At 72.6% G+C, this 111,073-nt stretch carries 98 protein-coding genes (1 of these 98 only partly in view); 28 read left to right on the top strand and 70 right to left on the bottom strand.

What is annotated here, in order from left to right:
- Window positions 1-106: 106 nt before the first annotated feature.
- Window positions 107-3,457 (top strand): SNF2-related protein, encoded by a 3,351-nt coding sequence (locus ACFQS7_RS03475; protein WP_380065619.1) that lies wholly within the window; start codon window positions 107-109, stop codon window positions 3,455-3,457.
- Window positions 3,458-3,498: 41 nt separating this feature from the next.
- On the opposite strand, the gene ACFQS7_RS03470 is transcribed toward ACFQS7_RS03475, so the two are convergent.
- From ACFQS7_RS03470 to ACFQS7_RS03445, 6 genes are all read right to left on the bottom strand, one after another.
- Window positions 3,499-4,485, bottom strand: coding sequence for a branched-chain amino acid ABC transporter permease (locus ACFQS7_RS03470; RefSeq protein ID WP_380065618.1), 987 nt, complete (start codon window positions 4,483-4,485; stop codon window positions 3,499-3,501).
- The gene (locus ACFQS7_RS03465) at window positions 4,482-5,336 is read right to left on the bottom strand and encodes a branched-chain amino acid ABC transporter permease (protein ID WP_380065617.1); all 855 of its coding nucleotides are present in this window, start codon (window positions 5,334-5,336) and stop codon (window positions 4,482-4,484) included. Before ACFQS7_RS03465 ends, ACFQS7_RS03470 begins: the two co-directional genes overlap by 4 nt.
- 3 nt (window positions 5,337-5,339) lie before the next feature.
- Complete coding sequence (locus tag ACFQS7_RS03460) at window positions 5,340-6,080, bottom strand: ABC transporter ATP-binding protein (protein WP_380065616.1); 741 nt, start codon at window positions 6,078-6,080, stop codon at window positions 5,340-5,342.
- On the bottom strand, window positions 6,077-6,832 hold the full coding sequence (locus ACFQS7_RS03455) for an ABC transporter ATP-binding protein (protein ID WP_380065615.1): 756 nt from the start codon (window positions 6,830-6,832) through the stop codon (window positions 6,077-6,079). The genes ACFQS7_RS03460 and ACFQS7_RS03455 overlap by 4 nt, the downstream gene beginning before the upstream one ends.
- A 1-nt stretch (window position 6,833) precedes the next feature.
- Window positions 6,834-8,165 carry an ABC transporter substrate-binding protein gene (locus tag ACFQS7_RS03450; protein ID WP_380065614.1) on the bottom strand — a complete coding sequence of 444 codons (1,332 nt, stop codon included), beginning with the start codon at window positions 8,163-8,165 and terminating at the stop codon, window positions 6,834-6,836.
- A gap of 182 nt (window positions 8,166-8,347) precedes the next feature.
- Window positions 8,348-9,664 (bottom strand): RsmB/NOP family class I SAM-dependent RNA methyltransferase, encoded by a 1,317-nt coding sequence (locus ACFQS7_RS03445; RefSeq protein WP_380065613.1) that lies wholly within the window; start codon window positions 9,662-9,664, stop codon window positions 8,348-8,350.
- Window positions 9,665-9,715: 51 nt separating this feature from the next.
- Between ACFQS7_RS03445 and ACFQS7_RS03440 the strand changes: the two genes are divergently transcribed.
- Genes ACFQS7_RS03440 through ACFQS7_RS03430 form a run of 3 tightly spaced genes read left to right on the top strand, consistent with a single transcriptional unit; the run spans window position 9,716 to window position 12,612 of the window.
- On the top strand, window positions 9,716-11,404 hold the full coding sequence (locus tag ACFQS7_RS03440) for an ArnT family glycosyltransferase (RefSeq protein ID WP_380065612.1): 1,689 nt from the start codon (window positions 9,716-9,718) through the stop codon (window positions 11,402-11,404).
- A 10-nt stretch (window positions 11,405-11,414) separates the two neighbouring features.
- Window positions 11,415-12,011 carry a DedA family protein gene (locus ACFQS7_RS03435; RefSeq protein ID WP_380065611.1) on the top strand — a complete coding sequence of 199 codons (597 nt, stop codon included), beginning with the start codon at window positions 11,415-11,417 and terminating at the stop codon, window positions 12,009-12,011.
- A gap of 55 nt (window positions 12,012-12,066) precedes the next feature.
- On the top strand, window positions 12,067-12,612 hold the full coding sequence (locus ACFQS7_RS03430; RefSeq protein WP_380065610.1) for a cytochrome b: 546 nt from the start codon (window positions 12,067-12,069) through the stop codon (window positions 12,610-12,612).
- Window positions 12,613-12,635: 23 nt separating this feature from the next.
- On the opposite strand, the gene ACFQS7_RS03425 is transcribed toward ACFQS7_RS03430, so the two are convergent.
- Window positions 12,636-13,655 (bottom strand): cyclase family protein, encoded by a 1,020-nt coding sequence (locus ACFQS7_RS03425; protein WP_380065609.1) that lies wholly within the window; start codon window positions 13,653-13,655, stop codon window positions 12,636-12,638.
- Between the two features lie 85 nt (window positions 13,656-13,740).
- Complete coding sequence (locus ACFQS7_RS03420; RefSeq protein WP_380065608.1) at window positions 13,741-15,126, bottom strand: aminotransferase; 1,386 nt, start codon at window positions 15,124-15,126, stop codon at window positions 13,741-13,743.
- A gap of 108 nt (window positions 15,127-15,234) precedes the next feature.
- Here ACFQS7_RS03420 and ACFQS7_RS03415 point away from each other — a divergent pair, with 108 nt between their 5' ends.
- Window positions 15,235-16,323, top strand: coding sequence for a TRAP transporter substrate-binding protein (locus ACFQS7_RS03415; RefSeq protein ID WP_380065607.1), 1,089 nt, complete (start codon window positions 15,235-15,237; stop codon window positions 16,321-16,323).
- A 127-nt stretch (window positions 16,324-16,450) separates the two neighbouring features.
- A complete protein-coding gene (locus tag ACFQS7_RS03410) occupies window positions 16,451-17,653 on the top strand; it encodes an MFS transporter (RefSeq protein ID WP_380065606.1) in 1,203 nt (400 codons plus the stop codon).
- Between the two features lie 156 nt (window positions 17,654-17,809).
- Here ACFQS7_RS03410 and ACFQS7_RS03405 read toward each other — a convergent pair whose 3' ends face one another.
- The gene (locus ACFQS7_RS03405) at window positions 17,810-18,532 is read right to left on the bottom strand and encodes a Crp/Fnr family transcriptional regulator (RefSeq protein WP_380065605.1); all 723 of its coding nucleotides are present in this window, start codon (window positions 18,530-18,532) and stop codon (window positions 17,810-17,812) included.
- A 634-nt stretch (window positions 18,533-19,166) separates the two neighbouring features.
- On the opposite strand from ACFQS7_RS03405, the gene ACFQS7_RS03400 reads away from it, so the two are divergent.
- A complete protein-coding gene (locus tag ACFQS7_RS03400; protein WP_380065604.1) occupies window positions 19,167-19,781 on the top strand; it encodes a hypothetical protein in 615 nt (204 codons plus the stop codon).
- Window positions 19,782-19,963: 182 nt separating this feature from the next.
- Here the strand turns inward: ACFQS7_RS03400 and ACFQS7_RS03395 are convergent, their stop codons facing one another.
- From ACFQS7_RS03395 to ACFQS7_RS03375, 5 genes are all read right to left on the bottom strand, one after another.
- The gene (locus ACFQS7_RS03395; protein WP_380065603.1) at window positions 19,964-20,269 is read right to left on the bottom strand and encodes a hypothetical protein; all 306 of its coding nucleotides are present in this window, start codon (window positions 20,267-20,269) and stop codon (window positions 19,964-19,966) included.
- A 37-nt stretch (window positions 20,270-20,306) separates the two neighbouring features.
- Window positions 20,307-20,954, bottom strand: a complete 648-nt coding sequence (gene maiA, locus ACFQS7_RS03390; RefSeq protein WP_380065602.1) for a maleylacetoacetate isomerase — start codon at window positions 20,952-20,954, stop codon at window positions 20,307-20,309.
- A 148-nt stretch (window positions 20,955-21,102) separates the two neighbouring features.
- A complete protein-coding gene (locus ACFQS7_RS03385; RefSeq protein ID WP_380065601.1) occupies window positions 21,103-22,278 on the bottom strand; it encodes an acyl-CoA dehydrogenase family protein in 1,176 nt (391 codons plus the stop codon).
- Window positions 22,279-22,351: 73 nt separating this feature from the next.
- On the bottom strand, window positions 22,352-25,789 hold the full coding sequence (locus tag ACFQS7_RS03380; protein WP_380065600.1) for an indolepyruvate ferredoxin oxidoreductase family protein: 3,438 nt from the start codon (window positions 25,787-25,789) through the stop codon (window positions 22,352-22,354).
- Between the two features lie 184 nt (window positions 25,790-25,973).
- Window positions 25,974-27,305, bottom strand: coding sequence for an LLM class flavin-dependent oxidoreductase (locus ACFQS7_RS03375; RefSeq protein ID WP_380065599.1), 1,332 nt, complete (start codon window positions 27,303-27,305; stop codon window positions 25,974-25,976).
- Between the two features lie 59 nt (window positions 27,306-27,364).
- Between ACFQS7_RS03375 and ACFQS7_RS03370 the strand changes: the two genes are divergently transcribed.
- Window positions 27,365-27,817, top strand: coding sequence for an Lrp/AsnC family transcriptional regulator (locus ACFQS7_RS03370; RefSeq protein WP_380065598.1), 453 nt, complete (start codon window positions 27,365-27,367; stop codon window positions 27,815-27,817).
- 73 nt (window positions 27,818-27,890) lie between these two features.
- Here the strand turns inward: ACFQS7_RS03370 and ACFQS7_RS03365 are convergent, their stop codons facing one another.
- From ACFQS7_RS03365 to ccoN, 9 genes are read right to left on the bottom strand one after another with little or no spacing between them, the layout of a single operon-like run.
- Entirely contained in the window at window positions 27,891-28,076 is a 186-nt protein-coding gene (locus ACFQS7_RS03365) for a hypothetical protein (protein WP_380065597.1), read from the bottom strand.
- Window positions 28,073-28,234 carry a cbb3-type cytochrome oxidase assembly protein CcoS gene (gene ccoS / locus ACFQS7_RS03360; protein WP_380065596.1) on the bottom strand — a complete coding sequence of 54 codons (162 nt, stop codon included), beginning with the start codon at window positions 28,232-28,234 and terminating at the stop codon, window positions 28,073-28,075. The genes ACFQS7_RS03365 and ccoS overlap by 4 nt, the downstream gene beginning before the upstream one ends.
- Window positions 28,231-30,564 carry a heavy metal translocating P-type ATPase gene (locus ACFQS7_RS03355; protein WP_380065595.1) on the bottom strand — a complete coding sequence of 778 codons (2,334 nt, stop codon included), beginning with the start codon at window positions 30,562-30,564 and terminating at the stop codon, window positions 28,231-28,233. Before ACFQS7_RS03355 ends, ccoS begins: the two co-directional genes overlap by 4 nt.
- Entirely contained in the window at window positions 30,561-31,028 is a 468-nt protein-coding gene (locus tag ACFQS7_RS03350) for a FixH family protein (RefSeq protein ID WP_380065594.1), read from the bottom strand. Before ACFQS7_RS03350 ends, ACFQS7_RS03355 begins: the two co-directional genes overlap by 4 nt.
- Window positions 31,025-32,524 (bottom strand): cytochrome c oxidase accessory protein CcoG, encoded by a 1,500-nt coding sequence (gene ccoG / locus ACFQS7_RS03345; RefSeq protein ID WP_380065593.1) that lies wholly within the window; start codon window positions 32,522-32,524, stop codon window positions 31,025-31,027. The genes ACFQS7_RS03350 and ccoG overlap by 4 nt, the downstream gene beginning before the upstream one ends.
- A gap of 11 nt (window positions 32,525-32,535) precedes the next feature.
- Complete coding sequence (ccoP, locus tag ACFQS7_RS03340; RefSeq protein WP_380065592.1) at window positions 32,536-33,405, bottom strand: cytochrome-c oxidase, cbb3-type subunit III; 870 nt, start codon at window positions 33,403-33,405, stop codon at window positions 32,536-32,538.
- Between the two features lie 2 nt (window positions 33,406-33,407).
- A complete protein-coding gene (locus ACFQS7_RS03335) occupies window positions 33,408-33,635 on the bottom strand; it encodes a cbb3-type cytochrome oxidase subunit 3 (protein ID WP_380065591.1) in 228 nt (75 codons plus the stop codon).
- Window positions 33,636-33,647: 12 nt separating this feature from the next.
- A complete protein-coding gene (gene ccoO / locus ACFQS7_RS03330) occupies window positions 33,648-34,382 on the bottom strand; it encodes a cytochrome-c oxidase, cbb3-type subunit II (protein ID WP_380065590.1) in 735 nt (244 codons plus the stop codon).
- A gap of 14 nt (window positions 34,383-34,396) precedes the next feature.
- The gene (gene ccoN, locus ACFQS7_RS03325; protein WP_380066193.1) at window positions 34,397-35,827 is read right to left on the bottom strand and encodes a cytochrome-c oxidase, cbb3-type subunit I; all 1,431 of its coding nucleotides are present in this window, start codon (window positions 35,825-35,827) and stop codon (window positions 34,397-34,399) included.
- Window positions 35,828-36,077: 250 nt separating this feature from the next.
- Here ccoN and ACFQS7_RS03320 point away from each other — a divergent pair, with 250 nt between their 5' ends.
- Window positions 36,078-36,860: a DUF2189 domain-containing protein gene (locus ACFQS7_RS03320; RefSeq protein ID WP_380065589.1), complete on the top strand. Its 783-nt coding sequence runs from the start codon at window positions 36,078-36,080 to the stop codon at window positions 36,858-36,860.
- A 40-nt stretch (window positions 36,861-36,900) separates the two neighbouring features.
- On the opposite strand, the gene ACFQS7_RS03315 is transcribed toward ACFQS7_RS03320, so the two are convergent.
- Window positions 36,901-38,163: a hypothetical protein gene (locus ACFQS7_RS03315; RefSeq protein ID WP_380065588.1), complete on the bottom strand. Its 1,263-nt coding sequence runs from the start codon at window positions 38,161-38,163 to the stop codon at window positions 36,901-36,903.
- A gap of 104 nt (window positions 38,164-38,267) precedes the next feature.
- The gene (locus ACFQS7_RS03310; RefSeq protein WP_380065587.1) at window positions 38,268-38,936 is read right to left on the bottom strand and encodes a sulfite exporter TauE/SafE family protein; all 669 of its coding nucleotides are present in this window, start codon (window positions 38,934-38,936) and stop codon (window positions 38,268-38,270) included.
- A 181-nt stretch (window positions 38,937-39,117) separates the two neighbouring features.
- Between ACFQS7_RS03310 and ACFQS7_RS03305 the strand changes: the two genes are divergently transcribed.
- The 3 genes from ACFQS7_RS03305 (at window position 39,118) to ACFQS7_RS03295 (ending at window position 41,588) form a co-directional block, all read left to right on the top strand.
- Window positions 39,118-39,771: a hypothetical protein gene (locus tag ACFQS7_RS03305; protein ID WP_380065586.1), complete on the top strand. Its 654-nt coding sequence runs from the start codon at window positions 39,118-39,120 to the stop codon at window positions 39,769-39,771.
- 96 nt (window positions 39,772-39,867) lie between these two features.
- The gene (gene pdxA, locus ACFQS7_RS03300) at window positions 39,868-40,851 is read left to right on the top strand and encodes a 4-hydroxythreonine-4-phosphate dehydrogenase PdxA (RefSeq protein ID WP_380065585.1); all 984 of its coding nucleotides are present in this window, start codon (window positions 39,868-39,870) and stop codon (window positions 40,849-40,851) included.
- Between the two features lie 5 nt (window positions 40,852-40,856).
- Window positions 40,857-41,588 (top strand): pyridoxine 5'-phosphate synthase, encoded by a 732-nt coding sequence (locus ACFQS7_RS03295; protein WP_380065584.1) that lies wholly within the window; start codon window positions 40,857-40,859, stop codon window positions 41,586-41,588.
- Between the two features lie 403 nt (window positions 41,589-41,991).
- Here ACFQS7_RS03295 and ACFQS7_RS03290 read toward each other — a convergent pair whose 3' ends face one another.
- Window positions 41,992-42,330 carry a hypothetical protein gene (locus ACFQS7_RS03290; RefSeq protein ID WP_380065583.1) on the bottom strand — a complete coding sequence of 113 codons (339 nt, stop codon included), beginning with the start codon at window positions 42,328-42,330 and terminating at the stop codon, window positions 41,992-41,994.
- A 164-nt stretch (window positions 42,331-42,494) separates the two neighbouring features.
- Here ACFQS7_RS03290 and ACFQS7_RS03285 point away from each other — a divergent pair, with 164 nt between their 5' ends.
- Complete coding sequence (locus ACFQS7_RS03285) at window positions 42,495-43,571, top strand: LLM class flavin-dependent oxidoreductase (RefSeq protein ID WP_380065582.1); 1,077 nt, start codon at window positions 42,495-42,497, stop codon at window positions 43,569-43,571.
- 164 nt (window positions 43,572-43,735) lie between these two features.
- Here ACFQS7_RS03285 and ACFQS7_RS03280 read toward each other — a convergent pair whose 3' ends face one another.
- From ACFQS7_RS03280 to miaA, 7 genes are all read right to left on the bottom strand, one after another.
- The gene (locus tag ACFQS7_RS03280) at window positions 43,736-44,044 is read right to left on the bottom strand and encodes a cupin domain-containing protein (RefSeq protein ID WP_380065581.1); all 309 of its coding nucleotides are present in this window, start codon (window positions 44,042-44,044) and stop codon (window positions 43,736-43,738) included.
- A 5-nt stretch (window positions 44,045-44,049) separates the two neighbouring features.
- Complete coding sequence (gene puuE, locus ACFQS7_RS03275) at window positions 44,050-44,985, bottom strand: allantoinase PuuE (RefSeq protein WP_380065580.1); 936 nt, start codon at window positions 44,983-44,985, stop codon at window positions 44,050-44,052.
- 32 nt (window positions 44,986-45,017) lie between these two features.
- Window positions 45,018-45,500, bottom strand: a complete 483-nt coding sequence (locus ACFQS7_RS03270) for a GNAT family N-acetyltransferase (protein WP_380065579.1) — start codon at window positions 45,498-45,500, stop codon at window positions 45,018-45,020.
- A 25-nt stretch (window positions 45,501-45,525) separates the two neighbouring features.
- Window positions 45,526-46,542: a ketol-acid reductoisomerase gene (gene ilvC, locus ACFQS7_RS03265; protein WP_380065578.1), complete on the bottom strand. Its 1,017-nt coding sequence runs from the start codon at window positions 46,540-46,542 to the stop codon at window positions 45,526-45,528.
- A 38-nt stretch (window positions 46,543-46,580) separates the two neighbouring features.
- Entirely contained in the window at window positions 46,581-47,105 is a 525-nt protein-coding gene (ilvN, locus tag ACFQS7_RS03260; RefSeq protein ID WP_380065577.1) for an acetolactate synthase small subunit, read from the bottom strand.
- Between the two features lie 82 nt (window positions 47,106-47,187).
- Window positions 47,188-48,981 carry an acetolactate synthase 3 large subunit gene (locus ACFQS7_RS03255; protein WP_380065576.1) on the bottom strand — a complete coding sequence of 598 codons (1,794 nt, stop codon included), beginning with the start codon at window positions 48,979-48,981 and terminating at the stop codon, window positions 47,188-47,190.
- A gap of 83 nt (window positions 48,982-49,064) precedes the next feature.
- On the bottom strand, window positions 49,065-50,036 hold the full coding sequence (gene miaA / locus ACFQS7_RS03250; RefSeq protein WP_380065575.1) for a tRNA (adenosine(37)-N6)-dimethylallyltransferase MiaA: 972 nt from the start codon (window positions 50,034-50,036) through the stop codon (window positions 49,065-49,067).
- Window positions 50,037-50,065: 29 nt separating this feature from the next.
- Between miaA and serB the strand changes: the two genes are divergently transcribed.
- Window positions 50,066-50,959: a phosphoserine phosphatase SerB gene (gene serB, locus ACFQS7_RS03245; protein WP_380065574.1), complete on the top strand. Its 894-nt coding sequence runs from the start codon at window positions 50,066-50,068 to the stop codon at window positions 50,957-50,959.
- A 145-nt stretch (window positions 50,960-51,104) separates the two neighbouring features.
- On the opposite strand, the gene ACFQS7_RS03240 is transcribed toward serB, so the two are convergent.
- From ACFQS7_RS03240 to hflK, 4 genes are all read right to left on the bottom strand, one after another.
- The gene (locus ACFQS7_RS03240) at window positions 51,105-55,988 is read right to left on the bottom strand and encodes a PAS domain S-box protein (RefSeq protein WP_380065573.1); all 4,884 of its coding nucleotides are present in this window, start codon (window positions 55,986-55,988) and stop codon (window positions 51,105-51,107) included.
- A gap of 408 nt (window positions 55,989-56,396) precedes the next feature.
- Entirely contained in the window at window positions 56,397-57,953 is a 1,557-nt protein-coding gene (locus ACFQS7_RS03235; protein ID WP_380065572.1) for a DegQ family serine endoprotease, read from the bottom strand.
- Between the two features lie 152 nt (window positions 57,954-58,105).
- Entirely contained in the window at window positions 58,106-58,990 is an 885-nt protein-coding gene (gene hflC / locus ACFQS7_RS03230) for a protease modulator HflC (RefSeq protein WP_380065571.1), read from the bottom strand.
- Entirely contained in the window at window positions 58,987-60,174 is a 1,188-nt protein-coding gene (hflK, locus tag ACFQS7_RS03225; protein WP_380066192.1) for an FtsH protease activity modulator HflK, read from the bottom strand. Before hflK ends, hflC begins: the two co-directional genes overlap by 4 nt.
- Before the next feature lie 193 nt (window positions 60,175-60,367).
- Between hflK and ACFQS7_RS03220 the strand changes: the two genes are divergently transcribed.
- A complete protein-coding gene (locus ACFQS7_RS03220; protein WP_380065570.1) occupies window positions 60,368-61,516 on the top strand; it encodes an Mrp/NBP35 family ATP-binding protein in 1,149 nt (382 codons plus the stop codon).
- A 132-nt stretch (window positions 61,517-61,648) separates the two neighbouring features.
- Here the strand turns inward: ACFQS7_RS03220 and ACFQS7_RS03215 are convergent, their stop codons facing one another.
- Window positions 61,649-61,870 (bottom strand): hypothetical protein, encoded by a 222-nt coding sequence (locus ACFQS7_RS03215; protein WP_380065569.1) that lies wholly within the window; start codon window positions 61,868-61,870, stop codon window positions 61,649-61,651.
- A 94-nt stretch (window positions 61,871-61,964) separates the two neighbouring features.
- Window positions 61,965-62,849 (bottom strand): PfkB family carbohydrate kinase, encoded by an 885-nt coding sequence (locus ACFQS7_RS03210; protein ID WP_380065568.1) that lies wholly within the window; start codon window positions 62,847-62,849, stop codon window positions 61,965-61,967.
- A gap of 193 nt (window positions 62,850-63,042) precedes the next feature.
- Between ACFQS7_RS03210 and ACFQS7_RS03205 the strand changes: the two genes are divergently transcribed.
- From ACFQS7_RS03205 to ACFQS7_RS03190, 4 genes are all read left to right on the top strand, one after another.
- Complete coding sequence (locus tag ACFQS7_RS03205) at window positions 63,043-63,795, top strand: sulfite exporter TauE/SafE family protein (RefSeq protein WP_380065567.1); 753 nt, start codon at window positions 63,043-63,045, stop codon at window positions 63,793-63,795.
- A gap of 200 nt (window positions 63,796-63,995) precedes the next feature.
- The gene (locus ACFQS7_RS03200) at window positions 63,996-64,985 is read left to right on the top strand and encodes an alpha/beta fold hydrolase (protein ID WP_380065566.1); all 990 of its coding nucleotides are present in this window, start codon (window positions 63,996-63,998) and stop codon (window positions 64,983-64,985) included.
- A 22-nt stretch (window positions 64,986-65,007) separates the two neighbouring features.
- Window positions 65,008-65,961 carry a redoxin family protein gene (locus tag ACFQS7_RS03195; RefSeq protein WP_380065565.1) on the top strand — a complete coding sequence of 318 codons (954 nt, stop codon included), beginning with the start codon at window positions 65,008-65,010 and terminating at the stop codon, window positions 65,959-65,961.
- Between the two features lie 121 nt (window positions 65,962-66,082).
- On the top strand, window positions 66,083-66,286 hold the full coding sequence (locus tag ACFQS7_RS03190; protein ID WP_380065564.1) for a hypothetical protein: 204 nt from the start codon (window positions 66,083-66,085) through the stop codon (window positions 66,284-66,286).
- A gap of 3 nt (window positions 66,287-66,289) precedes the next feature.
- Here the strand turns inward: ACFQS7_RS03190 and ACFQS7_RS03185 are convergent, their stop codons facing one another.
- The 3 genes from ACFQS7_RS03185 to ACFQS7_RS03175 all read right to left on the bottom strand — a co-directional run bounded on the left by ACFQS7_RS03185 (window position 66,290) and on the right by ACFQS7_RS03175 (window position 68,624).
- A complete protein-coding gene (locus ACFQS7_RS03185) occupies window positions 66,290-67,456 on the bottom strand; it encodes an acyl-CoA dehydrogenase family protein (RefSeq protein ID WP_380065563.1) in 1,167 nt (388 codons plus the stop codon).
- Between the two features lie 68 nt (window positions 67,457-67,524).
- Window positions 67,525-68,376 carry a CmcJ/NvfI family oxidoreductase gene (locus tag ACFQS7_RS03180; RefSeq protein ID WP_380065562.1) on the bottom strand — a complete coding sequence of 284 codons (852 nt, stop codon included), beginning with the start codon at window positions 68,374-68,376 and terminating at the stop codon, window positions 67,525-67,527.
- Between the two features lie 20 nt (window positions 68,377-68,396).
- Window positions 68,397-68,624, bottom strand: coding sequence for a DUF1127 domain-containing protein (locus ACFQS7_RS03175; protein ID WP_380065561.1), 228 nt, complete (start codon window positions 68,622-68,624; stop codon window positions 68,397-68,399).
- A 103-nt stretch (window positions 68,625-68,727) separates the two neighbouring features.
- On the opposite strand from ACFQS7_RS03175, the gene ACFQS7_RS03170 reads away from it, so the two are divergent.
- Complete coding sequence (locus ACFQS7_RS03170; RefSeq protein ID WP_380065560.1) at window positions 68,728-69,618, top strand: LysR family transcriptional regulator; 891 nt, start codon at window positions 68,728-68,730, stop codon at window positions 69,616-69,618.
- Between the two features lie 137 nt (window positions 69,619-69,755).
- Here the strand turns inward: ACFQS7_RS03170 and ACFQS7_RS03165 are convergent, their stop codons facing one another.
- Window positions 69,756-70,949, bottom strand: a complete 1,194-nt coding sequence (locus tag ACFQS7_RS03165) for a 3-hydroxybenzoate 6-monooxygenase (protein ID WP_380065559.1) — start codon at window positions 70,947-70,949, stop codon at window positions 69,756-69,758.
- Between the two features lie 2 nt (window positions 70,950-70,951).
- Window positions 70,952-71,869, bottom strand: a complete 918-nt coding sequence (locus ACFQS7_RS03160; protein WP_380065558.1) for an NAD(P)-dependent oxidoreductase — start codon at window positions 71,867-71,869, stop codon at window positions 70,952-70,954.
- Window positions 71,870-72,020: 151 nt separating this feature from the next.
- Here ACFQS7_RS03160 and ACFQS7_RS03155 point away from each other — a divergent pair, with 151 nt between their 5' ends.
- Together ACFQS7_RS03155 and ACFQS7_RS03150 are read left to right on the top strand one after the other, a co-directional pair.
- Complete coding sequence (locus tag ACFQS7_RS03155) at window positions 72,021-73,217, top strand: NAD(P)/FAD-dependent oxidoreductase (RefSeq protein WP_380065557.1); 1,197 nt, start codon at window positions 72,021-72,023, stop codon at window positions 73,215-73,217.
- A 163-nt stretch (window positions 73,218-73,380) separates the two neighbouring features.
- Window positions 73,381-73,965 (top strand): HutD family protein, encoded by a 585-nt coding sequence (locus ACFQS7_RS03150; protein ID WP_380065556.1) that lies wholly within the window; start codon window positions 73,381-73,383, stop codon window positions 73,963-73,965.
- Here the strand turns inward: ACFQS7_RS03150 and ACFQS7_RS03145 are convergent.
- The 4 genes from ACFQS7_RS03145 to ACFQS7_RS03130 are packed head-to-tail and all read right to left on the bottom strand — an operon-like array spanning window position 73,932 to window position 75,856.
- On the bottom strand, window positions 73,932-74,279 hold the full coding sequence (locus tag ACFQS7_RS03145) for a DUF1428 domain-containing protein (RefSeq protein ID WP_380065555.1): 348 nt from the start codon (window positions 74,277-74,279) through the stop codon (window positions 73,932-73,934). The two genes, ACFQS7_RS03150 and ACFQS7_RS03145, sit on opposite strands and share 34 nt — an antisense overlap.
- A gap of 31 nt (window positions 74,280-74,310) precedes the next feature.
- Window positions 74,311-75,018 (bottom strand): DUF899 family protein, encoded by a 708-nt coding sequence (locus ACFQS7_RS03140; protein ID WP_380065554.1) that lies wholly within the window; start codon window positions 75,016-75,018, stop codon window positions 74,311-74,313.
- 50 nt (window positions 75,019-75,068) lie between these two features.
- Window positions 75,069-75,503, bottom strand: coding sequence for an SRPBCC domain-containing protein (locus ACFQS7_RS03135; protein WP_380065553.1), 435 nt, complete (start codon window positions 75,501-75,503; stop codon window positions 75,069-75,071).
- Window positions 75,500-75,856 carry an ArsR/SmtB family transcription factor gene (locus ACFQS7_RS03130; protein ID WP_380065552.1) on the bottom strand — a complete coding sequence of 119 codons (357 nt, stop codon included), beginning with the start codon at window positions 75,854-75,856 and terminating at the stop codon, window positions 75,500-75,502. Before ACFQS7_RS03130 ends, ACFQS7_RS03135 begins: the two co-directional genes overlap by 4 nt.
- Window positions 75,857-76,202: 346 nt before the next feature.
- On the opposite strand from ACFQS7_RS03130, the gene ACFQS7_RS03125 reads away from it, so the two are divergent.
- Window positions 76,203-76,382, top strand: coding sequence for a hypothetical protein (locus ACFQS7_RS03125; RefSeq protein ID WP_380065551.1), 180 nt, complete (start codon window positions 76,203-76,205; stop codon window positions 76,380-76,382).
- Window positions 76,383-76,400: 18 nt separating this feature from the next.
- On the opposite strand, the gene phnE (ACFQS7_RS03120) is transcribed toward ACFQS7_RS03125, so the two are convergent.
- The 9 genes from phnE (ACFQS7_RS03120) to thyX all read right to left on the bottom strand — a co-directional run bounded on the left by phnE (ACFQS7_RS03120) (window position 76,401) and on the right by thyX (window position 82,247).
- Window positions 76,401-77,255 carry a phosphonate ABC transporter, permease protein PhnE gene (gene phnE / locus ACFQS7_RS03120; RefSeq protein WP_380065550.1) on the bottom strand — a complete coding sequence of 285 codons (855 nt, stop codon included), beginning with the start codon at window positions 77,253-77,255 and terminating at the stop codon, window positions 76,401-76,403.
- Window positions 77,252-78,151, bottom strand: a complete 900-nt coding sequence (gene phnE / locus ACFQS7_RS03115; RefSeq protein WP_380065549.1) for a phosphonate ABC transporter, permease protein PhnE — start codon at window positions 78,149-78,151, stop codon at window positions 77,252-77,254. Before phnE (ACFQS7_RS03115) ends, phnE (ACFQS7_RS03120) begins: the two co-directional genes overlap by 4 nt.
- The gene (phnD, locus tag ACFQS7_RS03110; protein WP_380065548.1) at window positions 78,151-79,059 is read right to left on the bottom strand and encodes a phosphonate ABC transporter substrate-binding protein; all 909 of its coding nucleotides are present in this window, start codon (window positions 79,057-79,059) and stop codon (window positions 78,151-78,153) included. The genes phnE (ACFQS7_RS03115) and phnD overlap by 1 nt, the downstream gene beginning before the upstream one ends.
- Window positions 79,060-79,082: 23 nt before the next feature.
- Entirely contained in the window at window positions 79,083-79,859 is a 777-nt protein-coding gene (phnC, locus tag ACFQS7_RS03105; protein WP_380065547.1) for a phosphonate ABC transporter ATP-binding protein, read from the bottom strand.
- A 99-nt stretch (window positions 79,860-79,958) separates the two neighbouring features.
- Window positions 79,959-80,198 (bottom strand): hypothetical protein, encoded by a 240-nt coding sequence (locus ACFQS7_RS03100; protein WP_380065546.1) that lies wholly within the window; start codon window positions 80,196-80,198, stop codon window positions 79,959-79,961.
- A 49-nt stretch (window positions 80,199-80,247) separates the two neighbouring features.
- On the bottom strand, window positions 80,248-80,496 hold the full coding sequence (locus tag ACFQS7_RS03095) for a hypothetical protein (RefSeq protein WP_380065545.1): 249 nt from the start codon (window positions 80,494-80,496) through the stop codon (window positions 80,248-80,250).
- Window positions 80,493-81,092: an HD domain-containing protein gene (locus tag ACFQS7_RS03090; RefSeq protein WP_380065544.1), complete on the bottom strand. Its 600-nt coding sequence runs from the start codon at window positions 81,090-81,092 to the stop codon at window positions 80,493-80,495. Before ACFQS7_RS03090 ends, ACFQS7_RS03095 begins: the two co-directional genes overlap by 4 nt.
- A gap of 2 nt (window positions 81,093-81,094) precedes the next feature.
- The gene (locus tag ACFQS7_RS03085) at window positions 81,095-81,304 is read right to left on the bottom strand and encodes a hypothetical protein (RefSeq protein WP_380065543.1); all 210 of its coding nucleotides are present in this window, start codon (window positions 81,302-81,304) and stop codon (window positions 81,095-81,097) included.
- A gap of 4 nt (window positions 81,305-81,308) precedes the next feature.
- Window positions 81,309-82,247 carry an FAD-dependent thymidylate synthase gene (thyX, locus tag ACFQS7_RS03080; RefSeq protein WP_380065542.1) on the bottom strand — a complete coding sequence of 313 codons (939 nt, stop codon included), beginning with the start codon at window positions 82,245-82,247 and terminating at the stop codon, window positions 81,309-81,311.
- Between the two features lie 176 nt (window positions 82,248-82,423).
- Between thyX and ACFQS7_RS03075 the strand changes: the two genes are divergently transcribed.
- A complete protein-coding gene (locus ACFQS7_RS03075; RefSeq protein WP_380065541.1) occupies window positions 82,424-83,590 on the top strand; it encodes a M20 aminoacylase family protein in 1,167 nt (388 codons plus the stop codon).
- On the opposite strand, the gene ACFQS7_RS03070 is transcribed toward ACFQS7_RS03075, so the two are convergent.
- From ACFQS7_RS03070 to ACFQS7_RS03050, 5 genes are all read right to left on the bottom strand, one after another.
- Window positions 83,591-85,189: an MFS transporter gene (locus tag ACFQS7_RS03070; protein WP_380065540.1), complete on the bottom strand. Its 1,599-nt coding sequence runs from the start codon at window positions 85,187-85,189 to the stop codon at window positions 83,591-83,593.
- Window positions 85,186-86,295: an HlyD family secretion protein gene (locus ACFQS7_RS03065; RefSeq protein ID WP_380065539.1), complete on the bottom strand. Its 1,110-nt coding sequence runs from the start codon at window positions 86,293-86,295 to the stop codon at window positions 85,186-85,188. Before ACFQS7_RS03065 ends, ACFQS7_RS03070 begins: the two co-directional genes overlap by 4 nt.
- A gap of 99 nt (window positions 86,296-86,394) precedes the next feature.
- Window positions 86,395-87,165, bottom strand: a complete 771-nt coding sequence (locus ACFQS7_RS03060) for a fumarylacetoacetate hydrolase family protein (protein WP_380065538.1) — start codon at window positions 87,163-87,165, stop codon at window positions 86,395-86,397.
- Between the two features lie 61 nt (window positions 87,166-87,226).
- Window positions 87,227-88,171 (bottom strand): SMP-30/gluconolactonase/LRE family protein, encoded by a 945-nt coding sequence (locus ACFQS7_RS03055; protein ID WP_380065537.1) that lies wholly within the window; start codon window positions 88,169-88,171, stop codon window positions 87,227-87,229.
- A gap of 76 nt (window positions 88,172-88,247) precedes the next feature.
- Window positions 88,248-89,828, bottom strand: a complete 1,581-nt coding sequence (locus ACFQS7_RS03050) for an ArnT family glycosyltransferase (RefSeq protein WP_380065536.1) — start codon at window positions 89,826-89,828, stop codon at window positions 88,248-88,250.
- A gap of 134 nt (window positions 89,829-89,962) precedes the next feature.
- Here ACFQS7_RS03050 and ACFQS7_RS03045 point away from each other — a divergent pair, with 134 nt between their 5' ends.
- Together ACFQS7_RS03045 and ACFQS7_RS03040 are read left to right on the top strand one after the other, a co-directional pair.
- Window positions 89,963-91,639, top strand: a complete 1,677-nt coding sequence (locus tag ACFQS7_RS03045; protein WP_380065535.1) for a hydantoinase B/oxoprolinase family protein — start codon at window positions 89,963-89,965, stop codon at window positions 91,637-91,639.
- Window positions 91,636-93,684 carry a hydantoinase/oxoprolinase family protein gene (locus ACFQS7_RS03040; RefSeq protein ID WP_380065534.1) on the top strand — a complete coding sequence of 683 codons (2,049 nt, stop codon included), beginning with the start codon at window positions 91,636-91,638 and terminating at the stop codon, window positions 93,682-93,684. Before ACFQS7_RS03045 ends, ACFQS7_RS03040 begins: the two co-directional genes overlap by 4 nt.
- A gap of 12 nt (window positions 93,685-93,696) precedes the next feature.
- Here ACFQS7_RS03040 and bcsD read toward each other — a convergent pair whose 3' ends face one another.
- From bcsD to ACFQS7_RS03010, 6 genes are all read right to left on the bottom strand, one after another.
- Entirely contained in the window at window positions 93,697-94,170 is a 474-nt protein-coding gene (gene bcsD / locus ACFQS7_RS03035; RefSeq protein ID WP_380065533.1) for a cellulose biosynthesis protein BcsD, read from the bottom strand.
- 116 nt (window positions 94,171-94,286) lie between these two features.
- Entirely contained in the window at window positions 94,287-98,063 is a 3,777-nt protein-coding gene (locus ACFQS7_RS03030) for a cellulose synthase subunit BcsC-related outer membrane protein (protein WP_380065532.1), read from the bottom strand.
- Window positions 98,060-102,649, bottom strand: a complete 4,590-nt coding sequence (gene bcsA / locus ACFQS7_RS03025; protein ID WP_380065531.1) for a UDP-forming cellulose synthase catalytic subunit — start codon at window positions 102,647-102,649, stop codon at window positions 98,060-98,062. The genes ACFQS7_RS03030 and bcsA overlap by 4 nt, the downstream gene beginning before the upstream one ends.
- Window positions 102,646-103,443 (bottom strand): cellulose biosynthesis protein BcsQ, encoded by a 798-nt coding sequence (bcsQ, locus tag ACFQS7_RS03020; RefSeq protein WP_380065530.1) that lies wholly within the window; start codon window positions 103,441-103,443, stop codon window positions 102,646-102,648. The genes bcsA and bcsQ overlap by 4 nt, the downstream gene beginning before the upstream one ends.
- Before the next feature lie 15 nt (window positions 103,444-103,458).
- Entirely contained in the window at window positions 103,459-104,157 is a 699-nt protein-coding gene (locus tag ACFQS7_RS03015) for a hypothetical protein (RefSeq protein WP_380065529.1), read from the bottom strand.
- A 57-nt stretch (window positions 104,158-104,214) separates the two neighbouring features.
- Window positions 104,215-105,282 (bottom strand): glycosyl hydrolase family 8, encoded by a 1,068-nt coding sequence (locus ACFQS7_RS03010; protein ID WP_380065528.1) that lies wholly within the window; start codon window positions 105,280-105,282, stop codon window positions 104,215-104,217.
- Window positions 105,283-105,486: 204 nt separating this feature from the next.
- On the opposite strand from ACFQS7_RS03010, the gene ACFQS7_RS03005 reads away from it, so the two are divergent.
- Together ACFQS7_RS03005 and ACFQS7_RS03000 are read left to right on the top strand one after the other, a co-directional pair.
- Window positions 105,487-106,392, top strand: coding sequence for a fumarylacetoacetate hydrolase family protein (locus ACFQS7_RS03005; RefSeq protein WP_380065527.1), 906 nt, complete (start codon window positions 105,487-105,489; stop codon window positions 106,390-106,392).
- A gap of 121 nt (window positions 106,393-106,513) precedes the next feature.
- Entirely contained in the window at window positions 106,514-109,159 is a 2,646-nt protein-coding gene (locus tag ACFQS7_RS03000; RefSeq protein ID WP_380065526.1) for an ATP-binding protein, read from the top strand.
- A 133-nt stretch (window positions 109,160-109,292) separates the two neighbouring features.
- Here the strand turns inward: ACFQS7_RS03000 and ACFQS7_RS02995 are convergent, their stop codons facing one another.
- Window positions 109,293-110,165: an ABC transporter permease gene (locus tag ACFQS7_RS02995; RefSeq protein ID WP_380065525.1), complete on the bottom strand. Its 873-nt coding sequence runs from the start codon at window positions 110,163-110,165 to the stop codon at window positions 109,293-109,295.
- Between the two features lie 3 nt (window positions 110,166-110,168).
- On the bottom strand, window positions 110,169-111,073 hold the 3' portion of the coding sequence (locus tag ACFQS7_RS02990; RefSeq protein WP_380065524.1) for an ABC transporter permease. 52 nt of this gene lie beyond the right edge of the window; 905 of the gene's 957 nt are visible here — the last part of the coding sequence; its start codon lies beyond the right edge, outside the window; it ends in the stop codon at window positions 110,169-110,171.

Here is a 111,073-nt window from a genome sequence, read left to right as displayed (position 1 = left end):
GAAGCCCATCGGCCTGGCCCCGCCGGGCCGGGCCCGTGTCAATGAGCCGCGCAGCGGGGCCGGTCAGGCATGGCCTTCACCCAACCGCGGCGGCAGGATGGCGGCGATGCCGAACCCCGCCCCGCCTCCCCTGCCCGATGACGCGGCGTTGCTCCGTATCCTCTCGCGACCAGCAGTGGAGGCCGGCCGTGCCTATGCAGCGCGTGGCGCGGTGCGTCGCGCCGCCATCTCCGCCGATGGGCACATGATCCAGGCAGCGGTGCAAGGCACGGCCGCGCGCCCTTATGTCCAGCACATCTCGCTGCACCGGCGGCGCGACGGCAGCACCGCCTTCGAAGGCGTTTGCACCTGCCCGGCCGGGATCGACTGCAAGCATGTCGCCGCGGCGCTCTTCGCTGTCCGGGGCGAGCGCGGCGCGCCGCCGTCCCCAACCCCGCCGAGACCCACCGAAGCCCCGGCGATGCCGCCCGAGGTCGCCGACTGGCTGCGCCAACTGGGAGCCATCAGCGAGGACGACCCGGAGGCCTATCCCGCCGACATCCGGCAGCGGGTCGTCTACGTCGTGGCGCCGCTGGACCGGCCGGTGGGGCCGCCCTCGCTCAGGATCGCGGCCTTCATGGTCACGCTGCGGAAGGATGGCAGCTACGGGACCGGCAAGGGCGTCCAGGCCCAGGCGGGGACGGCGCGGTACCTGCGCCCCTCGGACCGGAAGATCCTGCGCCGCACCGACCTGCTGCGCCATGCGCCCGAGGGCATTCTCCGGGACGAGGATCCGGCCGACCTGCTGCGCCGGATCATCGCCACCGGCCGGGGCCGCTGGGGTGCCTTGGAGGGGCCAGCCCTGCGGGAGGGCCCGGCATGGCCCGGCAGTCTCGCCTGGCGGCTGGAGCAGGACGGGCGCCAGCGCCCCGCGCTGGAACTGGCGGAAGGACTGCTCGGCCTCGCCTTGCCGGCGCCCTGGTATGCCGACCCGGGCAGCGGCGAGCTGGGCACGGTCGATCTCGGCGTGCCGGCGCATGTCGCGGCCCGGCTGCTGCTGGCGCCGCCCATCCCGGCCGAGGCGGCACCGCTGGTCGCGGCCGAGCTGGGCCGGCGGCTCGCGGCCCCGGCACTGGCCCTGCCGGCGGTGCTCGACGCGCCGGAGGCATTGTCCGGCCCGCCGGTGCCGCGGCTGCTGCTCACCGCCGGCCGGCTGGCGGCCTACATGATGCGCGGCTATGGCCATGGCCTGCCGGGCCAGGGCTTCGCCCAGCCGGAGGTCAGCCTGCCCCTGGCGCGGCTCGGCTTCCGCTACGGACCGCTGCTGGTGGCGCACGACATGCGCGCCGCCCATGGCCCGCCGCGCCCGGGCGCCGAGCTGGTCGCGCGCGACGGGCGGCTTTACCGGCTGCGGCGCGACGCGGCGGCGGAACGCGCCGCGGTGACGCGGCTGCTAGGCATCGGCTTCGTCGCCACGGGGATGCTCCTTGGTTCATCCGGCTGCGCCGACGCCTTCCTGCTGGACGACCAGACGGAGGACGACCCCGACTGGCTCTTCGTGTTGCGGGAGGAAATCCCGGCGCTGCGGATGGCGGGCTGGGAGGTGGAGGTCGCCGCCGAGTTCCCCATCCGCCTCGTCGAGCCCGAGGGCCCGGTGCAGGCGCGGCTCGAGGAAGGCTCCGGCATCGACTGGCTGGACCTGCATCTCGGCGTGACGGTCGACGGGCAGCAGGTGGACCTCGTCCCCGTGCTGCTCGCCCTGATGGCCGCCGGGGTGGATCAGGAGGACTTCGCCGAAGGGCCGGTCCTGCTGCCGCTGCCCGACGGGCGGCTGCTGGCGGTGCCGCGGGAGCAGATCCTGCCGATCCTGCAGTCCCTGATGGAGCTGTTCGAGGGCGGCGGGCTCGATCCGGAGACGGGGCGCATCGGCTTCACCAGGATGGACGCGGCGGAGCTGGCGGGGATCGAGGCCGGGTCCGGCATCACCTGGCAGGGCGGGGAGGCGCTGCGGGCGCTCGGCGCCCAGCTCCGCGCGGCGGAAGGGTCGATCCCGCCGGTCGCGTTGCCCGCGGATTTCACCGGCACGCTGCGGCCCTACCAGGCGCAGGGCGTCGCCTGGCTGCAATTCCTGCGCGGCGCCGGGCTGGGCGGGGTGCTGGCGGACGACATGGGCCTCGGCAAGACGGTGCAGACCCTGGCGCATCTGGCGATTGAGCAGGCGGCGGGACGGCTGGACCGGCCGGCACTGATCGTCTGCCCGACCAGCCTGGTGCCGAACTGGCTGCGCGAGGCGGCGCGCTTCGCCCCCGGGCTGCGCGTGCTGCCGCTGCACGGGCCGGCTCGGAAGGCCCGCTTCGGCGGAATCGCCGCGCATGACCTGGTGCTGACCACCTACCCGCTGCTGACCCGGGACCAGGAGGCGCTGACCGCGCAGGACTGGCACGTGGTGGTGCTGGACGAGGCGCAGACCATCAAGAACCCGAATGCCGAGACCACCCGGCAGGCGCTGCAGCTGCGGGCGCGGCAACGCCTCTGCCTCTCCGGCACCCCGCTGCAGAACCACCTGGGCGAGCTCTGGTCTCTGTTCGACTTCCTCGCGCCGGGCTTCCTCGGCAGTGCCCGCAGCTTCCGCGCCCGCTACCGCACGCCGATCGAGAAGCATGGCGACACGGAACGCCAGGCGGCACTGCATCGCCGGGTGCGGCCCTTCCTGCTGCGCCGGACCAAGGAGGCAGTGGCCACCGAATTGCCGCCGAAGACCGAGATCGCCGAGCCGATCGAGATGGCGCCGCCGCAGCGCGCGGTCTACGAGGCGATCCGGCTGGCGATGCATGCCAGGGTCAAGCAGGCGGTCGCCGAGAAGGGCCTGGCACGGTCCGGCATCATCATCCTGGATGCGCTGCTGAAGCTGCGCCAGGCCTGCTGCGACCCGCGACTGCTGGCGCTGGCCTCGGCGCAGAAGGCCGGCTCGGCCAAGCTGGAACGGCTGCTGGACCTGCTCGGCATCCTGCTCGACGAAGGCCGGCGCGTGCTGATCTTCTCCCAATTCACCTCCATGCTGGCGCTGATCGAGGCGGCGCTGCGCAAGGCCGGCACCCCCTACGTGCTGCTGACCGGGGAGACCCGCGACCGCGAGGCGCCGGTGCGGCGCTTCCAGGCCGGCGAGGTACCGGTCTTCCTGATCAGCCTGAAGGCCGGCGGGGTGGGGCTGAACCTGACCGCGGCGGACACGGTGGTGCACTACGACCCGTGGTGGAACCCGGCGGTGGAGGACCAGGCGACCGACCGCGCCCACCGCATCGGCCAGTCCCGGCAGGTCTTCGTGCACCGGCTGATCACGCTCGGCACCATCGAGGAGAAGATGGAGATGCTGAAGGACCGCAAGCGCGCGCTGGTCGCGTCCGTGCTGGACGCCGAGCACGGCGGCGCACTGAAGCTGACCGAGGCGGATGTGGAGGAGCTGTTCGCCGCCGCGTGACGCGCCGGACGACCCGTGCCGGGCCGTCCGGCACGCGGCCTTCAGGCCGTCGCCTCGCCCGCCGCCTTCTTCGCCGCGGCCGGCTTGGCGCGGCGTTCGAACAGCCCGGCGATGCCGCGCGGCAGGAACAGCATGAACAGCACCAGCAGCAGCCCATAGACCAGCGGCGCCCCGCCGGTGAATTCGGTGCCGAAGCCGATCCGCAGCCCTTCCTCCAGCCCGATGGTGATGGCGGCGCCGATGGTCGGGCCGAGCGGCGCATACATCCCGCCGGCAATCGCCCCGAAGACGATCTGCAGCGAGATGCCAAGGCCGGCCAGCGATTCCGGATTGAGGTATTGCCGGTACTGCGCCGTCAGCGCCCCGGCGGTCGCGGCGAGTGCCACCGAGATCACCGTGACCTTCATCTTCTCCCGCGTCACCCGGATGCCGATGGAGGCGGCGGCATCCTCGTCCTCCGAGATCGCCGCCAGCGCCTTCGAGGACATCGAACGGTCGAGCAGCCGCCAGGCCAGCAGCCCGGCCGCCCAGGCGGCCAGCGACAGCCACCAGAAGCCGGTCTTGTCGAACTGCATCGCCAGGAAGCCGCCGCCGGGCGGCGCCTGGTCCGGCGTCATGCCGAGCGAGCCGCCGGTGATGTCGCGGAGTGCGACGATCAGGATGCGGACGATCTCGCCGGCGGCCAGCGTCACCAGCGCGAAGTAGTGGCCGACGACGCGCAGCCGGAAGGCCGGGTAGCCCAGAAGCATGCCCATCAGCACGGCGACCGCGACGCCGACCGGGATGCCCAGCCAGGGGGTCAGGCCGATGCTATTCCAGAGGATCGCCATGGTGTAGGCCGCGGCGCCGAGGAAGGCGCCATGGCCGAAGGAGACCAGGCCGTAGCGCCCCATCATCGCCCAGCCTGTGCCGGCCAGCGCGGTCAGCACCATGGTGATGAGGACATGCATCGCATAGTCGGGCGGCGAGGCCAGCGGCAGCGCCGCGAGCGCGGCCAGCACCACCGCCGGCAGGAGATAGTCCTTCATCGTGCGAAAAGCCCCTGCGGCCGGACGAACATGGTGACGATGAAGAAGGCGAAGGCGATGACGTAGGAGAACTCCGTCGTCCCCCAGAAGCCGCCGACCGAGATGATCAGCCCCATCAGGAAGGCCGCGAGGAACCCGCCCAGCATGTTCCCGAGGCCCCCCATGACGCAGATCATGAAGGTGATCGGCCCGAAGGACAGGCCGACGAAGGGATGGACGTCGAGCTGCACCACCAGCAGGCAGGCGGCGAGACCCGCCAGCGCGCCGCCGACGGCCGAGGCGATCAGGTAGATGCGCCGCGGGTCGACGCCCATCAGCGGCATCACCTCCCGGTCGCGCGCGATGGCGCGGATGGCGGTGCCGACATAGGTGAATTTCAGGAAGGCCCAAAGGACGCCGGCACCGAGCAGGGCGGCGCAGAAGGCCGCCAGCTTGGTGCCGCTGACGAAGACCTCGCCCACCTCCATCGGCGGCATGTCGACGCCGAGCGAACGGAACTCGGTCGAGAAGACCAGGGTCGCCGCGCCCTGCAACACGAAGAGCACGCCGCCGGTGGCCAGCACCTGGTTGATCGGCGGCGAGGTCAGCAGCGGCCGCACCACCAGCAGGTGCAGCAGCACGCCGAACAGCGCGATGATCGGCAGGCAGGCGGCGAAGGCCAGCCACAAGGGCCAGCCGAGCTGCGTATAGAGGAACCAGACGGCATACATGCCGACCATGACCAGCTCGGCGTAGCAGAGCCAGACCACGTCGACGACGCCGAAGACCAGGTTCAGCCCCAGCGCCGGCAGGGCGAAGACGCCGCCGAGCAGGATGCCGTTGACCAGGGCTTCGAGAAAGAACGGATCCATGGGTCAGTGGCCCCCGAGATAGCTGCGGCGGATGGCAGGGTCGGCGGCAAGCTCGGCGGAACGGCCCTCGGCGGCGACGCGCCCGGTCTCCAGCACATAGGCGCGGTCCACCACCCGCAGCACCTGCGCCACGTTCTGCTCGACGATCAGCACCGTCAGCCCTTCCTGGCGGATGCGGCGGACGAGTTCGAAGACCTGCTGCACGACGATGGGCGCGAGGCCGGCCGAGGGCTCGTCCAGCAGCAGGATCTTCGGCCCCGACATCAGCGCCCGGCCGATGGCGCACATCTGCTGCTCGCCGCCCGACATGGTGCCGGCAAGCTGGTGCCGCCGCTGCTTCATCTTCGGGAACAGGTCGTAGACATGGTCGCGCCGGGCGTCGAAATGCGCCCGCGCCGCCTTGGTGAAGGCGCCGACCTTGAGGTTCTCCTCCACCGTCAGGTGCGGAAACAGCCGGCGGTTCTCCGGCACATGGGCGATGCCGAGGCCCGGCAGCTCGTGCGGCGGCACCTGGGTCAGGTCCTGCCCGCCGTAGCGCAGCGTGCCGGCGCGCGGCCGGATCAGGCCGGAGATGACGCGCAGCAGGGTGGTCTTGCCGGCGCCGTTGGGGCCGACGACGCCGACCGCCTCGCCCGGCTCGACCCGCAGGCCGACGCCGAACAGCGCCTGGAAGTCGCCGTAGCCGGCCTGGATGCCCGAGAGCTCCAGCGTCCCACCGGCAGGCATGGTCAATGCGGCACTCATGCGGCGCGTGTCTCCGGCGGGCCGAGATAGACCTCGGCGACCTTGGGGTCGTCCTGCGCCTCGGCCGGCGTGCCCTTGAAGATGACCGCGCCATGGTCGAGCACCACCACCCGGTCCACGACCGACAGCAGCACGCCCATGATGTGCTCCACCCAGACGACGGTGATGCCGCGCTCGTCGCGGATGCGCTTCAGCATCTCGGCCGCCTGGCGCATCTCCCCGGTGTCGAGCCCGCCGAGCGATTCATCCGCCAGCAGCAGCTTCGGCTGGGTCGCCAGCGCGCGGGCCAATTCCAGCTTCTTCAGCCCGGCCGCGCCCAGCCCGTGCGCGGTCGCCTGCGGGTCGTCCGGCAATTGCGCCAGCCGCAGCGCGTCGCGCGCGCGGCGCTCGGCCTCCGCCTTGTCGATGCTGCCGCCGGCGCCGAAATGCGCCGCCAGCGTCGCATTCTCCAGCAGCGACAGCCCGCGGAAGGGGCGCGGGATCTGGAAGGTGCGGCCGATGCCGCGCCGGCAGCTTTCATCCGCCGTCAGGCCGCCGATCTCCTCCCCGGCCAGCCGCACAGACCCGGCGGTCGGCTTCAGCATGCCGGCGATGCAGTTGAAGGTGGTGGACTTGCCCGAGCCGTTCGGCCCGAGCAGCCCGAGGATCTCGCCCTGCGGCACGGCGAAGGAGACGTTGTCGACGGCGGTGAAGCCGCCGAACTTCTTCGTCAGTCCCTCGACCTGCAGCAGCGGCGCGCTGTTGCCGGGCACCTTACCGCAGCGCGTAGGTGTGGCCGGCGGGCAGCGGCAGCACCGGCGGGACGCCGATCGCGCTCGGCCAGATCACCCGCGACTTGGCATTCTCGAACTGCATGACCACGGCGATGCTGCGGGCATTCTGCCCCGCCATGGCGGAGCCGGGCGGCTCGAACTTCACGCCATAGCCCTGGATGGTGCCGCCGACCGGGACATCCACCTCCAGCGCCGCCTCGCGCAGCGCGTCGGCCGTCATCCCGCCGGTCTTGCGCACCGCCGGCTTGAGGACGTGCTCCAGGAAGATCCAGGTGTTGTTGAAGCCCATCGAGGCATGCGGCGGCAGGTCGCGCACCTGGTGCTTGGCGCCGTAGCGCTCGACGAAGGTCTTCGCCAGGTCGCCGACGCCAGGCTGCAGCTTGGACCAGTCGAGCATCTGGGTCGCCGCCGGGTCGACGTTGCACATGTAGTTCACGTCGGCGCCGAAGGTGTCCCACAGCTTGTCGATCTGCGACCAGCCGGCGCCATGGCCGATCAGCATCTTGAAGCGCAGCCCGCCCGACTTGGCCTGCTTGAGGAACAGCGTGATGTCGGGATTGTAGCCGACCTGGTAGACCACGTCCGGGCGTTCCCGCCGCAGCTTGGTGACCAGCGTCGACAGGTCCGGCGTGGTGGACGAATAGGCCTCCTTCAGCACGGTCGGCATGTTGAAGCGCTTGGCGTTCGCCTCGATCGCCGAGGCGACGCCGGTGCCGTAGGGCCCGTCCTCGTAGATGACGCCGAGCTTGACCTTGTCCGGCGCCATGCCGAGCTTGGCCTGGGCATGCTCATGGATGACGGAGACCGAGCCTTCGCCATACTGGTCGGAATGCACGGTGGGGCGGAAGACGTAGCGGAAATTCTTGTCCTTCAGCACCGCGGTCGCGATCGCCGAGGTGATCCACATCATCTTCTTCTGCGCCTCGAACCGGCCGGACAGCGGCACGGCATGGGCCGAGGAGTAGATGCCGGTCACGACCTCTAGCTTCTCCTGCCCCAGCAGGCGCTCGGCCTCGTTGATCGCCACGTCGGCCTTGGACTGGCTGTCGGCCGAGACGCCCTGCACCGGGCGGCCATCGACGCCGCCGCGCTCGTTGAACAGGGCGATCGCCACCTCGGCGCCCTGGAACAGCGGGACCGAGCCGGCGCCGGCGAAGGGGCCGGACAGGTCGGTGAGGACGCCGACGCGGAGCGGGTCGCCACCGCGCGCGGGGGCGGTCTGGGCGCGCGCCGTGGCCGGCACGGTGGCGGCGAGACCTAGTCCGGCCCCGGCCTGGAGGAGCGTACGGCGCGATGACCCGCTGTTCGACATTCTATTGTTCCTTCCCGGTGCGTCGACGCCGCATCATGCGGGGCGGCGGGGGGAAGGTCGCACGGCCCGGGACATGCCCCGGCCGTCCTGCGTCTCCCCCTCGCCGTGCTGCTTGCTGCGCGCGGCTTCTGAATTGGGGAGAGGAGAAACTGCCGGCGCCGTTGCGTCAAGCGGCAGCGGCGTCAGTCCTTGCGGAAGCGCGCCATGAAGAAGCCGTCCATGCCGCCATGCTCGGGCCACAGGTCCGGTCGGGTGCGCAGCGTGCCGGCCGGGGTGATCGCCGCGGCGAGCCCCGGCACCTCCTCCGGCCGCACCGGGTCGACGGCCAGGCCGAGCGCGGCGGCCGCGGCCAGATGCGCCTCGCCCTCCTCCGGCTGCAGCGAGCAGGTGGCGAAGACCAGCCGGCCGCCCGGCGCCAGCCGCTTCGCCGCCGCGGCCAGCAGGCCGCGCTGCAGCTCGGCCATGCCGGCAATGTCCTTGGCGCGCTTCAGGAAGGGCACGTCCGGATGCCGGCGGATGGTGCCGGTGGCGCTGCACGGCGCGTCCAGCAGCACCGCGTCGAACAGGGCGCCGCCCGCATTCCAGCCCAGCGCATCGGTCACCACGACCTCGGCCGGCAGCTGCAGCCGGGTCAGGTTCTCCTGCAGCCGGACGGCACGCTTGGGGTCGCGCTCCACCGCCGTCACGGCCGCCCCGGCGGCGGCGAGTTGCGCGGTCTTGCCGCCCGGCGCGGCGCAGAGGTCGACGACCCGCTCCCCCGGCCGCACCGCCAGCAGCCGGGCCGGCAGGGCGGCGGCGGCGTCCTGCACCCAGAAGGCGCCCTCGGCGAAGCCCGCCAGTTCCGTCACCCGCGTGCCGGCCGGGTAGCGCACGCTGCCGGTCGGCAAGGCCGTGCCGCCCTCCGGCGCCGCGGCGCCCGGCTTCAGGCTGAGGTCGAGCGGTGCCTCGATCCGGTGCGCCGCGGCGATGCCGCGCACCGCCGGGCCATAGGCATTGTGCCAGGCGGTCCAGAGCCAGCCCGGGGTGTCGCGCCGCTCGGCGTCCAGCCCCTCCAGCGCCTCCGGCCCGGCCTCGGCCACCTTGCGCAGCACCGCGTTGACCAGCCCGGCGAAGGGCGCCGGCACCAGGTCCACCGCGCTGCCGACGGCGGCATGGGCGGGAGTGCCGAGCAGCAGCAGCTCCGCCGCGCCGATCCTGAGCGCGTTGCGCACCGTCTCCGGCGGCTCCTTGCGCAGGAAGGGCTCCAGCACGGCGTCGAGCGAGCCCGCCCGGCGCAGCACGGCCGCGGCGATCCGGTGGGCTGCCGCCTTGTCGCGCGGCGAGACGGCGGCGCCCGGCCGCGCCTCCCCCTTGCCGCGCACCCGGTGCGGCTTGCCGTCGGTGGGCAGCGCGTCGAGCGCCTCCTCCAGCGAGCGGTGGCGGAGGATGACGGCGTCGAGCAGGGCGGCGGCGGCGCGCCTTGCGGGACTCTGCGAAGGATGGGGCGGAGGATTGGCCATGAAGCCGGGGTTTATGGCCCCCGCGCGCCGCCCATGCTAGTCCGCGCGCCCATGGATCTCCTGGTGCCGTCCCGTACCGACCCTTCCCTCGGCGCCCTGCCGGAGGCCTTGCTGCGCCGGCCGCGCCTGGCGCTGGTCTTGCTCTGCCTGCTGTTGTGGCTGCCGGGCTTCTTCACCCTGCCGGCGACCGACCGCGACGAGGCCCGCTTTGCCCAGGCGACGAAGCAGATGCTGGACAGCGGCGACTATGTCCGGCTCCGGGTCGGGGCGGAGGAGCGCAACAAGAAGCCGGCCGGCATCCACTGGCTGCAGGCGGCCTCCGTCCACCTGGTGGAGGCCGCGCATCTCGGCACCCGCCAAGACATCTGGGCCTACCGGCTGCCGAGCCTGCTGGGCGGCATCCTGGCCGTGCTGGCGACCTTCCACTGGGGGCGGTCGCTGGTCGGCCGGCGGGCGGCCTTCCTCGGCGCCGCCATGCTGGCCTCCTGCCTGGTGCTGGTGGCGGAGGCGCATATCGCCAAGACCGACGCCGCGCTGCTGGCGAGCGTCGCCGCCGCCATGGGGATCTTCGCCCAGGCCTATCTGCGGCCGGAGCATTTCACCGCCCGCCAGGCGGCCGGCTTCTGGCTGGTGCTGGGGGCCAGCATCCTGCTGAAGGGCCCGGTCGGGCCGATGGTGCCGCTGCTGGCCGGCATCACCCTGGCGGTCATCGACAAGCGGGCGCCCTGGCTGCGCGCCCTGCGCCCGGGCTGGGGCCTGCCGCTGATGGTCGCCGCCGCGGCGCCCTGGTTCGTCGCCATCGGCATCGCCACCGAGGGCCGCTTCTTCGAGCAGGCGGTGGGCGGCGACATGCTGTCGAAGATCGGCAGCGGGGAGGAGAAGCATGGCGGCCCGCCCGGCTTCTACCTGCTGACCTTCGGCATCGCCGCCTTCCCCGGCGCCTGGATCGTGCTCTGTGCCCTGCCGACCGCCTGGCGCGACCGGCTGAACCCGCCGACCCGCTTCCTGCTGGCCTGGATCGTGCCTTCCTGGCTGGTCTTCGAGGCGGTCTCGACCAAGCTGCCGCACTACACCATGCCGATGTACCCGGCGCTGATGCTGCTGGGCGCCGCCTGGGCGATGGACCCGCTCCGCCGCCGACCAGCCCGCTGGTGGCGCTGGTTCGCCCTCGCGGCGCTGGCCCTGGCCGCGCTCGGCCTGGCGCTGGCGGCGCAAGCGGCCGGCTGGTTCCTGCTGCGCGAAATCTTCGGGCCGGCGCTGCTGCTGCTGCCGCTGGGCGCGGCGCTGGTCTGGGTGGTGGCCCGCGCCGCCTGGAGCGGCGCCTGGGGCCGGGCCGGGCTGCTCGGCGCGCTGCTCGCGGTGCCGCTCTATGCGGTGGTGCTGGAAGCCGTGGCGCCGCGGCTCGAGCCGTTGTGGATCGCGCCGCGCCTGGCCGCGGTGCTGGAGGCGAAGGCGCCGGGCCTGGCCTCCCGCGATTTCGGCATCACCAGCCATTCCGAGCCCTCGGTGCTGTTCGCGGTGGGCGGGGAGACCAGCCTGCTGCGCACCGGGGGGGATGCCGCCCGCTTCCTCGCCGGTGGGCCGGGCCGGGTGGTGGCGGTCGGCGATCGGGCGGAGCGCGACTTCCAGCACGAGGCCGCGACCCTGGCGCTGCCCTTGCAGGAGATCGGCCAGGTCACCGGCTTCAACTACACCCGCGGCCGCTGGGTGACGCTGATGCTGTTCCGCCGCGCCGCATGATCGAGGCCGCATGATCGACTGGCTCACCGACCTCGTCGCCGCGGGCGGGTTGCTCGGCGTCTTCGCCCTGATGCTGGCGGAGAACCTGTTCCCGCCCTTGCCATCCGAGATGGTGATCCCGCTGGCGGGCGTCGCCGCGGCACGCGGGCAGATGTCCCTGCCCGGGGTGATCCTGGCCGGCCTCGCCGGCTCGCTGGCCGGCAATGCGGTGTGGTTCGAGCTCGCCCGCGCCTTCGGCACCGAACGGATGTACCGCATCATCGACCGGCTGCACCGCTTCACCCGGCTGGGGCGGGAGGAGATCGGCCAGGCCGAGGCGGCGCTGCGGCGAAACGGGCCCGCCGCGGTCTGCATCGGCCGGATGATGCCGGGGCTGCGCACCGGCATCTCCATCCCGGCCGGGCTGGTCGCCCTGCCGCGCAGCGTCTTCTACATCTGGACCGCGGTCGGGACGGCGATCTGGACCGGCGGGCTCGCGCTCGCCGGCTACCTGCTGCAGGACAGCTTCCACCTCGTGGAATACTGGGCCGGGCCGATCGGGGCGGGCCTCGCGCTATGCGTCGTCGCCCTGGTCGGTTGGCAGGTCTGGAAGGCGCGGCGGAGATAGCCGTCCTTGCGCCAGCGCAAGGACGCCGCCGCCCAACGGGCGCGGCCTGCGCCGCATGGCAATCCGCGACACGCCGACGGGCCACGGCATCCCGGCCCGCCTGCTGCACTGGGGCATCGCCGGGCTGGTCGCGGCCGCCTGGTTGCTCGGCAACTTCATGGAGGACCTGCTGCCGCGCGGGCCGGCGCGGCAGGCGGGGCTCGACCGGCATGCCGGGCTCGACGCGCCGGTGATCGGGCTGTCGCTGCTGCGGCTGTACCGGCGGGCCGTGAACCCGGCGCCGCCGGACCCGCCGGGGACCCCGGCCTGGCAGGCGCGGGCCGTCCACCCGGCAGATGTCACGCTCTATGCCCCGACGCTCGCGGTGCCGCTCAGCGGCGTCCTCGACCGCTGGGTGCGCGGCCGGCCCCTCGCGCCGTTCGGGCTCATCCCCATGCCGCCGCCCTTCACCCCGCCCTTCGGCCGCGTCTGGGGCGAGGCGCACGAGGTCCTGGCTAACCGCCTGCTGCTGGCGGTGGCGGCCGATGTCGCCGCCGCGCTCTGGCACCACTTGGTGCTGCGCGACGCAGTGCTGCGGCGGATGCTGCTGGGGCGCGGCTGAGGACCGGCCCCCGGCAGCAGGGCTCAGCGGATAGCGATCGGGTTGATCATCGACTGCACCGCGCCCTTGAACAGCGGCTGGCCCAGCACGAATAGGAACTCGGTCGCCTGGTCGCGGGCCAAGCCCCGCGTGTCCATCACCTCGAGGATGTGGACGCCGTTCTTCGCCAACAGGTGCTGGTGGCCTTCCCAGACCCGGTTGGGATTCTTGAAGGGCACCGCCTCCACGCCCCAGGTATCGGCGCCCACCGCGACCACGCCGAGCCCGGCGAGGAATTCCGCGGCGCCGAGGTCGATGCCCGGCTCGCCCTTGCCGAAGCGGGCCGGGTCGGATTCCAGCAGGCCCACCCAGCCGGTGTGGATCAGGATGACGTCGCCCTGCCGGACCGTGACGCCCTGCGCCTGCATCGCCGCGCGCAGATCGTCGGCGCCGATGATCTCGCCCTCCGCCAGCATCGGCTTGCCGCGGGCGCGCGCCATGTCGACCAGCACGCCGCGGGTCACCATCGGCGGGATGCCCTCGACGCCGAGCTTGGTGACGCCGGTGGTGCGGATGAAGTCGGCCGCCTTGTTGCCGTTGTAGAAGACGTTGTCGATGCCGAGATGGGCGAAGCTGTCGAGCTGGCTGCCGACGCCGAGCCAGCCGCTGAACATGTCGTCCACGTAGGACATCTTGTTCTCGGACGGCACGATGGCACCGCCAAACTGGTCCGGCATCATGACGGTGACCGCGGCGCTGCGCGGCGGGAAGGCCGGCGTCTCCCGCCCGACCGGCACGCCCAGCCGGTAGACCTGGCCGCGGGTCACGAGCTTCGCGGCTTCCAGCACCTTCTGCGGGGTCAGCAGGTTCATCGCGCCGATCTGGTCGTCGGCGCCGTATTTCGAGGGGTACCAGTTGCCGGCGGGCGGCGCCGCCGGCGCGGGCTGCGCCTGGGCCAGCTGCGTCGGGGCATGGTCGCCCGGCTGGTGCGCCTTGACCGTCCCCTGGCCGAGCCAGGGCAGCAGGGCGAGGCCAGCCACGGCCGCCGTGATCGTCATCCGCATTCGCGTTTCCTCCGTCGTCTTGTTCCGACCTGCGAAGGCTAGGCCGGGAGCCGATGAGAAGAAAAGCGAAGCTTTCTGATCCCGCCTATTCGGCGGCCAGCCGGCGCTCCCGCAGCTCGGCCCAGGCGGCGTCGAGCCCGGCGCGGAAGCGGGCGCACATCTCGCCGATCTCGGCCGCGGTGATGATCAGCGGCGGGGTGAAGGCGATGCGGTCGCCGATGGCGCGGACGATGAGCCCAGCCTCGTGGCACTTCTCCTGCACCAGCAGGCCGACCTTGGCGCCGGCGGGGAAAGGCTCGCGCGCGTCCTTGTCGGCCATCAGCTCGACCCCGGCGATGAGGCCGACGCCGCGGACATCGCCGACCAGCGGGTGGTCGCGCAGTGCGCCGAGCCCGCCGAGGAAGGCGGGCGAGACGGCCTGGACATGGCCGACCATGTCGCGCTCCTCGTAGATCGCCAGCGTCTCCAGCGCCACGGCGCAGGCGACCGGGTGGCCGCCATAGGTATAGCCATGGCCGAAGCTGCCGTTGCGCTTGCTGCCCTCCAGCAGCGCGGCATGGATGGGGTCCGAGATCAGCAGCGCCGAGAGCGGCTGGTAGGCCGCCGTGAGCTGCTTGGCGCAGCTCAGCATGTCGGGCTCGATGCCGTAGGTCTCGCAGCCCCAGTAATGCCCGGTGCGGCCGAAGCCGCAGATCACCTCGTCGGCGACGAAGAGGATCCCGGCGCGCTTCAGGATCGGCTGGATCGCCTCGAAATAGCCGCGCGGGGGCGTGATGGCGCCGCCCCCGCCCTGCACGGGTTCGGCGAAGAAGGCGGCGATGGTGTCGGCCCCCTCGCGGTCGATCAGCGCCTGGAGTTCGGCCGCCATGCGGGCGCTGAATTCCTCCTCCGTTTCCCCGGGCAGGCCGGCGCGATAGAAATTCGGGTTCGAGACGTGCAGGAAGCGGTCGCCCAGCGGCAGGTCGAAATCCGCCTGCATGTGCGGCTGGCCCGACAGCGACGCGGTCGCCACGGTATTGCCGTGGTAGCCGCGGATCCGGCCGATGATCTTCTTCTTCGCCGGGCGGCCGGTGACGTTGAAATAGTACCAGGCCAGCTTGATCGCGGCATCGTTCGCCTCCGACCCGCTGCACTGGAACATCGCGTGGTTGAGGCCCGGGGGCGCGATCGCGGTCAGCTCTTCCGCCAGCCGGACGCTCGGCTCGTGCCCCTTCTGGAAGAAGGTGTGGTAGTAGGGCAGGGTCAGCAACTGCCTGTAGGCGGCATCCGCCAGGCGCTTCTCCGAAAAGCCGAGGCTGGCGCACCAGAGGCCGGCCATCGCCTCGATGTATTCCTTCCCTTCGGTGTCCCAGACATGCACGCCCTCGCCGCGGGCGATCAGCACCGCGCCGTCATTGGCATGCGCGCCGAGATCCGTCTGCTGGTGGACCATATGGGCGAGGTCGGCGGCGTGCAGGCTGTTCGGGCGCATGGGGGAACTCCGGTCCGGTCGGCCGAGGGTATCGCCGCTGCCGGTCGCCGCGCTAGCCTCCCCGCGTGATGGGCGCGCGAAGACGCCCATCCGGGAAGGGACCGAGCCATGGACAGACGCTCCGTACTGAAGGCCGCCGCGCTGCCGGCGGCCGCCACCGGCCTCGCCACGCCGGCGCTGGCCCAGGGCCGCGCCAAGCTCACCTGGCGGCTCACCTCCAGCTTTCCCCGCAACCTGGACACGCTGTACGGCGCGGCGACCAACTTCGCCCGCATGGTCAGCGAGGCGACCGACGGCGACTTCACCATCCGCATCTTCGCCCCGGGCGAGATCGTCCCGGCGCTGGAAGCCCGTGACGCCACCTCGAAGGGCTTCGTCGAGGCCAGCTTCACCGCGTCGTCCTATTCCATCGGCACCGACCCGGCCTTCATGTTCGGCACGGTGCTGCTGTTCGGGCTGAACAGCCGGCAGCAGATGGCCTGGCTGTACGAGATGGGCGGCAACGACAAGCTCAACACCCTGCTCTACGCCAAGCACAACGTGCTCTGCTGGCCGCTGACCAGCACCGGGGCGCAGATGGGCGGCTGGTTCCGCAAGGAGATCAAGTCGCCCGAGGACCTCAAGGGCCTGAAATTCCGCATCGGCGGGCTGGCCGGCCATGTCTTCTCCCGGCTCGGCTCGGTGCCGCAGCAGATCGCCGCCGGCGACATCTACCCTTCGCTCGAGCGCGGGACCATCGACGCCGCCGAGTGGATCGGCCCCTATGACGACGAGAAGCTCGGCCTCTACAAGGTTGCGCCCTACTACTACTATCCCGGCTGGTGGGAGGGCACCGGCATCCTCTCGCTATTCGTGAACAAGCAGAAATACGAGGAGCTGCCGCCGGCCTGGCGCAGCATCCTGCAGACCGCCGCCGCGGCGACCACCTCGCTCGGCTTGGCCAAGTACGACGCGGTCAACCCGCAGGCGCTGAAGCGCCTGGTGGCCGGCGGGGCCCAGTTGCGGGCCTTCCCGCAGAGCGTGCTCGACGCCTGCTACGACGAGACCATGAAGATGCACGAGGAGTATGCGAAGGCCGACCCGGTCTATGCCGAGATCCTCCGCGACATGCTCGCCTTCAAGCAGGACGCCTACCAGTGGCTGCAGCTGTCGGAATTCACCTTCGACAGCTACCAGATCCGCCGGCTGCGGCGCTGACCCATGCCCGGGGCGGGACTCTGCCCCGGGAACCGGCCACTTCCCCAGCCGGGCCGCCTGGCCGATCCTGGCAGCCAAGCCGGGACGCCCCATCTCTCCGGCAAGATCATCGAGGGAACGCCACCGCATGGACCGGCAACGCGCCTGGACCCCGGCCGAGACCCGCACGCTCGGCCTCGTCTCCGCCGCGCATCTGGTCAGCCACCTGCACATCCTGGTGCTGCCGCCGCTGTTCCCGCTGCTGCAGGCGCGGCTCGGCGTCGGCTTCGTCGAGCTCGGCCTGGCGCTGACCCTGTTCAACATCGTCTCCGGCCTGGTCCAGGCGCCGATGGGCTTCGCGGTGGACCGATACGGCTCGCGCCGGGTGCTGGTGGCGGGGCTGTCCCTGGGGGCGGCGGCCTTCGTGGCACTCGGCCTGTTCCCGACCTACCCCATGCTGCTGGCCGCGGCCGCGGCGCTGGGCCTGGCCAATTCGGTCTACCACCCGGCGGACTACGAGATGCTGTCGCGCGGCATCGGCGAGGCGCGGATCGGCCGCGCCTTCTCCATCCACACCTTTTCCGGCTATCTCGGCGGCGCCCTGGCGCCGGCGCTGATGCTGGGCGTCTCGGCCTATGGCGGGCTGTCGGCGGCGCTGTTCGCGGCCGGTGCGATCGGCGCCGCGGTGGCGCTGCCGCTCGCCCTGGCGGGCGACCCGGCCGCGGCGCCGCGGGCGGCCGCCAAGGCCAAGGCGACGGCAGCGGGCGGGTCCGTGCTGACGCCTGCCGTCATCATGCTGACCGTCTTCTTCGCCCTGCTCAGCCTGTCGACGGGGGGCGTGCAGAATTTCTCGGTCGCCGCGCTGGTCAACGGGCGCGGGGTGGATTTCGCCGCGGCCAACGTGGCGCTCAGCGCCTTCATGCTGCTCAGCGCCTTCGGCGTGCTGGCCGGCGGCGTGGTGGCCGACCGCACGACCCGGCATGGCGACGTGGCGGCGCTCGGCTTCGGGCTGACCGGGGCGCTGGTGGCCCTCGTCGGGCTGGTGCCGCTCGGGCCGGTGGCGCTGGTCGCGGCGCTCGGCGCAGCCGGGTTCCTGTCGGGGATGATCATGCCGTCGCGCGACATGCTGGTGCGCGCCGCGGCGCCGCCGGATGCGGTCGGGCGGGTCTTCGGCATCGTCACCACCGGCTTCAACATCGGCGGGACGGTGGGGCCGATCCTCTACGGCAGCCTGATGGACAACGGCCAGCCGTTGCTGGTCTTCGCCGCCTCGGTCTTCTTCATCGTGGCGACCATGGCGATGGCGCTGGTCGGCGAGCGGCGCGTGAAGCGGCCGGTGGCGGCGGAGTAGAAGAAGGAAAGGCTGGAGAGGAAAAAGCATTCCCTCGCCAAGCCGCACCCTGCCTTCTTGTGGTTTGGCAGCTGCCGCGCGGCGGATGCCAGACTCCCAAATATAGAGGAGGGTCCAGGGAGGATACGTCCTTCCTGGCCTTGCTGCCGCTCCGGCTCAGCCCTTCTTGCCGCCCTTGCCCGCGTCGCCCGCCATCGCCCTGCGCAGCCCTTCGCGCAGCGCATCGGGCTTCGGCAGCAGGATGCTCTGCCGGCTCACCGTCGCCAGGCCTTCCCGCGCCATGGCCGACAATTCGCGCGACACCGCTTCCCGCCGCGCGCCGATCCGCGCCGCCAGCACGTGCTGCGCCGGCGGCGGGGTGATGCGCAGCTGCCCGTCCTCGCGCGGCCGGCCGAGCCGCAGCAGCTCGGCGATCAGCCGGTGCCGCACCGGCAGCACCGCGAGCTCCACATTGCGCGCGTCCAGCAGCCTCAGCCGCCCCGTCAGCAGCCGCAGCAGCAGAAGCCCGGCCGCGGGCGTCTTCAGCACTAGGTCGAGGAAGGTCGCCCGCGGCAGGCAGCACAGCACCGAGCTGTGCACCGCGGTGACATTGGCCGAGCGGGCCTGCCCATCGATCGCCGCCATCTCGCCGAAGATCTCGCCGGCGCCCGCCTCGCCGAGGATCACCTCCTGCCCGCTGGCCGAATGGATGGCGATCCGCACCGTGCCGGAGATGATGAGGAAAACCTCGTCCGAAGTGTCGTCGTAGTCGATCACCGCCTCGCCGGGCTGCACCCGGCGCCAGCGCGCATGCCGCGAGGCCTCCGACAGCAGGGCCGGATCGACTTCCCGGAACATCGGGAAGCGGGTGAGCCGTTCGTCGTCGGAGCCCTGGGCCATGGCATGCGGCACTCGTCCTTGCGTGGCCCAGGAAACGTCAGAGGGGCCGCGGATGCAAGCTGCGCTGTGCGCCAGCGCACATCATGCGCGGCGCCGGCAGCGGCATGATTGTTCCGATGTCGGTGCATATCGCCAGTAAGTGGCGGCCAGGGAACGATCCGGCCGCCTTCCCGCCGGGGACGGAGCGGCGACGGCATCGCGGCAGAACCTCCCCCTATCCCGCCGAAACCGGCTTCCCCCGACGCTGCGGCGCGACGTTGCCTGGCGTGGCCGGCAGGTGGCGCGGCGCGCGGCACCGGCGACGCATGACACCGGGGCGGCGCGGGCCAGGCGCCGCGACCAAGCAGCCCGCACTCCGCAACGATGAAATTAGTAGAAATCTACCCCGCCCAGAGGTTGATAAAGCGCCACGATGCCGCGGATCGCATGGCCGAACCGAAGGGCACCGCGCCGCGTTCGAACAGGAGTGACAGCGCATTCGCCCAAGCGATTCCCCAGCGAACCCCGCCTTTCGGCAACCCACGTCCAGACCGCGCGACGGCCAGGCCGCGGCACGGCCCAGCGCCGCGCGCCCTGCCTTGGTCCAGGCGTTGCCGTGAACCGGCCGCGCGGCCTCCGGTCCCTTCTGGAGGCGGTGGACCTGCCGACGGCGGTCCGCACCGACCTGATACGGCGCATGGCGGCTCCCTGGCGGAGCTATCATGGGCTGCAGCACCTGACCGTGCTCTGGGCACGGCACCTGCGCTTCGGCCGCACCGGGCCGATGCGCCGGCCACGGGTGGCCCGTCTGATCGCCGCCGCCATCCTGTTCCATGACGCCATCCTGGTCCCCGGCGCCGAGGACAACGAAGCCCGCTCGGCCGATCTGTGGCGGCTGGCCGCGCGCCAGCTGCGTGGCTTCACCCCGGCCGAGATCGCCTGGGTCACCGGGACCATCCTCGCCACCGCCGATCACCTGAACACGCCGGTGCCCCGCGGCGAATGCGGCATGACGCGGCTCTGGCTGCTCGACCTCGACCTCAGCCCGATCGGCGAGGAGCCGGCGACCTTCGACCGCAACGGCCGCGGCCTGCGGGCCGAGGCGCGGCACCTGGACGACGCCGCCTTCACCCAGGGCCAGCGCGCCTTCCTGTCGCGGCTGGGCGCCGCGCCGCGGCTGCTGCGGCACCCGCAATTGCACGCCGCCTTCGAGTCCCGGGCGCGCGCCAATATCGGCCGGGAGCTTCGCCGCGGGACGACGCGGCGCTGATCCTTTGGCGTAAGCAAGGCCCGTAAGGCCGGATTCTCCCGCCGGACGCCTGCGCCCGATCCTCCGCCATCCTCGTTCGGCCGGCAGCCGCCGCGGGGCGGCCACCCGCCCATGGCGCGGAAGGCCAGGGGACATGCATGTTCGGCTGGAGAGTGCTGACTGCCGCGGTTGGGCGCCGGCGATCAGCGGGTCCGCACCGGGGCCGAAACCCCGCCGCCACCGCCGCCGCCCCCCGAGAGCGCCACGGCCAGCGCCGCCGCCGCGGCCAGCGGCACCAGCGCGATGGCTTCCGGCGGCGCGCCGAGTTCCACCGCCGGGCTGAGCGGCCGGGCGGTGCGCAGCCGCGGCGGCATGGCTGCGCGCGGCGCGGCAGGCGCACCGCGGGCGGGAACGGCGACCGCCACGCCCTCCGGCACCACCACCCGCTGCTGCGCCTGCGCGGCGGCCGGCAGCAGCAGCAGCGCCACCAGGGCGTATCGTTTGACCATTGCGTAGATGTGCGTAATTCGCGCGCTGGTTGCAAGCCTATTCGGCGTCCGGCTGGCGCTCCGGCGCCGCCGCGGCGAAGGCGGGCAGCGCCAGGCAGGCGGCGTCCGCCGCGACCAGGCGCGGCATGGCCGTGAGGTCCACGCCGAAACGTCGGGCATTGTACAACTGCGGGACCAGGGCGAGGTCGGCCAGGCCCGGCGCCGCCCCGAAGCAGAAGGGGCCCTGCCGCACCGAACCGGGCCGGTCGCGCAGCAGCGCCTCGCAGGCGGCCAGCCCCTCGGCGATGGTGTGCTGCGCCCAGGCATTGGCCGCCGCCTGGTCGTGGCCCAGCGCCTTGACCCGGTTCAGCACCCTGAGGTTCTGCACCGCATGGATCTCGGCGGCGATCGCCTGGGCGAAGGCGCGGACGCGGGCGCGCGCGACGGGGGCGTGCGGCAGCAGCGGCGGCGCCGGTTGGATCTCGTCGAGGTATTCGCAGATCGCCAGCGACTGGGTGAGGACGTTGCCATCGTCCAGCACCAGGGCCGGGACCAGGCCCTGCGGGTTGAGCGCCAGGGCCTCCGCCGCGCACTGCTCGCCGCGCCGCAGGTGGAGGAAGCGGTGCTCGACGGCGAGGCCCTTCAGGTTCAGCGCGATGCGCACGCGGTAGGCCGCCGAGGACCGCCAGTAGCCCCAGAGGATCATGGCTTGGCGCCCGCGGGGCGGGCCGGCCGGTTCAGCCCTCCGCGCCCTGCCGCGCTCCGGCCACCGGATGTGCTACCCGCCGCCCCTGCGGAGCGGGCCGGCCGGTTCAGCCCTCCGCGCCCTGCGGCGCTCCGGCCACCGGACGGCGTCACGTTCGCCGTCCCAGCATCGAGCGCGCGATGATCAGGCGCATGACCTCGTTGGTGCCCTCGAGGATACGGTGGACACGCAGGTCGCGGACGATCTTCTCGATCCCGTATTCTGCCAGGTAGCCATAGCCGCCCAGCAATTGCAGCGCATCGTCGGCGACCTTCGAGCAGGTGTCGGTGACGAAGCGCTTGGCCATGGCGCAGAAGGCCGAGGCGTCCGGCGCCTTGGCATCCAGCTTGGCGCAGGCGCGCCAGAGGAAGGTGCGCGCCACTTCCAGCTCGGTCTGCATGTCGGCCAGGCGGAACTGGGTGTTCTGGAAATCGGCGATGGCTTTGCCGAAGGCGCGGCGCTCCTGGACATAGCCGAGCGCGATGTCGAGCGCCGCCTGGGCGCCGCCGAGCGAGCAGGCGGCGATGTTCAGCCGGCCGCCGTCGAGCCCGGCCATGGCGAAGCGGAAGCCCTGCCCTTCCTCCCCCAGCAGGGCCGCGGCCGGCACCCGGGCGCCCTCGAAGATCACCGCGCGGGTCGGCTGGGCGTTCCAGCCCATCTTCTTCTCGTTCGCACCGAAGGACAGGCCCGGCGTCTCCTTCGGGACCAGCAGGGCGGAGACGCCACCCGGGCCCTCGCCGCCGGTGCGCACCATGGTGAGGTACAGGTCGGAGACGCCGGCGCCGCTGATGAATTGCTTGGTGCCGTCGAGGACGTAGTCGCCGCCGTCCCTGCGCGCCCGGGTCCGCAGCGCCGCGGCGTCCGACCCCGAGCCGGGTTCGGTCAGCGCATAGCTGGCGATCGCCTTCATCGGGATCAGGTCCGGCAGATACCGCGCCCGCTGGGCGTCGTCGCCGAAGCGGTCGATCATCCAGGCGACCATGTTGTGGATCGAGAGATAGGCGGAGACGGCGGGGCAGCCCATCGCCAGCGCCTCGAACACCACCGCGGCGTCGAGCCGCGTCAGGCCCGCGCCGCCGCTCTCTTCCCGGACATAGAGTGCAGCCATCCCGAGGGCTGCGGCCTCGCGCATCTCCTCGACCGGGAAATGCCGCGCCTGGTCCCATTCCAGCGCCTTGGGCGCCAGCCGGTCCCTGGCGAAGGCCAGCGCGGTCTCGCGCAGCTCGCGCGTGGCCTCGGGCAGATCGAAGGCGGCGGCCGAGGGGCCTTGGGTATCGAGCGGCATGGTGTCTCCTCCGGTCGCCGATATCGCGCCAGCGGGATGGTTTCGTCCAGCGCGGCGGGCCGCCCCTGATGGCCTATTCCGCCGCCATCGCCAGCGGCGCCGGCGCGCCGATCCCGGCTTCGATCTGTGCCATCCGCTCCCGCGCCGCGGTGGCGTTGCGCGCCTTGATATGGCCGTAGCCCTTGATGCCCGCCGCCGCCTCGGCCCAGTCGCAGACCTTGGCATGGGTCTGCGGCGAGAGCAGCCGCAGCAGCCGCTCGATCCCGGCGCGGTATTCGCCGATCAGGGCCCGCTCCATCCGCCGCTCCTCGGTCTTCCCAAACGGATCGAGCGCGGAGCCGCGCAGCGCCTTGCCGTGCCGCAGCAGCCCCATCGCCTTCAGCATCCAGGGCCCGAAGGCGATCTTGCGCGGCACGCCGGTGACCGGGTCGGGCTTGGCCAGGAAGGGCGGCGCTAGGTTCAGCTCGACGCGCTGGGTGCCGGTGAAGTGCTGGTCGAGGAAAGCCTTCCAGTCGGTCAGGCTGTGCAGCCGGGCCACCTCGTACTCGTCCTTGTAGGCCATCAGCCGGTAGAGCTGCATCGCCACGGCGCGGGCCAGCCGCTGCTCGCCCGGCACCGCCGCCTGTTCCGCCGCGCGCACCTTGGCGACGAAATCGGCATAGCCGCGGGCATAGCCGGCGTTCTGATACAGGGTCAGGTCGGCCACCCGCCGCGCCACCAGCGCGTCCAGCGTCTCGGCTTCCGGCGTCACCGGGACGGGCGGCGCCAGGGCCGCCTCCCGGCCCAGGGCGAAGGCGGCCTTGTTGCGCTCGATCTGCGCCCCGTTCAGCTCCAGCGCCCGGTTGATCGCCTCGGCGCTCAGCGGCACCAGCCCCTTCTGGTAGGCGATGCCGAGCAGCCAGACATTGAGATAGATGAGGTCGCCGAGCGCCTCCTCCACCACCTGCACGCCGGGCACCGTCACCACCTCGCGGCAGGCGTCCCGGATGCTGGCCAGCATGCCCGGGCGGTCGTAGGTCGTCGCCGTGTTCAGCACGAACTGCGCGGTCGGCTGCAGGTCGACGTTCAGCACCGCCGCCGTGCGGTCGGCGCCCAGCAGCGGCCGCGCGGTCCGCCCATGCGCCACCACCATGTCGGCCGAGAGCAGCAGGTCGGCCTGGCCCATGCCGATGCGCGGCGCCTCGATGGTGGACGGATCGGCGCCGGCCCGGCCGATGCGCAATTGGGCGAAGACGCCGCCGCCCTTCTGCGCCAGGCCGAGCATGTCGACCGAGCGCGACGGACGGCCTTCCAGATGCGCCGCCATGCCGAGGATGGCCGAGAGCGCCGTCACCCCCTGCCCGCCGACGCCGGCCAGCAGGATGTTGAAGGCCGGCTCGCCCGCCCGCACCTCGGGCCGCTGAGGCTCCGGCACCGCCTCGCCCAGCTTCGGCACGGCCTTCTTCACCGGCTCCGCCCCGACCAGCGTGACGAAGGACGGGCAGAAGCCCTCGACGCAGGACAGGTCCTGGTTGCAGGCGCTCTGGTCGATGGCGCGCTTGCGGCCGTATTCGGTCTCGACAGGCTCGACCGCGAGGCAGTTCGAGGTGCGCGAGCAGTCGCCGCAATCCTCGCAGACCCGCGGGTTGATCGCCACGCGCTTCGTCGCCACCGCCTGGGTGCCGCGCTTGCGCTTGCGGCGGCGCTCCGTCGCGCATTGCTGGTCGTAGATCAGGATGGTGACGCCCGGCACCTCGCGCAGCTCCCGCTGCACCAGGTCGAGGTCGCGGCGTTCGCGGTATTCGGTGCCCTTCGGCATCCGCGCATCGCCGGTGTGGCGGTCCGGGTCGTCGGAGACGACGACGATCTTCGCCGCCCCTTCCGCCGCCATCTGCGCGGCGATCTCCGGCACGCCGAGCTCGCCTTCCGGCGTCTGCCCGCCGGTCATGGCGACGGCGCTGTTGACCAGGATCTTGTAGGTCATGTTGGCGCCGGCGGCGATCGCCTGGCGCACCGCGAGGCTGCCGGAATGGGCATAGGTGCCGTCGCCGATGTTGACGAACATATGCTTCTCGGACACGAACGGCCCCATGCCGAGCCAGGCCATGCCCTCCGCGCCCATGTGGCTGTAGAGGTCGGTCTGCCGGTCCATGTAGATCGCCAGCGTGTGGCAGCCGATGCCGGCCATGGCGTGGCTGCCTTCCGGCACCCGCGTTGACGTATTGTGCGGGCAGCCCGGGCAGAAATGCGGCGTCCGGTCGTGGATCGGCGGCGCCTGCAGCTGGGCGATGCGGTCGAGCTGGCGGATGCGGTCGTGCAGCTGCTCGGTCTGCAGCTGTTCCGGCAGCCGTGCCGCCAGCGCCCGCAGCACCGCGCCGGTGTCGAGCTCGGTCAGGTCGGAGAGCAGCCGGCGGCCCTGCTCGTCGGTCTTGCCGACGATGCGCGGACGGGAGGCTTCGTAGTACAGCGCCTCGCGCAATTGCGGCTCGATCACCGGGCGGCGGTCCTCGACCACCATGATCTCCTCGAGCCCGCGGGCGAATTCGCGGGCGCCCACCGCGTCCAACGGCCAGGCCAGCCCGACCTTCCAGATGCGCAGGCCCGCCATGCGGGCCAGCTCCTCGGTGATGCCGGCGTCGTGCAGCGCCTGGCGCAGCGTGGCATAGCCGCGGCCGCGCGCGGCGATGCCGAAGCGGGCCTGCGGGCTGTCCATGACGATGCGGTTCAGCCCATTGGCCCGGGCGAAGGCGAGCGCCGCCGGCAGCTTGAAGTGCCGCAGCCGCTCCTCCTGCGGGATGGCGTGGTCGCGCAGGCGGATATGCACGCCATCGGCCGGGAAGGTGAAATCCGGGCGGATGCTGGCATAGGCGGCCGGGTCGACCAGCACCGTGCCGGCGCCGTCCATGGTTTCCGCCACGCATTTCATCCCGACCCAAAGGCCGGCGAAGCGCGACATGTCGAGCGCCTTCAACCCGAAATCGAGGATCTCGGTGACGCCGGCCGGGTCGAGCACCGGCATCTCGACGTCCATGAAGGAATACTCGCAGCCCGAGGTGATGGTCGACGACTTGCAGGACGGGTCGTCGCCGGCCAGCGCCAGCACGCCGCCGCGCGGCGCGGTGCCGGCGGAATTGGCATGCCGCAGTGCGTCGCCGCTGCGGTCCACGCCCGGCCCCTTGCCGTACCAGATGCCGAAGACGCCGTCGTAGCGCTGGTTGCCATACAGCGCGACCTGCTGGGTGCCCCAGACCGCGGTCGCCGCCAGGTCCTCGTTCAGCGCCGGGCGGACGACGACACTGGCCTCGGCCAGGCGCTTCGCCTGCTTCATCAACTGCTGGTCATAGGTGCCGAGCGGCGAGCCGCGGTAGCCGCTGACATAGCCGGCGGTGTTCCAGCCCATCGCCTTGTCGAGCTGGTGGCGGACCAGCGGCAGCCGGACCAGCGCCTGGATGCCGGTCAGCAGCAGCGTCTCGCCCGCTTTCTCCCAGCGGTCCTCGAGGGTGGCTTCGGGGCGTTGGATGCTGCCCATCATCTCTCTCCCGGAAGGGTAGCCTCGGCCACCCGGCTTTGATCGGTATGTCGGGCGGCCCGGGGGGCGCGGCAAGGCCCCGGGCGGACCGGCTCAGCCGGAAGGATGCACCGGGTCCACCCGCAAGTCCTGCCGGAGTTCGTGCTGCACCGCCGAAAGAACGGAAGGATCTTTCGTCGTTTTGCACTCAGCCCCGTGCGGCTGCCGCCGGATGCGGCGCGGCCAGCAGCGGGCCGGCGCCGAACAGCTTTTCCCGGTAGGTCCCCGGGGCATAGGCGGTCTTGTAGGCGCCACGCGCCTGCAGCGCCGGGACCAGCAGGTCGGCCACCGCCTCGATGCATTCCGGCATCACGGTGCGGGACAGGTTGAAGCCGTCCACGTCGGTCGCCTCGGCGAAGCCGATCAATTGCTCGGCGATTGCGTCCGGCGTGCCGACCATGGGCTTCTGCCGGCTGCCGAGGATGAACTGGTCGATCAGGTGCCGCTTGGTCCAGCCCGGCCCGAAGACCCGCGCCATCGCCTCGACGTTGGAGGAGATGGCGTTGCTGCCGCTGGCCGCGATCGGCTCGTCCATGCCGAAGCGGTCGAAGTCGATGCCGAGCGAGGCCGCGGCATGCGCCAGCGCGCCGGTGATGCTGGCATGGTCGCGGTACTCTGCCAGCAGGCCCTCCGCCTCCGCCTCGGTCCGGCCGAGGATCAGCGTGGCGCCGACGAAGATGCGCAGGGGCCGCGGCGCCGCCTTGGCGCGCAGGTCGGCCACCATCCGCGCGACGTTCGCCGGGCTGGAGGGGTTGAGGAAGACGCATTCGGCATGCCGCGCGGCGAAGTCGCGGCCGCGGTCGGACGCCCCGGCCTGGTAGAGCACCGGCGTCCGCTGCGGTGAGGGCTCGCAGAGATGGATCGCCTCGATCCCGCCGGAGCGGATGGCGCGGACCTTCAGGGGGTCGGCATAGACGCCGGTGGCGCGGTCGGCCTGCACCGCATCCCCGGCCCAGCTGCCCTCCCACAGCGCATAGGCGGTGGCCATGAATTGCTCGGCCGCCTCGTAGCGCGCGTCATGCGCCAGCTGCGCCGGCAGGCCCATGGCGCGGGCCGCGCTGTCGAGATAGCCGGTGACGATGTTCCAGCCGATGCGGCCATCGGTCAGGTGGTCGAGCGTCGAGAAGCGCCGGGCGAACAGCGCCGGGGCCTCGTAGGTCAGGTTCACCGTGACGCCGAAGCCGAGATGGCGGGTCACCGCCGCCATGGCCGGGACCACCAGCATGGGGTCGAGCAGCGGCACCTGCACGGCATGGCGAATGGCGGCATCGGGGCTGCCGCCCAGCACGTCGTAGAGGCCGACGACATCGGCCAGGAACAGCCCGTCGAACAGGCCGCGCTCCAGCGTGCGGGCCAGGCCGGTCCAGTAGTCCAGCCGCCGGTAGTCGGTGGAGCGGTCGCGCGGATGGGTCCACATGCCATGCTGGATGTGGCCGACGCAAGCCATGTCGAAGGCGTTCAGGCGGATTTCACGAGGCATGGCGAGAGGCTAGCACAGCCCCCTTGCCTGTCAGCCCCATCGCGGCAGAAGCTTCTGCGATGGACGCCATCGACCGCCGGATCCTCCGCGCCCTGCACGGCAACGCCCGCCTGACCAATGCGGAGCTGGCCGAGCAGGTCGGCCTCTCGCCCTCCCCCTGCTGGACCCGGGTGAAGCGGCTGGAGCAGTCCGGCGTCATCAAGGGCTATGTCGCCATCCTCGACCAGGCCCAGCTCGGCCTGCCGGATACCGTCATCATCGAGGTGATGATGGAACGCCACGACGAGGAGAGCCTGCGGCGCTTCGAGCGCGCCGTGACCGAGATGCCCGAGGTGATCGAGGCCTGGCTGGTCACCGGCGAGTACGACTACGTCATCAAGGCCGCGGTCGGCGGCACCGCGGGCTACGAGCGCCTGCTGCGGGAGAAGCTGTACCGCCTGCCCGGCGTCCGCCACACCCGCACCAGCTTCACCCTGCGCAGCCTGAAGCAGAGCTGGACGCCGGCGCCGTAGGAGCAGATCGCGGGAGGGCGCATGCCCGGACGCGTGGATCTGCTCCGCGAGCAACAGGCCGGCGTGCGGCGCCTCAGTGCTTCGCGGCGTCCTGCGCGTCGAAATGCCGCTTGATGCAGCCGAAGCCGAACAGCAGGCCGAACAGGAAGAGCGCGAAGCCGAAGAACTGCAGGTAGTCGTGCGCCATGCCGATGGCGAGCAGCCCGACCAGGGCGATCAGGCCGGAGAAGACCAGGAAGAAGATGCTGCTGCCGTTCATTGGCGGGGCTCCTTGCGGGGGATGTCGTCGAACAGGATGCGGGATGCGGCGCCGTCCAGGTCGTCGTACTGGCCGGTGCGGAGGTTCCAGAGGAAGGCGGCCAGCCCCAGCAGCCCGAGGAACAGGGCCACCGGCACCAGCAGGACCAGGATGTTCATGCAGTCTCCTTGCCGGCGCGCAGCGCGTTGCCGATCACGATGAGGGAGGAGGAGGACATGATCAGCGCGGCGAACAGCGGGGTGACCAGCCCGCCGATCGCCAGCGGCACCGCCACCAGGTTGTAGGCCAGCGAGAAGACGATGTTCTGCCGCGCCAAGCGCTGCGCCCGCCGCGCGGTGCGGATGGCGCCGGGCAGCGCGCCCAGGCCCTCCGCCCGCAGCACCAGGTCGGCCGCGGTCTGCGCCAGGTCCGTGCCGTCGCCCGGGCAGGCGGCGACATGCGCCAGCGCCAGGGCCGCCGCGTCGTTGATGCCGTCGCCGACCATCAGCGGGTGGCGGCCGGCGGCGCGCAGCGCCTCGATCCGCGCCGCCTTGGCCTGCGGCACCACCTGCGCGGTCCAGTGTTCGATCCCGGCCTGGGCGGCGACCGCGGCCACCGCCGGCGCGGCGTCGCCGGACAGCAATTCGCTGGTCAGACCCAGCCGTTGCAGGTCGGCGACCACCGCGGCGGAATCGGCGCGCAGCCGGTCAGCGAAGCGGAAGGCGACCGGGGCGCGGCCGGGGCCCGCATACCACAGGGTCAGCCCGACATCCGGCCCGCCCAGGCCGAGGAATGCGGCGCTGCCCAGCCGGCGCTCACCGGCCAGCAGGCCGCGGCCCGGCACCTCCTCGACCCCCGGCGCCAAGGGCGCATCCGGGCAGGCATTGGCCAGGGCACGCGACAGCGGGTGGCGGCTGGCGCGGGCCAGACCGGCGGCCTCGCGCAATTCGGCCTCGGTCCAGGCACCGGGCAGCAGGGTCGGGCGGCCCTCGGTCAGCGTCCCGGTCTTGTCCAGCACGGCGTGGTCGGCGGCCGCCAGGCGTTCCAGCGCGGTGCCGCTGGCGACCAGCACGCCGCGGCGGAACAGCGCGCCGACGGCCACCGCCTGCACCGCCGGCAGGGCGATGGCAAAGCCGCAGGGGCAGGTGACGATCAGCACCGCGACGGCGGCGACCAGCGCCTGCTGCCAGACCACCCCGCCCAGCAGCCACCAGCCGAGGAAGGTCAGCGCGGCCACCGCATGCACCACCGGCACGAAGTAGCGCACCACCCGGTCGGCCAGGTCGACGTAGCGGCCCTTGGCCACTTCGGCCTGTTCCAGCAGCCGCGCCATGGCGGCCAGCGAGCCATCCGCGGCGGCCGCGGTGACGCGGGCGACGAAGGGCGCGCCCATGTTGACCGCGCCGGCCGGCAGCGGCTCATACGCGGCGAATGTGCGCGGCAGGCTCTCACCGCTGGTCGCGCTGGCGTCCAGCAGCGCCTCGCCTTGCTCCAGCGTGGCGTCGAGCCGCAGGCGTTCCCCTGCCGCGACCAGGATGCGGTCGCCGGCGCGGAGGTTGGCGGCCGGCGCGGCGGTGGCGGTGCCGTCCTCGGCCAGCCTGGTCACCGTGCCGTCCTGCAGCGCCAGCAATTCGGCGACTGCCTGGCGGGCCTTCCGCCGCGCCGCGCGGTCGAGCACCCGGCCGGCCAGCAGCAGCGCGATCAGCATCGTCGCGCCGTCGAAGAAGGTGTAGCGGCCGTTGCGCAGCACCTCGCTCAGCGACATCGCGGCCGAGGCGAGCACGCCGAGCGAGACCGCCATGTCCATGTTGAGCCGGCCGGACCGCAGGCCGGCGAGGGCGTTGCGATACAGCGGCAGGCCGGCGACCAGCACCACCGGCAGCCCGATCAGCGCGGCGACCCAATGCAGCGCGGCGCGGGTCGCCTCGCCCATGTCCCAGCCGACCCAGACGGCGACCGAGACCAGCATGATGTTCATCGCGCCGAAGGACGCGATGCCAAGGCAGCGGATCAGCTCGCGCCCCTCGGCATCCTCGGTCGCCCGCAGGCAGGCCGGCGACCAGGGAGCGACGCGGAAGCCGAGCCGCGCCAGCAGGGCGACGAAGTCGTTGGCCCGGGCGGCGTCGCCGCGCCAGCCGAGCGTCAACCGCCGCGTGGTCAGCGCCACCCGGGCGCGCGTCACGTCCGGCTCGGCCGCCAGCGCCTGCTCGACCAGCCAGACGCAGGCGCCGCAGGTCAGCCCTGCGACCATCAGGTCGATCGCCTGCTCGCCCTTCCCGGACCGCACGAAGCTGGTGAAATCGACCGCGGGCGCATCCACCGCGGGCCGCAGCCCGCCATCGGCGGCCTCGCGCCGGCGGTAGAAGGCGTCGAGCCCCAGCCCGGCGACCAGGTCATGCGCCCCCTCGCAGCCGGCGCAGCAATAGCGCGCGGCGCCCGGCACCGGCGCGCCGCAATGGGCGCAGCCGGCGGCGGTCGTCGCGGGTGCGAGGCGGGCCTGGAGGCTCACGGCGCGATCACCCGCTGGCGGATGTCACGGCGGTTGCCATCCGGCGCGGTCAGGCGCAGCCGCGCCTCCCACTGCCCGGCGCGCAGCGCGGCCGGCGCCAGCCACTCGCCGGGCGCCACGGCCTCGGCGGCGAGGCGCTGCTCGGTGCCCTCGACCGGGCGGCGCAGCACGCCGTCCAGCCGGCCGGCCACCGGCTTGCCATCGCGGTCCCGCACGGTGACCCGCAGCACGCCGTCCGACAGCGTCACGTGGTCCCGCCAGCCGAGCGCATCCTGCCGCGCGGCTTCGGCCAGCACATGGTTGTAGGCGCGGCCCTTGTCGTAGGCCGAGCCGGTGGTGACGCCGGTGAAGGTGTCGACGGCGGCGAAGACCATCACCCCGTTCACCGCCACCACCACCAGCATGCCGCCGACGAAGACCCAGGGGATCCAGGCGCTGCGGCGGGGGGAAATCGTCGTGCTCATGGCTTCGGTCCCAGGAAGACGCTGGCGGTGCTCACGGCGGTGCGGCCGTCGGCCCCGATCAGCTTGAAGGTCACGGGCACGTTCTCCGGCAGCTTGAGTGCGGGCGGCGCGGTGACCAGCGCGCGCCACTGGCTGATGCCGTCCGGCCGGGTGGTCAGCACCGGGCGGCCGGCGGCATCGGGCGTCGCATCCTGCACCACCAGCTGCAGCCCGGCCGGGCCGTCCAGCACCAGCGCGTAGCGTTCGACGTCGCGGGTCTTGTCGCCGAGCTTCAGCGCATAGCCGTTGCGCACGCCGCCATCCGAGAGCCGGACGAAATTCGGTGCCCGGTCGCGCAGCACGGACAGCGACGTGGTCTGCCGCAGCAGCCAGGACCCGCCCATGACGGCGACCACCAGGCCGAGCACCGCGGCATACAGCAGGGTGCGCGGCCGGACGACCTTCAGCGGCGTCCGCGCCTGCATCCCGCAGGCCTGCCGCGCCGGGCCGGGCGGCAGCGGCTTCGCCGCGGCCTCGGCGGCGGCGAGGTTGGTCAGCGTCTCGAAGGCGATCAGCCCCTTCTGCCGGCCGAGCCTGCCCATCACGTCGTCGCAGGCGTCGATGCAGAGGCCGCAGCCGATGCATTCCATCTGCTGGCCGTCGCGGATGTCGATGCCGGTCGGGCAGACATGCACGCAGGCCATGCAGTCGACGCAGTCGCCGCGGCCCTCCCCCTTCAGCTTGCCGCGCGGCTCGCCGCGCCAGTCGCGGTAGGTGACGACGAGCGAATTCTCATCCAGCATCGCCGCCTGGAAGCGCGGCCAGGGGCACATGTAGGTGCAGACCTGCTCGCGCGCCCAGCCGGCCAGCACATAGGTGGTGGCGGTGAAGAGGCCGAAGAAGACATAGACCTCGAGGCTGGCCCGGCCGGTGAGGAAGCGCGGCGTCATCTCCAGCGCGTCGTTGAAGTACATGATCCAGGCGCCGCCGGTGGCCATGGCGATGCCCAGCCAGACCGCGTGGGTGATGGCCTTCTTGCCTAGCCACTCGGCCGACCAGGGCTGCAGGTCCAGCTTCATCCGCGCGTTGCGGTCGCCCTGCACCCGGCGTTCCACCCACATGAACAGGTCGGTCCAGACCGTCTGCGGGCAGGCGAAGCCGCACCAGACGCGACCGAACAGGCTGGTCGCGGCGAACAGGCCGATGGCGCCCAGCACCAGCAGGCCGGTCAGGTAGTAGACCTCCTGCGGCCAGATCTCGATCCAGAAGAAGAAGAGCCGGGCATTGCCGATATCGACCAGCACGGCCTGGTCTGGCAGGTCCGGCCCGCGATCCCAGCGGATCAGCGGGACCGCGTAGTACAGCAGCAGGCAGAGGGCGAGGATCAGCCACTTCGCCCGCCGCACCGGGCCCTTCACCGCCTTCGGGTAGACCTTCTGGCGGTTGGCATAGAGCGGCGCAGGGCTTGCCTGCGCCACCCCAGGCTGCGTGCGGTCGGCGGACTTCACCTCGCCCATGATGCCCTCGCTTACTCGCCGCCGCCCAAAGCGTGGACGTAGACGGTCAGCATGTTGACGATGGCCGGATCGAGCCGGGTGGACCAGTTCGGCATCACGCCGGCGCGGGCATAGCCGACGCTGCGCAGGATGTTCGCCTTGTCGCCGCCATAGAGCCAGACCTGGTCGTTCAGCCGCGGGGCGCCCATGTCGCGGTTGCCCTCGCCCTTCTCGCCGTGGCAGCTGACGCAGTTCTCGGCGAAGACCGCGGCACCCCGTTCGGCCGCGGCCGGGTCGGTCGCCCGCCCGGTGAGGCCCAGCACGTGCTCGGTCACGTCGCCGACCTGGGCCGCGGTCAGCAGCCCGTCGGCCAGGAAGCGCGGCATGGCGATGCCGCGGGCATCGGCATCGACGCCGTTGCGCACGCCGTGCGCGATGGTGCCGTGGATCGCCTCGAACCCGCCGCCATAGAGCCAGTCGTCGTCCGCCAGGCTGGGGAAGCCGCCCACCGCGCCCTGGCCGCCCGAGCCGTGGCAGGCGGCGCAGTTGTTGGCGAAGGCGATTCGGCCGCCGGCCAGCGCGTAGGACCGCAGCGCCGGGTCGGCGGCGATCTCCGCCGGCGTTGCCGCGCGCATCCTGGCCAGCATCGGCTCCTGCTTGGCGCGTTCGGCCTCCAGTTCCGGCCCGATGGCGCCGCGCGCGGTCCAGCCCGAGAGGCCGGTCGCGCCGCTGACCGGGAAGGCCGGGTAGATCACCACCCAGACCAGCCCGAAGGCGATGCATGCATAGAAGACATACAGCCACCACTTCGGCAGCGGCGTGTTCAGCTCCTTCAGCCCGTCCCACTCATGGCCGGTGGTCTCGCGGCCGGTGACGCTGTCTTTCTCGACCTTGGTCGGCATCGTCAGGTGCTCCTGCCGAAGGTGGCGCGGCCCGATTCACGCTCCGGGCCAGGTGCCCTCCGCGATCGGGACGCGGGCTCGGCCTCATCCCGCAGCGGGATGTCGGCCAGGCTCGCAAAATGCTGCTTCTTCGACGGGCGCATCACGTACCAGAGCATCCCGAGGAAGAGCACGAAGAACCACACCACCCAGATGGTGGAGAGGAGCGACTGCAGCCTGATGGGGTCCATTGCCGCGCGCTCCTACTGCTGCCGGACCTGCTCGGGCGTCACGTCGCGGAACTCCACCAGCGTCCCCAGCATCTGCAGGTAGGCGACCAGCGCGTCCATCTCGGTGACCACGGCGGCATTGCCGTCGAAGTTGCCTTGCCGGGCCTTGGCGTAGCGTCCGGCCAGGCCCGCGCCGTCCGCATCGGCCCGCGCCTGGGCTTCAAGGTCGACCACGGCATTGGCGACCATGGCGTCGGTGTAGGGCGTGCCGAGCGCCTGCTGCGCCTGCAGCCTGGCCTTGATCGATTCGGTATCCAGCGGCCGGTCGAGGAAGGCGTAGGGCGGCATGATGCTCTCCGGCACCAGCGCGCGCGGGCTGCGCAGATGCGCGGCGTGCCAGTCGTCGGAGTACTTGTTGCCCAGCCGCGCCAGGTCCGGCCCGGTGCGCTTCGAGCCCCACTGGAACGGGTGGTCGTACATGGATTCCGCCGCCAGGCTGTAGGGGCCGTAGCGCTCGGCCTCGTCCCGGAAGGGGCGGACCATCTGGCTGTGGCAGGTGTAGCAGCCTTCCCGGACATAGATGTCGCGGCCGGCGAGCTCGAGCGGCGTGTAGGGGCGGATGCCCTCCACCCGCTCGATCGTGGTCTCGATGGTGAAGAGCGGCACGATCTGGACGAGGCCGCCGATCGAGACCGTGATGAGCGTGAGCACACCCATCAGGATCAGGTTGCGCTCGATGATGCCGTGGTCGCGGAGGAAGCGGAACATGGATCGGCCCTCCTTCACTCGGCCGCCGCGGCGGCGAAGCCGGGCTGCACGGCGGATGCCGGCTCAGCCAGGGTCTCGGAGCGCACGGTCATCCAAAGGTTGTAGACCATGATCAGCGCGCCGCTCAGGTAGAGCAGGCCACCGAGCACGCGGATCACGTAGTAGGGGTGCATCGCCGCCACCGTCTCGACGAAGCTGTACTGCAGGAAGCCCAGCTCGTCGTAGGACCGCCACATCAGGCCCTGCATGATGCCGCTGACCCACATGGCGGTGATGTAGAGGACGATGCCGAGCGTCGCGACCCAGAAGTGCCAGGACACCAGCTTCTCGCTGTACAGCGCGGTCTTCCGCCAGAGCTTGGGGAACAGGTAGTACAGCGCGCCGAAGGTCACGAAGCCGACCCAGCCCATGGCGCCGGAATGCACGTGGCCGATGGTCCAGTCGGTGTAGTGCGACAGGCCGTTGACCGCCTTGATCGACATCACCGGGCCTTCGAAGGTCGACATGCCGTAGAAGCCGACGGCGGTGACCGAGAAGCGCAGCGCGGGATTGGTGCGCAGCTTGTCCCAGGCGCCCGACAGCGTCATCAGCCCGTTGATCATGCCGCCCCAGGACGGCATCCACAGCACGATCGAGAAGACCATGCCCAGCGTCTGTGCCCAGTCCGGCAGCGCGGTGTAGTGCAGGTGGTGCGGACCGGCCCAGATATAGAGGAAGATCAGCGTCCAGAAGTGCACGATGGACAGCCGGTAGCTGTAGACCGGGCGTTCCGCCTGCTTCGGGATGAAGTAGTACATCATGCCCAGGAAGCCGGCGGTCAGGAAGAAGCCCACCGCGTTGTGGCCGTACCACCACTGGATCATCGCATCCTGCACGCCGGACCAGACCACGTAGGACTTGCCCGAGCCGCCGCCGATCGGCAGCGCCAGGTTGTTCACCAGGTGCAGCATCGCCACGGTGATGATGAAGGCCAGGTAGAACCAATTCGCCACGTAGATGTGCGGCTCCTGCCGCCGCAGCAGCGTGCCGCCGAAGGCGATCAGGTAGGCGACCCAGACGACCGTCAGCCAGAGGTCGACGTACCATTCCGGCTCGGCATATTCCTTGCCCTGGGTGACGCCCAGGACATAGCCGAGAGCGGCGGTGACGATGAAGAACTGGTAGCCCCAGAACAGGAACCAGCCCATGTCCTCGCCGCCGAACAGCCGGGCGCGGCAGGTCTTCTGCACCACGTACATGGAAGTGCAGAGCAGCGCGTTGCCGCCGAAGGCGAAGATGACGGCCGAGGTGTGAACCGGGCGCAGCCGCCCGAAGGTGGTCCATTCCAGGTCGAGGTTGAGCAGCGGCCAGGCCAGCTCGGAGGCGATGACGACCCCCATCAGGAAGCCGACCACGCCCCAGAACACGGTGGCGATGGCGAAGGCCTTGATCGGCCCCTCCACCATTTCGAATTCCCGCTCCGGGACGTGCCCGGTGGCAGGGTCTGCATAGCCCGCAACGGCCATGAAGCGGATCTCCTCAAAGGACGCGGCGGCTCGGCGGACAGACTCCGTCCTCGCGCCGCGTGCTGGCCGCAGATGAGGCGAGACCGCGTGCCGCGTCCTTGATCCGGATCAAGCTTGTGTGGGCAGGAAACCGTCATGTTGATATATCGAGGCCGCGCCCACGGGTCCGTGCTCCTGGGGAGGACGCCAAATGAACACCGAAACGCTTCCGCTTACCGATCCGCAGGCCGCGCGCGTGCGGCAGGTCGCCACCGACCGGCCCTGGATCTGGCTGACCGCCGGCTGGCAGGACATGCTCGCCACCAAGCCGATCGCGCTGGCCTATGGCGGCGCGGTCTGCCTCGCCGGCTGGGTGGTCTCGCTGCTGCTGTTCGAAGCCGGGACCCTATGGGCCATCCTGCCCGCCACCTCGGGCTTCTTCATGGTCGGCCCGCTGGTCGCCGCCGGCCTGTACGAGACCAGCCGGCTGCGTGAGCAGGGCATCGCGCCGACGCTCGCCGACATGCTCGCCCCCTTCCGCCGCAACGGCGGGCAGATCGCCTTCATCGGCGTCGTGCTGCTGGTGCTGCACCTGTTCTGGGTGCGCATCGCCGGGCTGATCTTCATGCTGTTCTTCGGCATGAGCGGCATCCCGAGCCTGGAGCGGCTGCCCTATGCGATGCTGCAGTCGGGCCAGCTGCTGCCCTTCCTGGTGATCGGCACCGGCTTCGGCTGCATCCTCGCCGCCGCCAGCTTCGCGGTCTCGGCGGTCTCGATCCCGATGCTGGTCGACCGCGACATCTCGGCGCTGGAGGCGATCACCGTGTCGGTCCAGGCGGTGCTGGAGAATTGGCGGGCGATGCTGCTCTGGGCCGGGCTGATCGTGCTGTTCACCGGCCTGGCGCTGGTGCCCTTCTACCTCGGGCTGGTGTTGGTCTTCCCGCTGGTCGGGCACGCGACCTGGCATGCCTACAAGGATATCGTCATCCGATAGGGCGGATCGGCGGAAGGCGCCCGCGCCCGGACGCCGGGCATCACAGCAGCCAGACCGGGTCCGTCGCCGTCGGCGGAGGCGGGGCCGGGTCGGGCAGCCCGCCCGTCCCGGCCCGCCAGGCGTCGTCGGCGCCGAGGCCATCCGCCACCCAGACCCCGCCCGCCGGCTGGCGGCCGAGCGCTTCCGTGCCCAGCGCCAGATCCACCGCCAGCTGCGCCCGGCTGACGCCCGCCGCCAGCCGACCCATGTCCGCGGCCAGCTCCGCCCCGCTCGGGTCACGGCCGAGCGCGTTGTGGTAGAGCGCCGTCACCGCCGCCGCATCGCTGCCGGCGAGCGCCGGCAGCGATGCGGCGAGGTCCACCCAGGCCACCCCGGATTCCGCCCGCGCCACCAGCCCCCCCAGCGCCTGGGCCTCGGCCGCCTGGCCGCCGAGCGCCTGGACCAGCGCCGCCGCCTGCACCCCGGTGCTGCCGGCGCCGATGTCCTGGAAGCCGTCGGCGAATCGCACGCGCTGCACCGCCGGCAGCACCACCTGGATGCCTTCCCCCAGGATCAGCAATTGCTCCCCATCGCCCAGCGCATCCAGCCGCGCCACGTCGCGGCTCTCGCGCAGGGCCAGCGCGGTGCCGGTATCCACCAGGCCGAAGCCGCCGCGCGTCTCCCCCTCCGGCAGGTCGGCCAGGCGCGTATCGGGGTCCGCCACGCCGATCCAGAGCAGCAAGGCGGCCGACTGGTGGCCGTCCGAGACCTCGACGATCAATGGCCGCTGCGGCATGTCATCCAGCCCGAGCGAGATGCCGTCGCGCAGCTTCAGCACGCCGTCCACCACCTCGAAGCGCCAGGCATCGTCGTCGCCGAAGGTGAAGCGGAAACCGCCGGCGGTGTCGGGGTCGGTGACCGCCAGCCGGCCGATCACGGCGCCGATCGCCCCCGCCACCAGCGTGCCGCCGCTGGCGAAGCCCAGCGCGGTCGGCGCCGTGTCGTCGACATCCGTCACCGTGACGCGGCGCCCGACCGGGTCGTCCCAGACGCTGCCATCGGCGAAGCCGAAGCGCAGCGAGAAGCCGAGCACCGGGTCGGCCAGCGACTCGAAATCCACCGCCGCCGCGGGCGTCAGCCGCAGCGCATCCAGCCCCGGCAGCAGGCTGGCGCTGAAGTTCAGCGCCGCCGGCCCGAGCACCTCCACCCAGGCCAGCCCCGCCAGGTCGCCGGACAGCGACAGGGTCGCCACCCAATCCGCCGCGCCGGCATTCTCGGCCAGGCGAGCGGGCAGCACCCCGGAGACCAGCAGATTGCGCGGCATGCGACCTCACTCCCAGGGACGATCCCAGGATATGAGACGCGCGGTGAAAATCCGCTTAACCCCGAGACGCCGTCGCCAGCGGGGAGACCGGTCCCAGCCCTGGATCAGGCCGCCAGCCGCACCGCCATGGCCAGCAGCACCACCCCGTTGAGCGCGAACAGCGCCCCGCCCGCCTTGCGCATCCAGGGGCCCTGCCGGCGCGCGAAGAACCGCCCGAGCAGGGCGACCCCGGTGAGCGCCGGCACCGTCCCCAGCACGAAGGCGATCATCGCCAACCCGCCGGCCAGGGCGCTGCCGCTTCCCGCCGCCGCCGCCAGCGCCGCATAGAGCAAGCCGCAGGGCAGCGCCGAGAGCAGCACCCCCAGCAGCACCCCCCGCCAGCCCGTCGGGTCGGCCAGCAGCGCGCCGATCCGCCGCTCCATCGCCCACGGCAGCCCTGGCGTCGCCAGCCGCGGCACCCAGCCACCCAGGCGCTTCGAGGCCTGCGCCAGCATCAGCACCGCCGCCAGCACCAGCAGCCCCACCAGCACCCAGCGCATGCCGCTGGCCAGGCTCAGCAACCCCGCCGCCCCGCCGGCCAGCGCCCCCAGCGCGCCATAGCCCAGCATCCGCCCGGCCTGGTACGGCAGCAGCGCGGCGCCGGCCAACCGCTGCAGCCGCCCCCCGCCCGCCCCGGCGCCGGTCGCCGCCTGGGCCAGCACGAAGGGCGCACACATGGTCGAACAATGGCTGACGCCCCCCGCCAGCCCGGCGAGGAACAAGGCCCCCAGCAACGCGGGCAATCCGCCGGGTCCGAGGGCGGCCAAATCGTGCAGGCAATCGGCAAGCATGCCGCTGACCTAGCCGATGCCGGCCGGGCCTGGCATTGCGGCGGCGCAAGCGGATCGCGATAGGGTCACGGTGTAACGACGCCGCGGCCGATGCTAGGCTCGGCCGCACAATGGGAGGACCACCATGAAAGCCATCACCCTCGCGGCCCTCGCCGCGCTCGCCCTCGCGCCCGGCCTGGCCCCGACCCGCGCAAATGCCCAGCCGGCGCAGATGAGCTTCTTCGTCACCAGCGCCAATCCCGGCAAGGGCGGCGACCTCGGCGGCCTCGCCGGCGCCGATGCGCACTGCAAGGCGCTGGCCACCGCCGCCGGCGCCGGCAACCGCACCTGGCGCGCCTATCTCAGCACCCAGGGCGCCAATGCGGTGAATGCCCGCGACCGGATCGGCCGCGGCCCCTGGCGCAATGCCAAGGGCGAGGTCGTCGCCAAGGACCTGGCCGACCTGCACGAGGGCGCCGCCGGCCTGACCAAGCAGACCGCCCTCACCGAGGCCGGCGCCGTCGTCAACGGCCGCGGCGACACGCCGAACATGCACGACATCCTCACCGGCACCCAGGCCGACGGCACCGCCTTCCCCGCCGGCGACGACCGCACCTGCGCCAACTGGACCAGCAGCGATGCCGGCAACGCCATGGTCGGGCATGCCGACCGCATCGGGCTGAACGACTCGGCGCCGATGAAGTCCTGGAACACCTCGCATCCGTCGCGCGCCTGCAACATGGACGCGCTGAAGGCGACCGGCGGGGCCGGGCTGATCTACTGCTTCGCGGCAGACTGACGAAGAAAGCGCAGGGGGAGGTATCCCCCTGCGCCCCCTCTATATCTGTGGGATCTGTGGGTTTGCCGGCAGGCCTGCCGGGCCTACATCACCGGCATGAGCCAGGCACCACTCGCAGTCACCATGGGCGAACCGGCCGGAGTCGGCGGGGAGATCGCCGTCAAGGCCTGGCACCTGCTGCGCCATGCCGGGCCGGGCTTCTTCCTGATCGATGATGCCGACAGGCTGACCGGCGCACCGATCCGGCGGATCGAGGCGCCGGAACAGGCCGCCGCGATCTTCGCCGAGGCGCTGCCGGTGCTGCACCGGCCGCTGTCGAAAGCCTCGGTCCCGGGGAAGCTCGACCCCGCCAATGCCCCCGCCGTCATCGCCGCGATCGACGAGGCGGTGGCGCTCGCCAAGGCCGGGCACGCCGCCGGCATCGTCACCAACCCGATCCAGAAATCGGCGCTCTACGCCGCCGGCTTCGCCCATCCCGGCCATACCGAATACCTCGCCGAGATCGCCGGCACCGGGGTCCCGCCCGTCATGCTGCTCGCCTGCCCGGAACTCCGCGTGGTGCCGGTGACCATCCACGAGCCGCTGAAGCAGGCCATCGCCCGCCTCACCCCCGGCCTCATCGTCGAGGTCGCCCGCCTCGCCGCCGCCGGCCTCAGGCGTGACTTCGGCATCGCCGCCCCGCGCCTCGCCATCGCCGGCCTCAACCCGCATGCCGGGGAGGACGGCACCCTCGGCACCGAGGACCGCGACATCGTGGCACCGGCCGTCGCCGCCCTCCGCGCCGAGGGGATCGACGCCCGCGGCCCGATCCCGCCCGACACCATGTTCACCGCCAAGGCCCGGCCGGGCTACGACGTGGCGCTCGGCCTCTATCACGACCAGGCGCTGATTCCGATCAAGACGCTCGACATGACTGGCGGGGTGAACGTGACGCTGGGCCTGTCCATCGTCCGCACCAGCCCGGACCACGGCACCGCGCTCGACATCGCCGGCCGCGGCCTGGCCGACCCTGGCAGCCTCGTCGCCGCCCTCCGCCTCGCGGCCGAGATCGCGGCCCATCGCCAGAAGGCAACCCCATGACTCCGATGCGCCTTTCCGTGAACATCGACCATGTCGCCACCCTGCGGAATGCCCGCGGCGGCGACTTCCCCTGCCCGGTCGAGGCCGCCCGCATCGTCATGGCCGCCGGCGCCGACGGCATCACCATGCATTTGCGGGAGGACCGCCGGCATGTCCGCGACCAGGACCTGCACCGCGTCGCCGCCGAGGTCGAGGCCCGCCTCAACTTCGAGATGGCGGCGACCGAGGAGATGGTCGGCATCGCCACAAGCCTCCGCCCGCCGGCCTGCTGCCTGGTGCCGGAGAAGCGCCAGGAACTGACCACCGAGGGCGGGCTCGACGTCATCGCCGCCGGCCCGGCCCTGGCCGAGGCGGTGAAGCGCCTGGCCGGCGCCGGCATCGAGGTCTCGATCTTCATCGAGGCCGACCCGCGGCAGATCGAGGCCGCGGCCCGAATCGGCGCCCAGGCGATCGAGCTGCATACCGGCACCTATGCCGATGCCGCCGCGGCCGACCGCCCGCCGATCCTGGCGCGGCTCAAGGCCGGCGCGGCGGCGGCCGCCGCCGCCGGCCTGCACTGCCATGCCGGCCATGGCCTGACCTATGAGACGGTCGGCGCCATCGCCGCCATGCCCGAGGTCACGGAGGTCAGCATCGGCCATTTCCTGATCGGCCAGAGCATCTTCGAGGGCCTGCCCGCGGTGGTCCGACGCTTCCAGGCGCTGATCGCGGCCGAGCGAGGCGGCCTGAGGATCTGAGGCGGCAAAACCCCACGATTCCTCTCAATCCGGCTCAGGATGATTGAGGCCGATCCGGCCCCGATCCGGCCCGGGCCAGGCCGGGCGCGGGTTTCCCGCCGCTCCGGTTGGGGAATTGACGATGTGAGGAATTGAAGCGCGCCCTCGGCGGCGCGATCGCCCGGCCCCGGTCGGCGGCCGGGCATGGCTCCGCCCCTGGCGGTGCCAGCCTGGCATGATCTAGGAATAAAAGCCAGAAATCCTTGCGCGCGGCCCGGCGGTGCCGCTACGCCATGCCGGACGAGGCGGGTCACCGGCAGCGCCTCCGCAGGTCGGGCACTCCGCCGGAGCACGCGCCCCGCGGATACGGAACGGGGCGGCGCCGTCCCCGGCACCGCCCCGCCGGTCGCACCGCATCGCCAGGTCAGCGGCGGCGTGGCGAGGCCGTGTCCCGCAGCGCCAGCAGGCTGGTCGGCGCCTCCGCCGGGCTGCGGGTCAGGGTGCGATCGTCGCCGCCGCCCTGCAGCGTGGCGAAGGCCGCCTGGCCCTGTGTGCTGCGTGGCGCGTAGGTCACGCTCCCGTCGTCGCCGCCGCCCATGAGCAGGGCCGTGCCGCCGCCGGCCAGGTTGTCCCGCAAGCCACCGGTCCACAGCACCTCGAAATTCTCGCCGCCCTGCAGGACCTGCATCTCGTGCGCGGTCCCGGGCTGGGTCAGGCCGAACAGTGCGGCCAGGGCCACAGCGGGGGTCAGCTTGCGCAACATGGTCGTCTCTCCTTCAATGGCGGTCCGGACTGGCCCCGCCGACGAGCGGACTATTGCCTTTCGAATGCCAGGATTGCTGTGCCGCTGGGCACAGCGCGCGGGGGCGCTGGCGCCGGGCGCCGCCGCCGCGCAGGATGCCGCCGAGGCAGCACGACGGAGAGCCCATGCGACCGCTGGAATTCGGCTGGTACCTGCCGAGCAACGGCGACACCACCCGCTACGCGGAAGGGACGAACGTGGTCCCCGCCGGCACCCCGATGTTCGACCGCGTGGTGTCCGCCGCCGAGGCCGCCGGCTTCGCCTACATGCTGGTGCCCGTCGCCACCGCCTGCTGGGAGGCCTGGGTGACCACCGCCTTCCTGGCCGGGCGCTCGGCCTCGATCCGCATGCTGGTCGCGGCGCGGCCGGGCTACGTCAACCCGGTGATGCTGGCGAAGATGGTGACGACCTTCGACCAGCTCACCGGCGGGCGCGTCGCGGTGAACCTGATCGCCGGGCAGTCGGAGGCGGAGAATGCCGCCGACGGGATCAGGTACGGCAAGGAGGACCGCTACGCCCTGATGGCGGAGGAGGTCGCCATCATGAAGGCGCTGTGGACCGCGCGCGGCCCGATCGATTGGGACGGCGCCTTCCACACCCTGCGCGGTGCCCGCGTCATCCCGCCCCCCTTCCAGCAGCCGCATCCGCGCTTCTACCTCGGCGGCGGCAGCGCCCAGGCCTGGGCGATCTCGGCGGAACATGCCGACGTGCATCTGTTCTGGGGCGACCGGCCGGAGACCATCGCCGGCCAGATGGCCGAGATCCGCGCCCTGGCCCGCGACCATGGGCGGGAGGATGCCCTGGGGTTCGGGATGCGCCTCCAGATCATCTGCCGCGAGACCGAGGCCGAGGCCTGGGCCGCGGCGGACGACCTCGTCCGCGGCGTCGGCGCCGAGCGCAGCGCCGCGGTGCGCGCCAACGTGGCGAATTCGGTGGCGAACCAGCGGGTGCAGGCGCTGCTGGCGGAAACCGGCGGGCTGATCGCGCCGAACCTCTGGGCGGGGCTGGCGAAAGTACGCCAGGGCGCCGGCGTCGCGGTGGTGGGCGACCCGGGGCAATGCGCCGCGGTGCTGCAGCGCTTCATCGATATCGGCTGCCACAGCTTCTGCCTGTCGGGCTACCTGCACGACGAGGAGGCGGAGCGGTTCGGGCGGCTGGTGCGGCCGATCCTGGCGGCGCGGAATGCGGGGCGGATGGCGTAGGGAAGCAAGGCCAGGGAGGACGCATCCTCCCTGGCCCCGCCTCCATTGGTCTGGCCTGGCACCCGCCGCGCGGCGGGTGCCAGGCCCACGAAAAGCAAAGCTTGGGTCGGACGCATGCGTCCCACGGGGAGGACGTGCCTTTTCCTCCCCGAGCGTCTGTCGCTTCAGCCCACCGGCCTGAAATCGTAGGTCCCGACCCCCTGCAGGATGGCGAAGCGTGCCCTCCCGCCGTCCTGGCCGGTGACGCGATGCGCGGTCGCGGGCGGCACCGCATGCATCTGGCCGGGCTGCAGCACCGTGACGGTGTTCGGCGCGCGGGTCTCGATCACCATCGGGCCGTCCATGCACCAGAAGGTGTCGGTCACCTCGGAATGCCAATGCCAGGGCACTTCCTGCCCCGCCGCCAGGGTCAGGATCTGCATGCGCAGGCCGGTGGCCTCGGCGACCAATTCGCGCTTTTCCAGCGGGTACATCGCGGTCACTCCGTCGGTGGGTGGGTGGCGAGCCAGTGGCGGGCGATCTCGGCGCGGCGGCAGACCCAGACGTCGCGGTGGCGCGCCACGTGGTCGAGGAACCGCTCCAGCGCCGCGCCGCGGCCGGGCCGGCCGGCGAGGCGGCAATGCAGCCCGACCGACATCATCTTCGGCGCCCTGGCGCCTTCCCGCAGCAGGAAGTCGAAGCTGTCGGTCAGGTGCCGGGTGAAGCCGTCGCCCGAGGTGAAGCCGGGGGGGACCGCGAATTTCATGTCGTTGTTGTCGAGCGTGTAGGGCACCACCAGCAAAGGCTTGCCGGCGCAGCGGACATAGTAGGGCAGGTCGTCGGCATAGCTGTCGCTGTCGTACAGGAACCCGCCATGCTCGGCGACCAGCCGCCTCGTGCGCAGGCTGATGCGGCCGGTGTACCAGCCGACCGGCTTCGTCCCCGTGGTGCGCTCGATCACCGCGACGCAGCGGGCGATCTCGGCGCGCTCGACCTCCTCCGGCACGGTGCGGTAGTCGATCCAGCGCCAGCCGTGCGACGCCACCTCGTGCCCCGCCTCGGCGAAGGCGCGCGCGACGGTGGGGTTGAGTTCCAGCGCCCGGCCGACGCCGTAGACCGTGAGCGGCAGGCCGCGCTCGGCGAAGAGCCGCAGGATGCGCCAGACGCCGGCGCGGGCGCCGTAGTCGAACTGCGTCTCGGTGCTCAGGTCGCGCTCGGGGCGGGCGGCGCCGCCGGGGACCTCGTGCAGGTACTGCTCGCTGCCGGCATCGCCGTTGAGCACGGTATTCTCCGACCCCTCCTCGTAGTTCAGCACGAAGGAGAGGGCGAGGCGCGCCCCGCCGGGCCAGCGCGGGTCGGGCGGGCTGGCGCCGTAGCCCAGGAAGTCGCGGGGATGCTCGGTCTCGGCGGCGAGGACATGCGAAGCGTCGTTCATGCCGGAAGGGTCGGCCCGCGCGCCGGTCGCGGTCAAGCCGGCGGCGGCAGGTCCTTGGCGAGCTCGAGCGCATAGGGCTGGAACCCGGCGGCCCGATAGGCCCGCTCCGCCAGCAGGTTCCCCGCCAGCAGGCCGATCATGATGCGCGTCGCGCCCCGGGCGGCGGCGAAGGCTTCCGCCTCGGCCAGCAGGGCGCGGAAGATGCCGCGCCCGCGCGCCGCGTCGCGCACATAGGCGTCGCTGACATAGGCGATCGCGCGCCGGTCCGCCGCGACATAGGCCGGCATGGTATCGAGGGTCAGGCAGAGATGGCCGACCACCTGCCCGCCGGCTTCCGCCACCCAGGCCGCCCCGCCGGTCGCGGCGACGCGGCCAAGGATGTGGTCGAGGCTGGCCGCGGCCCCGTCCGGCGCCAGGTTGCGGTCGCCGGAGAAGGGCTGCTCGTGCAGGTTGAGCGCCGCCGCGTGTTCCAGCAGCGCGGCGCGGTCGGCCGGCCGCAGGGGGCGGACCAGCACCGCCGGACCCGCCCCCCGCGCCATCTCAGTTCTTCGCCTTGTCGACCAGGGCGTTCTTCTTGATCCAGGGCATCATGGCGCGCAGCTTCTCGCCGACGTCCTCGATCTGGTGCTCGGCGAGCTTGCGGCGGGTCGCCTTGAAGCTGGCCTGGTTCACCTTGTTCTCCAGCATCCAGTCGCGGGCGAACTTGCCGGTCTGGATGTCGGCCAGCACGCGCTTCATCTCGGCCTTGGTCTCGGCGGTGATGATGCGCGGGCCGGTCACGTACTCGCCGTACTCGGCGGTGTTGGAGATCGAGTAGTTCATGTTGGCGATGCCGCCCTCGTAGATGAGGTCGACGATCAGCTTCACCTCGTGCAGGCACTCGAAATAGGCCATCTCGGGGGCGTAGCCGGCCTCGACCAGCGTCTCGAAGCCCGCCTTGATGAGCTCGACCAGGCCGCCGCAGAGGACGGTCTGCTCGCCGAACAGGTCGGTCTCGCATTCCTCCTTGAAGGTGGTCTCGATGACGCCGGCGCGGCCGCCGCCAATCGCGCTGGCATAGGAGAGCGCGATCTCGAGCCCGTTGCCGGACGGGTTCTGGGCAAGCGCCACCAGGCAGGGCACGCCGCCGCCGCGCTGGTACTCGCTGCGCACCGTGTGGCCCGGGCCCTTCGGCGCGATCATGAAGACGTCGAGGTCGGGGCGCGGGTCGAGCAGGTTGAAGTGCACGTTCAGGCCATGCGCGAAGGCCAGCGCCGCGCCCTGCTTCATGTTGGCGTGCAGGTGGTCGCGGTAGAGGTCGCCCTGGCCCTCGTCGGGGGTGAGCACCATGATGACGTCGGCCCACTTCGCGGCCTCGGCGGGCGGCAGCACCTTGAAGCCCGCGGCCTCGGCCTTCTGGGCGGAGCCGCCGGCGCGCAGGCCGATGACGATGTCCTTCTGCCCGCTGTCGCGCAGGTTCATCGCATGGGCATGGCCCTGGCTGCCGAAGCCGATGATGGCCACCTTCTTCGACTTGATGAGGTTCACATCCGCATCGCGGTCGTAGTAAACGCGCATGGCTGCGCTACTCCCTTTCTCTCTACAGGATAGTCGTCTCAGGCCTGCAGGCTGCCGGGGCCGCGCGCGATGGCGACGACGCCGGTGCGCGAGACCTCGGTCAGCCCGATCGGCCGCATCAGGTCGATGAAGGCGTCGAGCTTCTCGCCCGCCCCCGTCATCTCGAAGACGAAGCTCTCGGTCGTCGCATCCACCACGCGGGCGCGGAAGGCATCCGCCAGGCGCAGCGCCTCCATCCGGTGCTCGCCGCGCCCCGCCACCTTGATCAGCATCATCTCGCGCGCGAGATGCGGGCCTTCGAGCGTCAGGTCGCTCACCTTGTGCACCGGCACCAGGCGATCGAGCTGCGACTTGATCTGCTCGATCACCATGTCGGTGCCGCGGGTGACGATGGTGATGCGCGACAGCCGCCGGTCGGCATCGACCGGCGCCACGGTCAGGCTCTCGATGTTGTAGCCGCGGCCGGAGAACAGGCCGACGACGCGCGCCAGGATGCCCGCCTCGTTCTCGACGAGCACGGCGATGGTGGCATTGCGCAGGGTGGTCTCGCTGGGGTCGGGCATGATCATTCTTCGGTCGGGGCGTGCATTACGGAAGCTGCCGGGACGAGTCCATCCCCCCGCCGGGGGGATGGCGCCGGATGCCCTAGACCAGGACCTTGCCTTCGTCGGTCACGCCGGCCACCCCGCCCTCCTGGCCCGGGGCCAGGATCATCTCGTTGTGCGCGGCGCCGGACGGGATCATCGGGAAGCAATTCTCGTCCTTGGCCACCGCGATGTCGGCGATGACCGGGCCGGGATGCGCCAGCATCTCGCGGATGCCGGCGTCCAGGTCCTCGGCCCGCGTCACCCGGATGCCCTTGGCGTGGAAGGCATCGGCCAGCTTGACGAAGTCGGGCAGCGCCTCGGAATAGCTTTCCGAGTAGCGGCTGCCGTGCAGCAGCTCCTGCCACTGCCGCACCATGCCCATGTACTCGTTGTTCAGGATGAAGACCTTCACCGGCAGGCGGTACTGCGCAAGGGTCCCCATCTCCTGGATGTTCATCAGGATGCTGGCCTCGCCGGCGATGTCGATGACGAGCGCATCCGGATGGGCGATCTGCACGCCCATCGCCGCCGGCAGGCCGTAGCCCATGGTGCCCAGCCCGCCGCTGGTCATCCAGCGGTTCGGCTTCTCGAAGCCGAAATACTGCGCCGCCCACATCTGGTGCTGGCCGACCTCCGTCGTGATGAAGGTCTCCTGCCCCATCTCGCGGGTGATCTCGTAGAGCCGCTTCACCGCGTGCTGCGGCTTGATGATGCTGCCCTGCTGGACGTATTGCAGGCAGCGCGTCTCGCGCCAGGAGGAGATCTGCCGCCACCAGCCGGCCATCGCCTCGCGGTCCTGCTGGGCGCTGTCTTCCTTCCAGGCCTCGACCAGCGCCGCCAGCACGCGGGCCGCGTCGCCGACGATCGCCACGTCCACCTTGACGTTCTTGTTGATGCTGGACGGGTCGATGTCGGCGTGGATCTTCTTCGAGTTGGGCGAGAAGGCGTTCAGCCGCCCGGTGACGCGGTCGTCGAACCGCGCGCCGATGTTCAGCATGACGTCGCAGCCATGCATCGCCAGATTGGCCTCGAAGGTCCCGTGCATCCCCAGCATGCCGAGGAACTGCGGATCGGTGGAGGGATAGGCGCCGAGCCCCATCAGCGTGTTGGTGCAGGGCATCCCCGTCATGCGGACGAACTCGCCCAGCAGCCGCGACGCTTCCGGCCCCGCGTTGATCACGCCGCCGCCGGCATAGACGATCGGGCGCTTGGCGTTCTTCAGCAGCTTCACCGCGGCGCGGATCTGCGCGGCGTCCGGCTCGGTCATCGGCCGGTAGCTGCGGTGCGCGGTCTTCGGCGCCTCGGAATACGGCCCCTTGCCGATCAGGATGTCCTTCGGCAGGTCGATCACCACCGGGCCGGGCCGGCCGGACCTTGCCACGTAGAAGGCCTCGTGCACCGTGGACGCCAGCTTGCCGATGTCCTTGACCAGGTAGTTGTGCTTGGTCGCGGGCCGGGTGATGCCGGTGGTGTCGGCCTCCTGGAAGGCGTCGTTGCCGATCAGGTGGGTCGGCACCTGGCCGGTCAGGCAGATCACCGGGATGCTGTCCATCAGCGCATCCACCAGGCCGGTCACGGCGTTGGTCGCGCCCGGGCCGCTGGTCACCAGCACCACGCCCACCTTGCCAGTGGAGCGCGCATAGCCCTCGGCCGCGTGGACCGCCGCCTGCTCGTGCCGCACCAGGATATGGCGGATGGCGTTCTGCTGGAACAGCGCGTCGTACAACGGCAATACCGCGCCGCCGGGATAACCGAAGATGACCTCGACGCCCTGGTCCTTCAGCGCCTGGAGGACGATCTCCGCACCGTTCATGGTGCGGGCCTCGGTCGGGGTCTGCAGGGTGGCGGACATGGCGTCTTCCTCGGATGCGGCTCGCCGCCCGGCTTTTCCGGGGCCGGCGAGGCGCGGAGGGTTACGCCCCCTGCTGCGCCGCGTCAACGCCCCCGGTGAAGAAACGCGAAGATTTCCGGCGCTTCGCTTTCCTGAAATTGCGCCTGACTGCCCATTCGCGCATGGATGATATGCGCCAGCCTCGGGTCGGCCAGCGGATGGTGCCGGAACCAGGTCGCCTGGCGCTTGGTATACTGCCCGGTATTCAGCACCGCGCGCTGCCGCGCCGCCGCCAGCGGCACCCGGCCCGCCAGGTGCGCCAGCAACTCCGGCACCCCGTGCGCCCGCATCGCCGGCAGCGCCGCATCGAGCCCGAGCGCGCCGAGCGCCGCCACCTCCGCCAGCGCCCCGCCCGCCAGCATGGCGTCGAACCGTGCGGCGATCGCCGCGCGCAGCCTGTCGCGCGGCGGGTCGAGCAGGACGGCGGCGAAGCGCCAGGGCGCGGGGCCGGTATGCGCACCCTGCCGCTGCCAGGCGGCCAGCCCCCTGCCCGTCCCGGCCCAGACCTCCCAGGCCCGGGCCAGCCGCTGGCTGTCGCCGGGGCGCAGCCGGGCCGCGGTCTCCGGATCCGCGGCGGCCAGCCGGGCATGCAGCGCCGGCGCGCCGATCTCGGCCAGCAGCGCGCGCGCCGCCGCGCGGGCCTCGGCCGGCACCGGTGGCAGCGCCGAGAGCCCCTCGGTCAGCGAGAGGAAATAGAGCCCGGTCCCGCCGCAGAGGATCGGCAGCCGCCCCGTCGCCCGCGCCGCGTCCATCTCGGCCAGCGCCTGGCCGCGCCACCAGGCGACGCTGGCCGCCTCGGCCGCCGGGCGCACGCCGTACAGGCGGTGCGGCACCGCGGCTTCCTCGGCCGGCGTCGGCCGTGCCGTCAGCACCCGCAGCTCGGCATAGAGCTGCATGGAATCGGCGTTGATCACCACGCCCCCCAGCCGCCGCGCCAGGTCCAGCGCCAGCGCCGACTTGCCGCTGGCGGTGGGCCCGGCGACGATCAAGGCCCTGGCGTCGCGTGATTGCGTCATGCCGCACGCTTCGCCATACCGGGCGCCGCATGTCCCAGATCCTCACCCTGATCGCGCCCCCGAGCGGCCTCGGCCAGCCCCATCTGCTCCGCACCCGGGCCGCGCTGCAGGCGCTCGGCGCCGATGCCGGCACGCCGGACTGGCTGGCGCCGGAGGAAGCCGCCGACATCCCCTTCGGCGGGCTGGCGGCGGAACAGGCGATCGCGGTCGCCACCCAGGCGCTCGACGGCGCCGCGGTGGACGTGATCGCCACTGCCGCCGCGGGCCGCCGCAAGCGGCTGCTGCTGGCCGACATGGACAGCACCATCGTCACGTCGGAGACGCTCGACGAGATCGCCGCCTTCGCCGGGCTGAAGGAGAAGATCGCCGGGATCACCCGGCGGTCCATGAACGGCGAGCTCGACTTCCGCACCGCGCTGATCGAGCGCGTCGGCATGCTGGCGGGCCTCGACGTATCCGCGCTGGAGCGGACCTGGGAGGCGACGGAACTCACCGACGGCGCCCGCGCGCTGGTCGCCACCATGCGGGCGAACGGCGCGCATTGCGCCCTCGTCTCCGGCGGCTTCACCTTCTTCACCGGCCGCGTCGCGGCGCTGGTCGGCTTCCATGCGCATTACTCCAACACCCTGGAGATCGCCGATGGGAAGCTCACCGGCAAGGTGGGGGAGCCGATCCTCGACCGCGACGCCAAGCTGGCGGCGCTGAAGCGCCTGGCCGCCGAGCACGCGCTGCCGCTGGAAGCCGCGCTGACGGTGGGCGACGGCGCCAACGACCTGGCGATGATCCAGGCGGCCGGGCTCGGCGTGGCGTTCCACGCCAAGCCGGTGGTGGCGGCCGCGGCCCGGGCGAAGCTCGACCATGCCGACCTGCGCGGGCTGCTCTTCGCGCAAGGCTACCGGGCGGCGGAGATCCTGGCCGGCTGAGGGCAAGGCCAGGGAGGACGCATCCTTTCTGGACCCGCCTCTGTTTTCGTGAGTCTGGCACTCGCCGCGCACCGGGTGCCGAGCCCACGAAAAGGAAGGGAGGGGTTCGGGCAGGGAATCCGTTTCCCTCCCCGACCTCGCTTTCTCACCGGAGCCGCGGCGGTGCCCGCGTCCGCCAGATGACCTGCTTGCCCGGCAGGCCCAGCACGCAGCGCAGCCCGCCCGGGTCCCAGCGCATCTCCAGGCTGCCCTGCAGCTGCCGCACCACCGTGCTCTGGATCAGGCCGGTGCCGAAGCCGCGGCGGTCCGGCGGCGCCAGGATCGGCGGCCCGCCGCGCTCCTGCCAGACCAGCGACAGGCCGTCGGATCTCGGGTCGCGCGACCAGGATACCGAGACATGCCCGCCGCGCACCGACAGCCCGCCGTATTTCGCCGCGTTGGTCGCCAATTCATGGATCGCCATGGCCACCGCCTGGGTCGCGCCCGGCGCCAGGCCGACCAGCGGCCCGTCGAGCTGCACCGCCGCCTCGAGCCCGCCGCCGCCGCGATAGGCCGCCAGCTCCTCGCCCAGCAGCACCTGCAGGTCGGCGCCGTTCCAGTTCTCCCGCGCCAGCAGCGTATGCGCCAGGGCCATCGCCGCGATCCGGCCCATCACCGCCTTCTTGAAGGCAGCCGGATCCTCGGTCCGGGTCAGGGTCAGCACCGACTGCACCACCGCCAGCGCATTCTTGGCGCGGTGGTCGACCTCCCGCGCCAGCAGCATCTTGGCCTCCTCGGACCGCTTGCGCTCGGTGATGTCGACCGCCGAGGGGATGAGGTGGGTGACCCGCCCGGCGCCGTCGACCAGCGGCGCCACCTGGAAGTCGATGGTCATCCGGCTGTCCTCCGCCATCCGCACATCGACATCGAAGCGCGTGGCGGTCCCGGCCGCGGCGGCTTCGCAGGCCGCGCGCACCCGCGCCGCCACGGCGGCGTCGTAGGACCACCAGTAGGCCTCCCAGAAGGGCTGGCCGCGCACCGCCTCCAGCGTGATGCCGGCGGCCTCCAGCGGCGCCCGGTTGGCATCCAGGAGGGTGCCGTCCGGCGCCAGCACGCCGACGAAGGCGAAGAGGTTGTCGAGCACCCGGCGCAGCATCGCCTCACTGTCGCGGATCGCCGCCTCGGCCTGGACCCGCTCGGTCACGTCGCGCACCAGACTCGCGACGCGGCCCGGTCCCGGGGAGAAGATGCGCTGGTTCAACCAGCGCCCGGTTGACCCCGCCATCCCCTCGATCGCGTGCGGCTCGCCGGTCTCGGCGACGCGGACCAGCGCGGCGAACAGGTCCTCCGCCATGTCGGGGAACAGCGTCCGCAGGCTGCGGCCGATGCAGGCCGCGGGCAGCCGGCCGGTCAGCCGGTCGATCGCGTCGTTGCGCTCCAGCAGGCGGAAGTCGGCGATCGCGCCGGCCGCGTCGGGCAGCGCCTGCCAGAGCGTGAAGCCCTCCTCCATGCGCTCGAACAGGGTGCGGTAGCGTTCCTCGCTGCCGGCCAGCGCCGCCTCGGTCGCCTTGCGCACGGCGATGTCCTCGATCACCGAGACGAAGCGGTCCGGCCGCCCCATGGCATCGCGCAGCAACGAGACGGTGAGGTTGACCCAGATCGTGCCGCCATCGGCGCTGAGGTAGCGCTTCTCCATCGCATAGATCTCGATCGTCCCGTCCAGCAGCGCCTGCCCCTGCTCCAGGTCGGCGGCCAGGTCGTCCGGATGGGTGATCTGCCGGAAGGTCAGGCCCAGCATCTCCTCACGGGTGCGGCCGACGATGCTGCAGAAGCGGTCGTTCAGCCGCAGCCAGGTGCCGTCCAGCGCGACATGGGCGATGCCGACCGCGGCCTGTTCGAAGGTGGCGCGGAATTCCGCCTCGCTCGACGCCAGGGCATGTTCCGCCTGCTGCCGGGCGGAGATGTCCTCGATGACCGAGATGAGCCGCCGCGGCGCCTCGTCGGCGTCGCGCAGGATCGAGACGGTGAGGTTGACCCAGACCGTGCCGCCGTCCGGCCGCAGGTAACGCTTCACCCGCGTGTAGTGGCCGTCGCTCGCCTGCTTCAGCGCCTCGACCCGGGCCAGTCCCTCGGCGCGGTCGTCCGGGTGGGTGAGGTCCCACATGCTGCGGCCGAGCAGTGCCTCGCGCGGCTGGCCGGTGATGGCGCAGACCCGGTCGTTGACCTGCAGCCAGGTGCCGTCGAGCGAAAGTTGGGCGATGCCGACCGCGGCATGTTCGAAGGTGGCGCGGTGCAGCGCCTCGCTCTCGGCCAGCGCCCGCTCGGCGGTGATCCGGTCGGTGACGTCGCGCAGGATGCCGGTGACGAAGCGCTCGCCGCCGGCCTCGAAGCCGGCGACCGAGGCCTCGATCCGGAAGGTGCTGCCATCGGCGCGGCGGGCGGTCAGCGTCCGGCCCGGCGCCATGGCCCGGGCACCCGGCGCCGCTACCATCCTGGCCAGCCGCGCCGCGTGCTGCGCCCCCTCCCCGGCCGGCATCAGCACGCCGAGATCCTGGCCGACCAGCGCCTCCGGCCCGGGATGGCCGAACATCCGCGCCGCCGCCCGGTTGGCCGAGACGATGACGCCCTCCTGCGTCGCCACGATAATCGCGTCCAGCGCGGAATCGACCACCGAGCGCAGCCGCGCCTCGCTGACGCGCAGCGCCGCCTCGGTGGTGTCGCGCACCACGCTCAGCACGCGCTGGCCGTTCCCGTGGACCGGGTCGCGTTCGGCGACGATGCTGCGGAAGGCGATCCAGCGCCAGGCGGCACCGATGCGGACGCGGAATTCGATCGCCATCAGGCCTTCGCCGCCGGCGACCAGGGCGTCGCGCGACGCCTCGCGCCTGGCCCGGTCGGCCGGGTGCACGGCCTCCCGCCAGGCGGCGAATTCCGCCCCGTCATAGCCCAGCCAGACACCGGCCGGGAGCAGGCCGCCGGTCATGGCCGACGCCTGAGCGTCCAGCCGCAGCCGGTTGCGGGCGAATTCCTGCTCCCAGATGCCCAGGCCGGCGCCTTCCAGCGCCAGCCGCAGCCGCGCTTCGCTCTCGCCCAGCGCCTCCCGCGCCGTATGCAGGGCGGAGACGTCCGTAACGCCCTCGACCACCGCCACCGGCCGGCCGGCGGCGTCGCGGCGCAGCGCCTTGTGCGCGGCGACCACCACTTCCTCGCCGTCACGGCGGCGGTGGCGCAGCTCGCCTATCCAGGCGCCGTCGCGTGCCAGCGCCGCATCGACCTCGGCGCGGGGGACCGGGAAGACGGTGCCGAGCAGCGCATGCACGTCACGCCCCATCGCCTCGGCCGCGGTCCAGCCATAGAGCAGCTCGCAGCCCTTCGACCAGAAGCGGATGGTGCCGTCGACGTCGCGTGCCATGCAGGCGGCCAGGTCGAGCGTCGCCAGCAGATCCTGCAAGCGCGCCGCGTTGTCGGCCAGCGCCGCCGTCGCCATGCGGCGGTCGGTCACGTCCTGGCAGGAGCCGACCACCCGGCGGATCCGGCCGCCGACGTCCGGCTCGGGCGAGGCCAGTTCCTCGACGATGCGCACCGAACCATCCGGGCGGAGGATGCGGTGCTCGGTCCGGTAGGGCCGGCCGCTGCGCAGCGCCGCCTGCATGCTGGCCTGAACCCGTTCGCGATCGGGCGGCGGCACGGCGTCGAGGAATGCCGCGATGGAGATGCCGGCGCCGGGCGACAGGCCGAAGATGCGGTAGGTCTCCTCGGTCCAGCGCAGGCTGCCGGAGCCGGGCTCCGCCGGGTCGCCGATCTCCCAGGTCCAGCCGCCGACGCCGGTCAACTGCTGCGCGGTGGCGAGCATCGCCTCCTTCTCGGCCAGCGTGGCATAGGCGTGGCGCTCGGCCTCGGTGCGGCGGCGCAGCGCGGCCTCGGCGGCGGCGAAGCCCTGGCGCAGCGCCTCCAGCTCGGTCACCGGGACCGGCGGCAGGTCGGCCGCGGTGCCACGGCGGCGCTCCGGGTCGAGCGCGACGCCGCGGGCATGCGCCGCCAGCCAGCCGAGCGAGCGGAGCAGCCGCCGGGCGAGCAGCGAGGCGAGGCCGCCGGACGCCAGCAACGCCAGGCCGATGCCGCCGGCCATGCCGAGCAGCGGCCCCTGCCAGCTGGCGCGGTAGGTGGCGTAGGGGACCGCGACGGTCGCGGTCCAGCCCGGCGCCGTTGCCAGCGCGGCGGTGGCGAAGAGCTTCTCCTCCCCGTCCAGCCCGGTGCGGCGGAAGATGCCGTCGGCGCCACCGAGCAGCGCCTTGATCTCGGGCAGCAGGACGGTGCCGCGGAAGCGGCCGTCGGAGCGGGCGATGACGGCGCCGGCGGCATCGAACAGCGTGGCGGTGGCGCCGGCCTCCAGCCGCTGCGCCGCCAGCATCGCGTCGAAATGTTCGGGGTCGAGCGAGCCGCCGGCCGAAAGGGCGGGCGGCTCGCCATCGGCGCGCGGCACCGGCACCACCACGGCGACCACCGGCCGGCGGACCAGCGGTCCAGTCATCAGGTCGGAGACCACCGGGCCTTCCTGCCGGATGGCGGCGCGCAGCACCTCCGCGACGATGCCGGTCTCGGGCAGCGGGGCGCCGGGCGTCACCTGGTGATGAAGCAGGAAGCGGCCTTCGGCATCCCCCACCGCGATCCGCATGCCGGTCACGACGGCGACCCGGCCGGCATGCGCATGCGCCGCGACGGGGTCGGCGATGCGGCTGCCGTCGCCGAAGGCGGGCGAGGTTGCGAAGGCGGTCAGCGATTCGATGCGGCCGCGGATATCGGCGTCGATCGCCAGCGACAGGGCGCGGGCGGTATCGCGCAGCCGTGCCTCGAAGGCGTTGGTGTAGGCCTCCGCCGCGCTGCCCAGTGCCAGGCCGCCGGCGGCCAGCACCGGCAGCAGGGCGGCGAGCAGGATGCCGACCAGGTGCCGGCGGAGCCCGAGCGGACGCCGGCCCGGAGCGGCAGGACGCGGCGTCTGCCAATCGTCGCTCGGCTGCAAGCGGTCCTGGTCGAGCAACGAATCGGGCATGGGCTGGGATGACACCGCGGAATGCGTGGCGCTGCGCGGGGCCGGAATTGCCCCGGAAAGAGATGAACTAAAAAAGTTCTATCCCACAGGATAATTATATAATATTTGATATTCAACGCCTGCTCAAGCAATGCGTGAGGCAGTGCCGAGCTTTCTGCCCGAGCCGGCCGGGAACGGCTGCGGCAGCTGGATGCGACAGCATTCCGGCTGACCAGGCAGACCGATGCCCTGCCAAGCGGCAGCGGTGACTATCGATGGTGCCTGCCGGAACCGAATGCCGGCCCGGAACGACGATCGCCGCCCGGGCAGGAATGCCGGACGGCGAGATCGGTAGGGCGCCATGCGGTCAGGCGCCGCTGGCGCGGGACATCGGCTGCAGCCCGCGGCCAGACGCCGCGGGCGCCGGCATCAGCCCGGACTGCCCTTCTCGCCGCGCAGCCGCAGCGGCACGAAGCGCTGGCCCTGCGCCGTCTCGATCAGCAGCAACGCGGTCGGCCGGTTCTGCTTGCGCAGCGCCTCCAGCCGGGCCTGGACCTCCTGCGGGGTGTTCACCCGCTCCTGCTGGACCTCGACGATGATGTCGCCGGGCCGCAGCTCGCGCTCGGCGGCCGGGCTGTCCGGCGCGACCTCCATGATCACCACGCCCTTCTGTTCGGGCCGCAGCGAGAAGCGGTCGCGCGCCTCGGGCGAGATCGGACCGACCCGCAGGCCCAGCCCGGAGAGCTCGGTCGGCCGGTTGGCCGGCGGCGGGGTGGCGGCGGCCTGCTGCACCTCGCCCGGCAGCTCGCCGACGGTGACCTGCAGGGTCTGCTCCTTGCCGTCGCGCCAGACGATGACCGGCACGGCGCGGCCGACCGGGGTGTCGGCGACGATGCGCGGCAGGTTGCGCATCTCCTTCACCTCCGCGCCGTTGAAGCGCAGCACCACGTCGCCGTTCTTGATGCCGCCCTTGGCGGCCGGCCCGTCCTCCTGCGCCCGCGCCACCAGGGCGCCGCGGCCGCCACCCTTCAGGCCGAGGCTCTCGGCGATCTCGTCGGTGACCTGCTGGATGTTCACGCCCAGCCAGCCGCGGCGGACCTTGCCGCCCGGCTCCTGCAGCTGTGCGGTGATGTTGCGCGCGAGGTTGGAGGGGATGGAGAAGCCGATGCCGATCGACCCGCCCGAGGGCGAGTAGATGGCGGTGTTGATGCCAACCACCTTGCCTTCCAGGTTGAACAGCGGCCCGCCGGAATTGCCGCGGTTGATGGCGGCGTCGGTCTGGATGAAGTCGTCGTAGAGGCCCTGGCGGATGTCCCGGCCGCGTGCCGAGACGATGCCGGCGGTCACCGTCCCGCCCAGGCCGAAGGGGTTGCCGATCGCCAGCACCCAGTCGCCGACCTGCGCGGTGTCGCTGTCGCCGAACTGCACGGCGTGCAGCGGCTTGTCGGTCTCGATCTTCAGGACCGCGATGTCGGTGCGCGGGTCGGTGCCCAGCAGCTTGGCGCGGATCGAGGTGTTGTCCGAGAGGATGACGTTGATCTCGTCGGCGCCGTCGATGACGTGGTTGTTGGTCACCACGATGCCGCTGGTGTCGATGATGAAGCCGGAGCCCAGCGACTGGGCGCGGCGCGGCCGCTGCGGCTGGGCGGGGCCGCCGGGGCCGCCGGGCCCCTGCCCCTCGGGCCGGTTCTTGTTGAAGAAGTCGCGGAAGAATTCCTCGAACGGGCTGCCGGGCGGGGCCTGCGGCAGGTCCGGCGCGTCCGGCCGGTTGGCCCGGGCCTGGACCGACTGGGTGGTCGAGATGTTGACCACCGATGGCAGCAACTGGCGGGCCAGCGGCGCGAAGGAGGACGGCGCGTCGCGCATCGGCACCGCCGCAGGGGCATTCTGCGGCGCGGCATCGGCCGGCGCCGGAGCCGGCTGGCCCCCCGCCGCCAGCGGCAGGGTGGCGAGGAGGGTGGCCAGGACGGCGGGGGAAAGGCGCATCGGGGGATCCTCGACAGCGGATAGGGGGAACGGGGTGAACGCCGTTCGTGGTCAAAGGCTCGGTCACGGGGGGGCGTGCCGGCCATCGCGCCGGCACCCGTGCCCGGCGCGCGGGCTGCCCCGCGCGCCGGTCGTTCAGCGGGCGTGGCGGGTCACCGCGCCGCCGGCACCCCGTCAGGCGAAAGGTTGCGGAAATACTTAAAGAAATCGCTATCGGGGCTCAGCAGCATGCGGGACTCGCCGTCCGAGAAGGCTTCCCGCCAGGCCTGCATGGTGCGCCAGAACTGGTAGAAATCCGGGTCCCGCTGGTAGGCCCCGGCGAAGATCCGGATGGCGACCTGCTCGCCCTCGCCGCGCAGCGTCTCGGCGCGCGACTGCGCCTCGGCGATCAGCACGGTGCGGTCGCGCTCGGCCGCGGCGCGGATGCGCTGGGCCTGCTCGGCACCCTCGGCGCGCTGCTCCCGGGCGACGCGTTCGCGTTCCGACTGCATGCGCGAAAGGATGGCCTGGGTGTTCTCCTCCGGCAGGTCGGCGCGGCGGATGCGGACATCCGTCACCTCGATCCCGAAGCTTTGCGCCTCGGCATTCACCCGCTGGCGGATCTCGCCCATCACCCGGGCGCGGTCGGCCGAGAGCACCGACAGCAGCGGCTCGTTGCCCAGGGTGTTCCGCAGCGAGGAGGAGACGATCGGGCCGAGCCGCAGCCGGATGCCGGCCTCGGTCGCACCCACCGTCTGGTAGAAGCGCAGCGGGTCGGTGATGCGGTACCGGGTGAAGGTGTCCACCACCAGCCGGCGCTGGTCGCCGAGAATGACCTCCTGCCCCTGCGCGTCGAAGTCCAGCAGCCGGCGGTCGAAGCTGATGTTGGTCTGGATGAAGGGGATCTTCCAGTTCAACCCGGGCTGGTCGGCGACGCGGATCGGCTGGCCGAACTGGGTGATCAGCACCTGTTCGGTCTGGTGCACCGCGAACAGCGACGACGCCGCGGCGAGGACGAGGCCGCCGAGCAGGGCGGCGCCGATGATCAGGCGGTTCATCGGGCGGCTCCCTGCGGGCGGCTGTTGACGAAGGGCGGCGGCCCCGAGGCGGCCGGCGCTGCCGGGGCGGGGCGACCGCCGGCCCGGGCCGTGTCGCCCAGGTTCAGGAAGGGCACCAGGCCCTGCAGCCGGTCGTCGACGATGACCTTCGGGTTGCGCCGCAGGATCTCCTCCATGGTCTCGATGTACAGGCGCCGGCGGGTCACGTCGGGCGCGGCGCTGTAGGCGCCGAGCACGCTGACGAAGCGCGCCGCCTCGCCCTTGGCGCGGGCTTCCTGGCTGTCGCGGAAGCCCTGGGCCTCCTGGATCATCCGTTCGGCCTCGCCGCGGGCGCGCGGGATGATGTCGTTGCGGTAGGCCTCGGCCTCGTTGCGCTGGCGCTCGCGGTCGGCCGCGGCGCGCTGCACGTCGCGGAAGGCCTCGATGACCGCGGCCGGCGGGTCGACCTTCTGCAGCTGGACCTGGGTGATCGCGACGCCCGCCTTGTACTGGTCCATGATCGCCTGGGTCCCGGCGCGGACCTGGTCCTCGATCTGGCCGCGCGCTTCCGTCAGGGCGGGCTGGATCGGGGTGCGGCCGATCACTTCCCGCATCATGCTCTCGGCGGCGGACTTGATCGTGTTCTCCGGGTTGCGGGTGTTGAACAGGAAGTCGCCGGCGTCGCGGATGCGCCAGCGCACCACGAAATCGATGTCGATGATGTTCTCGTCGCCCGTCAGCATGAGCGATTCCTCCACCACGTCCCGCCCGACCGGGCCGCGGACCGAGGCGGCATCGCCCGAGCGGAAGCCGATGAAGACCAGGTTCTCGGTCGTGACGCGCGGCGTTTGCACCGATTCGATCGGCCAGGGGATGTGGTAGTTCAGGCCGGGGCCGGCGGTGCGGTTGAAGGCGCCGAAGCGCAGCACCACGCCTTCCTCGTCCGGCTGGACGCGGTAGAAGCCGCTGGCGGCCCAGAGCCCCACGACGATCAGACCGAGGATGGCGAGGCCCTTGCCGCCGGCGCCGCCCACACCGCTCGGGATGACGCGGCGGACCGCGTCCTGCGCCTGGCGGATCAGATCGTCGAGGTCGGGTCCGGGTCCGCGGCCGCCGCCACCGGGTGGGGTCGGCGGAGGCGACCCCCAGGGCCCGCCCGGTCGGGGATTACCCCAAGGGCTGGGTCCGCCGTTGTTCAGCGCCATGGATCGAGCCGGCCTCCATTTGTCGTTGGTCTGGATCTGCGTGTTCTGCACCGGGTGCCCGCGCCCCGGATAGGGGCTGGATGCCACGGCGGTGCCCGTCCATATCACGCCAGGGCGGGGCGACGCGAACGCGCCCCGACCGGCGTGCCGCGGGTTCGGGCGATATTGTTGGATCGAGAGGGCTTTTCAAGCGATGGGCGAGTCTCTGGTCGAGGCGGTGCGGCAGGCTCTCCTGACGGTCCGCGACCCGGTGGGGGGCGGGAACGTGGTGGAGGCCGGGCTGGTGCAGGGCCTGACCGCCCGCGACGGGCTGGTGCAATTCGCCATCGCCGTGCCGCGCGAGCGGGCGCGGGAGATGGAGCCGCTGCGCCAGGCGGCCGAGCGGGCGGCCGCCGGGGTGCCCGGCGTGCTGAGCGCCACGGTGGTGCTGACCGCCCATCGCGCCGATCCCGGGCCGAAGCCGGGCGGCGCCGGCCGGGCCGGGCCGCCGGCCGCGGGCGGGCATGGCCATGGCCATGCGCCGAAGGCGCCGGCCGGCCAGGGGGCCATGCTGCTTCCGGACGTCGGGAAGATCGTCGCGGTCGCTTCCGGCAAGGGCGGCGTCGGCAAGTCCACCACGGCGGTGAACCTGGCGGTCGCGCTCGCCGCCCAGGGCCTGCGCGTCGGGCTGCTGGACGCCGACATCTACGGCCCCTCGCTGCCGCAGATGCTCGGCGCGCAGGAGAAGCCGCGCACCGAGGGCAACACCATCATCCCGCTGCAGCGCTGGGGGCTGAAGGCGATGTCGATCGGCTTCCTGGTGGATGCCGAGACGCCGATGATCTGGCGCGGGCCGATGGTGATGGGCGCGCTGGAACAGATGATGGGCCAGGTCGCCTGGGGGGCGCTCGACATCATGGTGGTGGACATGCCGCCGGGCACCGGCGATGCGCAGCTGACCATGAGCCAGCGGGTGCCGCTCGCCGGCGCCGTCATCGTCTCGACGCCGCAGGACGTGGCGCTGCTGGACGCAAGGCGCGGAGTGAGGATGTTCGAGAAGGTCAACGTCCCCGTGCTCGGGGTGATCGAGAACATGTCCTACTACTGCTGCCCGAAATGCGGCGACCGGGCGGACATCTTCGGCCATGGCGGGGCGCGGGCGGAAGCGGCCAAGATGGGGGTCGAGTTCCTCGGCGAGCTGCCGCTGAAGATCGACATCCGGCTGCTAGCCGATGCCGGCACGCCGATCGTCGCGGCGCGGCCGGAGACCGAGGAGGCGCAGGCCTACCGGCGCATCGCCGCCCGGCTGTGGGATAAGCTGCAGGGCGCGGGGGCGACGGCGCCGCGCTTCGTGGTGGAGTAGCAAGGTCGGGGAGGAAACAGCATTTCCTCCCCCAACCCCGCCTTTGCGTTCTGTGGCTTGGCACCTGCCGCGCGGCAGGTGCCAAGCCACAGACATAAGCGCCCAAGGAGGATACTTCCTCCCCGGCCTCGCCTAATACGCGCTCGCCATTTCGCCCATCTGCGTCTCGACCGGCAGGCAGACCAACCGGGTGCAGGGCCGTGCCCTCAGATGCGCGGCGGCGTCCTCGCAGGCCTCGACGGTCGCATAGGTCCTGAAGCCGACTGTCGGGGCATTGTTCGGGACCACCGGCGGGGCCGGGTTGGCCGAAGCAATGCCGGCCAGGGCGGCCACCACGATGACGAAATCGGCCATGCCAATCCTCCACGGGCTGGTGATCCAGCAAGCGGAGAATGCCCGGTCGGCGACATTGCTGCGGTGCGCCGGCGCACATGGCGGATAAGATATACTATGCCAGCAGCCGGTCGGTCTCCGCCGCCGCCGGCATCGCCGCCGCCGCACCGGACCGGCTGCAGGCCAGCGCCGCCGCGGCCGAGGCGCGACGCATCGCCGCCTCCAGCGGCATCCCGCGGTCGAGCGCCGCGGCCAGCACGCCGCTCCAGGCATCGCCGGCGCCGGTGGTGTCCACCGCCCGCACCGGGAAGGCCGGGATGCGGTGCCGGCCTGCCGCGGTCGCCGCCTCCGCCCCCGCCTCTCCCAGCGTCACCGCGACGCCGATGCCGAGCGCCCGGTGCAGACCGGCGGCATCCGCCCCACAGCCGAGCCGGGCGGCCAGCCAGGCCGCCTCGTGCTCGTTCGCCACCAGCAGGTCGAGTGCACGCAGCGCCCCGGACTCGATCTCCCCGGCCGGGGCCAGGTTCAGCAGGATGCGGGCGCCGCGCGCCCGGGCGCGGCGGATGAGGGCGGCGGTCTCGGCCGGCGGCACCTCCATCTGCAGCAGCAGGACGGTGGCCGGGCCCAGCGCCGCATCCTCGACCTGCGCGGCGCGGGCCGCGAGGTTGGCGCCGCTGCCGACCGCGATCTGGTTGCGCCCGGCGGGATCGACGCAGACCGCGGCGCAAGCGGTGGGCGCGGCCACGGTGGCGAGGCGGGAAAGGTCGACCCCCGCCCCGCGCAGCCCGGCCAGCGCCACCTCGGCCATGGCATCGGCGCCGACCGCGCCGGCGAAGGCGGCGGGCGCCCCGTCCAGCGCCGCGGCGACCGCCTGGTTGGCGCCCTTGCCGCCCGGCAGCGCGGCATAGCCGGGGCCGAGCACCGTCACCCCCGGCGCCGGCAGCGCCGGCAGGGCGAAGACCAGGTCGGCGACGACCGAGCCGAAGACCAGGACCGGCATCGGCCTAGCGGTCCCCGGCGGCGTAAGGCGGCCGGGCAGTGGTCCGGGGGTGTGGCCAGGCAGGCATGGCGGCGGTCCTCGCATCCGGGCCGGGCGCCCGGCCGGGCAGCTTCCCAAGCCTGCCGCGGCGCGACAACCGCCTTGCCTCGCCGCCCCCCTGGCGGCGGGGCGCCGGGGCGTCCAGGCTGGGCGCATGGACGCCCCGCTGATCCTGTTCGCCGCCGGGCTGCTGGCCGGCGCGATGAACGCCGCCGCCGGCGGCGGCTCCTTCGTCACCATCCCGGCCATGGTCTTCGTCGGCCTGCCCTCGGCCGTCGCCAATGCCTCGAGCACCGTGGCGCTGCTGCCGGGGACGCTGGCCAGCGCCTGGGCCTGGCGGCGCGACTTCCAGTCCTTCGAGGGCATCCCGCTGCGCAGCCTGGTGCTGATCAGCCTGGGCGGCGGGCTGGTCGGGGCGGTGCTGCTGCTGGTGACGCCGCAGCCGGCCTTCGATGCCATCCTGCCCTGGCTGCTGCTGGCAGGCACCCTGGCCTTCGCCTTCGGCCGGCGGATCGGCGAGGTGCTGCGGCAGCGGCAGGTGGTGATCGGGCCGCGCTTCCTGGTGGGTGCCCAGGTGCTGCTCTCGGTCTATGCCGGGTATTTCGGCGGCGGCGTCGGCATCATGATGATGGCGGTCTGGAGCCTGCTCGGCCAGGTCGACATCAGGGCGATGAGCGCGGGGCGCACGCTGCTGGTCAGCGCGGCCAATACGGTCGCCGTGCTCTGCTTCGCCGTCGCCGGCCCGGTGCGCTGGCCGGAGACCGCGGTGATGCTCGTCGCGGCGGTGATCGGCGGCTATTTCGGCGCAGTGCTGGCGCGGCGGATCCCGGCGGCCTGGCTGCGCGGCGTCGTGGTGGCGTACAGCGCGCTGATGACCGCGGTATTCTTCTGGCGGGCCTGGGGGTAGGGCCGGAGGAGAAAGTATTCTCCCGCGGACCCCCTCATCTATGTCCGTGGGTTGGCACCCGGCGCGCGGCGTGTGCCAACCCACAGAGAGGAAGGATGGGACTTGGGGAGGGAACATTTTCCCCTCCCCAACCTCGCCTGCCAGCGGCAACGCCGGGTGAGCCATCGGCGTTATCCCTGTGCGCTGCGCAGGAGAGCCCCATGCCGGGTGCCACCGATCCGCCCCGTCGCCGGCTGCTCGCGGCCGCCGCGGCCGCGCCGTTCCTTTGGTCCCGCCCAGTCCACGCGCAGCCCGCCTTCGGCCTGCTGGCGCAGGTCACGGCCGGGGCGCTCGACGTCGGCTATGTCGCGCTCGGGCCCGCTGAAGGCCCCGCGGTCATCCTGCTGCATGGCTGGCCCTACGACATCCACAGCTTCGCCGAGGTCGCGCCGGCGCTCGCCGCCGCTGGCCATCGCGTCATCGTCCCGCACCTGCGCGGCCATGGCACGACGCGCTTCCGCGCCGCGGATGCCATGCGCAACGGCCAGCAGGCAGCGCTGGCGGTGGATGTCATCGACCTGATGGATGCGCTCGGCATCGCCCGGGCCCTTATCGCCGGTTTCGACTGGGGGGCGCGGACCGCCGGCATCGTCGCGGCGCTCTGGCCGGAGCGCTGCCGGGCGCTAATCTCGGTCAGCGGCTACCTGATCGGCAGCCAGGAAGCCAACCGGATGCCCCTGCCGCCGCTGGGCGAACATGCCTGGTGGTACCAGTACTACTTCGCCACCGAGCGCGGCGCGCTCGGCTATGCCCGGTACACGCGGGAATTCGCCCGGCTGATCTGGCAGACCGCCTCGCCCACCTGGAGGTTCGACGACGCCACCTTCGCCCGCTCGGCGGCCTCGCTCGACAACCCGGACCACGTCGCCATCGTGATCCACAACTACCGGTGGCGGCTCGGCCTCGCCGCCGGGGAGGCGCGCTACGACGCGCTGGAACGGCGCCTCGCCGCGGCCCCCACGATCGGCGTGCCGACGATCACGCTGGAGGGCGACGCCAACGGCGCGCCGCATCCGGACCCGGCGTCCTATGCGGCGAAGTTCACCGGGCGCTACGCGCATCGCACCATCGCCGGCGGCATCGGCCACAACCTGCCGCAGGAGGCGCCGCAGGCCTTCGCGGCGGCGGTGCTGGACGTGGACCGCGGCTGACCCGCGGCAAGGGAGCAACCCGATGCCCAGCCGACGCCGAATCATCGCCGCCGCGGCGCTGCTGCCGACAAGCGTCGCCCGGGCGCAGCCGGCGCCGGAATTCGCCGGCCTCGACGGCTGGCTGAACAGCCCGGTGCCGCTCAGCATCGCCGGGCTGCGCGGCAAGGTGGTGCTGGTCGATTTCTGGACCTACTCCTGCATCAATTGCCGCCGCACCTTCCGCTACCTGAACCGCTGGCAGGCGGAATACGGCGCCGCCGGCCTGCAGGTCATCGGCATCCACACGCCGGAATTCGGCTTCGAGCGCCAGCGCCACAACGTCGAGTCCGCGGTCCGCGAATTCGGCCTGCGCTACCCGGTCGGCCAGGACAACCGCTTCGAGACCTGGCGCGCCTGGAACAACCGCGCCTGGCCGGCCTTCTACCTGCTCGACCGCGACGGCCGGATCGTGCTGCTGCGCGAGGGCGAAGGCCATGCGCGGGAGATGGAAGCGGCGATCCGCGGCCTGCTCGGCCTGCCGCCACGGACCACGCCGGCGCCGGCCGGCGACGATCCCGACCTGTCGCGCATCGCCTCGCCGGAGATCTATTTCGGCGCGCAGCACCCGACCCCGCAGGCGCGTGCGCAGTCGCCGCGGCCGGGTGCCGCGACCTACGGCTTCGGCCCGGCCGCCGCGCTGCGGCTGAACCAGTACGAGCTGGACGGCACCTGGCTGCGGGAGGCGGAGGCGCTGTCGCTGCAATCGCCGCGCGGCGGGCTGCGGCTGCGCTTCTCCGCGGCGAAGCTGCACCTTGTGGCCGGCGCCACGCGCGAGGTGCCGATCCGCGTCAGCATCGACGGCGGCGCGCCGGTGGCGTCCAGCATCGGCCGGCCGACGCTGTACACCCTGCTGGACGGCGAGGCCTACGGCGAGCACCGGCTGGAGTTCACCGCGGAGCAGCCCGGTCTGTCGCTGTTCAGCGTGACCTTCGGCTGAGTGCGCGTCGGGCAGGGAAAAGCATGTCCGATGAGGCGCCGCGCCCAGGCGTGCTGGCATGCAACGCGATCCATGAACCGGGGTTGTACAAGGCAGTGGATCGCAACCTGCGGAGGCATTGATGGCCACGGCACGGCAAACGCCCGACGGCAAACCCGACGCACCCAACCAGGCCCCGCCGGATGACACGCCGGCGCCCGGCCAGCCGGAGGATTTCCCGCCGACGGGCCTGACGGTGACGGATAGCTGGGCGGCGACGGCCGCGCCGGACGGGACGGTTGCCGCCGACCGCGTCGTGCCGGAACCCGACAGCCTCGGCGGCTGACCGCTACAGGAACCCCACCGGCGCGCGGCCGAGCAGCACCTGCCCCACCGCGGTGAAATGCGCGGCACGCGACTGGATCTGCTGCGACAGGGTGTGGATGTCGCGGAAACGCCGCTCGAAGGGGCTGCCGGGGAAGATCGCATCCACCCCGGCCGCCTTGTAGGTGAAGTCCGCCACCTCGATCGACGCCTGGATCGCCTGGGCGCAGCCGAGCCGCAGCCGGGCGCGTTCCTCGACCGGCAGCGCGGCCGCTGCATGCATCTCGCCCAGCATCGCCAGCAGCCATGCCCGCGCCGAGCCGAGCCTGGCGCTGGCCCGCGCCACCTCCCCCTGCACCACGGCATCGTCGGCGAGCAGCGCCTGGCCGCGCGGGCTCTTCGCCATGGCCAGCGCCATGAAATGGTCCAGCATCGCCCCGGCGGTGCCGAGCGCCACGCCGGCGACGCCCACCGCATAGAGCCCCTGCTGGGTGAAGGCATAGAGCGCCCCCGGCTCCCGCCGCAGGGCCGGGTCCTCCCGCGTGCTGCTGAAGGGCTCGGGGACGAAGACGTCGTCCACGGTGTAGGAGTCGGACGCCGTGCCGCGCAGCCCGATCGGGTTCCAATTGTCCAGCAGCCGGGCCTGTTCGGCGGGGAAGATCAGCGTGCGGATCGCCGGCCGGCCATGCTGGTTCTGCCGGAATGTGCCATCGGCCTCCCGCACCCGGCAATGCGCGCCCATCCAGCTCGCCAGGCGGCAGCCGCTGGCGAAGTCGAAGCGGCCCGAGACGCGGTAGCCGCCCGGCACCGCCTCGGCCACCGTCTCGTTCGGCGGCCCCCAGGCGAGCACGGCGCGCGGGTCGGCGAAGATCGCCCGCGCCACGTCGGGCGCCAGATAGGCGGCGATCAGCACCGTGCTGTTGGCGACGAAGAGGTTCCAGGCGACCGAGGCGTCGTGCCGCGCCGTCTCCTCGATCGCCAGCAGATAGGTCGCCGGATGCACCTCGTCGCCGCCCGCGCTGCGCGGCAGCAGCATGCGGAAGAGGCGGGCGCGGTGCAGCGCATCGACCAGTTCGGCGGGGATGCGGCGGCTGGCCTCGATCGCCGGGGCCGCCGCCGAGATCGCCGCGGCGAGCGCGCGGGCCCGGGCGGGCGGGTCGGGCGCCGCGGCGGCGTGCATCGGGTGGTCCATGGCGACGCCCCGCTGTTGTTCTCCCGCCCGCATTGCGGGCCGCGGGGCGCCGCCTGTCAATCGGCGTGTCAGGCCGGGTGGAACAGCAGCGCGCGCAGCTCGATGCTCTGCCGCGGCGGCGCATCGGCCGGCGCGCCGGGATCCGCGAAGGCGGTATGCGGCGAGAACCGTGCCGTCCCGTCCCGCGCGCTGTCGTAGACCTTCAGCAGCAGCGCCTCCTCCACCGTCATCTCCGGCAGCCAGTACCAGCGATGGTCCGGGTTGAAACGCACCTGGTAGGTCTCGCCGCGGCGGTCGGAGTAGAGCAGGTCGCTCGCCACCAGGTCGGCGGGGGCAACGGTGGTGGCGTCGCAGACCGCCAGCGGCATGTCGCGCACCGGCCCGGCGATCGGCCGCCACAGGTTGACGATCTGCACCCGGCCGCGCAGCAGCGCCTCGGCCTCCTCCGGCAGCAGGTCGCGGACGCGCTGCGGGCCGGACCATTCCGTATGGTCCACATGGACCCGGGCGACGGGCTGGCGGGCCCCGCCGGCGCGGTCCTCGGCGCCGGGGGCCTGGCGGCGGATGGTGTGGTCGAAGATGTGCACCCGCGCCGCGCCGGTCGCGGCCTGCAGGATGCGCGCGCTCTCGGGGTAGTAGATCGCGCGGATCGCCGCCTCGTCGTCGAAGTCGCGCAGCGCGCTGGCGCCACGCGCGACGGCGAAGCCCTCGCGGTCCAGCGAGACCTGCCCGGCCAGGGGCCGCAGGTCGCGGATGGCGACGCGGTGCGGCGCGGCCTCGATGTTGCTGCGCGGCTGCCCGGCGGGCGGCAGGTAGGTGTAGGTGAAGGGCCGGCCCTCGACCGGGCCGAGGTAGTTCAGCGCGGCCTCGATCACGGCAGCGGGCCGGGCGGCGGGGCGTTCGGCAAGCGTCTGGCTCATGCTTCGTCTCCTCGGGATGGTCAGCGGGGCCACAGCGGCTGTTGCGCCAGGGCCAGGGCCTCGGATGGGGTCAGGCCGATGTCGCGCAGGTCGCGCGCCTCGAGCGCCAGCAACTGCTGGCGTTCGGTCCGGCGGGCCAGGATCGTCTCCAGCCAGGCGGGCCAGATGCCGCGCGGGGCCGCGGCCTCCGCCAGGGGCACCGAGGCCAGGGCGGGCAGCGCGGGCGGCGTCAAACGGGCGATGTGCATGGTCTCAACCTCATCCGGGTCATCTCATGCAGCGAAGATGGATCTGGTCCCCTCCAGCGATAATCGGGCATGTTGGACTGACACTGATGACCGGCAGGACAGAATGAGCCAGCCTTCCGACATGGCCGCCTTCGTCCGCATCGTCGACCTGGGCGGCCTCGCGCCTGCGGCGCGCGACCTCGGCCTCACCCCCTCGGCCATGTCGAAGCAGCTCGGCCGGCTGGAGGCGCGGCTCGGCGTCCGGCTGCTGACCCGCACCACCCGGCGCATCGCCCTGACGCCGGAGGGCGAGACCTACCTGGCCCGCGCCCGCGACATCCTCTCGCTCATCGCCGCGGCCGAGCAGGACGTCACCGCCGGCCGTGGCCGGCCCGGCGGACTGCTGCGGGTCAATACCGGCACCGCCTTCGCCCGCCACCGGCTGATCCCGCTGCTGCCGGCCTTCTTCGAACGCTACCCGGCGATCACGCTGGACCTCACGGTGACCGACCGGCGGGTCGACCTGGTGGCGGAACAGGTCGACGTGCTGCTGCGCACCGGCCCGCTCGGCGACTCCTCCCTGATCGCCCGCAAGATCGCCGGGGGCGGCCGGGTGGTCTGCGCCGCGCCGGACTACCTGGACCGCCGCGGCCGGCCGGCGGCGCCTGGGGACCTGCTGGCGCACGACTGCCTGGTGCTGCGCGGCCTGGCCCGGCTGACCGCTTGGCCCTTCCGCACCGCGACGGGGCTGCAGACCCTGACGGTGCACGGCATCGCCACCACCGACAGCGCCGAGGCGCTGCGCGACATGGCGCTCGCCGGGCTCGGCATCATCCGGGTCAGCAGCTTCATCGTCGCCCGCGACATCGCCGAGGGACGGCTGGTGCCGCTGTTCGAGGCGGAACACGTCTCGGAGGAGGTGCCGGTCTGGGCGGTGACGGCGCCGGGGCGGCACAGGCTGCCGCGGGTGCAGGTGTTCGTGGATTTCCTCGCGCGGCATGCGGAGGATTGGTGAAAGGAAGGCTGGGGAGAAAGTATTCTCCCCAGACCCCTCATCTATTTCTGTGGGTTGGCACCGGCCGCGCGGCGCGACCCGCCCCACAAAAGACAGGTGGGGTTTGGGAAGGAGATGCTTTTTCCTCCCCAACCTTCCTACCCCGCCGGATCCAGCCCGGTCCCGCCATAGAGCCAGGCCACCACCTCGTACCACTCCGCCGAGGACCTGGCCGACATCACCGCGTTGCGCAGCAGCGCATGGACGCCTGCGGGGTGGTAGATATGCTCGCCGATGGCGCGCGACATCAGTTGCACGCGGGCGGTGCGCAGCAGGCGGCGGGCGCGGTAGGCCTCGAGCGCCGCCTCGATGCGGCCCGGATGAGCCTCCAGCATGTGGGCGAGGCAGACCGCGTCCTCCATCGCCATGCAGGCGCCCTGGGCGAAGTATTGCAGCATCGGATGCGCCGCATCGCCCAGCAGCGCGACCCGGCCATCGACCCAGCGCTCCACCGGGTCGCGGTCGCAGAGCACCCACTTCTTCCAGTCGCTGCCATGCCGGATGATGCCCTGGGCGCGCGGATGGATATGTTCGAAGCCCTGCATCACCTCCTCGAAGGCGACCGGCTGGCCGGCCACCGGCGCCGGCGCATCGTTGTGATAGGTGACAACCAGGTTGAACAGCTTCCAGCCCTGCAAGGGGTAGTGGACGATGTGGCATTTCGGCCCGGCCCAGAGCGTCGCCGCATTCCAGCGCAGGTCATCCGGCATGCGCTCGGTCGGGATGACCGAGCGGTAGGACGTGTGGCCGGAGACCCGCGGCGCGCCGTCGCCCACCACCCGGCGGCGGATGTTCGACCACAGCCCGTCGGCGCCGATCAGCGCCGCGCCGGTCGCGGTCCCGCCCGTCGCCAGCCGGGCGGTGACGCTGCCGCCGTCCTGGTCGAAGTCCACCACCTCGGAGGCGGTGCGCAATTCGATCAGCGGGTCCTCGCGGCATGCGCGGAGAAACACGCCGTGCAGGTCCCCGCGGTGGATCACCGCATAGGGGTTGCCGAAGCGGCGGCGGAAGCCCTCGCCCAGGTCGATATGGGTGATCTCCCCGCCGGCCATGGCATCCATCAGCCGCAGCTGGTCAATATAGACCGCCATGGCCCGGGCGGTGTCGCCGACGCCGAGCGTGTCGAAGGCATGGAAGGCATTCGGGCCGAGCTGGATGCCGGCGCCGATCTCGCCCAGCGTCGCCGCCTTCTCTAGCACGATGCTGGCGATGCCTTTCCGCGCCAGGCCGAGCGCCGCGGCGAGGCCGCCGATGCCGCCGCCGGCGATCAGGATGGGCTGCTGGCCTCCCATCGTCAGCGCGCCCGCAGCGGCACGCCGGTCCAGCCCTCGTACAGCTTCGCCACCGTGGTCATGTCGGCCTGCGGCCCCTGCGCGGCCTCGACCATCGACCAGATCTCCCGCGCCAGGCCGGTCAGCGGCGCCGGCACGCCGAGGGCGGCGAATTCCGCCATGGCGAGCGACATGTCCTTCTGCGCGATGCGGTTGGTCGAGCCCACGGCGAAGCGGCCGGTCAGCACCTCCCGCGGGTATTTCGAATCGGTCGAGCTGTTGCGGCCGGTGCCGGCATTGATCACCTCGCACATCTGCGCCGGATCCAGCCCGGCCTTGGCGCCGAGCGACAGCGCCTCCGCCGTCAGCACCATGCCGGCGAGCGAGAGCAGGTTGTTCGCCAGCTTCATCGCCTGGCCGAGCCCGGGCGTGTCGCCGACGACGAAGACCCGGTTGCCCACCACCTCCAGCGCCGGCCGGGCCATGGCCACGGCCTCCGGCGCGCCGGCCGCCATCACCGCCAGCACGCCGGTCTCGGCGCCCAGCGCGCCGCCGCTGATCGGGCTGTCCACCAGGGCCACGCCGCGCGCGGCCAGGCCCTCGGCCAGGCGGCGCATGGCCGGGCCGCCGATGGTCGACATCTCGACATAGGTGCGCAGCGCATGGCCGGGCGCCGAGGCGACGCCATCCTCGCCCAGCGCCACCGCTTCAGAGATCGACGGCGACGGCAGGCAGGCCAGCACCAGCTTGCAGCGCAGGCCGAGCTCCCGCGCGCCGCCGGCCACCGGCTCGGCGCCCGCCGCCGCGGCGCGGTCCATGGCCTCGGGCCGGATGTCGTGCACCAGGATGCGGCGGCCGGACTCCCGCGCCCAGGCCGCCAGCCGCGCCACGATCGGCCCGCCCATCGAGCCGAGGCCGAGAAACCCGATGCTGTGGGTCATGCGGTGTCTTCCTTCCTTGGACCGCCCCTTGTTGCCATGGCCGCCCGGCGATGGCGATGATCCGGGCGGCTCGCGCGCGGCGGCGAGATCGCCGATGCCGGGCCGCGGCCGGCGCGGCGCTTGCCGGCCCGAATCGTCGGGACGATGCTGGATGGCGGACCCCATGGCCGAGAGTTTCGATGCGATCGTGATCGGCGGCGGCGCCGTCGGCACCGCCACCCTGTTCCAGCTCACCGCGCTGGGCTGCCGCCGGGTGCTGCTGCTGGACCGCGGCGAGATCGCGGGGGGGACCACCGCGCGCTCCTCCGGCTGCCTGCGGACGCATTACAGCGTGCCGATCAACGTCGCCGTGGCGCGCGCCAGCCTGGCGATGTTCGGCCGCTTCGCCGAATTGCTCGACGACCCGGCGGCGGATGCCGGGCTGGTGCGCGCGGGCTACCTCATCATGGCGCCGCCCGGGCCGGCCTCGGCCGCGGTGCGCGGCAGCATCGCGGCGCAGCAGGCGGTCGGCATCGAGGCCCGCCTGCTCGACCGGGCCGAGGCGCTGGCGCGGCATCCCTGGCTGCATCTGGACGACATCGACGCCATCGGCTTCGAGGCGGAGGCCGGCTTCGCCGACCCCTACCTGACCGCCACCAGCTTCGCCCGCGCGGCGCGGCGGCGCGGCGCGGTGGTGCGGACCAACATGCCGGTCACCGGCCTGCTGCGCGACGCCGGGCGCGTCGTCGGCGTCGAGACCCCGCAGGGGCCGATCCAGGCCGGCGTGGTGCTCGCGGCGGCGAATGTCTGGAGCCGTGAGGTCGCGGCCTGGGCGGGGATCGATATCCCGCTGGAGATCACCGCGCACCAGGTCTTTACCCTGGCGGCCGAGCAGACCTACGGGCCGGAACTGCCGCTGCTGAAGGACCTCGCCTCCCCCGCCAAGCTCTACATGCGCGCCAGCGGCGGCCACCTGCTGGTCGGCGGCGGGCATGAGGGAGTGGTGACCCAGGACCCCGACCTGCCCGACATCGCCACCGATCCGGACGCGCTGCTCGACGAAGCGGCGCAGGCCGCGGCGCGGCTGCCGGCCTTCGCCGAAGGGCGGCTGGTGCGGTCCTGGACCGGCCTCTACGACACCACGCCGGACTGGAATCCGGTGCTTGGGCCGGTGCCGGGCGTCCCCGGGCTGCACCTCGCCTTCGGCTTCTCCGGGCATGGCTTCAAGCTCTCGCCGATGATCGGGCGGATGCTGGCGCAGGCGATGCTCGGCCTGCCGACCGACCTGCCGATCCAGCCCTACCGGCTGACGCGCTTCGCCGAGGGCGAGCCGCTGGTCGGCGCCTACGGGGCGGGCGCGGTGTCCTGATGCCGGCGGGCATCCTCGGTGACCGCCGGCGGGCCTTGCCATGCCCTCAGGCGCCGGGCAGCCGCATCCGCGGCCCTGGCTCGCCGCGCGCGCGGCGGGCGCCGGCCGGTGCCTCGGCGGGCTGCACCCACCGCCGGGCACGCGATGCGGGGATCGGCCTGACATGAGGGCGCCGATCCGGCCGCGCGACATCGCCCCGGTGCCCTGGGCGAACGGGCTCGGCACGACCCGCGTGCTGGTGGCGGAACAGGCTGGCACGCCGCTCTGGCGCATCAGCCTGGCCGAGGTGACCACGGACTGCGCCTTCTCGCACTTCCCCGGCCTCGACCGGATCTCGATCAAGGTCTCGGGCCCCGCCGCGGTGCTGACGGTGGCGGGAATGGGGGTCCTGTCGCTGCCCGAGGACGGCAGCCTGGCGGCCTATCCGGGCGAGGCGGCGGCGCGCTGCGCGGGGCCCGGCCCGGTCCGGCTGCTGAACGTCATGACCTGGCGCGGCCGCGCCACGGCCAGCGCGGCGCTGGTCACGCTGGACGGGGCGAGCGGCCTCGACACCGGCACGGACGCGGCCTTCGCCTGGTGCCTGGATGGGTCCCTTGCCTGCGGCGGCGCCGGCATCGGCCCGGGGGAGGCCGCCCATGGCGAGGCGGGCCTCGTGCTGTCCGGCGCCGGGCGGCTCTGCCTGGTCCGGCTGTCGGCGCCGGGCGGCGGGGCGGCTCAGGCGTCGAGGATCGGCTCGAAGCCGCCGTAGATCATGCGCTTGCCGTCGAAGGGCATCTGCATGTCCCGCATCCGCGCATCCTCCATCATCCGCCGCATGCCTTCGTCGCGCACCGCCTTCGACGGCCATTCGATCCAGGAGAAGACGACCACCTCCCCCGGTTCCGCCTTCACCGCGCCGCGGAAGTCGGTGAGCTTGCCGTCTGGTACGTCGTTGCCCCAGCATTCCACCATGCGCAAAGCGCCGAATTCCTTGAACAGCGGCAGCGCCTGGCGCGCATGGTCGAGGTAGGATTCCTTGTTGGCGGCGGGGACCGCCGCCACGAAGCCATCGACATAGGCCATGTGTCCATCTCCTTCCCGGGTGTTGGTTGGCTCAGGCGGCGGTGCCGTAGTTCAGCTTCGGGTACCAGTCGGTGCCGCGCCCGGCCGGCGTCAGGTCGAGCATGGTCCACAGCAGCATGGGGTCGGGCGCGCCGCGCGGGTCCTGGCCGGGGTCCTGCGTGCCGCCGAGCTCGGCGCCCCAGAAATGCCGCACCCGGCCGTCCCGCTTCACCCAGACATCCAGCGCCGGCCATTCGCTGCCGTCGGGCGCCAGGCCGCGGTAGTCGCGCGGGAAGTCGTCGTCCGTCGTGGCGAGGAAGCGCAGGTTGCGCCAGCCGCGCTGCCGCGCGAAGGTCAGTTGCCGCGCCACCGGCGAACGGCCGATGACCGCCAGGGCGATGCGCTGCGCCAGGTCCCGCGCCGGCGCGTCCAGCCCGCCGAGCAGGGCGGTGCACATCGGGCAGGGAAGCGCCCGCTGCGGTCCGTACATCCAGAAATAGGTGATCAGCGTGTCATGCCGCCCGAACAGGTCGGCGAGGCCGAGATCGCGGCCGTCCTGGTCGGTGAACCGGTAGTCCTGCGGCGGCGCGCCGCCCGGCGGCAGGGCGCGCCGCTGCGCGGCCACGCGTTCGATATGCCGGCGCAGCTCGATCTCCTCGGCGAGCAGCGCGGTACGGGCGTCGCGGTAGGCCGGATCGTCGTTGGGATAGGGTCGGCTCGCGGCGCGGGCCAGGTCTGGCGCCGGCTTCAGCTCGGTCATCGTGGACTCCTCCGTTGCTGCATGGCAGCGCGGGCCTTGCCGGCCCGCGCTCAGGTGCGCGCGGTGAACAGCGCCTCCAGCTTGTCGAGCGCGCCGATCCAGCCCGCGCGGTGGCTGTCGCGCGAGGCGTCGTCGGCCAGCCGCGCATGGGTGAAGGTGAGCTCGGTCCCGGTGTCGATCGGCCGCAGGCTCACCTCGACGCGGGAGCAGCCGGCATCGCCGCCGCCGCGCAACCAGCGCCAGCTCATCGCCAGGCGGTGCGGCGGGTCGAATTCCAAGTAGGTGCCGGCGCTCTCGTGCTCGGTGCCGTCGAGCATGCGGAAGACCACGCGGAAGCCGCCGCCGGGCCGCGGGTCGGTTTCCGCCAGCAGCACCGGGCCGGCATCCGGGCCCCACCACTGGCGGATCTGGTCGGGCGCGACCAATGCCTCGAACACCAGGGAGGGCCGCGCGGCGATGCGGCGGACGAGGGTCAGGCTGGTCATGCGTCGCTTTCCCTGGCCGCGGCTTCGCGAGCTTCGGCGAAGGCCGCCAGGCGATCCAGGCTGGCGCCCCAGAAGCGTTCGTAGCGGCGCAGCCAGTCCATCGCCTCCTGCATCGGCGCCGGCGACAGCCGGACGGTCACGATGCGCCCGGCCTTGGCACGGACCACCAGCCCGGCCGCATCGAGCACGTCGAGATGCTTCATCACCGCCGGCAGCGTGATGGCGAAGGGCTGGGCCAAGTCGCTGACCGACACCGCCTCCTCGCGTTCCAGCCGCGCCAGGATCGCCCGGCGGGTGGGGTCCGTCAGCGCGGCGAAGGTCCGGTCGAGTTGCGCAGCCTTATGGTTTACCATACGGTGAAGTATAGCCCGGCATTCGCCTCCGTCCAGTCCCTTGGAAGCACGCATGCTTGAGCGGCGTCGCCGCCGCGGCGCGGCCATGCGCGATGCATCGGATCGCATCCCGGCGTCGCGCCGTCATCGGGGTCCTTGCCGACGCGGAGGCGACGTTCGCGCGCGGTGTCGTGGCGCTGCGGGACCGGGTGATGGATCTCGGCCGCCGCAGCCGCGGCGGGACGAATTCCGGGCGCGGCCGCAGGGACCCGCGCCGGTTCGTTGGGAACCCGGAAGCCCGGCACCGCTTGATAGGGCCTGGCGCCGCGGACCGCGTCCCGTCCCGGTCATCGAGAGGAGATCGCCCATGGCATCGCAACCCGTACAAGGCACGGCCGCCGGCGCGCCGCCGCAGCCCGACCGGAAGCCCGATCCCGGTCCGGCTCCGGTGGGCCCGGCGGTGCAGGTCCCGCCGCAGACCCCGGCCGAGACGCCGCATGATCCCGGCGCCGCCCCGCCAGGCCCGGCGGTCGAGCGGAAGGGCTAGCCGGACCCGCGCCGCAGGTCAGGTCAGCCGGCGGCGCAACCGGCCGGAGACGGCATCGATCGCCGCCACCATCAGCAGGATCAGCAGCACGATGGCGGAGACGCTCTGCCATTCCAGCGTGCGGATCATCTCGGTCAAGGTCAGGCCGATGCCGCCGGCGCCGACGATGCCGATGATGGTGGACGACCGGACGTTCGACTCGAACATGTAGAGCACCTGCCCGGCCAGCACCGGCAGCACCTGCGGCAACACCCCGAAGCGTACCCGCGCGGGGCCGGTGCCGCCGGCCGACACCACGCCCTCCTGCGGCCGCCGGTCGGCGGCTTCGAGCGCCTCGGAGAACATCTTGCCGAAGGTGCCGATGTCGGAGGTCATGATCGCCAGCACCCCGGCGAAGGGGCCGAGGCCGACGACGCTGACCCAGATCAGCGCCCAGATCAGCGCGTCGATGCCGCGGATGCCGTCCAGCATCCGGCGGGAGGCGAAGCGGACGATGCCATGGATAGTGGTGTTGCGCGCCGCCAGCAGCCCGACCGGCAGGGCGATGCCGGCGGCCAGCAGCGTGCCGAGGAAGGCGATCGCCAGCGTCTCCGCCAGGGCCAGCAGGATGCCGCGGAACTCGGCCGCCGATCCCGGATCGGGCGGCAGCATCAGGGCCAGGAAGTGCAGCAACCGGCCGAAGCCGGACAGCAGCCGCGCCGGGTCGACCTGCAGCCGCCAGATGCCGAGGGCGAGCAGCGCCGTGCCCGCCAGCAGCAGCCCCGCGGCCCGGAGCCGGGCGGCGGTGACGGTGCGGAACTGCTCCGGCTGGGCCAGCCGCAGGGCCGGCAGCCGGGCTTCCGCCGCGGCGCGGAGCCGTGGCACGCCGCTCATGCCGCCTCTCCCGCCAGCCGGCGGCGGATGCGGCCGGCCAGGGTGTCGATCAGCACGACGGCGAGGATGATGAGGACGAGCAGCGCCGCGACGTCGTTGTAGTAGAATTTGCGCACCGCCTCGATCAGGTCCTGGCCGATCCCGCCGGCGCCGACGAAGCCGAGCACCGCAGCGCCGCGGACATTCACCTCGAAGCGCAGCAGCACGTAGGACAGGAAGCCCGGCAGCACCTGCGGCACCACGGCGTAGCGCGCCAGCTGCGGCCAGCCGGCGCCGGCGGCCCGGGCCGCCTCCACCGGCTTCATGTCGATGTTGTCCACCAGCTCGGAGAATTGCTTGCCGAGGGCGCCGAGCGAGTGCAGCGCGATGGCCATCACCCCCGGCAAGGGGCCCAGCCCGAAGGCGATGACGAAGACCAGCGCGAAGACGATCTCCGGCACGGTGCGGCAGACCTCGGCCAGCCGCTTGGCCGCCCAGCGCAGCGGCGCGCCGGGGGCGATGCTGCCGGCCGACACCAGGCCGAGCACGAAGCCGCCGGTCGCCCCGAGCAGCGTGCCGACATAGGCCATCAGCAGCGTGTCGCCGAGCAAGGCGAGCCAGTGCGGCAGCCCCCAGAACCACTCGGCCGGGTCGCGCCAGACCCGCTGGCCGGCGCGGTCGCCGGCCTCGAGCGTCAGCAGCCGGTCGAAATAGCCGAAGAAATTCCCGCCCTTGTCCCAGAGCAGCCCAGGCGAGACCTGCGCCACCCAGCCGCTGAGCAGCAGCAGGCCCAGCACCAGGGCGGCCCCGCAGGCCAGGCGCCGCTGCTCCGCGGCGCGCACCTGCCGGTAGCGCGCGGCCAGCGGCGCAAGCTGCCCCGAGCCCAGCCCGATCAGCCCCGCGCCGCCGCCCCGCATCAGCCGCGCTGCCGGCGCAGGCCGTCGACGAAGCGGTTCAGCTCGATGATGGGCTGGTAGGCCGCGTTGTCCACCGGCTCCCAGGGCCGCGCCTTGCCGTCGGTCAGCCGCTCGAAGGCCGCCGGGTCCTGCCGCGGCAAGGTCATCACCGCGGTGCGGATGGCGGATTTCAGCTCGGCCGGCAGGCTGGCCAGGTAGGCCATGGGCGAGTTCACGATCTGCTCGGACCTGAAGATGATGCGGAAGTCGGCCGCCTTCACCATGCCCTTGCGCGCCATGCGCTGAAGGTTGCTCTCCACCTCGTCGTTCCACCAGTTGGCGGCGACGTCGACCGTGCCCTGGCTCAGCGCGATCACCGCATTCTCGTGGCTGCCGGCATAGACCACCTTGCCGAAGAACTGCTCCGGGCTGATGCCCATCTTGTTCAGGGCGAAGCGCGGCATGTTGTTGCCCGAGGCGCTGTTGGGATCGACCAGGCCGAGGTTCTTGCCCCGCAGGTCCTCGATCGTCCGGTAGGGGCTGTCCTGCCGCACGTAGAAGACCGAGTGGTAGCCCTTGCTGCCGTCGAGGTTCACCTCGATGGCGAAGGCCTCGACCGGGGCGCCGGTCGTCAGCGCGCGGGCGAAGGCGGACGGGCCGTAACTGCCGATATGGATGTTGCCGGCACGCTGGCCCTCGATCACCGCGGCATAGTCGCTGGCGACGCGCAGCGTCACCCTGGTGCCGAGCGTCCGGGTCAGGTAGTCGACGAAGGGCCCGTAGCGGTTGAGCACGCCGGAGGCGTTCTCCGCCGGGATCACCGCGAAGACCAGTTCCGGGTAGGCCGCCTTCCAGGCCTGGGCGTGCAGCGCGGTCGGGGCGGCGGCCAGCATCGTGGCGGCGCCGAGCAGGGTGCGGCGGTGAAGCATGCGTCGAGGTCTCCGGTCCTGGGTCAGGCGATGGCGCGGAGGCGCGGCACGGCGACGGGGCCGGCGGCCTCCATGCCGTAGAGCCGGCGGGCCGCGTCGTCGGTCAGCGCCGCGGGCGGGCCGTCGAAGACCAGCCGCCCGGCGGCGAGCCCGACCAGCCGTCCGCAGTAGCGGCGGGCGAGGTCGAGCGAATGCAGGTTGACCAACACGGTGATGCCGTAGGTCCGGTTGATCTCGGCCAGCGCATCCATCACCAGCCCGGCATTGCGCGGGTCGAGCGAGGCGACCGGCTCGTCCGCCAGCATGATGGCGGGTTCCTGCACCAGGGCACGGGCGATCGCCACGCGTTGCTGCTGGCCGCCCGAGAGGCTGTCGGCGCGCTGCGCCGCCAGGGTGCCGATGTCGAATTGCTCCAGCGCCGCGAGCGCGATGGCGCGGTCGCTCTCGGGCCAGAGCCCGCTCAGGCCGCGCCAGGGCGCCACGTGGTTGAGCCGCCCGACCAGGACATTGGTCAGCACGTCGAGCCGCGGCACCAGGTTGAATTGCTGGAAGACCATGGCGCAGTCGGTGCGCCAGCGCCGCAGCGCCGCACCACGCAGCGCGGTGACGTCGCGGCCGCGGTGCAGGATGCGTCCCTCGCTGGGGTCGCAGAGCCGGTTGACCATGCGCAGCAGCGTGGACTTGCCGGCGCCGGACCGGCCGATGATGCCGACCATCTGGCCGTCCGGCACGGCCAGGCTGACCGCATCCACCGCAGTGACGGCGCCGAAGCGCCGCGTCAGGCCACGCAGTTCGAGCATCGCTGTCCCTCTCCGGGGACAGCCACTACAGGGCCCGTGTGACGTCCGGATGACCGATCGAAGTCATCCTGGTTGCGATGCTGCCGCGGCGGGGCCGCCTCAGGACGCGGTGCGCCGCCGTTCCCGCAGCAGGCCGACCACCAGCAACCCGGCGATCACCGCGAAGGCGATCGGCGCCGCGGTGCCGAGCACATGGGGGAACCAGGCGAAGGTGACCCAGGAGGCGCCGAGCGCCGAACTGGCCACCGCGAAGCCGTAGAAGCGCGCCAGCGCGAAGCTGCCGGCGAGGCTGGCCAGGATCAGGGTGGCGATCATCGTGCGGGGGGCCCGTTCGGGCACTCGGGGGACGTTCTCATCCGGGGAGCCTAGCAGCAGGCTCGCGCCGGGTTCAACGCGCCGTCCAGCGCCCCAGCAGGAAGCCGAGCAGCAAGGTGGCGCCGAGCAGCGCCACGACCTCGCCGAACAGCGCATGCGCCAGCGGCAGGCCGACGATGGCGGCGACCACCAGGATCGTGACCCAGCGCCAGCGGCGCCAGCCGACCGGCGGGGCGGGCGCCAGGCGCGGTGCCCCGCGCGGCGCCGGGCGGGCGGCGGGGCGGGATTTCGGCGTCTGCCGGGCGCGGGCGCTGCCGCTCATTCCGGCAGCATCCCGCCGGCCCGGGCGCGCTCGTACAGCGCGCCGATCAGCGTGGCGAAGGCGGGGTCCACCGCCATGGCGGGGTCCATGCGCGGCGCGGTGTCGGCCCGGGTGACGCCATGCGCCTGCCAGGAGGCGCCCTGGCTCAGCACGTTCTGCAGGAAGCCCTGCATGCGGTCGCAGCCCATGGCGAAGCGCGCCTCCGGGGTCTCGCCGGCCTCGAATTCCTCCCAGAGTGCCTGCAGGCGGGCGCCCAGGTCCGGTGGCAAAGCCCCGAAGACGATGGCGGCGGCGGCGGCCTCGCGCTCCGTCTGCGTGGCGCGGCCGGTGGGGTCGTAGGCATAGGTGTCGCCGGCCTCGATCTCGACCAGGTCGTGCACCGCGATCAAGGACAGCGCGTGGCCGAGATCGACCTCCGCCGCCATCTCCCGGTGCAGCAGCAGGGCGATCAGCGCCAGGTTCCAGCAATGCTCGGCGCTGTTCTCCCGCCGCGTGCTGCCGTCCGGCAGCGGCACCAGACCGCGCCGCTCCACCGTCTTCAGCCGGTCGGCCAGGCCGAGGAAATCGAGCAGCGCCGTGGCGCGGGCAGGGTCCATGCCTAGCGCCGCGCGGCGCCGCGGCCGATGGCGATCCCGGCGCCGAGCGCCAGCAGGATCGCCAGGACCGGCGAGCCGAAGACGAAGGCGACGATGCCCCAGACGATGCCGGCGACCGCCAGGGTCACCCAGATGGCCAGCGCCACGCCCATGAAGACCAGGACGAAGGGCAGGCCGAAGACCAGCAGCAGGCCGAGAATGATCCAGGCCACCGGCTCAGGCCTCCCGCCCCAGGGTCTCCATCAGCTCGCGCCACTCGCGCTTGGACAGGCCGCTGCCGGCCTGCTGCACGGCCTCCCCGGCCAGCATCCGGCGGACGATGTCCAGCATGCCGGAGGACAGCGTCACCGCGCCCATGCGGTAGTCGCGGAAGGCCTCGGTGCAGGCGGGCACCCAGGCCTCGGCCGTCCTGAGCATGGCCTCGGCATAGACGCGGATCTCGTACTGCGCATGCGCGTCGGCGCGGAGGCGCAGGAAGTGGAAGAGGTTGTGGAGGTCGGTCTTCCAGTACCACTGCGTATAGGTGTTCAGCGTCAGGTTCATCCGCGCCAGCTCGCGCGCCAGGCCGTCGCGGCCGGGGTCCACCGGGTCGCCCGCCTCGTCCTCGTTCAGCATCCAGGCATAGTGGTCGTAGGTCTGCGTCGCGTCCTGCCGCAGCAGGTCGAGCACGCGGGCCGCCTCCTCGCCCTGCAGCACCTCGCCGCGGCCCTGGCGGTTGCTGCTGGACTGGGCGGCGAGCTGGGCAGGGTCGGGGATGTAGAATTCGCGGTCGAGGATCGAGTAGCGCGCGGAATATTCGTTCACGTTGGCGGTGCGGTGGCGGATCCACTGCCGCGCCACGAAGATCGGCAGCTTCACGTGGTACTTGATCTCGCACATCTCGAAGGGCGTCGAGTGCCAGTGCCGCATCAGGTAGCGGATCAGGCCGCGATCCTCGGTGACGGCGCGGGTGCCGCGGCCGTAGGAGACGCGGGCGGCCTGCACCACCGCCGCGTCGTCGCCCATGTAGTCGATCACCCGGATGAAGCCGTGGTCGAGGATCGGGATCGCCTGGTACAGCAGCGCCTCCAGCCCCGGCGACACCGGGCGGCGGGTGCGGCCTTCCGCGGCACGGGCGGCCTCGATCTCCTGGGCTTGGGCATCGGTCAGCGGCATGCGGGGTCCCCTGCTGGCCGCGGCCTCCCCCTGGAGAAGGACGGCCACGGCGCCCGGCCTTCTAGCCCGCGGCCCCGCCACCTGGGAACAGGGCAGGCGAGTCGCCCGGCCTGGGATGGCGCCGGGGACGACGGGGGGGCAGGATGCCCCCTCCCCCTCCGCCCCAAGGAAGCCCGATGTCCCTGCTGGATGCCCTCCGCCGCCACCACGCCGAGCTCACCGCCATCCGCCAGGACCTGCACGCCCATCCCGAGCTGGGCATGGCCGAGCACCGCACCGCAGCCCTGGTCGCCGAAAAGCTGGAATCCTGGGGGATCGAGGTGCATCGCGGCGTCGGCGGCACCGGCGTGGTCGGCGTGCTGCGGTCCGGCCGCGGCAACCGCGCCATCGGCCTCAGGGCCGACATGGACGCGCTGCCGCTGGAGGAGCTGAACGACGTCGCCTACCGCAGCACCGTGCCGGGGAAGATGCATGCCTGCGGCCATGACGGCCACACCACCATGCTGCTCGGCGCCGCCCGGCACCTGGCGGAGACGAAGAACTTCGACGGCATCGTCCACTTCATCTTCCAGCCCGGCGAGGAAGGCTGCGGCGGGGCGCTGGCGATGCTGGAGGACGGGCTGTTCGAGCGCTTCCCCTGCGATGCCATCTACGGGATGCACAACCGCCCCGGCATGCCGGTCGGCGAATACGGCATCCGCCCCGGCCCGACCGCCGCCGGCGGCGCCTTCTTCGACATCACCGTGACGGGAAAGGGCGCGCATGGCGCGCGGCCCGAGGCCAGCATCGACCCGGTGCTGACCGCCTGCCACATCGCCACGGCCCTGCAATCGATCGTCTCCCGCACACTCAACCCGCGCGACCCGGCGGTGATCAGCGTCACCAAGGTGCAGGGCGGCGAGGCCTACAACGTCATCCCGGAGACCGCGACGATCTCCGGCACCGCCCGCTTCTTCAGCCGCGAGGTGGCGGCGCAGATCGAGCACGGGCTGGCGCGCATGGCCGAAGGCGTCGCCGCCGGCTTCGGCGCGACGGCCAGGCTCGACTGGCGGTTGATCTTCGCCCCCACGGTGAACGACCCGGAACAGACGGAAGCCTATGCGGCAGCGGCGGCCGCGCTGGTCGGCGAGGCGAAGGTCGCGCGCGACAAGCCGCCGGGGATGGGGTCGGAGGATTTCTCCTTCATGATGGAGCAGGTGCCCGGCGCCTATATCCATGTCGGCAACGGCGACAGCGCCTCGGTGCACAACCCGCGCTACCAGTTCAACGACGCCGCCATTCCCTATGGCGCCGCGCTCTATGCCCAGGTGGTGGAACAGGGGCTGCAGCGCGCCGAGGGCTGATCAGAAGGCCGAAGGCGCGCCGCGCCGCATCAGCGCGACCAGCGCCAGGCAGGCGAAGGCGCCGAGCCCGGCCACCGCGAAGCCATCGGCATAGGCGAGCACGCTGGCCTGGGTCGTGACGGCGCCGGCCAGCAGCTTCTCCGCCTGCGCCACCGCCAGCGCCTGGTCCGTCGCATGCGCGCCGAACCGCCCGGCATAGGCGGCGAGCCGGTCGGCGACCGCCCCCGTGCCCTCCGCCACGTGCAGGCCGATCAGGTTGGCATGCACCTGTTCCCGCACCCGAACGAAGGTCTGCATGAAGGCGGTGCCGATCTCGCCGCCGAAGAGCCGGCTGGTCTGCAGCAGGCAGCCGATGGTCAGCGCCTCGGCCGGGACGATGCTGCGGACCAGCAGCACCACCAGCGCGGTCAGCGCGAAGGACTGGCCGATCGCCTGCAGGATCTGCGAGGGCAGGAAATCGGCGGTCGCCCATTGGCTGGTCAGCTCGCTGGCCATCAGGCAGGCGATGCCGATCAGCGCCGAGCCCAGCGCCAGCACCCAGCGCCCGTCCACCCGGCGCAGCAGCATCGCCAGCGGCAGCGCGATGGCCAGCTGCGGCAGGGCGATCCACAGCAGGACCTGCCCGACCTGCAACTCACGGAAATTCTGCACCACCTGCAGGTAGGCCGGGATGATGTAGGCGGTGGACAGGATCATGAAGCGGAAGCCGGCCAGCAGCAGCATCAGCACCGCAAGGTTGCCGCGGAACAGCATCCGCAGGTTCAGGAAGGGGCGCGGCGTCGTCAGCTCCCGCACCAGGAAGGCCAGCGTCAGGATCCCGCCGCCGGCCAGCAGCCCGACCACCACGCCGCTGCCGCGCCAATCCAGCCGGTTGCCCTGGTCGAGCGCCGCATAGAGCATGGCGAAGCCGCCCATCGCATAGACCAGGCCCCACCAGTCGAGGTCGCGCAGCAGGCCGGTGTTCACCTGCTCCTTCGGCACGCCGAACCAGATGGCGGCGAACATCGCCGGCAAGGCGGCGCAGTACTGCCAATAGATCCAGCGCCAGGACAGGCTGTCGGCGTACCAGCCTTCCAGCGATGCCGCGACGTTCTGCGACAGCTCGGAATTCATCGCGTAGATCGCCAGGCCGAAGACCACCATCCGCACCGGCAGGCTGCGCACGACGAAGAGGATGGTCAGCGGGATGAAGGTGCCGGAGCCCAGCCCGCCGAGGAATTGCAGCGCCAGGAAGGCCGGCAGGGCCTCCGCCAGCGGCGCGATCAGCGAGGTGGTGAAGAACAGGATGATGCCGAGCAGCAGCACCCGCCGCGCGCCGAACACTGCGCCAAGATAGGGGGAGGCGACGCCCACCATCATCTGCCCGACGCCAAAGGCGGTGGTGATCCAGGCGCCCTCGTCGAAGCCGGCATGCAGCGCGCCCCGCAGGTCGGCCAGGCCGAAGGTCGTCACCCGCGACCCCAGCGTGCCCATGATCGAGCCGAGCAGCACGCCGACCAGCCCGACATACGGCCGCCATTGGGTGGCCTCGAACCGCGGCGGCGCGAGGCGCTGCAGGGCGATGCCGGCCGCGCTGACCGGCGCCAGGGGCTGGCTCACCGTGCGGCGGCGCGGGTGGCGGCATCGCTCCCGCCCGTGTCGATCGTCGCCACCACCGACATGCCCGGCCGCACCAGCCTGCCCAGCGCCGCGTCGGGCTCGAGCACCAGCTTCACCGGCACCCGCTGCACCACCTTGGTGAAATTCCCCGTCGCGTTGTCCGGCGGCAGCAGCGCGAAGGTGCTGCCGGTACCGGGCGACCAGCTGTCGACCCGCCCCTGCAGCACCAGGTCGGGGAAGGCATCCACCGTCACCCGCACCGGCTGGCCGAGCCGGACCCTGGTCATCTGGGTCTCCTTGAAGTTGGCGATGACCCAGATGTCCGGCAGCGAGACGACGGTGACGACCTGCGTGCCGGCATTGACGAATTGCCCCGGCCGCACCTGGCGCTGCCCGGCCATGCCATCGGCCGGCGCGACGATGCGGGTGTAGCCCAGCGCGTTGCGCGCCAGGTCGCGCTGCGCCTGGGCCGCGCGCACCTGCGCCTCCAGCTGCTTCTGCTGCACATCGAGCGCGGCCAGCAGCGCCTTCTGCTGGTCGAGCTGCGCATTGTTCAGCGCCAGCTGCGCCGCGGTGCGCTTCTCGTTGGCATCGGCCTGCTCGACCAGCTGCGGCGTGCCGGCCAGCCGGTCGCGGATCAGCTCGCGCTGGCGCTGGGCTTCCAGGCGGTAGCGCTGCAGGTCGGCGCCGGTCGCCTGGATGGTCGCCTCGGCCTGGCGCTGCAAGGCCCGCTGCACGTCGCGCTGGTTGGCGAGGTTGGCCAGCGTCGCCTCCGCCGCGGCGAGGTTGGACTCGGCCTGGGCGAGCTGCGCCTGGTAGTCGGACGGCTCGATCTCCACCAGCAGGTCGCCCCGCCGCACCGCCTGGTAGTCGGCGAAGGCTACCCTGGCGACATAGCCGGAGACCTTGGCGGCCAGCGGGGTCAGGTCGCCGGTCATGTAGGCATTGTCGGTGGTGGCGTAGCGCACCGCGCCGGTCCAGCGGTTCCAGTTGCCGACGATGCCCCAGGCGGCGAGGCCAGCGCCGACCACCAGGCCGATGCGCAGCAGCGGCCAGAGCCAGCCGAGGCGGGACGGCGCGGGGGCTGGACCGGTCGTCTCGCTCATTCGGCTCGCCCTCCGCCGCCTCGGGAGAGCGAAGTGATAACCCGGCCGCCGCCGGCGCCGGGGATGACGTTGCCGCGCGAAACGGCAGCGGCAACGGCGTTACGGCGCGTAGGGGTTGGACAGCGTGCCGATGCCGTCGATGGTGACCTCGACCAGCATCCCCGGCCGCATCGGCAGCGCGCCGACCGATGTGCCGCAGGCGATGACGTCGCCGGGCTGCAAGGTCATCTCGCGCGACAGCAGGGCGACGATGCGGGCTGGCGGCAGGATCATGTCGGCCAGCGGGTAGTCCTGCCGGACGCGGCCGTTCAGCGCGACCCTCACCCGCAGCGCGGACCAGTCGAGGCCGGTGGCGATCGCCGGGCCGATCGGCCCGAAGCTGTCGCAGCCCTTGGCCCGCGCCCATTGCGGGAAGGAGGCATCGGCGAACAGCAGGTCGAGCGCGGTGACGTCGTTGACGCAGGTCAGGCCGAAGATGGCCTCGGCCGCCTCGGCCTCGTCGGCATTGGAGACCGTGCGGCCGATGACCAGGCCGAGTTCGCCCTCGTACAGCACCTTGCCGGCGTAGCCGGCGGGCGGGCGGATCGGCTCGCCCGGGCCGATGACGGAGCGGCTGTTCTTCAGGAAGTACAGCGGCCCCTCGGGGATGGCGTTGCCCTGCTTCGCCGCGGCCTCGTGGAAGTTGTTCCAGAGCCCGATGAAGGCCCCCGGCCGGACCGGCGCCAGCAGGCGGAGACCGGCGAGCGGCAGGCTCTCCCCGGTCGGCGTCGCGCCGCCGAGGAGGTCGCCGGCATGGACCGCGACGGCCTCGTTCTCCAGCGTGCCGAAGCCTTCGCCGGCGTCGTGCGCGAAGCGTACCCAGAGGGCCATCGATGTCACTCCCAAGCGTCGCGCCGGGGTCTAGCCACCGGCACGACGCTGTCAACGCGGCTCAGCCGAAGGGCAGGTCCAGCCCCGCCTCGTCCCAGGGCATGGAGGCCAGCTTGCCCGTCAGCGACAGGGTGATGTAGGCGGTCCGCAGCCCCGGCCCGCCGAAGCAGATGTTCGTCGGCATCCGCTCCGGCATCTTCACCACCCGCAGGATCTCGCCCTTGGGGGAGACGGTGGTGATCTCGCCGGCCACCAGGGTGGCGACGCAGATATTGCCCGCCGCCGTCGCCGCGATGCTGTCGAGCCGCCGGTAGCCAGGGAACTGGCAGATCACCCGCCCGCCGTTGGAGGACGGCCAAGGGTCCTTCCGCACCACGCCAGGGCCTTCCACGTCCCAGGCCCAAAGCCGGCCGGTCTCGGTCTCCGCGGCATACACCGTGCGGCCATCCGGCGAGAGCGCGATGCCGTTGGCGCCGCCGAAGACCGGGAAGGCGGCTTCCACGATCTTCGACCCGTCGGACGCCGCCCAGTAGATCCCGCCATGGTCGCGGTCCCGCGCCCGCACCTTGCCCAGGTCGCTGAACCAGAAGCCGCCCTCGCCGGGCGAACCCTTGGGCGCGAAGACGATGTCGTTCGGGCCCTTCAGGGTGTTCTCGCCGCAGCGGTCATAGAGGACCTTCACGCTGCCGGAGGCAGGATCAATGACCTCGATCCGGCCGCCCTTGTAGTCCGCCGGGACGCCGTGCGGGCGCAGGCCCTCGGGTCCCTCGTGCCAGACGAAGCCACCGTTGTTGCAGCAATAGATCTTCCCGCCGGGCCCCATGGCGATGCCGTTCGGCCCGCCGCCGGGCGTGGCGACCGTGGTCTTGGTGCCGTCGGCGGCGACCTTGGTCAGCTTGCCTTCGGCGATCTCCACCAGGATGACGCCGCCATCGGCCAGGGCGATCGGCCCCTCCGGGAAGCGCAGCCCCTCGGCCAGGATGGTCAGGCCGGTCGCGTCGCTCATTGGCTTTCCCCCGCATGTCTTCTGTGCGGGATGATGCGTCAGCCGGGCGGCGATGCAAACCCGGGGCAGCCGGCGGTCACTTCGGCCGCCACAGCTCCACCGGCCCGCGCTCCTCCGCCACCGTGGTGTCGAGGACATAGTCGCGGTTCAGCGTCTCGGTCAGGATCGCCGCGGCGCTCGGGCGCAGTTGCGACCACCAGCCGCGATCCACCACCACGATCCGCGGCCGGGTCGCCAGGATGCGCCGCACCTCGGCATCGGTGTCGATCTCCGCCACCTGGGTGAAGCCGCCGGTCAGGTGCGCCGGGAAGACGAAGCGGGTCGGCAGCGCCGCATCGGTCAGGGCATAGACCACCGGGTGGTAGTTGGCGATGAAGATGGCCTCGCCGGGCCTGATCCGCGCGCGGACCGCCTTGGCCACCTCGGCGACCGGGTCGGGCAGCCAGATGCCGAAGCCGCGGCCGACGCGGACCGTCGACTCCTGCCGCCAGGCCTCCACCGCCACCACCGCGACCAGGGCGACGAACAGCGCCATGGCGATGCGCGGCCGGGCGAGGCGCGCCAGCCGCCAGGCGCCCAGCGCCGCCAGGATGGACAGCGGGGGCATCCAGATCAGGAAGTAGTGCGGGTAGAAGAAGCCCGGCCCGACGATCGCCACGCAGCCGCAGCCGAACCAGGCCAGCGCCAGGCGTGCCAGCCGGCCTTCCCGGCCCGGCCGCCAGCCCCATCGGGCCACGGCGACGCCGGCCAGCAGCATCGGCCACAACAGCACCAGGACGGCCACCTGCACCCGCTGCAACGCCTCCGCCAGGCTCAGCCGCGCCTCGGCATAACGCAGCGGGGCGAGGAAGGAGCCGTCGAGGAACTCCCGCAGGTCGTCCTGCGCCAGGTAGGCCAGGCCGAACAGCGTCGTCGGCAGCAAGGCCAGCCCGGCATAGGCCGCCGCCATGCCGAAGAAGCGCCGCCACGGCAGCACCCGTCGCCACAGCGCCGGGAAGGTCAGCAGGGCGAAGGCCAGGCACCCCTCCGGCGTCACCACCGGCTTGATGGAGAAGGCGCAGCCGACCAGCAGCCCCGTCGGGACCAGCTCGCGCCAGCCGGGGCCCCGCCCCTCCTCCAGCGCCCGCACCGCCGCCCGCGTCCCCAGCGCCATGGCCGAGACCACCAGCGGGGCGAACAGCACCTCGGTGTTGCTGGCCAGGCCGAACAGCAGGACGGTATGGGCGACGTAGAGCAGGCCGGCCGCGAGGGCCACCGGCCGCGGTCCGCCCGCCGCCCGCACCAGCCCGTACAAGGCCCAGCTCGCCGCGGCGACGCAGGTGACGCCCAGCATGCGGATGGTGGCGATGCTCTCGCCGAACAGCCAGATCGCCGCGGCATAGACCGCCGGCGCGCCGATCGGGTGCATGTCCCAGACCGCGACCAGCGGCCAGCCGCCGCGCAGCCATTCGCGCGCCTGGACCAGATAGAGGCCCTCGTCGGTGTCGATCACCGTCACGGTGAAGCCGATCCCCCGCAACAGCAGGGAGGCGCCGAACAGCAGCAGCGGGATGAAGGCGGCCTCGGCCAGGCGGCGCAACCGGGCGCCGGGCGAGGCTTGCGGGCCGGGCCGGGCAACCGGCCCGGCCGCCGGGCTTCGCAGATAGGTTGTGCTCATGCTCTCCACGCCGGTCCACCGGCTTCCCGGGACGGGCGCGACGCGCCGGCCATATCACGAATTCCTGAAGCCGGGATGCGATATTCCACCGCCCCGGCTTGACGGCAGCGGAGGCCACGGCCGAGCCTTCCCGGATGGCCGATCCCACACCCGCGACCGCCCGGCACGCCCCGCCGGACCCGGTCACCCTCGCCGTCCTCGACAACCGCCTCCGCGCCATCGTGGAGGAGATGGGAGAGGCGATGCTGCGCACCTCCTACAGCCAGATCCTCAACTCCTCCCGCGATTTCTCCATCGCGCTGTGCGATGCGGAGTGCCGGCTGGTGGCGCAGGCGGACCACATCCCCGTGCATGTCGGCGCCATGCCCTGGGCGGCGAAGGCGGTGGCCGAGGCCTTCGCCGGCGACATCCGGGACGGTGACACCTTCCTGCTGAACGACCCCTACCACGGCGGCAGCCACCTTCCCGACCTCACCATCATCATTCCCGTCCATGCCGACGGGGCCTTGCGCTTCTGGTCCGTGGTGCGCGCCCACCAGTCCGATATCGGCGGGGCCACGCACGGAGGCTACAACCCGGGTGCGACGGAAATCTGGCAGGAGGGGCTGCGCATCCCCCCCATCCGCCTGGGCGAGGCCGGCGGGCTGCGCGAGGACCTGCTGCGGATGCTGGCCACCAACACCCGAATCCCCCGCGATTTCCGTGGCGACCTGATGGCGATGGTGGGAGCGGCGCGCCTCGGCGAGCACCGGCTGCGCCCGCTGCTAACGAGATACGGCGCCGATGCGCTGGACGCGGCGGTCTGCGCCATCCTCGACCTGTCCGAGGCGCATGCGCGGCGCATCCTGGCGGCCTGGCCGGACGGGACCTGGCTGGGCGAGGCGTTCCTCGACGACGACGGCTTCGACCGCACCGACGTCGCCATCCGCGCCCGGGTCACCAAGCGCGGCGAGAGCCTGACCGTCGACCTGTCGGAGAGCGACCCGCAGACGACGGGGTTCGTCAATTCCAGCTACCCCAACATGCGCAGCGCCGTGGCGATGGCGTTTGCGTTCCTGCTCGACCCGGACCTCGCCAAGAACGACGGCGCCTTCCGCCCGCTCGAGGTGGTGGCGAAGGAAGGCACCGTGGTCTGGGCCCGCGAAGGCGCGCCGGTCACCATGTGCACCAGCCATTGCTCGAACGAGATCGTCGAGGCCATCGTTCGCGCCCTGCAGCATTGCTGCCCGGACCGCGCCATGGGCGGCTGGGGCCGGCGCTTCCGGGTGGCGATCACCGGCCAGGATGCAAGGCGCCCGGGCAGGCGGTTCGTCTGGCACATGTTCCATGCCCGGCCGGGCGGCGGCGGCTCCTCCGGCGGCGACGGCTGGTCCAGCGCGGGGGAATGGCATTCCGCCGGCGGCCTGAAATTCGGCAGCGTCGAGATGGCCGAGGCGCGCTTCCCGCTGCTTTTCGAGGCGCATGAATTCCTTCCCGGCTCGGCCGGCGACGGGCAGTACCGCGGCGGGTTGGGCGGCCAGTTGTCCCTGAGGATCGAGAGCGAGGGTCCCGCCCTGGCCAACACCGCCGGCGACGGGGTGCGGCACGGCGCTGCCGGGATGCGCGGCGGGCGGGACGGCAAGCCGCATCACTACCGCCTGCGCCATGCGGACGGCACCGAGCGGGTGCTGAAGACGAAGCAGGTCGGCATCCCCGTCCAGCCCGGCGACCGGCTGCTGGTCGAGGCCGGCGGCGGCGGCGGCTGGGGGCCGCCCGAGGCGCGCAGCCCGGAATCCCGGGCACGCGACGCGGCGGAGGGCTACGTGGCATGACCGCCCTGACCATCGGCATCGATGTCGGCGGCACCTTCACCGACGTGGTCTGCATCGCCGCCGACGGCGGCCAGACCCTGGCCAAGGCCGCCAGCACCCCGGCCGACCAGTCGGAGGGCGTGGTCCAGGGCCTGCGGAACCTCGCCGACGCGCTGGGCCTCGACCTCGCCGCCCTGCTGGCGCGCACCACCCGGATCGTCCACGGCACCACGGTGGCCACCAACGCCCTGCTGGAGCGGAAGGGCGCCCGGATCGGCCTGCTGACCACCGCCGGCCACCGCGACGTCATCGAGATGCGGGAGGGCCTGAAGCCGGAACGCTACGACCTCCGCCTGCCGGCGCCCGAGCCGCTGGTGCCGCGCCACCTCCGGCTGGGCGTGACGGAGCGGCTACGGCCGGATGGCAGCGTCGAGACCCCGCTCGACCCCGCCTCGCTCGACGCCGCCATCGCCACCCTGCAGGCGGCGAAGGTCGACGGCGTCGCCATCGGCTTCCTGCACGCCTGGGCCGCGCCGCAGCACGAGCACGCCGCGGCGGCGGCGGTCGCCGCCGCCATGCCCGGCGCCTTCGTCACCTGCTCGGCCGATGTCCTGCCGCAGATCAAGGAGTTCGAACGGTTCAGCACCACCGCGGTGAACGCCTATGTCGGGCCGGTGGTCTCCCGCTACCTCGGCCGCCTGGCCGGGCGGCTGGAGCAGGCCGGCTACCGGGGGCCGCTCTTCGTCATCCTCAGCCACGGCGGCGTCGCGCCGGTCGAGGAGGCGGCGCGGCTCGCGGTCGGCACCGCGCTGTCCGGCCCGGCCGGCGGGGTCGCCGCGGCGGTGGCGCTGGCGGCGCAGGGGCTCGGCCAGGACCTGGTCACCTTCGACATGGGCGGCACCTCGACCGACATCGCCCTGGTCACCGGCGGCGAGGCGGCGCTCGGCCGCGGCCGGACCGTCGGCGGCGAGCGCATCGCCCTCGAGAGCCTCGACATCGTCACGCTGGGGGCCGGCGGCGGCTCGATCGCCCATCTCGGCGCCGGCGGCACGCTGCAGGTCGGGCCACGCTCGGCCGGCGCCGTGCCGGGGCCGGCCTGCTACGGGCTGGGCGGCACCGAGCCGACGGTGACCGACGCCAACCTGGTGCTGGGCTACCTGGACGCGGCGAATTTCCTCGGCGGCGCCCGGAGGCTGGACCTGGCGGCGGCCGAGGCTGCGGTCGCCGGCCTCGCCGCCCGGCTCGGCATCGCACCGGAGGCCTGCGCGTCCGGCATCCACGCCCTGGTCAATGCCCGCATGGCCGATGGGGTGCGGCTGGCGACCGTCCGCCGCGGGGTCGATCCGCGTGATGCCGCCCTGCTTGCCTTCGGCGGCGCCGCCGGGCTGCACGCGACGGCGGTGGCGCGCGAGCTCGGCCTCCGCCGCGCCGCGGTGCCGATCTTCGCCGCCGGCCTCTCGGCCTGGGGCATGCTGCACACCGACCTGCGCTACGAGCTGACCCGCAGCGCGGTGACCCCCGGCGGCATGCCGGCCGACGCCGCGCTGCGCACCCTGTTCGACGGGCTGGAAGCCGAGGGCCGCGCCCGGATGGACGCCTGGCACGACGGCGCGACCACCGCCCGCCGCGGCGCCGACATGCGCTACGGCGAGCAGGTCTTCGAGATCGCCGTGCCGCTGGACGGGATCGACTGGGCCGGACCCGACCTCGGCGGGCAGATCCGCGCCGCCTTCCACGCGCGCCACCGCGCGCTGTTCACCTACGACCTGCCGGAGGAGGAGGTGGTGCTGGTCAATGCCCGGCTCGCCGTGGTCGGCCAGCTGCCGCGCCAGGCGGCGGCGGCGCGGCGGGACCAGGACGTGGCCCCGGTCGCGCCGCGCCGCATCCTGCTGGACGGCGCGGCCGTCGTGGCGCCGGTCCACCGCTTCGAGGCCCTCGCCCCCGGCCAGGCGGTGGTTGGCCCGGCGATCGTCGAGAGCGCCACCACCACGGTGCTGCTGCGCCCGGGCGACGAGGCCCGGATGGATGCGCGCGGCTGGCTGGAGATCGCGGTGCCGCCGGGCTGACGCCGCGGCGGTTCAGGCCCGGCCGTAGCGCAGGATGATCGTCGCCGGCGTGGCGGCGGCCCGGCGCGGCGCCAGGGCCGGGTCCGAGCCGGGCTGGGCGCCCAGCCAGGCGCCGTGCAGCCCTTCCAGCACCGCGGCGATCCAGGTGCCGTTCGCTTCCGCCCCGGCGGCGATCGACGGCGCCGCGCTATGCGCCAGGATCAGCGAGCGGTCTTGCGGGTCGAGCGAGATCTCCACCCAGCCCCAGTCGCAGCCGGCCAGGGCTTCGTTGATCCGGGCTTCCAGCTCCGGCAGGCTGCCGCAGGCAGGCAGCGGCATCAGCCCGGCCAGCCGCGCCCCCACGGCGCGCAGCAGCGCGTCGCGCGAGGCGATATCGAGATTGGCGTCCAGCGTTTCCACCAGCGCCCGCAGGAAGCCACGCCACTGCGCGGCGACGCCGCGACGGGCCAAATAGGACAGGGAACGCGACTCGTCGACGGCGGTCATGCAACACCTCTGGTGGGCGCGGCGGCGCGCCGAAGGCGGCCGCTTGCCTCGATGAACGGGACAGGAAGCCGCCGCGCGGGCCGGGCGGTCCGGCGCATGAGCCCTCCCTTACAGACTTAGCGGTCGAAACGGTAGCGCGCGAAGACCAGGCCGCGCGCTTCGTTCCAGTTGGCCGTCCGGTCGTAGCGCAGCAGCCCGCCGATCCGCAGGTTGGGCGTCACGGTGTATTCCAGGTCGGCCCGCACGCCGCCGCTGACCCCCGAATTGCTCGAGGATGGCAGCGTCGAGCGCAGGGTGGTGTCGGATGCCGCGGCGAGGTCCGCCTGCGCCTGCATGGCGCCGTCGAGCGGGAAATATTTCGCCGCGTCCTCGCGGTAGGCCTGGTAGCCGATGGTGCCGCCGAGCCGCCAGGCCAGGTTGCCGCTGCGCGCCCGCCAGTCCAGCGGGAACAGCGCCGCGGTGTAGCTCTGCGGGCTGAAATAGCCGCCATTGCCGTAGGAGAACAGCCGCTGGTTCTTGTCGTAGGCGAAGTAGACCAGGTCCATGCCGGCGACCAGTTCCTCGTTCGGCTCGCGGTAGATGACCCAGGAGGCACCGGCCCCGGCCTCGATCCGGCTGTTCTTCGCCACCTGCGTGCCGTCGAGCGCCGAATAGCCGCCGCCGACATAGAAGGAGACCGGCTGGGTGCCGACCTCGAGCTGCGCCCGCCCGCCGGTCCGCACCACGCCGCCCCAGGTCCGGCCGGTATTCACGTCCCGCATGCCGGACCAGGACAGCAGGCTGTCGGTCATCGGCCGCCGCTCGCCGGTCAGCCGCAGCTTCAGCGTGTCGGTCAGCGCCGGCACGATCTCGACGCCGCCGATGACGTTCTGCTCGCGGAAGCCGAGCGGCGTGGTGCCGATATCGGCGGTGAAGGCATTGCGCGAATAGGCCAGGCCGAGGCCGACGCCGGTCGCGGTGTCGTCGCGCGGCGTGTAGCGGTCGCGCGTCGCCTGGCTCGGGCCATTGGGCTGCCCGGTCGGCTGGCGCAGTTCCGGCACCAGCATGTTGGTGCCGAAGCTGCGCAGCGTGCTGAGGTTGCCGTTGTCGAGCTGGCCGGTCGTGATGGTCACCGGCGTCATCGTCGCGGTGAACCGCCCGCCCAGCGCACCCACCGGCAGCGAGGCGCTGACCGGTGCGCTGACATCCGACAGCCGGTCGAGCCCCCCGGTGCCGGAGCGGAAGCGCATCGCCAGCGCGCCCTGGATGCGGCCCGAGGCCTCCTCCCGCACCGACGCCAATTCGCGCGCCACCTCGTTGGCCAGCGGGTCGAGCCCGGGCACCACGGCGGAAGACGCACCACCCGGCACCACGCCGCGGAACGGGTTGCCCGGCCCGCCGACCGTGGTCGCTGAGACCTGGACCACCTTGCCCTGGCTGCGCAGCTGGTCCTGCGCCCGTTCCAGCGCCCGCAGCGCGCGGCCGGAATTGCCGCCGGCGCGGGCGATCTTCGCCTCCATCAGCGGGACGCGGGCATCGTTTGGGTTGAAGGCGCGCGCCTCGACCAGCAGGGCCTCGGCCCGGCTCCAGTCGCGCTGGGCGATCGCCGCATCCACCGCGGCCATCCGCGCATCCATGCTGCGCGGGTCGCGGCCCAGCACGGCTTCGGCGACCTGCGCCGCTTGGTCCGGCTGCCGCGCGCCCTGGTACAGCCGGGCCAGCGCCAGGTTGGCCGCCGGGTTGGTCGGGTCGCGGCCCAGCACCGGGGCCAGCGCCTCGTAGGCCGCCGCCTGGTTGCCCTGCTCGTTCAGCTTGTCGGCGGCGCGGATGGCGAAGCCGGCCTGCAGCGCCGCCGCCTGCCGGCGATCCTCGGCCGACAGGCCCGGCTGGCTTTCCACCGAGCGGGCGATCTGCACCGCCTCACGCTCCGCCCCCGCGCCCAGCAGCGCGCCGGCGACCGCCAGCCGCGCCGCGGCCGGGGCCCCGGCATTGGCCGAGACCGCGGCCCGCCCGGCTTCCGCCGCGCCCTGCGCATCGCCGAGCGTCCCGAGCGCCCGCACCGCCAGCGCGCCGGCGCCCCCGGTCGGGTCGGGCCGGGCCGCGATGGCGACCAGCGCCGCGCGGCCCTCGGCCCGCGCGCCCATCCGCCAGGTCGAGACCGCCCGGTCCACTTCGGCCGCCACCCGGCTGCTGGCCATCTGGCGGTTCATGTCGGCCGTGCGCTGCCTGGCCGGGATGCGGTTCAGATAGGCCGCGGCATCGTTCGGCCGGCCATCCTCCTCGGCGAACAGGGCGGCGGCATGCAGCCCTTCCGCGCCGCCGGCGGCGCCGAGCGCGCCCATCAGCTCGCGCGCCTCCATCTGCTGGCCCTGGCGCGACAGCAGCCGCGCCAGGTCGAGCCGGATCCACGGGCTGCCGGGGTCGAGCGACAGCGCCTCGCGCAGCCGGACCACTTGGTCCTCCGGGTCGTTGGTGCGCTGCGCCTCGGCGCGGAGCTGGGCGGCGCGGCCGGCATTGGTGCCGGCCTCGTTCGCGGCCTGGCGGACCCGGCCCTGCAAGGCCTCGGCCTCGGCGAAGCGGCCCTGCTGCTGCAGCACCTCGTACAGCCCGCTGGTGGCGGCGCCGAGATTGGGCCGGCGCGCCAGCGCGGCGCGGTAGCGCGTCTCGGCGCCGGCATAGTCGCCCCGGCGCAGCGCGATGTCGCCCAGCAACGCCTCGGCATCCGCCCGGTCGGCGGCATCGCGGCTCAGCGCCCGGCGCAGGCTCTGCTCGGCGGCGTCGAGGTCGCCGGCCTGCAGCTGGCCGCGGCCGCTGGCGAGATCGGCGGCATAGCCGGCGCCGTCCAGCGCCTTCTGCCACTGCGCCCGCTTCGCGGGGTCGAGCCGGATGGCGCGTTCCAGCAGGCTGCGCGCCTCGCCATAGCGGCCCTCACGCAGGCGGACGATGCCGAGCCCGCCGATCGCATCGGCATCCTCCGGATTGGCGGCGATCGCCGCCTCGAACTCGCGGCCGGCATCACGGGCGCGGTTGGCGTTGAGCTGGTCGAAGCCGCGCTGCCGGGCGGTCGCGGCCTCATCCGGCACGCCGGCCGGCTGCGGCGCGCGGATCTCCGCCAGCCGCTGGACGATTGCCGCATCGTTCGGGTTGCGTTCGAGGAAGGCCTCCAGCTCCGGCACCACCGCCGGGTTCGGGCCGGCCCAGAGCAGCGCCTGCCGCCAGGCCGCGGTCGCCGCGCCGCCGGCATTGCCCGCGGTGGCGAGCCGGCGCAGCCGGGCGGTGCCGTCGGCGCGGGTCGCGTCGCGGTAGGTCAGCACCTGCGCATAGGCGAGCTGCAGACGCGCATCGCTCGGCGACCGCTCGACCAGCCGGGACAGGCCGGCCCGCGCCTCCTCGTAGCCGCCCTCGGTCCCGGCCAGGGTGGCGTAGAATTCCTGCGCGTAGGCGTCCGGTGGGGTCGGGCTGCGGAACAGCTCGCGGTATTGCGCGACCGCATCCTCCCCGCGGCCCGCCTGGGCGAGCCGGCGGGCCTCCAGCAGCGCATTCTGGTCGATGGTGGCGGCGCGGACGGTGACGTCGGTTTCCTGCAGCCGCTGGTCGGCCGGCGAGGCGGCGCGCAGCCGGGCCATCAGCGCATCCGCCGCCGCCCGGTTGCCGAGCTGGGCGTGCGCCTGGGCCGCGCTGGCCAGCGCCTCCGGGTTGCGCGGATCGACCGTGAGCACGCGCTCGAGCGTCCGCACCACCTGGTCCGGCCGGTTCTGCAGGCGCCAGTAATTCGCCTGCTCCATCAGGGCCGCGATCGCCTTCTCGGACCCCGAGGGCGTCGCCACGGCGAGGACCTGCGCCGCCGCCGGCAGGGCAGCCAGCAGCAGCGCCATGGCCGGAATACCGGCGAGCAGTCGGCTGCGCCGCGTCATGCCGTGCGCTCCCGCAGCCGGTGCGCGGCGCGCCGGCGTAGCAGCCAGTAGACCGGCCCGGCCATCAGCAGCGGCGCGATGCCAAGCAGCACCAGCAGGCCGAGCGGGCTGTCGCCGAGCAGGTATTGCGGCCAGAGCCAGAAGGGCAGCCAGCCGACCGTGTAGCGGTTGCCGAGCGCATAGCCCTGCACCCGGCCGCCGGTCAGCAGCACCACGTCGCCCTGCACCCGCGGCAACTGTTCGGGGTCGCGCAGCGCCTGCACCATGGCCTCGACCGCCGCCGGCGTGCTGCCGCTCAACGCCACGACCGAGCGGCCGGGGGTGAGCGGTGATTCGAAGGCGATCAGCGCGCCCAGCCCCTCGCCCGGCGCCAGCAACTGGGCCGCGGCGCGTTCGGCGATGCCGCGCTTGTCGGCGCCGCCGAAGACATGCCGGATATCGGCCATCGCATCCGGCAGCGTGATGGACAGGCGGTTGCCTTCCAGTTGCACCGGGCCGTCCTTCAGCAGCTGCTGCAGCGCCGGCTGGCGGCCGAGCCCGCCGACCACGATCAGGTCGAGCCCGGCCACCTGCGGGAGGCCCTGCGGCCGCACCACCTGCAGCCCGGTCGCCGGCAGGCCGACGATCGCCGAAAGGCGCCCGATCAGCCCGAGGAAAGCCGACATCTCCTGCGGATGCGGCCGGTCCGGCAGCACCGCGGCGGTGCCGGACAGGTCGGCATGCTTGGTGAAGGGGAAGCCCGCACCGGCGAAGAAGGCGAGGTTCGGCAGGGTGGTGAAGCGGTAGCCGTCCGACAGGTCGATCGTGCTGTCGGGGTCGATCGAGGCGCGGATGTCGCCGGGCACCGCGACGCAGTCGCCGCGCGCCATCGGCTTCATGTCGAAGCGCAGCTGCAGTTCGTTCTGGCCGAAGACGATCCAGGGCGGCACCCCGGCGACGCCGCTGCGGCGGTCGGACTGGCCGATCCGCTGGCTGACCCAGGACCAGGGCCAGGACGGCTCGCTACCGGTGAGCGGGAAGCTGCGCAGATAGAGGTCGTTCATCGACACGTCGAGCCGGGAGACCGCGGTGTCGACGATCGGGCCGGGCGGCGCGCGGTAGCGGATCTCGGTGCGCAGCGGCCGGTTGCGCCAGGTGTAGAGGTCGGGCGCGGTGCGGAACGGGATGGAGATGGCGCCCGGCGAATAACCGAAGGCCTGCAGCTCGGACGGGTCGACCAGCTCGCCGAGGCGGACCGAGCGGTCGCCATGCATCCAGCGCGGCGCGTCGTAGGGCTGGCGCGGGGTCAGCTCCGGCGGCTGGACCAGGGCGACCTCGCCCGACAGCGCGGACCGGCCGACCGCGAGCGCGGTCGCGGCGGCCGCGGCCTCGGCGCCGCTGCGGCCGCCGATGACCAGCAGCATGCCGTAGGGATCGCCCGGGTGCGGTACCAGCGCGATGGTCGGGCCGTCGAAGCGCGGCAGGGTCAGGCCGGGGATGGCATCCGGCCCGGCGGCGATCACCACCGCATGGCCGCGCGCCGGCAGCGAGGCGGAGACGGGGAAGTCGGCGCCGCGGTAGTCCGCCTGCACCGCGAACCAGGAGGCGGCGATCGCGGCGGCGCGGACGGCTTCGTTGCCGGCGCCGTCGGGCAGCACCACGGGGAGGTTCAGCGGGTCGCGGATCAGCCGCTGGTCGAAGAAGGGCTCCGGCAGCCGGGCCAGGTCGCGGGTGGGGGGAAGCTTTTCCAGCAGCAGGTGCAGCGTCGAGGTGTCGGAGATGGTCGACCAGAGCAGGCCGGAAAGCGGGTCGTTGCACTCCACCGCGTAGCGGCCGGAGAAGCGGAAATTCAGCCGGTTGCTATCGGCGAAGAAGACCGGGTTCACCGGGAATTCCAGCGGCCCGAAGCTCGGCCGCGAACGGTCGGGCTGGACCGCGCCGATGAACTGCTCGTTCAGCGCCACGGCGATCTGGCTGAGCTCGGGGATCAGCGCCGGCGAGGTCGCGCCCTGCAGCACCATCCGCGCCTGGGTCACCACCTCGTCGCCGCGGATGCCGAACAGCACGCCCTGCAGGTCGGTGGTGCCGCGCAGCTGCATCGGCGCGCGCAGGCCGAGCTGGCGCAGCGTGTAGGACACGCGCCGGGTGCCGGCGCCGCTGTCGGGCGGGCTGACCGCGGCCGGTGCGGCAAAGGCTGGCGGGGCGAAGGCGGGCGGGGCCGCGACGGGCGCCACCGGGCTGGGCGGCGCGGCCGGCGGCAGCGCCGTGTTGCGCGCCTGCGCCGCGGCGGTGCCGGGCAGCGCCAGGCCGAGGGCCAGCAGCACGGCGGCGGCGGCGCGCGAGCCGCGCGAGGCCCGCAGCGGCGGGACGCCCGGCGGCGGCGCGGCGGGCGCGGCCGGTTCGGCCGGCGGTGCGGCCAGCGGCGGCAGGGCCGGCGAACGCGACTCGGCCGGCTTCGCCCTGGTCTGCTTCAGCGCCGGGCGGAGGCCGAAGCCGAGCCGCAGCGAGAACTGCGAGCCGCCGCGGAACAGGCCGCTGACGCTGCGCATCACTTCGATGAAGGCCCGCAGCGGCCGGTCCTGCCGCACCTCGTCCCAGTCCACCCAGGCATCCGCTCGGCCGAAGACTGCACGCACCACATTGCCCTCATCCTCCAGGTCGCGCGGCACGAAGCGGAGCTGCACGCGGTCCTCGGTCCAGCGAAGCACCTCGGCCGGGATGGTGACGCCGCCGCCGCCGATATCGAGCGTCACGCCAACCTGGGCGCCATCCTGCAGCCCGTCCGGCCGCGGCGCGTCGAGCGCCGCGCCGCCGAGCGACAGGTCGCGCGTGCCGGCCTGCACCACGCGGCCATCATCGAGGCGGATGCTGGCATGCACCGAAGCGAAGACCCGGGCGCGTTCGCGCACCTGGCGCCGCTCGCGGCCGACGGCGAGGCCGGCCAGCACGGTCAGCAGGCAAAGCGTCCCCCAGAAGAGGTTCAGCGCGTAGGCCTGGAATTCCAGCGAGCCGGGCGCGTGCGTCATGATGCCGAAGGCGCCCCAGAGCACGCCCATCAGCAGGAAGCCGGCCAGCACCATGTTCGGTCCCACGGCGCGCAGGTCGAAATAGCCTTCCTGCAGGGTGCCGCCCTTGTCGGTCACGTTGAACTTGCCTTTCCGCGGGTCGAGGAGGGTCGCCAGCATCACCGGCACCAGGTAGACCGCGAGCACGGCCTCATAGATTTCCGACCAGAAGGAATGCCGGACATGCCCCTGCATCCGGCTGCCGGCCATGGTGGAATGCAGGATGTGCGGCCCGGCATAGGCCAGGATGGCGAGCGGCGAGGCGGCGATCACGTTCTCCCCCAGCAGCAGCCAGGCCAGCGGCGAGGTCAGGAAGACGAAGCGCGGCAGCGGGAAGAGGAAGCCGTACATCGCCATGAAGTAGCAGAGGCGCTGCGACCATCTCAGGCTGTGGGCCGTCAGCGGATTTTCCGTGCGCAGGATCTGGATCATGCCGCGCGCCCAGCGCAGGCGCTGGCCGATATGCAGCATCAGCCGCTCGGTCGCGAGCCCGGCGGCCAGCGGGATACGGAGATAGGCGGTGCGCCAGCCGGCCTTCTGCATACGCAGCGAGGCGTGGCAGTCCTCGGTCACCGTCGAATGCGGCACGCCGCCGATGCCTTCCAACGCGGTCCGGCGGATGACGGCGCAGGAGCCGCAGAAGAAGGTCGCGCCCCAGAAGTCGTTACCCTGCTGGATGAGGCCATAGAAGAGCAGGCCCTCGTTCGGCACCGCCTCGCCGCTGGCGAGGTTCCGCTCGAACGGGTCGGGCGAGTAGAAGTGGTGCGGCGTCTGCACCATGCAGAGCCCCTTGTCGCGCAGCAGCCAGCCCATGGTCAGCTGCAGGAAGGCGCGGGTGGGGACGTGGTCGCAGTCGAAGATGGTGATGTATTCGCCGGATGTCTTGGTGAGGGCGTGGTTGATGTTGCCGGCCTTGGCGCCCTTGTTGTCCGGGCGGATCAGGTAGCCGCAGCCGACCTGGGCGCAGAATTCGCGGAATTCCGGCCGGCGTCCGTCATCGAGGACGATGACGTTCAGCTTGTCGGCCGGCCAGTCGAGCGCCAGCGCGGCCAGCACCGTCGGCTTCACGATGTCCAGGGATTCGTTGTAGCTCGGGATGTAGACGTCGACGCTCGGCCATTCGGCGATATCGTCCGGCAGCGGGACCGGCTTGCGGTCGAGCGGCCAGGCATTCTGCACATAGGCGATGACCAGCGCGATGACCGCGTAGATCTCCGCCAGCAGCAGGCCGGTGCCGAGGAAGGTCTGGACCCAGCCGGCATAGTCGAGCGTGTCGCTCAGCCGCCAGAAGATGTAGCGCAGCGACACCATGCAGGAGAACGCGGCAAGGGCGAGGGTCATCGCCCGGCCGGGGATCTTGCCGAGCAGCAGCGCGAGGAAGAAGCCGCCGATGGCGAAGACGCCCTGCTGCTCGGCCGAGAGCGGGGTCAGCACCACCGTGCTGGCGATCACCAGGCCGACCAGCACCATGGCGATGCCGCCGATGCGGGTGCGCGCCAGCGGGATGCGGGCCAGCCAGTCGCGGCGCAGCGCTTCGCTCATCGGGCCCACCAGCCGGCAACGGGTTCCAGCGGCTGCGGCAGCGCGTCGGCGACGGTGCGGCCGAGCTCGCGCAGGTCGAGGGCGGTGCGGCAGCTGGGCGCGCTGTCGAGCAGCAGCCGCTGGGCGGCCAGGGCCTCCCCCACCGCGTCCTCGCGCGCCAGTGCGCCGAGCAGACGCGGGCCGAGATGCCGGGCCATCGCCTCGGCCACCGCGCGGGAGAGGCGGGAGCCGTAGTCCACCTGGTTCAGCACCAGCCGCAGCCGGTCGGTCTGCGGCCCGTAGGCGGCGCCGAGGCCAAGGAAGCGGCCGCTGTCGATCTCCGGCATCAGCGCCGCGCCATTGGCATCGGCCAGCAGCACCACGAGCACCATGCTGGCCAGCGGCGCCAGAAGTTCCAGCACGCGGGACGGTCCGGGCGGCAGGTCGACCACGACGATCAGCGCCGGGTCGGCCAGCATCTCGCGCAGCGGCTCGACCAGCAGTTCAGGCGCGCGGTCGAGCGCCGCGACCATCGCCAGCGCGTCGGCCATGCCGACCGTGCCGTGCGGCAGCAGGGCGACGCCGGCCGGGGTCTGCCGCACCGCGTCGCGCCACACGATGCCATGCGGCAGGTTGGCGAGGAAACCGGCGCGGTCGGCCAGCCCCACCCCGAAATGCAGCCGCAGCGCATTCTGCGGGTCGAGGTCCATGGCCAGCACGCGGCGCCCCTGCCGGCGCAGGGCGTCGGCCAGGTTGGCCGCGAGCGTGGTCTTGCCGACGCCGCCCTTGGGCGATGCGATGCAGATCAGGGGCATCAACGCGCCGGCGGCTTAACGGGAACCGCCGGCGCCGGGCAGGCGCAGCCCGGCGAAGGCCGGGTTGGTCGCCCCCCCGCCGCGGCCGAGATTCTGCAGCACGTCAGCCAGCGGCGTGGTGACCCGGTCCGCCGGCACCAGGCCGGGCGCCGGCCCCGCCGGGTCCGCTGCCATGCCTTGCGGCTGGGACGCCCAGGCCGTGGGGAAGAGCCCGCCCGGCGGCAGCGCCGGCGCCGCAGGCGGCCCCGCCGGGACGGCCGGCGCGAAGGCGCTGGACGGCAGCGCCGGCGGTGGCAAGGCTGGCCCTACCGGCGCGACGAGGCCGCCGAACAGTTGCACCAACGTGCCGCGCGCCGCTTCGCGCGCCTCAGCCGCAACCGGCGGCGCAAGCGCGTCGAGCAGTGGCCAGGCGGGCGGCGCCATCCCCTGGAAGGATCCCGCGACGGGCATGGCGGCAGGCGACAGGGCCTCGGCGATCAGCTTCATGGTCGGATGCTGGTCCTCGACTTGCGGCGGGCTGGCGGTGTCGCGCCCGGGGGTTGTATTCAACGCCGCAATCGTTACCGCCCCCTTTGCGCCGGCCGGGGATTCCGAACGGACCGGTTCGTTGCCGAAATTTCGGTATTTCAGGCCCGGGGCGCGGAGGGCGGCTGCAACCCTAACAATATCTTCATCCTGGGACATACCACTACAGCGTCCTTTCTCGGCGGTCATTTGCAAGGATGCGTCGCAAAAATAAACATATATCCTCGATTTTCGTTCAATTTTTCCTCAGCCAATGGAACCTTTCGCCTCTTCGAGGGCCCAAGCGGACAGCAGAATCAGCACTGTCGAGTAGTAATCAACCGAATCAACAATTTCGCGAGGATGCGGGTGCAATGGACCCGTTTTTCCATCGGATGCCGCAAGCCGAACCAGGGCCGCCACGCCCGGTGACGCCGGATAAGGCGCCGGCGAGTCGGTCTGCAGGTCTACCCAGGCCGGCGGCGGCGGCGCCGAGGCCGCCCAGAACCGGTTGGCCCGCACCAAGGCAGGCTCCTGCCGCAACCCCGCCCAGCACAACCAGAGCGGCACCCGCACCGCATCGAAGGAGAACCGCGCGGGCCAGCCCGTCGCCGGGGCCAGCGCACCGTCCCGCCGCGCCACCTGAAGCCAGTCCGGCGGCAACTGCCAACGGCCGAAGGATGCCCGCCGCAGCAGGGTCAGCCCATCCGCCGCCAGCCGGGCCCAGGCCGCGTCCGGCACCGCTTGGGCCAGCCGCCGCAGCGCCGGGAACACGTAGTAGGACAGGTTGACCACCAGGTGGTCCGGCCGCTCGAACCCCTGCACCCCGGGCAGCAGCACGCCATAGGTCCCGGCCGGCCGCACCAGCAGGCGCAGCACGTCCCGCCCGATCGCCGCCCCCGCCGCGGCGTGCTCGGCGCTGCCCCAGCGCTGCCCGGCCTCGAGCAGCGCCCAGGCGATGCAGATGTCGCCATCCGTCGCATTGTTCGGGTCGTCTACCGGCGTCGCCGCATCCGGCCTGTAGCGCCAGGCATGCAGCGCATCGCGCGGCCGCTGCAGGGTGCGGCGGGTCCAGTCATACAGCCGGTCGAAGCCGCGCCGGTCATCCGCCCGGACCGCCAGCAGCATGCTCCAGCCCTGGCCCTCGGAATGCGAGACGCCGCCGTTGCCGGTGTCCACCACCCGACCCTCCGGCGCGACGTAGCGGGCCTGGAAGGCGGCCCAGGCGGCACGCGCGGCATCCGGCTGGGCCGCGGCCGCGGCCGGTGTCGTGGCCAGCAGGCCAAGGGCCTGCCGACGGGCGACGCCTGGGCGAGGGAAAAGGCCGGTCGACACCGAGAAGCACCGTGCGTGAAGGACCGAGCGACTGCCATGGTGCCGGATCACGCCCATGATAGCAACTGGTAGTAGATATCTGCCCGATCGCGACAACCGCGCGAACTGCCAGCCGCGCCGACTGCGAGACGCGCAGGGCTTGCCAGCGGCCTGCTCGCGCGGTCCCCTGCCAAGCTGCGATTCGCCCCGGGGGGAGGAAACCTCATGACCAAGCTCGCCACATTCGCCGATGCCAAGGGCACGCGCGTCGGCGCCGTGCTGCCGGATGGCAGCATGCTCGACCTCTCCGCGGTGGCGCCGGGCGGCGCGCTGGCCGGCCGCACCCAGGACATGCTGGCGCTGATCGACGGCGGCGCCGCCGCCCTCGCCGCGGTCGAGGCGCTTGCCGCCAACCCGCCTGCCGCCGCGATCCTGGCCGCCGGCGGCTGGACCCTGTTGGCGCCGATCCCCCGGCCGCGTCGCAACGTCTTCTGCGTCGGCCGCAATTACATGGACCACGTGGCGGAAGGCGACCGCACCCGCGGCATCACCAATTCCGAGCTGCCGAAATTCCCGCAGTTCTTCACCAAGGCACCCGACACGGTCATCGCTCCGGAAGACTGGATCCCGGCCCATAAGGGCGTCACCGAGTGGCTGGATTATGAAGTGGAGCTGGCCGCGATCATCGGCACCGAAGGCACCGACATCCCGCGGGAGGCAGCGCTCGACCACGTCTTCGGCTGGACGATCGGCAACGATGTCACCGGCCGCGATCTGCAGCGCCGGTATGGCCAGTGGTTCAAGGGCAAGTCGCTCGACCGTTCCTGCCCGCTTGGGCCCTGGATCGTCCCGGCCGGCGAGCTGGACGCGCTGAACACCGGCATCCGCTGCTTCGTCAACGGCGAGAAGCGGCAGGAGAGCACCACCTCCAAGATGATCTTCGACGTGCGCGAGATCATCCACCAGCTCTCGATCGGCTTCACCCTGCGGCCCGGCGACGTCATCATCACCGGCACGCCGGAAGGCGTCGGCTATGCGATGGTGCCGCCGAAGACGCTGCAGCCGGGCGACGTCATCGAATGCGAGATCGACGGCATCGGCCGGCTGCGCAACGTGGTGCGGGCGGCCTGACGCCGTCGGCCGCCGCATCGCCGGCCGACATGGCAGGAAATTAATCTTCCGGGCGATCGGTGCGCCTTTCGCCCAGACGACCGATCGCGCAATTCGGTCGATCGGCGAGTGGGGTCGGGCGGTGCAGCAGCAGGACAGTTCGGCCGTCGAGCCACCGGCGGTCGATCCCGCCGAATGCGAGCGCGAGCCGATCCACCGCCTGGGCGAGGTACAGCCGCATGGCGGGCTGCTGCTGCTGGATGCCGGCGCCACCCGCATCCTGCGCGCCGCCGGCGACCTGGCCGGCTGCCTGGGGCAGGATGCCGCCGCCCTGCCCGGCCGCGCCGCCGCCGGGATCCTGCCCGCCGCCCTGCTGGCCGCCCTGCCGGGGGTCGCCGCCGGGCGTGCCCTGCCGCTCGATCCGCCGCCGCTGCCGGGCTTCGAGGTACTGGCCCACCGCACGGCGGAGGGCATCCTGCTCGAGCTGGCGGCGCCCCTGGGCGGGACGCCGGGCGACCCCACCGGCCCCGTCGCCGCAGCCCTGGCCGAACTGGACCTGGCCGGCGGCAACCTGTTCCGCGCCGCCCAGGCGCTCGCCCATGGCGTCGCCGCGGTGGCGGGCTGCCAGCGGGTGGTCATCTACCGCTTCCTGCCCGACTGGTCCGGCGAGGTGATCGCCGAGCGGCGCCAGCCGCACCAGGCGCCGCTGCTCGGCCTGCGCTACCCGCCCTCCGACGTGCCGGCCCAGGCGCGCGCGCTCTATCGCAGCAACCTGGTGCGGGTGGTGATCGACGCGCAGGCCAGCCCGGCGCCGCTGCATCCCCCCGGGGCGGCGCCCGACCTCGGCATGGCGCTGCTGCGCTCGGCCGCCCGGGTGCATCTGGGCTACCTGAACAACATGGGCGTCCGCGCCACCCTGACCGCCTCCCTCATGGTCGAGGGCCAGCTCTGGGGCATGATCGCCTGCCACCACGACGCGGCCTGGCTGCCGCCGGCGGCGCAGCGCGCCGCGGTGCAGGCGCTGGCCACGGGCTTCGCGGCCGCGGTGCTGCGCGCCGGCACCGAGGCTGCGGCGGCCACGGACCGCCGGGTGGCCGAAGCCACCGCCATGCTGGACGCGGCCACGGCACCCGGGCTGCTCACCCGGCTGCTGCTCGGCCCGGCCGGGCTCGCCGCGCATGCCGGCGCCGACGGCATCGCCTGGGTGGATGCGACGCGCATCCTGGGGCTAGGCCTGACGCCGCCCAACGGCTGGCTCCGCGCCATGGCCGCGGTGATGGCGGCGGCGCCGACCGGGACGCTGCGGGCCGAGACCAGCCTGGCGCCGCTCGACGGCGTGGCGCCGGGGGCCGCTACCGGCATGCTCGCGGCCGGCCTGCCCGGGGCTGGGCTGCTGGCGCTGTTCCGCCGGGAATACGTCCACGACGTGCACTGGGGCGGCGACCCGGCGGAGCCGCTGCGGCGCGGCCCGGACGGGCGGCTGCAGCCGCGCCGGTCCTTCACCCTGACCCGGCAGACCATGCTGGGCACCGGGCGGCCCTGGGACGCGGCGGACCACGCCATCCTTGCCGCCGCCGTCGCGCGGCTCGCCGCCGACCAGGCCGCCGGCCCCGCCACGGCCGAGGCCGCCTGGCAGGCGGTGCTGGCGCTGGCCGATGCGGCGGGCGAGGCGCCGGAGGGCCTGGCTGGGCTGCTCCTGCCGCAGGCCGGCGTCACCCTGATCGGCGGCGAGGATGCCGCGGCGCCGACCCTCGCCGTGTCGGCCGGTCTGGCCCGGCTGCTGGGGGCCACGCCGCACCGCCTGGTCGGGCGCCCCTGGGGCGAGGTCGCCCAGGCCCTCGGCATCGCGCACGGCTTCGGCGCCGCCATGCAGCGCGGCCAGGCGACGATCGAGGCCTGGTCGCCGCAGGACGGCCCGGTGACGCTCTGGCTGCGGCAGGAGCCGGCGCTGCGGCTGCAGGGACCCGGCCTGGACCGCAGCTTCGCCGCCATCCTGGTCGAGGACGAGACCCGGGTGGTCCGGCTCACGGCCGCCCTGGCCACGGCGGCGAAGGAGGCCGACCTGGCCCGGCTGACCCGGGTCGCCATCCTGCGCAACACCAACCACGAATTGCGCACGCCGCTGAATGCCATCCTCGGCTTCGGCGAGCTGGTCGAGGGCCGCCACATCGACGAGCGCGACATCGAGACGCTGCGCGCCTATGGCCGCGAGATCGTCAGCGCCGGGCAGCACCAGCTGGCCATCATCGAGAACATGCTCGACCTGTCGATGATCGAGTCCAGCCCGGGCGCCCGGCCGGAGGAGGCGCCCTACGATCTGGCGGCGACGCTGCGGGAGGCGGTGGAGCAATGCCGGCCGCTGCTCGACGCCGCCGGCATCCACTTCGCCTGCCTCGGCGCCGAGGCGGCGATGCCCTGGCGGGGCGATGCGCGGATGGTGCGGCAGGCACTGGTGAACCTGCTGGGCAATGCGGCGAAATTCACCCCGCCGCTGGGCGAGGTGCGCTGCCGGCTGCGCGGCATCGGCACAGGGGCGGGCGCCGTGGCCGAGATCACCGTCACCGACAGCGGCCCGGGGATCACGCCGGAGCAGCAGCGGCACTTGTTCCAGGCCTTCGTGCAGGGCGACCATTCGCGCACCCGTGCGCATGGCGGCCTCGGCCTCGGGCTCTTCATCAGCCGCAGCTTCATCGAGCGGCAGGGCGGCACGCTGACCCTGGAGAGCCGCCTCGGCCACGGCGCCACCTTCCGCATCCGCCTGCCCCACCCGGCGCGCCGCCAGCCATGACGCCGCTCCGCGAGCCGGTCGTCGGCGACGAGGCCGCGGCCCGCCCGCTGTTGCGCATCGCCCGCGCGGTGCATGGCAGCGAAGTAACGGACTGCGCCGACGACGATCGAGGCCGGGCTGGCGCAGACCAGGGCTACCGCGGCGCCCTGACCCGGCGCCAGAGCGCGATGGCGGCGAAGGACAGGCCGATCACCAGCACCGAGACGCCGGTGGTCAGCGTGCCCAGCGCGTAGATCTCGGGCGTCGTCACCGTGCTGGTCAGCCCCTGCAATTCCAGCGGCAGGGTATTGGTGTCGCCGATCGCCTGGGACGACCGGGCGATCTCGTCCCAGGACAGGGTGAAGCCGAACAGCGCGACGCCGACCAGGCTCGGCCCGATCAGCGGCAGCACCACATGGCGGAAGACCTGCCAGGGGGAGGCGCCGAGGTCGCGTGCCGCTTCTTCCAGTTGCGCCGGGAAGCGGTTGAAGACGGCGAACATGATCAGCAGGCCGAAGGGCAGCGTCCAGGTCAGGTGCGCGCCGAGGCCGGAGGTGAAGAGCCCCATGGCGGTGGCGTAGTCCGCCAGCCACTCGACCTGGTACGCCTCGGCCAGCGCCTTCACCGTGTCGTCGACCAGCCGGAATTCGAGCGCGATGCCGAGCGAGACGACGATCGAGGGCACGATCAGGCTGGCCACCGTCAGGTGGAACAGCAGCGACTGCCCGAAGAAGCGGCGGCGGAAGGCATAGCCGGCCGAGAGCGAGATCAGCGTGGTCAGCACCATCACCACCAGGCCGAGCCTCGCCGAGCGGCGGAAGGAGGCCCAGATGTCGATGACGCCGGAGCCGCGCCACAGCGTCTCGTACCAGTGGGTGGAAAAGCCCTGGAGCGGGAAGGTCAGCCCGCCCTCCGGCCCCTGGAAGGACAGCACCAGGATGGTCAGCGTCGGCCCATAGAGGAAGACGACGAAGACGGTGAAGACGATGGCGAGCACCCAGAAGCTGCCGGGGCGGCGGTCCTCCATGCGCTACAGCTCCCGCCTGATATCGACCAGCTTGGTCATGATGGCGATGATGATCAGCACCAGCGCCAGCAGCACCACGGCCTGCGCCGCGGCGGCGGGGAATTGCAGGTAGGACATCTGCACCTGGATGATCTTGCCGACCGAGGCGATCTGCTGCCCGCCCATGACGCCGATGGTGACGAAGTCGCCCATCACCAGGACGATGACGAAGATCGAGCCGATGACGATGCCGGGCTTGGTCAGCGGCACCACCACGTGCCACAGCGTCTGCCAGCCGCTGGCGCCGGCATCGCGCGCCGCTTCCAGCAGCCGGTGGTCGATCCGCATCATGCTGTTGAAGACCGGCACGACGACGAACAGCGTGTACAGGTGCACGAAGGCCAGCACGACGGAGAACTGCGAGAACAGCAGCCAGTCCTGCGGCGCGTCCACCAGCCGGGCGGCGACCAGGAACTGGTTCACCGCGCCCTCGCGCCCGAGCAGCGGGATCCAGGAGATCATGCGGATGACGTTCGACGTCAGGAAGGGCGCGGTACACAGCAGGAACAGCCCCATCCGCACGCTGTCCGACCGCACGTGGAAGCAGAGGAAATAGGCGACGGTGAAGCCGAGAGCCAGGGTGATCGCCCAGACCATGCCGCAGAGCCGGAGCGTCGAGAGATAGGTGCGGAAGGTCGTGCAGAGCCCGTTCGATAGGTCGGCGCAGCCCTCGAACATCTCGACGTAGTTGCGCTGGGTGACGTCGGGGACCAGCGAGTACTCGGTGTAGTTCCACAGGCTGACCACGCCGGTCGCCAGCAGCGGGAAGACGAAGAAGAACAGCAGGACCAGCCACAGCGGCGCCGCCTGCAGCAGCGGTGCCCAGGACCGGCGTGCGGACGGCGCGGCCGCGGCGAGAATGGGGACCG

The sequence above is a fragment of the Dankookia sp. GCM10030260 genome (assembly GCF_042666655.1).
GTDB lineage: Bacteria > Pseudomonadota > Alphaproteobacteria > Acetobacterales > Acetobacteraceae > Paracraurococcus.
Note: the sequence above shows the minus strand (reverse complement) of the source record. Positions and strands in the feature narration are given on the sequence as shown.

Excerpts from the sequence above, each read along its gene's own strand:
- ACFQS7_RS03365 (WP_380065597.1), bottom strand. The coding sequence starts at position 28,076 with ATGAACGGCAGCAGCATCTTCTTCCTGGTCTTCTCCGGCCTGATCGCC.
- ACFQS7_RS03175 (WP_380065561.1), bottom strand. The coding sequence starts at position 68,624 with ATGCACATCGCCCGTTTGACGCCGCCCGCGCTGCCCGCCCTGGCCTCG.
- ACFQS7_RS03475 (WP_380065619.1), top strand. The coding sequence starts at position 107 with ATGCCGAACCCCGCCCCGCCTCCCCTGCCCGATGACGCGGCGTTGCTC.
- ACFQS7_RS03165 (WP_380065559.1), bottom strand. The coding sequence starts at position 70,949 with ATGGGAGGCCAGCAGCCCATCCTGATCGCCGGCGGCGGCATCGGCGGC.
- serB (WP_380065574.1), top strand. The coding sequence starts at position 50,066 with ATGTCCCAGATCCTCACCCTGATCGCGCCCCCGAGCGGCCTCGGCCAG.
- phnE (WP_380065550.1), bottom strand. The coding sequence starts at position 77,255 with ATGAGCGGCGTGCCACGGCTCCGCGCCGCGGCGGAAGCCCGGCTGCCG.
- ACFQS7_RS03140 (WP_380065554.1), bottom strand. The coding sequence starts at position 75,018 with ATGACCGAGCTGAAGCCGGCGCCAGACCTGGCCCGCGCCGCGAGCCGA.
- ACFQS7_RS03195 (WP_380065565.1), top strand. The coding sequence starts at position 65,008 with ATGCCCAGCCGACGCCGAATCATCGCCGCCGCGGCGCTGCTGCCGACA.
- ACFQS7_RS03185 (WP_380065563.1), bottom strand. The coding sequence starts at position 67,456 with ATGGACCACCCGATGCACGCCGCCGCGGCGCCCGACCCGCCCGCCCGG.
- bcsQ (WP_380065530.1), bottom strand. The coding sequence starts at position 103,443 with ATGCCCCTGATCTGCATCGCATCGCCCAAGGGCGGCGTCGGCAAGACC.
- ACFQS7_RS03180 (WP_380065562.1), bottom strand. The coding sequence starts at position 68,376 with ATGAGCCAGACGCTTGCCGAACGCCCCGCCGCCCGGCCCGCTGCCGTG.
- ACFQS7_RS03065 (WP_380065539.1), bottom strand. The coding sequence starts at position 86,295 with ATGAGCGAGACGACCGGTCCAGCCCCCGCGCCGTCCCGCCTCGGCTGG.
- ACFQS7_RS03380 (WP_380065600.1), bottom strand. The coding sequence starts at position 25,789 with ATGATGGGCAGCATCCAACGCCCCGAAGCCACCCTCGAGGACCGCTGG.
- bcsA (WP_380065531.1), bottom strand. The coding sequence starts at position 102,649 with ATGAGCGAAGCGCTGCGCCGCGACTGGCTGGCCCGCATCCCGCTGGCG.
- ACFQS7_RS03050 (WP_380065536.1), bottom strand. The coding sequence starts at position 89,828 with ATGAGCACAACCTATCTGCGAAGCCCGGCGGCCGGGCCGGTTGCCCGG.
- ACFQS7_RS03170 (WP_380065560.1), top strand. The coding sequence starts at position 68,728 with ATGAGCCAGCCTTCCGACATGGCCGCCTTCGTCCGCATCGTCGACCTG.
- puuE (WP_380065580.1), bottom strand. The coding sequence starts at position 44,985 with ATGAACGACGCTTCGCATGTCCTCGCCGCCGAGACCGAGCATCCCCGC.
- ACFQS7_RS03040 (WP_380065534.1), top strand. The coding sequence starts at position 91,636 with ATGACCGCCCTGACCATCGGCATCGATGTCGGCGGCACCTTCACCGAC.
- bcsD (WP_380065533.1), bottom strand. The coding sequence starts at position 94,170 with ATGACCGCCGTCGACGAGTCGCGTTCCCTGTCCTATTTGGCCCGTCGC.
- ACFQS7_RS03045 (WP_380065535.1), top strand. The coding sequence starts at position 89,963 with ATGGCCGATCCCACACCCGCGACCGCCCGGCACGCCCCGCCGGACCCG.
- ACFQS7_RS03305 (WP_380065586.1), top strand. The coding sequence starts at position 39,118 with ATGAAAGCCATCACCCTCGCGGCCCTCGCCGCGCTCGCCCTCGCGCCC.
- ACFQS7_RS03445 (WP_380065613.1), bottom strand. The coding sequence starts at position 9,664 with ATGGCCAATCCTCCGCCCCATCCTTCGCAGAGTCCCGCAAGGCGCGCC.
- ACFQS7_RS03155 (WP_380065557.1), top strand. The coding sequence starts at position 72,021 with ATGGCGGACCCCATGGCCGAGAGTTTCGATGCGATCGTGATCGGCGGC.
- ACFQS7_RS03470 (WP_380065618.1), bottom strand. The coding sequence starts at position 4,485 with ATGAAGGACTATCTCCTGCCGGCGGTGGTGCTGGCCGCGCTCGCGGCG.
- ACFQS7_RS03315 (WP_380065588.1), bottom strand. The coding sequence starts at position 38,163 with ATGCCGCGCAATCTGCTGGTCTCCGGGGTGCTGCCCGCTCGCCTGGCC.
- ccoS (WP_380065596.1), bottom strand. The coding sequence starts at position 28,234 with ATGAACATCCTGGTCCTGCTGGTGCCGGTGGCCCTGTTCCTCGGGCTG.
- ACFQS7_RS02995 (WP_380065525.1), bottom strand. The coding sequence starts at position 110,165 with ATGGAGGACCGCCGCCCCGGCAGCTTCTGGGTGCTCGCCATCGTCTTC.
- phnC (WP_380065547.1), bottom strand. The coding sequence starts at position 79,859 with ATGCTCGAACTGCGTGGCCTGACGCGGCGCTTCGGCGCCGTCACTGCG.
- ACFQS7_RS03210 (WP_380065568.1), bottom strand. The coding sequence starts at position 62,849 with ATGCCGGTCCTGGTCTTCGGCTCGGTCGTCGCCGACCTGGTCTTCGCC.
- ACFQS7_RS03320 (WP_380065589.1), top strand. The coding sequence starts at position 36,078 with ATGAACACCGAAACGCTTCCGCTTACCGATCCGCAGGCCGCGCGCGTG.
- ACFQS7_RS03005 (WP_380065527.1), top strand. The coding sequence starts at position 105,487 with ATGACCAAGCTCGCCACATTCGCCGATGCCAAGGGCACGCGCGTCGGC.
- ACFQS7_RS03190 (WP_380065564.1), top strand. The coding sequence starts at position 66,083 with ATGGCCACGGCACGGCAAACGCCCGACGGCAAACCCGACGCACCCAAC.
- ACFQS7_RS03075 (WP_380065541.1), top strand. The coding sequence starts at position 82,424 with ATGTCCCTGCTGGATGCCCTCCGCCGCCACCACGCCGAGCTCACCGCC.
- ACFQS7_RS03335 (WP_380065591.1), bottom strand. The coding sequence starts at position 33,635 with ATGGACCCCATCAGGCTGCAGTCGCTCCTCTCCACCATCTGGGTGGTG.
- phnE (WP_380065549.1), bottom strand. The coding sequence starts at position 78,151 with ATGCGGGGCGGCGGCGCGGGGCTGATCGGGCTGGGCTCGGGGCAGCTT.
- ACFQS7_RS03285 (WP_380065582.1), top strand. The coding sequence starts at position 42,495 with ATGCGACCGCTGGAATTCGGCTGGTACCTGCCGAGCAACGGCGACACC.
- ACFQS7_RS03200 (WP_380065566.1), top strand. The coding sequence starts at position 63,996 with ATGCCGGGTGCCACCGATCCGCCCCGTCGCCGGCTGCTCGCGGCCGCC.
- ACFQS7_RS03395 (WP_380065603.1), bottom strand. The coding sequence starts at position 20,269 with ATGGTCAAACGATACGCCCTGGTGGCGCTGCTGCTGCTGCCGGCCGCC.
- ACFQS7_RS03125 (WP_380065551.1), top strand. The coding sequence starts at position 76,203 with ATGGCATCGCAACCCGTACAAGGCACGGCCGCCGGCGCGCCGCCGCAG.
- ACFQS7_RS03215 (WP_380065569.1), bottom strand. The coding sequence starts at position 61,870 with ATGGCCGATTTCGTCATCGTGGTGGCCGCCCTGGCCGGCATTGCTTCG.
- ACFQS7_RS03375 (WP_380065599.1), bottom strand. The coding sequence starts at position 27,305 with ATGCCTCGTGAAATCCGCCTGAACGCCTTCGACATGGCTTGCGTCGGC.
- ACFQS7_RS03095 (WP_380065545.1), bottom strand. The coding sequence starts at position 80,496 with ATGAGCGGCAGCGCCCGCGCCCGGCAGACGCCGAAATCCCGCCCCGCC.
- ACFQS7_RS03415 (WP_380065607.1), top strand. The coding sequence starts at position 15,235 with ATGGACAGACGCTCCGTACTGAAGGCCGCCGCGCTGCCGGCGGCCGCC.
- thyX (WP_380065542.1), bottom strand. The coding sequence starts at position 82,247 with ATGCCGCTGACCGATGCCCAAGCCCAGGAGATCGAGGCCGCCCGTGCC.
- ACFQS7_RS03425 (WP_380065609.1), bottom strand. The coding sequence starts at position 13,655 with ATGCGGATGACGATCACGGCGGCCGTGGCTGGCCTCGCCCTGCTGCCC.
- ACFQS7_RS03290 (WP_380065583.1), bottom strand. The coding sequence starts at position 42,330 with ATGTTGCGCAAGCTGACCCCCGCTGTGGCCCTGGCCGCACTGTTCGGC.
- ACFQS7_RS03385 (WP_380065601.1), bottom strand. The coding sequence starts at position 22,278 with ATGCCGCTCGATACCCAAGGCCCCTCGGCCGCCGCCTTCGATCTGCCC.
- miaA (WP_380065575.1), bottom strand. The coding sequence starts at position 50,036 with ATGACGCAATCACGCGACGCCAGGGCCTTGATCGTCGCCGGGCCCACC.
- ACFQS7_RS03135 (WP_380065553.1), bottom strand. The coding sequence starts at position 75,503 with ATGACCAGCCTGACCCTCGTCCGCCGCATCGCCGCGCGGCCCTCCCTG.
- ccoN (WP_380066193.1), bottom strand. The coding sequence starts at position 35,827 with ATGGTGGAGGGGCCGATCAAGGCCTTCGCCATCGCCACCGTGTTCTGG.
- ACFQS7_RS03405 (WP_380065605.1), bottom strand. The coding sequence starts at position 18,532 with ATGGCCCAGGGCTCCGACGACGAACGGCTCACCCGCTTCCCGATGTTC.
- ACFQS7_RS03465 (WP_380065617.1), bottom strand. The coding sequence starts at position 5,336 with ATGGATCCGTTCTTTCTCGAAGCCCTGGTCAACGGCATCCTGCTCGGC.
- ACFQS7_RS03205 (WP_380065567.1), top strand. The coding sequence starts at position 63,043 with ATGGACGCCCCGCTGATCCTGTTCGCCGCCGGGCTGCTGGCCGGCGCG.
- ACFQS7_RS03030 (WP_380065532.1), bottom strand. The coding sequence starts at position 98,063 with ATGACGCGGCGCAGCCGACTGCTCGCCGGTATTCCGGCCATGGCGCTG.
- ccoP (WP_380065592.1), bottom strand. The coding sequence starts at position 33,405 with ATGCCGACCAAGGTCGAGAAAGACAGCGTCACCGGCCGCGAGACCACC.
- ACFQS7_RS03160 (WP_380065558.1), bottom strand. The coding sequence starts at position 71,869 with ATGACCCACAGCATCGGGTTTCTCGGCCTCGGCTCGATGGGCGGGCCG.
- ACFQS7_RS03150 (WP_380065556.1), top strand. The coding sequence starts at position 73,381 with ATGAGGGCGCCGATCCGGCCGCGCGACATCGCCCCGGTGCCCTGGGCG.
- ACFQS7_RS03220 (WP_380065570.1), top strand. The coding sequence starts at position 60,368 with ATGGGCGAGTCTCTGGTCGAGGCGGTGCGGCAGGCTCTCCTGACGGTC.
- ACFQS7_RS03015 (WP_380065529.1), bottom strand. The coding sequence starts at position 104,157 with ATGACCGCCGAGAAAGGACGCTGTAGTGGTATGTCCCAGGATGAAGAT.
- ACFQS7_RS03440 (WP_380065612.1), top strand. The coding sequence starts at position 9,716 with ATGGATCTCCTGGTGCCGTCCCGTACCGACCCTTCCCTCGGCGCCCTG.
- ACFQS7_RS03370 (WP_380065598.1), top strand. The coding sequence starts at position 27,365 with ATGGACGCCATCGACCGCCGGATCCTCCGCGCCCTGCACGGCAACGCC.
- hflK (WP_380066192.1), bottom strand. The coding sequence starts at position 60,174 with ATGGCGCTGAACAACGGCGGACCCAGCCCTTGGGGTAATCCCCGACCG.
- ACFQS7_RS03235 (WP_380065572.1), bottom strand. The coding sequence starts at position 57,953 with ATGCGCCTTTCCCCCGCCGTCCTGGCCACCCTCCTCGCCACCCTGCCG.
- ACFQS7_RS03145 (WP_380065555.1), bottom strand. The coding sequence starts at position 74,279 with ATGGCCTATGTCGATGGCTTCGTGGCGGCGGTCCCCGCCGCCAACAAG.
- ACFQS7_RS03280 (WP_380065581.1), bottom strand. The coding sequence starts at position 44,044 with ATGTACCCGCTGGAAAAGCGCGAATTGGTCGCCGAGGCCACCGGCCTG.
- ACFQS7_RS03055 (WP_380065537.1), bottom strand. The coding sequence starts at position 88,171 with ATGAGCGACGCGACCGGCCTGACCATCCTGGCCGAGGGGCTGCGCTTC.
- ACFQS7_RS03240 (WP_380065573.1), bottom strand. The coding sequence starts at position 55,988 with ATGCCCGATTCGTTGCTCGACCAGGACCGCTTGCAGCCGAGCGACGAT.
- ACFQS7_RS03130 (WP_380065552.1), bottom strand. The coding sequence starts at position 75,856 with ATGGTAAACCATAAGGCTGCGCAACTCGACCGGACCTTCGCCGCGCTG.
- ACFQS7_RS03460 (WP_380065616.1), bottom strand. The coding sequence starts at position 6,080 with ATGAGTGCCGCATTGACCATGCCTGCCGGTGGGACGCTGGAGCTCTCG.
- ACFQS7_RS03295 (WP_380065584.1), top strand. The coding sequence starts at position 40,857 with ATGCGCCTTTCCGTGAACATCGACCATGTCGCCACCCTGCGGAATGCC.
- ACFQS7_RS03060 (WP_380065538.1), bottom strand. The coding sequence starts at position 87,165 with ATGGCCCTCTGGGTACGCTTCGCGCACGACGCCGGCGAAGGCTTCGGC.
- ccoG (WP_380065593.1), bottom strand. The coding sequence starts at position 32,524 with ATGGGCGAGGTGAAGTCCGCCGACCGCACGCAGCCTGGGGTGGCGCAG.
- ACFQS7_RS03410 (WP_380065606.1), top strand. The coding sequence starts at position 16,451 with ATGGACCGGCAACGCGCCTGGACCCCGGCCGAGACCCGCACGCTCGGC.
- ilvN (WP_380065577.1), bottom strand. The coding sequence starts at position 47,105 with ATGCCCGACCCCAGCGAGACCACCCTGCGCAATGCCACCATCGCCGTG.
- ACFQS7_RS03435 (WP_380065611.1), top strand. The coding sequence starts at position 11,415 with ATGATCGACTGGCTCACCGACCTCGTCGCCGCGGGCGGGTTGCTCGGC.
- ACFQS7_RS03350 (WP_380065594.1), bottom strand. The coding sequence starts at position 31,028 with ATGAGCACGACGATTTCCCCCCGCCGCAGCGCCTGGATCCCCTGGGTC.
- hflC (WP_380065571.1), bottom strand. The coding sequence starts at position 58,990 with ATGAACCGCCTGATCATCGGCGCCGCCCTGCTCGGCGGCCTCGTCCTC.
- ccoO (WP_380065590.1), bottom strand. The coding sequence starts at position 34,382 with ATGTTCCGCTTCCTCCGCGACCACGGCATCATCGAGCGCAACCTGATC.
- pdxA (WP_380065585.1), top strand. The coding sequence starts at position 39,868 with ATGAGCCAGGCACCACTCGCAGTCACCATGGGCGAACCGGCCGGAGTC.
- phnD (WP_380065548.1), bottom strand. The coding sequence starts at position 79,059 with ATGCTTCACCGCCGCACCCTGCTCGGCGCCGCCACGATGCTGGCCGCC.
- ACFQS7_RS03430 (WP_380065610.1), top strand. The coding sequence starts at position 12,067 with ATGGCAATCCGCGACACGCCGACGGGCCACGGCATCCCGGCCCGCCTG.
- maiA (WP_380065602.1), bottom strand. The coding sequence starts at position 20,954 with ATGATCCTCTGGGGCTACTGGCGGTCCTCGGCGGCCTACCGCGTGCGC.
- ACFQS7_RS03450 (WP_380065614.1), bottom strand. The coding sequence starts at position 8,165 with ATGTCGAACAGCGGGTCATCGCGCCGTACGCTCCTCCAGGCCGGGGCC.
- ACFQS7_RS03090 (WP_380065544.1), bottom strand. The coding sequence starts at position 81,092 with ATGGACCCTGCCCGCGCCACGGCGCTGCTCGATTTCCTCGGCCTGGCC.
- ACFQS7_RS03255 (WP_380065576.1), bottom strand. The coding sequence starts at position 48,981 with ATGTCCGCCACCCTGCAGACCCCGACCGAGGCCCGCACCATGAACGGT.
- ACFQS7_RS03420 (WP_380065608.1), bottom strand. The coding sequence starts at position 15,126 with ATGCGCCCGAACAGCCTGCACGCCGCCGACCTCGCCCATATGGTCCAC.
- ilvC (WP_380065578.1), bottom strand. The coding sequence starts at position 46,542 with ATGCGCGTTTACTACGACCGCGATGCGGATGTGAACCTCATCAAGTCG.